This is a genomic window from Aidingimonas lacisalsi, assembly GCF_008079445.1.
Lineage (GTDB): Bacteria > Pseudomonadota > Gammaproteobacteria > Pseudomonadales > Halomonadaceae > Aidingimonas > Aidingimonas lacisalsi.
Window position 1 is genome coordinate 55,682 of the sequence record NZ_VRYH01000007.1, and the last position, 115,343, is coordinate 171,024.

Sequence of the window (115,343 nt, forward strand, 5' to 3'; positions counted from 1 at the left end):
TGATATGTTCGATTCCTCCTCCTCATGAGTCAGTCGAGGCGCTATGCGTCTTTTGCACCGAGCGTCTTCATGGCGCCATTTGTTTGCCGAAGAAGCGCTACCGGCTCCCGAGTCGTTGCCTGCGTTGCTTGCTCCGCTGGCGGAGGCGTTGACTCGGCTCGGGGAATCTCCGTCGCTTGCTCAGGCCAAGGCCTGGCAGCCCACTCTGGTCGATGCACTCTGGCGGCTCGACCTTCCTGCATGGCGTATCGCTCAGCTCATCAGTGACCATGATGTCCGGTTGTATCGCCGCGCCATCGATATGGCACTCGACGATTTGCAAGCGACCGGATGGGGGGAGCCGCCGGTTCGGTTCTGCGTGCTCGTGATGGGGTCCGTGGCTCGGCATGAGAGCCTACTGGGGCCGGATCAGGATAACGGCATGATCGTCGAGGACTATCCTGATGCACGGCATGTCGAGTTCGATGGCTACTTTCAAGCGTTGGGTGAGCGCTTTACGGCCCGGTTGGACGATGCCGGCCTTCCCTTGTGCCACGGCCATGTCATGGCGTGCTGGCCGATGTGGCGCAAACGGTTGGGCGAATGGTGTGAACAACTGGATATCTGGAGTGCCGAGCGGCATACCAAGCGGGTTCAGCAACTCAACATCTTGAGTGATTTCACCCCTGTCTACGGCGAGGAGACACTGGCCGAGACGCTACGTCATTACCTGGTGGGGCAGCTCGGCCGTGCATCGTTATGCCTGAATGAAATGGCGCAATTGCTCGATGAAGTACCCGTGGCACTGGATCGGTTGGGGCGCTTGTGCGGTGACGGTAAAGACGCCCCTCATGACCGCGCGGTCAATCTCAAGCGCCAGGGCATCATGCCTCTGGTGAGTGCTACACGACTGCTGTCGCTGGTTCATGGCATCAAACGGACCGATACGCGCCACCGGCTGAACGACTTGGTGGCGGCGGCGGTGCTTGACGCCGACGACGCGCAGGACGTCATCGCTGCACTCGACCGTTTGCAGAGCATTCTTCTGGTCAGTCAGATGGCGAATCTCAAGGCTAGCCGCCAGGCGGATGGATGGGTGGATATGGCGACCCTCGATAGTGCCACGGCATTGATGCTGCGCCACGATTTGCAGACGATCCGTCACCTGGTGAGGCTAGCCCGCTCGTCGATTGAGAAACACAGAATGTGGTAAGGCGTGTTTCTTTACCCTTCGTGCGACCCGGTCACGTGCGTTCCTCTGTCAAGCGCTTCGTTCCGGCAGCTCCATGACCAGGCATGCGCCCCCCAAGGTAGCGGCTTCCTCTATCCATAACCGCCCGCCTAGATGGGCAACGATACCCCGGCTGATCGGCAACCCGAGGCCACTGCCCCGCGGGCGGCCACGAGATTGGCCGTGACCGGTGCGTTGTGGCTGGAGTTGGTGGAACTTCTCGAATACGCGTTCCCGGTCCGCCGGATCGACACCGTTGCCGTTATCCTCGACGCTGAGTCGAAAACGGTCCTTGTGGCGAGCGAGGGCAAGGCGGACGTGCGGCGTTTGTTCATCGGCAAACTTGGCGGCATTGTCCAGCAGATTGATGATCACCTGTTCGAGCCGGTCCGGGTCGCCGATCACCGGAGCGGTGTCGACTTGCAGGTCGACCGTCAGTGTTACGCCACGATCTTGCTGGACCTGTTGTACGGCATCGACACTTTGGCGAGTGAGCGTGACCAGGTCCAGCGGTTGTGGATTCAATGTGAGGCGCCCCGATTCGAGCCTTGCCAGGTCGAGGATCTCTTCGATCAATCGCGACAGGCGTTGGCTTTCCCATACCACGACGTCGAGGAAATGCTCTCGTTTGTCGTTGGGCAAGTCGGGGCTGTCACGCAGGATCTCGGCAAATGCCCTGATCGAGGTCAATGGGGTGCGCAATTCATGGCTGACCATGGCAACGAATTCGTCCTTGAGTCGATCCAATTCCCGCAGGCGTTCGTTGGCACTGCGCAGCTCTTCTCCGATGCGTGCCAGCTCCTGTGATTTCTGTTCAAGGCGGCGATTGTACTCCAGCGTTTGCGACGTGGTATCCAGGATGCTCAGTACCGCTTCCAGATCGAGTGCCTCACCTCGCACCACGGAATGAATCAGTACACGTGCCGAAGCGCTCCCTAATGCGCCTGACAATGCCTGTTCGGCTCTGGCAATCGTTTCCGGTGCGACGGGCTGGTCGTCATCATGGTCGTTGGCCGATACCGCGAGTACCCGTCGTGTCGCGGATGTGCCCAGATAACGGCCAAGCAGGGTGCGTAATTCTCCATGGGTGGTTTGGCCCTGCCACAATGAACGATAGACCAGCGAGGAGTGTAACGCCTCGGTGAAGAGGGCAGCCTGCGTCTGCTCCAGTCGCGTCTGACGGGTGAACAGTGAGATGACGATCAACGACCCTGCATTGGCCAGTAGACTCCATAATAAGGAATGACTATAGATATCCCAGCCTTCCAGACCAAACAGCGCATAAGGGCGTAGCCATTCCCAACCGAAAAGCCCCGTGGCGAGGAAACCATCATCCAGCCAGCCGGATTGGGCGAATCCGGGAATCAAGAGGGTGTGGCACCAGACCAGAAATCCGGCGATCAGGCCGATGATGGCTCCCAGACGTGTGGCGCCACGCCAGTAAAGGCCGAACAGCAGAGCGGGAGCGAATTGGGCAGCGGCGGCGAATGATACCAGGCCGATGGTGACCAGGCTGTAGGCGTCGCCCACCAGGGCGTGATAGAGATACCCCAGCAGCAGGATCAGGATGATGGCGATGCGGCGTATTCCCAGTAGCCAGCCGGACAGATCCTTCCGACTACCAGGATGGAATCGGCGCGAGCGAAGCAGCAGCGGCATGATGAGCTGGTTGCTGACCATCGTCGACATGGCAATTGTCTCGACGATGACCATGCTGGTCGCTGCCGATAAACCACCAATGAAGACCAGCAAGGGCAATCCCTCCAGCCCGGCGGAAAGTGGCAGCGTCAATACGAAACTGTCAGGGTCGCTACCGGCGTCGCCGATCAACAGCCCGGCCAGTGCCACTGGGATAACGAAAAGATTGATGGCCAGTAGGTAAAGCGGGAACAGCCAGCTTGCTCGCTTGAGGTGATGTTCATCGACATTTTCCACGACCAGAATCTGGAACTGGCGCGGCAAGGTCAGGAATGCCAAGAATGCCATCGCCAACGTACCTACCCACCCAACGGCGCCACCGGGCACGGCTTCCAGGCTTAGCAAACGGGTCAGGTCGTTCGACTGTTGCGCCGTCGCTAACAGCTCGCCGGGCCCTCTGAACAGGACGAATACCGTGAATACCCCGACGGACAGAAAGGCGATCAGCTTGATCAACGACTCGAAGGCGATGGCGGCGACCATCCCTTCGTGGCGTTCGCTGGCATCCAGGTGGCGAGTTCCGAACAGGATGATGAAGACGGCCAGCACCAGTGCCACCCAGAATGATTTGTCCGCCCAGAAGTTCTCCTCGGCCATGCGCAATTCCGGCACGTCGGGATAGTTCATCAACACGGCATGGCTGAGCGTGATGGCTTTGAGCTGCAATGCGATGTAGGGCGTGATGCCGATCAGAGCAATCAGTGCGACCAGTGCACCCAGACCGACGCTCTTGCCGTAACGAGCACTCAGAAAATCGGCGATCGAGGTGATGCGTTGAGCACGGGCGATGCGCACCATCTTGCGAATGATGAATGGGCTGGCAAGCATTGCCAGAGTCGGCCCGAGATAAATCAGGAGAAAACTCGGCCCACCTTCCGCGGCTCGCCCCACACTGCCGTAGAACGTCCAGGCCGTGCAGTAGACAGCGATCGACAGAGCGTAAATGGTAGGCGAACCAATGACCGAACGTCCTTGTTCGGCACGGCGGTCTCCCCAGGCGGCAATGACGAACAGCAGTGCCAGATATCCAAACGCGATACCCAGCACCACGGCATCCGTCCTCATCTTGCGTCATCCTCGCATGACTCGTCATGAGTGGGCCGTTCCATCAACCATGCCATCAGCAGAATCACCGCCCCCCAAGCCAGAAACAGGTAGATGGGCAGAGCCGAGATGCCGTCTGGCCTGTATCGATCGAACACAAGTATCAGTGGTGGAGAGAATAACAACACGGCCAACCCGATCAGCGCGATCAAACGCTCCTTGTGTCGTGCCGGTTTCATGCGCTGGCATCCTCTCTGTCGAATGCGCCGGCCTGGAGGGTCAGTACGTCGCCGAGCGTAGCGACTCCACGTGCTTCCAGGCGCGGTACCAGCATCAACCACAGGGTGGCTGTCAGGCGTGCGTCGCCGAGTGCGGTATGGCGAGCACCATCGGGAACCTGTAGATCGTAGCGGGCGGCCAGCGTGTCCAGGTCATGGCCATCAAGGCCTTCGTCGAGAGCGCGAGAGAGTAACAGGGTGTCAATGATCGGCATCGAGAAATCGGTGTGGTTTCCAGGCGGTTGAATGGCCAGCATATCGAAGGCGGCGTTATGTGCCAGGAGAGCGGCGTCGCCGATATACTCCCGAAAGCGCGGCAACACGACACTCAGTGGCGGCGCACCGGCAACATCCGTATCGGTAATGCCATGGATGGCGGTACTGTCCGGGGGGATGGGCCGACCGGGGTCGATACGCTGATCGAAGGTATCGTCGGCCAGTAACCGGTGGTTGACGATTCGGCAGGCTCCCAGACTGATCGTGCTGTCGCCGCGGCGTAACTCCAGTCCCGTTGTCTCGGTGTCGAAGGCAACGATATCCAGTGCTCGCAAAGGGCGGCGTGTGATCGCCATATCCGGTGAGGGAAGTTCGGCGATACCGAAGTCGTGGAATTCGGGACGAGGCGGGCGCCGTGTGTGCGGGGCGCCAACTTTGTCGACGGCGGGTAGCGGCAGCCTCAGCCGGGCATGTTGATGGTCTTCGTCGGCCAGGCTCCAGACATCGCTGTCATGGTGTCGCAGTAAATCACCCACGGTCGGCGAAAGGGGCAACGAGGCGAGCTGCATGCCACACCAAGTGGCGAGCACCTGATGAGGCACTGGTGTGCCCTGCCAGATCAGGTCGAGATAGACTCGCTTATTGCCCAGGCACACCTCCACGTCGATGGTCGCTTGGCCGGCATGGTCGGACAGGCATTCCAGCAGACGTTCCAACAGGATCAACAACGCCGGCGCATCGGCCCTGAACCAAGCGGGAATGCCGATGGGCACGAGTCGTAACGGTGCACCGTTCAGGCGATGATTGAGCGACACAAACAGATCGTTCGACCACACGGGAACCAATCGCTCGCCTCGTCGCCGCATTTCGTCAAGCAAGCTACCCAGTTGTTCAATGCTCTTGCCGAGCGAACGACTCTCTTCCTCGATGACCGTTTCCAACCGCTGCTGCAGCGCGTCGGTATTCTGATGGTAACTCATTACGCTGGCGGCACTACTCAAACTGGCACTATGTCGACGCAGGTCAGGCAGCAGCTCGCCGAATTGCCGACGATATTCCATGTCACAGGCCCAAGCGTCGGTTGCATCGCGGAGAGTCAGCAGCGTTTCGCCCTGGCTATCCGGTATGCGGCGCAAGGTTCCATGCAACCAGCGGTCACCGTAGGGCACGAAGGCTTCGCGCGGCGTGCCGTCATCAGGCAGGGCATGCAAGGCATCCTGAAGACTTCGCGTCGTCAACAAGTTATCGAGACGTTTGCCCAGTCCCAGCCCGATGCATTCGGAGAAAAGCGTTTCGGCGGCGTGATTGAACAGGATCAGTCGCTGGTGCTGGTCGCACAGTAACAGTGGAACGTCGAGGATCTGCAGAACGGCTTCGAGCTCCCGACGTATGCGTGCGGCACTCCGCGCCCCTTCGGTATGGGCGGAAGACAGGCGTTGCCGGTCGCTGCGCCACCCCTCGCGCAGCCGTTCGAAATCGGGGCCGAGTCCACGCAACCAGCCTTCCAGTGGATAATCGTCACGGGCATCGGGATTGGCCGCCAGTCGGGCCATGAGAACATGCAGGTGACGAAGCGGGGTCAATAGGCGTCGCGACAGCAGAAGGCCCGCGCAGACGACGACAAGACTCGTGGATAGACAGGCCAGCCAGAGCAAGGCTTGCGTCACTCCGGAGGGCGATAGCCGGGCATCGAGCCAGAGGGCCAGAAACACTCCCCCGAACAGCGTTATGCCACTGAGCATGAGCCAGATGCCGAGCAGATGTTGATGCTTTGGCAAATGGCGATGTCTCATCTCGTCTCTCCTTCGAGCAAGGCGAGAACCTTGTCGATGAGACCTTGGGTGGAAAAGGGCTTGGTGACATAGTCATCGGCGCCGAGTGCCAAGCCTTTCTCGCGTTCGACCTCACGGCCATGGGCGGTCAGCATGATGATCGGTAGACGTGAGTGGTGCGGCGAGGCACGCAGCCGTTCCAGCACATCGAATCCGCTCATGCCGGGTAAGCTGATATCCAGCAGCATCAGGTCGGGTGCGGTATCGGCAATACTTGCCATGGCACTTTCGCCATCCATCGCCGTCATCACGTCAAACCCGGCTTGCTGCATGAGAAACTCCAGCGACAGTACGATGTTCGGCTCATCATCCACCACCAGGATCCGGGCCATGGGCGTCTCCTTTGGCTGTTCTAGTCGAAGTTTAGTGTGCCGATCGCTTGATGCGAAAGACGACCTTGGCAGGAGTTGGTATGGTGGCGCGTTTCGAGTCCATGGGCTGGGAGAACACGATGATCAAGGTGCACCATCTGGCAAACTCGCGTTCCCAACGAGTGGTATGGCTGCTTGAAGAGCTCGGTGTCGATTACGAGATCGTCACCTATCAACGCGACCCCAATACCATGCTGGCACCGGAATCGCTGAAGCGCGTTCACCCGCTAGGTAAGTCGCCGGTGATCAGTGACGACGAGCATGGCGGCCGAGTCGTTGCGGAATCCGGTGCGATTCTCGAGTATTTACTTGAACGCTGCGGCGATGGCCGGTTGGGACCGCCGGCAGGGAGTGACGAGCGCTTGCGTTACCGTTTCTGGTTGCATCATGCAGAGGGCTCGGCCATGCCGCCACTGGTGATGCAACTGGTCTTTTCGCGCTTGGGCAAACCGCCGGTGCCGGCCCTGTTTCGACCGATCGGCAAGCTCTTGGGTCAAGGCGTGCAGCAGAAGTTTCTCGATCCGCAGGTCGAGGACCTCATGAGCTTGTGGGAAAGCGAACTGGCCCGCTCGACCTGGTTTGCCGGCAATGATTTTACCGCTGCCGATATCCAGATGAGTTTCCCGGTGCTGGCTGCAGACATACGTTTCGGTTTACAGGCTTACCCGCATTTGACCGCATTCGTCGCACGCCTGCGTGAACGGACCGCGTACCAGCGTACGGTGGATAAAATTGGTGAGTTCGGCAGGGGATGAATTACGACTTTCGACGTAATTTTGCCGTTACAGACAGATGGCGTATGGAATTATTTGCATCGAGTCATCACCATTAGGCGGATAACCATTATGACTGTCGACCACCGTACCACTCCCAGGAGCCACGCTCATGAGTGCAATCGTTCTACTGGTGATCGGTCTTGGTGCCATGGCACTGGGGTACTTCGTGTATTCGAAGTTCATCGCCGAAAAGATCTTCCGTCTGGATCCCGATTTTCGCACGCCGTCGTATGAATACGAGGACGGTGTTGACTATGTACCGACCAACCGCTTTGTCCTATGGGGACACCATTTCACGTCAGTGGCGGGGGCCGCTCCGATCGTCGGTCCGGCCATTGCGGTCATTTGGGGCTGGTTGCCGGCCTTTCTGTGGGTCATATTGGGCACAATCTTCTTTGCCGGCGTGCATGATGCCGGTGCAATCTGGGCGAGCGTACGCAACAAGGCCAGGTCGATTGGGGCTTTGACCGGTGACGTGGTCGGTAAACGGGCGCGCAGCCTGTTCATGGTCGTCATTTTCCTGGTGTTGTTGATGGTCAACGCCGTGTTTGCGGTGGTCATTGCCGGTTTGATGATGGACTTCTCGAGTGCCGTGGTGCCGGTCTGGGGGGCCATCCTGGTCGCGTTGATCATCGGGCAACTCATCTATCGGCGCATACTCAGCCTGCCTATGGTGTCTCTGCTCGGCGTCATCGCCCTGTATGCACTGATTGGTCTCGGGCCCTCGGTCCCTCTGCAGATGCCTGATGCGGTCGGAGGCATGTCGGGCAATGCCGTCTGGATTCTGATCCTGTTCGGTTATGCCACCATCGCTTCGCTGCTTCCGGTCTGGGTCTTGCTGCAGCCGCGCGATTACATCAATGGTCTGCAACTGTTCATCGGCCTGATCGTACTGTATGGCGCCATTGTGTTGATGAATCCCACGATGGTGGCACCGGCCTTCAACGAGAACGTGCCGGAGGGCACGCCATCGCTGTTACCGCTGCTGTTCGTGACGATCGCTTGCGGAGCCATCTCCGGCTTCCACGGCTTGGTCTCTTCAGGTACGACCTCCAAGCAGCTCGACAAGGAGACGGATGTACGTTTCGTCGGTTACTTTGGTGCCATAGGCGAAGGGTCGCTGGCTCTGGCCGCGATTCTGGCGGCGACGGCAGGTTTCGCCAGTGTCGCCGATTGGGAAAGTATGTACTCGGCCTTCGGCCAGGGGGGCGTGACGGCCTTTGTCGAAGGGGGAGCCTATATCATCAATCATGGTCTGGGGCTGCCGGAAGCGACGGCCGCGACGCTGTTGACCGTCATGGCCGCCCTGTTTGCCGGTACCACCATGGATACCGGGTTGCGGCTGCAGCGCTACATCTTTCAGGAATGGGGAGCAATCTATGGCCTCGACTGGATGAAAAAGGGGGTTCCCGCGACATTGCTGGCGGTAGGCAGTTGCTTGTTGCTGGCCTTCGGTGCCGGTGGTGCTGATGGGTCTGGCGGTTTGATCATATGGCCATTGTTCGGTACGACCAATCAACTGCTGGCCGGCCTGACCCTGTTGGTCATCACTGTCATGCTGGTAAGGCTCAAACGCCCCATGTGGTACACACTGGCACCGCTGTGCTTCCTGTTGGTCATGACCGTCGCCGCACTGATCACACAACTGCGTGGTTTCTACAATGATGGCAACTACTTCCTGTTGTTTCTGGATATCGTGGTGCTGATAGCTGCGGTCTTCGTGTCGCTGGAATGTGCCTCGACGCTCAAACGGCACCGTCGCGACGTCGCGCAACAGCAGGAATGAGAAACTCTGTGAGTCTTGCGAGGAGTGGGACATGAAAGACGATCGTGACGATGACCATGACGCTCGTCGCGACGGGTGGCGGGCCTGGCTGAGTCAGGCCCGCTTCTTCGCTGAGGAGGTGTACTCAGCCCGCTACCGCGGTGCGATAGCGCGAGCCCGGCGAGATGAAGACGATCTGTTCATGCTGCTGGTCTTTTCGGAAATGATGGGGGTGCCCAATCCAGCATCCTATTACACCCTGGAATTGCAGCCGTTGTTACTGGAACGCTTTCACGACTGGCACAAGCGAATGGGCATGGAGCGTTCGCCACTCGACCACTTTCGGTGCTGTTGACATCTTGACGATGGGTGTCGTCGGGCGTCTCATGTATCGCCACCTGTGTCAGTGACTGGAGTCGACCATGGATAAACTGCTTGAACACCGTCTGCTATGGGTGGGCGGCAAGGGAGGCGTCGGCAAGACCTCGGTCGCGGCAGCACTGGCGGTATTGGCGGCGCGTCGGGGGCGCCGTGTGCTCATTGTCTCGACCGACCCGGCGCACAGCCTCGGTGATGTCTTCGATCGCAGCCTGGGTGATGATCCACGTCGTTTGTTACCGGGGCTGGATGGCATGGAAATTGATCCCGATGCCGAGGTCGATGCTCACCTCAAGCGTGTAATCGATCAAATGAGACGGTTCGCCGCCCCCGAAATGATGGGCGAACTGGAGCGTCAGATGCGTACTACGCGGGAATCGCCGGGTACCCAGGAGGCGGCGTTGCTGGAGCGCCTGGCCCGGTTGGTGACCGCCGATGACGATGCCTATGACATGCTCATATTCGATACCGCGCCTACCGGTCATACGCTGCGTCTATTGACCCTTCCGGAAGCCATGGCAGCCTGGACCGATGGATTGCTGGCCCATAACCGCAAGTCGGAAGAACTGGGCAAGGTTCTCAAACACCTGACCCCGAAGGGTGGGCGAGACGTGTCGACGCCGTTCGACGATCCTCAGGAGGATGCCCTCAGCGATCTCGATGACCGTACGCGTGATGTCGCCCGGACGCTATTGGATCGTCGCCGCCTGTTCCATCGCGCACGCCGCTGTATCGCCAATCCTGAACAGAGTGCCTTCCTGTTCGTGATGACACCGGAACGCTTGCCGATTCTGGAAACGGGACGCGCGGTCCAAGCCCTGGAAGAGGCCGATATCCCGGTGGCCGGGACCATCGTCAATCGCGTCATACCCGAGGATGCCGATGGGGAATTTCTGCAGCGACGGCGGCGTCAGGAGGCGACATACCTGCAACGTATCGACGAGGAACTGGGGCATCTGTCGCGGCCTAGACTTCCCTGGCTGCCTACCGACATCCAGGGGATGACGGTGTTGGAAGACGTCGCCGATCGTCTCGAATCGATTGGCTTGTGACAGGGATCGAGTGATCGATGAAAGGTCTGTTGCTATCGGCGTATGCTGCCGTGAGCCATCGGCACTGGGTGCGCGGGATTCAGCACCATGTTCGAGATATCGAGTGGCATGTACTGGAATTGGCTCCGCGTCATTTTCGTTGGCGGATTCGCGGCAATCCGCTGAGCTGGATGCTCGACGCTGGGGAGGTGCTGGAAGCGGAGTACGACATCGTACTGGCGACATCGATGGTGGACCTGGCCACTCTGGTTGGCTTGTATCCGCACCTCGGCCGTGCGCACAAGATCGTCTACTTCCATGAGAACCAGTTTGCCTATCCGCTGGCGGCTGGACAGAAGCCCCAGGGCGAACCTTTGATGGTCAACCTGTATTCGGCGCTGACGGCCGATCGCGTTGCCTTCAATACCGCCTACAATCGCGATAGTTTTCTGGAGGGGGCGCGTCGATTCCTGAAGCAGATGCCGGAAAGAGTACCCATCGAATCGACGTTGGAGCGCCTGGGCAGAGAGGCTCACATCGTGCCGGTACCGATAGCGGATCGCGTGGCGAGCGATGCGCCGGTAGTACCGTGTCGGGGACGACGTATCGTCTGGAATCATCGCTGGGAGTATGACAAGAATCCCGATGATTTCTTCGGTGCCCTGAAGGTACTCCAGAGGCGAGGCGTCGAGTTCGAGGTGGCGGTGATGGGGCAGCAGTTCCGTCGGCATCCTGCCATCTTCGACGCCGCACGGGAGTGGCTGGATGGTCGTATCCTGTGTTGGGGAGCACAACCCGACGACCAGTATTGGGAGATCCTCGCACACGCCGACATCGTCGTTTCCACGACCTGGCATGAATTCCAGGGGATATCGATCATGGAAGCCGCTCAATATGGTTGTCTGCCACTGGTGCCTGAACGCTTGTGCTTTCCGGAGTTGTATCCGCCGGCCTATCGTTACGATGGCACCGAAGCCGATCTTGCGGCACGGCTGGCGCAGTGGCTTCAGACACCTGACAGCCGGCCCGACCCGTTGGATACCTCTTCCTGGCAATGGTCCCATCTGGCAGCGGTCTATCGGCGTCTATTGATCGATTAAATGTCCGTCTTGTCCTGGTACTCGCAGAGATCCTCGATGACGCAGCTACCACAGCGGGGCCTGCGTGCAATGCAGGTATAGCGGCCATGCAGGATCAGCCAGTGATGGGCATCCTGGCGAAACTCCCTGGGCACGTGACGCATCAGCTTCTCTTCGACTTCCACCACATTCTTGCCGGGGGCAATACGGGTGCGGTTGGCGACCCGGAAAATGTGCGTATCCACTGCAATCGTGGGCTCACCGAACGCGGTGTTCAGGATCACGTTGGCCGTCTTTCGACCAACGCCGGGTAGCGCTTCCAGTTCCGCACGAGTCCGGGGAACGTCACCGTCATGGCGTTCGACCAGCAGACGACAGGTCTTGATCAGGTTCTCGGCCTTGGAGTTGTATAGGCCAATGGTCTTGATGTACTCCTTCAGGCCATCGACGCCCAGATCGAGAATCTCCTGGGGGGTGTTGGCGATGGGAAATAGGCGAGCGGTGGCTTTGTTGACGCCGACATCGGTCGCTTGGGCGGAAAGCAGCACGGCCGTGAGTAACTCGAACGGCGTATGCCAATTGAGTTCCGTCGTCGGTTCGGGCATGGAGTCGCGCAAGCGAGTGAATATTTCGTAGCGTTTCTGGGCGTTCATTGTCGCGTCCAACGTAAGCAGTTACTGAGCATTGATGTGTGAAAAGCGCATTGTGTCTAGCGGATGACGCCGGTCACACGGACTCGCCGGCTTTCCGTGGCCGAGTGGGTAAGGCGCTGACGGCGACGCGCCAGATGATCATCTATCCAGTTCTTCAAAGCGATCAATAACCCGGTTGCAAAGAAAGCGCCGGGTGGAAGGATAAAAAACAGGAAATCGTAGTTCGCGAATACGGTGACCTGCCAATCGGCGGCGACGGGGCCGAGCAACTGCTGCATGTCGGCGAACAATGTACCCCGCCCGACCATTTCGCGTAGACCACCGAGCAATATCAGCACGGCTGCGAACCCAAGTCCCATCATCAAACCGTCGGTGGCGGCGGGTAGCAGCGAGTTTTTCGACGCGAAGGCATCGGCGCGTCCGAGAATGGCGCAGTTAGTGACGATCAATGGTATGAATATGCCCAATGTCTGGTGCAACTCGAAGGTATAGGCCTGCATCAATAGATCGGCACAGGTAACGAACGCGGCGATGATCATCACGAAAGCGGGAAGGCGCACGCTGGCCGGGACATGGTGACGAATCATCGATACCGACACGTTCGCGCCGATCAGTACCATCAAGGTGGCTAACCCTAATCCCATGGCATTGACCACACTGTTACTGACGGCCAGCAACGGGCATAAGCCGAGCAACTGAACCAGGGCTGGGTTGTTGCTCCACAAACCATTGCGGGCGAGTTCGTTGAACTGGCTCATTGGGGGGTATCCTGTTTCGTCTCCTGCCAACGGTCACGGTGATTTTCAGCGTAAACCAGACTGCGATGCACGGCCTGGACGACGGCGCGAGGCGTAATGGTGGCACCGGTAAACGCATCGAACTCGCCACCGTTCGATGCCACTTCCCAACCATCGTCATCGGGATCGCCTAGGCTACGACCGTTGAACGACTTGATCCAGTCGCTTTTGCGTCGTTCGATCTTGTCGCCAAGGCCGGGGGTTTCCTGATGCCGAGTGACACGTACACCGCTGACTGTGCCGGCATCGGTGATTCCCACCAGTAACTCGATATCGCCGTTGTAACCGTTGCCGGCAATGACCGGCAGAATCACGGTACCACGCTCATCGTGGGTGACGCGCCATGCCTGGAACGTGTCCGGATGACCAAGTGCGTCATTGGCGGGCAGTTGTAGCGTGTTGTCGAGTATCGAGCGAATCGGCATGTCACGCAGGTGGGATGGGAGAACTTCACCAAGCAGACGATGACGCCCTGCCAATCGGTTGTCGGCAATACGCTCTTCCGTCAACGCGCGCGTCGCGGCAACCACACCCACCGTGACCATGGCGAACATCCCCAGGCCTAGCGCCGCTCGAACGGTGGCGCGTATCAGATCCCGGCGTTCGCTCATGAAGACTCCTCGTCGTGATCGATCTTGGGCTTGATGCCGCGGCGCGGTCGTGAATGGCCATAGGCTCTGGGCTGAGTGTAATAGTCGATGAAGGGCACGCTGAAGTTCATCAGCAAAACGGCGAATGCAACGGCATCCGGGTAGGCGCCAGTGGTTCGGATTACCATGATCAGCAAACCGATGCCGGCGCCATAGAGTAGCTTTCCACGTCGACTGGTGGCGGCACTGACGGGATCGGTGGCGATGAAGAAAGCACCGAATAGCGTGGCGCCTCCCAACAGATGGAACAACGGCGAACCGTAATGACTGGGATCGATCGCGTATAGCAGGGTGGCTGCGACGATCAGACTACCGATCAGCGCGACCGGGATATGCCAGTCGATGATTCGCTTGTAGAGCAACAGCAAGCCACCTGCCAGCCAAGCCAGCGATACGCTGTACCAGGCTGCCAAGGTACCTTCGGGCAGTGGTGATGATGCCCAGAACTCGCTGGCCATGAGCATCTCGGGCTTGTTTCTGAAAGCGTCAAGCGCGGTAGCGCCGGTCCAGGTATCTGCCGCATCTTGCGGTGTCATTCCGACAACATGGGCGAGCGTGTCGATCACGCCGGGCGCTTGGGCACCGAATGGACCATGAGGTGCCGCCCATTGCGTCATGTCCACGGGGAATGATACGAGCAGCAGCGCATAACCCGCCATGGCGGGATTGAAAGGGTTGTGTCCCAACCCGCCGAATAGTTGTTTGGTCACGACGATGGCCATCGTCATGCCGACCAGTAGCAGCCACCAGGGCGAGGCCGGAGGCAACGATGCTCCGAGCAGTATTCCCGTGACCAGTGCGCTGTTGTCACTCAGAGTGGTGGCGACAGGGCGGCGGCGTAGTCGTAATACCAGGGTCTCCAGGCCCACTCCCATCACGGCGGCCAGCAACACATTGGTTATTACCCCCCAGCCGAAATGCCAGGTCAGCATGACGATGCCGGGTAGGGTCGCGGTAATGACCCAGCCCATGAGTCGGCCACTGTCACTGGCCTGGCGAGCCGCCGTCTGACTGGCATGCATCAGACTCATTGAGCGTTCTCCTGCGTGCCACGTGCCGCTTCGAGACGGGACTCGGTCGCTTTGAGGTTTTCCTGAGCGGTGGCGAGTTGCACCTCAAGATCCTCGATATCGCCGTCACCGGTTTCACTGGCACGTGCCAGCGCCTTCTCGGCTTTTCTGACTGCCGCTTTGGCGGCGGCCTGAGCGATGCGCAATGTCTTGACATCGTCACCACCGGTGGCTTGAGACGTATCCAGGGTAGTCTCATGACGCTCGCCCGCGGATCGATCGCGTGACTTGCGCTTCACCGCAGCGGCACGTGCTTGCCGTCTTGCTTCCTTCTCGGCGGCTTCACGTTCGGTTCTGGCCTGACGCAGTTCGAAGCGATGGCGTGCGTGTTCGGCTTTGCGTGCTTCATGATGGCGAAAACGAATCGAGTCCTTGGCGGCCCGGAAGTACTGTGCCAATGGGATATGGCTCGGACAGACGAAATCACAGGCGCCGCACTCGATGCAGTCGAAAAGATTGAACAGTTCCGCCTTGTCGTGATCATGCGAACGCGTGTGCCAGTAGAGTTGCTGAGGCAGTAAGCCCGCCGGACAGGCAGTCTCGCAGGCTCCACAACGAATGCAAGGCTGTTCGGGAGGCTGCGCCGGTAATTCCTCGGTCGTTGCCGCGATCAGACAGTTGCTGGCTTTGACCACGGGTAAATCGGCTTGGCTCAGTTCGAAGCCCATCAGCGGCCCGCCCATGACCAGTCGACTGACCGCCGCTTCGTGCCAGCCCGCCTGGGCCAGCAATGCATGCATGGGGGTCCCCAAGCGTGCTTCGATGTTGCCGGGTTGATGCAACGCCGCCCCAGTCAAGGTGATGATGCGAGAAACGAGGGGCTCGCCATCACGGACGGCGCGAATGGCAGCTCGCAAGGTGCCGGGGTTGTGGCATAGCACGCCGACATCGATGGGCAGGCCGCGGCTGGGGACTTCACGATTCAACAGTCGCTTGACCAGTTGCTTTTCCCCACCGCTGGGGTAACGGGTGCTAATCACCGTCAACTCAATGGGCACGTCAACCTGGTTGCCGATATCCGTACCATGCAGATGGGCTTCGAGTGCGGCGAGCGCTTCGGGTTTATCATCCTCGATACCGATCACGATCCGCTTGGCGCCACACAGCAATGCCATCAATCCGGCGCCTTCGACGACGTCGGGGGCATAGGTGCGAAGCGTCAAGTCGTCAGCCGTGATGTAGGGTTCGCACTCGGCGGCATTCACGATCAGGGTATCGATCGAGTGATCGTCGCGGCTGCATGTCTTGATCTGGGTCGGGAAGGTGGCACCTCCCAGTCCAACCACACCGGCTTGCTGGAGCCGTTCGACCAAGGCGTCGCGGTCGGTTTGATGCCAGTCCAGCGAGGGGAGGCGTTGCCATTCATCCTGCCCATCACCATCGATGATCAGGCATGGCGCCTTGCCGCCGGAAGGGTGCGGTACGGCATGCTCCTCGAGCGACCGAATCTCGCCGCTGATGCTGGCATGAATATTGGCCGATATCATCCCTTGAGCGATGGCGATGCACTCACCGGTACGCACACGCTGTCCCGGTATGACACATGGCTCGGCCGGTGCCCCGGTATGCTGTTTCAAAGGCAGTACGACCCGTGACGGCAAGGGAGCTTGACGTAAGGGCTCTTGCGCGGATGCCTGCTTACGTTGCGGGGGATGGATGCCGCCGGGGAAATCGAAGTCCCTAGCCATGTACGGCACCTTGCGTTGCCGAGGCGCGGTCAGTGGCGATCAAACCGGGCGCGGGTGTACGTTGGCCGGGGCCGGCGGGAAAGGGCCACTGCCAGTCGTCGAGCGTGGAGGGTCGAGGCACCATGTCGATGCAATCGACAGGGCAGGGGTCGACGCAGAGATCGCAACCCGTACACTCGTCGATGATCACGGTGTGCATATGGCGTGCGGCGCCCAGGATGGCATCGACGGGACACGCCTGAATGCACTTGGTACAGCCGATACACTCGTCCTCACGAATATAGGCGACCTTGGGCATGTCCTCGGCTTCGCCGTCGAGAGGCCGTACCTCGCGACCGAGCAAGTCGGCCAGATCACGAATCGTGCTATCGCCGCCCGGAGGACACTTGTTGATGGCCTCTCCTTCGCTTATGGCTTTGGCGTAGGGTTTACAACCGGGGTAGCCACATTGTCCGCACTGTGTCTGAGGCAACAACGCATCGATATGTTCGACGATCGGGTCGTCGTCGACACGGAATCGCTCGCCGGCAAAGCCCAGCAGAGCTCCGAAAACCAACGACAAGCTGGCCAGGGCCACGATCGCGAGCACAATACCGTTATCGATGATGACGAAATCGAGCATGGAGGCTTAACCCTGAACGAGACCTGAAAATCCCATGAAGGCCAATGACATCAGGCTGGCGGTAACCATTGCGATGGCCGCTCCCTGAAACGGCCCGGGAATGTCGGCAACCGCCAGCCGTTCACGCATGGCCGCGAATAGCACGAGCACCAGGGAAAATCCCATGGCGGCTCCCAATCCGTACAGTGTCGCTTCCATGAAGCTCGACTGACGGTTGAGCGATAGCAATGCCACCCCCAAAACCGCGCAATTGGTGGTGATCAGGGGCAGGAAGATCCCCAATACCTGGTAGAGCAGCGGACTGGTTTTCCTGACCATCATTTCGGTGAATTGCACCACGACGGCAATCACCATGATAAAGGCGATCGTCCTCAGGTATTCAAGACCCAAAGGGGACAGCAGGTAGTGAAACGTCAGATAGCTGGCAACCGAAGACAACGTAAGCACGAATGTCGTTGCCAGTGCCATGCCCATGGCCGATTCCAGCTTGTTGGACACTCCCATGAAAGGGCACAAGCCCAGGAATTGTACCAGAACGAAATTGTTGACCAGTGCCGTACTGACCAGGATCAGAAAATACTCAGTCATGGCGACGCATTATACGCATCAACCGGTGGGCTAGGATAGCGGTATCAGGACGTCGTCACCTCGCGACTGACGCGGTTCCGGCCCGTCTGTTTCGCGTGGTAAAGCGCCCTATCGGCCTGCTGCATGAGTTCATACGGCGTGTCGTTGCCTGTTAGCGAGTCGGCTACACCGACGCTGACCGTCACGATATCCCGTACCGGGGCGGCGGCATGAGGTAGTGCCAGTGACTCGACGGCCATGCGTAACGCTTCGGCATGATGACTGGCATCCACGGCCGTCAGCCCGGGTAACAGGACGCCGAATTCCTCTCCACCCGTGCGGGCCACGATGACGTCTGGGGCGTGGAAACATTGGTTCATGCACTCGGCGAGACGGATCAGGCAGTCATCGCCCTGTTGGTGTCCATAATGGTCGTTGTAGGGTTTGAAGTAATCCACATCGATCATCATGGCCGCAAGGGTTTACCGTGAATGACTGCCTGGTCATAGGCGCGTTGTAATCGCTCGTCGAACAGGCGCCGATTGGCCAGGCCAGTCAGCGGATCGTGTTGTGATATCTCCACCAGAAGCGCCTGTTGTTGGCGCTGATGTTCCCGCAATGCCTGGAATTCGCGGGCGAGGGTGCCGATTTCGTCCCGTCTCGTCAGCAGTTCCACCGGGAAAAGATGGGATTCATTGTCATGCTGTAACTGTTGCGTAACATGCGCAAAGCGACGCAGCGGTCGCAGTACCATGCGTTCCAGCAGGATCAGGACCAGGGCGATGACGACGAGTAACAAGCCTGCCGTCCAAAGCAGCCCATAGCGAAAGGTCGCCATGCTGGTGCGAAAGCTGTCTCGGGGTATCTGGCTTTGGAGGCGTAGAGGCGTTTGCTCTCCGTGTAAGGCAAGCGGTCGAGAAATGGTCATCCGGTCACTGTCGGAACGGTCGAGTTGCAATCCTTGTCGAGTGTCACCAACGGCGATCGGCATGATGTCGACCGGGCGTCCGGTACGTGCCTCGAGTGCTTCCAGCCACGCATCGTCCAGTAAGCGAACGTTAGCCAGCCACCCTCTCGATGGGCCGCTCTCGTCGGTACGCAGGATAGGGTAAAGCGCGACCAGGGTGGGGGCGGGTTCGACCATGATTCGTGTCACCCCTGACTCGGGGTGGGCGTCCAGCAGTGCGTCGAGGCCGTCAGCGAATGGGGATGCCCATTCGCATGCAACGGTAAAGCCCGCACATGAAGCGTAATGTCCACTCGCTGGATCAATACCGGCACTCCAGTAAATAGCCTTCTCCGAGGTGAAGAACAGCATCAACTGGTAATCCATGTCCTCGAACATGGCCTGGCTGAAATTGGAGGCTGCATAGCCGGCATGCTCACCCTGTATAAAGGCATAGGTATCGTCCCATGTGGCCCAATCCTTGGCCTGGGCCAGCAGCGCACGCTGGTCATGCAGGATGGTTCGTTCGATCTTGTCGAGCTCGCTGGTTGCCTGCTCTCGCTCTTCGTCCAGCAGGGCTGGATAGATAACGAAACGGCCAATCAATACCAGTGCCAGGGAGGCGGTCAGCAGCAAGACGCTCAATGCAAGCAGGAAGCGGTTGCGAAGAGAGGAAGGAAGTGAGGTCATTAGTTGCAGCCATTGGGTGAGCCCCATCATGGGCCAACCGAGTCGTAAGATAATGCTTACAAGGGATATCGGCCGATAACGATGGGGCTTTAGTCGGGCTGCCTGTGTCGCGTCAGGTCACTCGTTGACCCGGTTCTGCACCGGAATGGGGTTCCAGCAAGTAAATGCCTTGATCATTGCTGGCCGCCAGCACCATGCCTTCTGAAACACCGAAACGCATCTTGCGTGGTGCCAGATTGGCGACCATGACGGTCAGGTGGCCCTCGAGGGCTTCGGGAGCATATGCCGACCGAATGCCTGCGAATACGGTGCGGCTTTCGCTACCGAGGTCCAGGGTCAACTTCAAGAGCTTGTCGGCCCCCTCGACGTAATCGGCTTTGGCGATCCGAGCGATACGCAGGTCAACCTTGGCAAAATCCTCGAAATCGATCTGCTCACGAATGGGATCCTCCGCCAGAGGGCCCTTGGGGGTATCTTTCATTTTCTTTTCTTCCGCCAGGTCTTCCTTGGAAGCTTCGGTCACGGCATCGATCTTGTCGCGCTCGACACGCGTCATCAAAGGCTTGAACTTGGCGATGTCGTGGTCAAGCAGGACGTCCTGGCGAGTATGCCAATCGAGGCTGTCCAGCTTGAGAAAAGCGCGCGCATCATCGGCCATGGTCGGCACGACCGGAGCCAGGTAGACCATCAATTGTCGGAACAGGTTGATTCCCACGGAACAGATATCGATGACTTCCTGCTCACGGCCGTTCTCCTTGGCCAGAACCCAGGGTTGTTTGTCAGCGATATACGTGTTGGCCTCGTCGGCCAACTCCATGATCTTGCGCATGGCGTGGCCGAATTCGCGGGCCTCGTAGTCCTCGGCGATCGCGTCCCCTGCATCGATGAAGCGAGCGATGAGGTCGGGCTCGGCACAATGCGTCGACAGACTGCCGCCGCCCAGTTTGCGAATGAAGCCAGCACAGCGGCTGGCGATATTCACGACCTTGCCGACCAGGTCGGCATTCACGCGTGCTGCGAAGTCATCCAGGTTCAGGTCGAGATCATCGACACCGGACGTCAATTTAGCCGCGAAGTAGTAACGCAGATACTCCGGGTTCAAGTGGTTGGCGTAGGTTTCCGCCTTGATGAACGTACCACGCGATTTGGACATCTTGGCGCCATTGACCGTGACGAAACCATGACAATTGATGCCCGTTGGCGTGCGCAGGCCGGCACCTTCGAGCATGGCCGGCCAGAACAGTGCATGGAAGTAGACGATATCCTTGCCGATGAAGTGATAGACCTCGGCATCCGAGTCCTTGTCCCAGTACGCGTCGAAATCGATGCCTTCACGGTCACAGAGGTTCTGGAAGCTGGCCAGATAGCCGATCGGGGCGTCCAGCCATACATAGAAGTACTTGCCCGGCGCATCCGGAATCTCGAAACCGAAATAGGGGGCGTCACGCGAGATATCCCACTCGTTGAAGCCGGATTCGAACCATTCCATCAACTTGTTGCGGATCTGTGGCTGGACATGACCCGCGCCGACCCAGCGCTTGAGGAAGTCGGCGAAGTCGGGCAGCTTGAAGAAATAGTGAGTGGAACTGCGTACCTCGGGCGTTGCACCGGAGATCGCCGAAACGGGATCGATCAATTCAGCAGGCGTGTAGGTTGCACCACAGGCTTCGCAGTTGTCGCCATACTGGTCATCGGTCTTGCACGTGGGGCAGATCCCCTTGATGAAACGATCCGCCAGGAACAGCCCCTTGACCGGATCGTACATCTGCTCGATATCGCGCGTGGCAATATGCCCGGCATCGCGCAGTGCGCGGTAGATGTGTTCGCTGTGCGTGCGGTTTTCCGGCGAATGGGTCGAATGGTAATTGTCGAAGGCGATACCAAAGCGGGCAAAGTCCGCTTGATGCTCGCGGCTGACTCGTTCGATCAACGCTTCGGACGAGATGCCTTCCATCTCGGCACGCAGCATGATTGCGGTACCGTGGGCATCATCGGCACATACATAGTGGCATTCGTGGCCACGGCTCTTCTGGAAGCGTACCCAGATATCGGTCTGGATATACTCCAGCAAATGGCCCAGGTGGATTGACCCGTTGGCATAGGGGAGGGCGCTGGTGACCAGAATCTTGCGCGGTTGACTGGCGGTATTCGACATATCGGCTCTGGAATTCCCATGAAAATCAGGCCTCGATTGTATCCCCGTTGAGGCTCTAGTGCATCCGCCGGACAGGATATCAGATACCTTCTTCTCAGGTATCGAGGCTTCCCGACCACTGGGCGATTTCGACGCGATTCCGTCCTTCGCGTTTGGCGAGATATAACGCCTGGTCCGCTTCGCTGTACAGTCGGCTGAATTGCGCGGCAGAGTGGGACTGGCAACAGGCAGTGCCGATGCTGATGGTCAACTGAATGTTTGCCGACTGGTCGGGGATGACCATCGTTGCGATACCATATCGAAGCCGCTCACACAGTCGTTTCGCGCCCTGCGCATCGGTATCGGGCATCAGTAGACAAAACTCTTCGCCGCCGACGCGAGCAAGGCGGTCCGTCTGCCTGATCAGCTCTGTCAATGTCGCGGCGACGTGTTGCAGTATGCGATCCCCGACGGGATGTCCGTGACGGTCATTGACTAACTTGAAATGATCGATATCGATCAGCGCCAAGCTGTACGGGTGATGTTGCCGGGCGGCGAGCGACATGCCCTGTTCGGCCTGCTGCATGAGGGCACGACGGTTGGCCAGGCCGGTCAGGTCATCGGTATGACTCAATTGATGCATGGTTGCCCGTTGCCCGATGATCTTGACGATGGCGATGATGAGTCCCACGACCACGACTAGAACGCCGAGACTCAAGGCCACGATCAGTCGGTTGAGCCAGGTCATGCGACGCTGACGCTCCGCTGAGGCTTCGAGGACGAGTTGGTAGAGTTCGCTATAGGCGAATGCCTGACTGTTATCGATAGTAGCGGCGAGTTCCTCGAGCGCTGTGCGTGCCTGGTCATTGCTCAGTGAACGCTGAACCAGCGCTTCAAACCGCGCGAGTTGTGGTTCGAGACTGGCAAACTCCTCTTCGACATGATGATAGTCATCCGGATCGAGGTGGCTTCTTTCCAGATAGCGCTTGATGCTTTCACGCCGGGTATTCAGTATCCAGAGGGTTTGTAGTAGCTGTTGTTGGTGCGCTGCAGAAGGGTGATCGACGAGGTGCTCGGTCGTTCGGCGAAGTTCGCGGCCTCCCTGTTGGGCGCGGACGAGTTCGCCGGCGAACGACAGATGATCGGCACCGATATGTTCACGAGCGTTACTGACGAAGGTGGTAATGGCGACAGCCGCCACGACAAGAAACGCCATTACACCAATGCTGGCACTCGCATACAGCAGACGTGGACGGACGCCTGTCTCCATGGAACTAGGGAACGCTGATGGAATGCAAGGCCCAGATCCACTTGGCCATGGGTTCCTCACCATTGAGCACCGCCTCTTCATCGGCGGGTACCATCAGCATCAGCGGCCCCTTGTCCTGATAGGCGATGGGGTCATCCGAGAATCGCGTGGCGAGGAGGTACTCCTTGCCACTCACGTCATCCGGGTCGAGGAAGATACTGTAGTCATCGAGTGCCGTGAAACGCAGGCGTTCGGCCTCTTCGAGGTCATATGCAGCGAGAAAGTCGGTGAGCTTGACACCGGTGTATTTCCCTTCGGGACCCTCAGGGTGACGTAGGTGGGTATCGTAGAGGTCGAGTTGTTCGATGTCAGCGAGTGACAACTGAATTTTCCGATCATCGAAGGACAATGTCAGCACGTCGGTTTCGTACGTCGCGAGTGGCTCGTCGCGTGGAGTCAATTCGGCGGCCGACGTTGCTGTCGTCATCAGTAGCATCGTCATTCCCGATGTCAGCCAACCCAACCGTTTAGGCAGAATCATGAAAGTCCCTCTACTAATGTGGGCAATGGCCATGATACGAGCCATCGGGCGTCGCCAGTGGTTTCAGTACTCAAGGCCATTATCGGCTCGTCGCGACGTGTCTTGAGTGATTTATGGTTCCTGACCGGAAGAAAGTCGCCTGGCCATCGGTTCAATATAGTGCCTGTTCTTCGGCGATCACTTCTTTGAGGAGTTCGAGGTAGAGCTTGTCGGCTTCGGAGTGCTCGGCCGGATCCTCCGGAATATGAACGCTGGTGGTATCCGAGATTTCGTTGGCGACTCTGGCCATCGCTTCATCGTCGCCATACTGGCCAAGATGCTTCCGCGCTACAGTCAATGACTGCTCGAGTATCCGAGGATCCTGAAGCAACTTCTTGATGAACTCACGTAGTTCATTGATGACGCGGGTCTTCTGTATTTCCGAGGACATGGTGGCAGCCTCCGGTGACGGTGGTGTATCAGCACGTACGATGCGAGCAAAGATAACACAGCCTGAGGCTGGTTGAAGCCGTGGTGGGCCGTCGACGTCATTGACCTTGCCCCTCGAGTGCTTCCTGGTTCGTGGGCCCGCAGTTTGTTATCCCATCGCGCTGCGATCGGCACGGATTTGTGAGATGGGAGTGCTTTGTAAGAAATGTCTTACACAACACGTCACATATTTCTTATGTGCAGATGTTTAAAATTGTATTGGACAGTCACGATATTAGAGTTACGCTATGTTACAAAGAGGTTGGGCGTCATACTTGTGCATCAAGCGCCCCTTTAACACTAGGCAACGATATCACTAACCATAATGAAGGTCGGGTCAATGTCTCGGCGTAAGCCGTTACAGAACTTGATTATCGGGTACGTAGGGAGACCGAGAATGATGAAACTAGCCCTCGCGGTAAGTCAGGCATCCCGTCTGGCTGTCAGGGAGGAGGTCCGTGCCAATCGTCGCACCGGGACCTGGCTTTTGGCGGGTGCACTGGCGTTGTCCGCCGGTTCCGCCATGGCGCAACAGAATCCGCTGGATCGTATGGCATCCAGTGGGGAAGGTTCGGTACGTGAAGCCGTTCAGCGCGCCGTAAGCAACAACCCGGAGGTTCAGGAAGCCTGGAACGCGTTTCAAGCCTCGGAGTACGATGTCGATGAGGCACAAGGTGGGTATCTCCCCAGCATCGATGTCACGGGGGGTGTCGGGCGCGAATCCCGTGAAGGTGACGGCCGGGGCAGTTACGATACGGATTTTGCCGAAATCTCTCTGACTCAGATGATCTACGATGGCTTCGCGACGCGCAGCGAAGTGGAACGGCTGGATCACGCCAAACTGGTGTCCTACTACGAAGTTCGTGACGTCAGTCAAACGGTCGCGTTGGATGTGCTCACGGCCTATCAGGATGTCATGCGCTATCGGGAGCTCGTGCGGCTTGCACAGGACAATTACCGCCAGCATCTGGAAGTCTACGATCAGATCGAGCAGCGAGTACAATCGGGCGCCGGTCGCCGTGTCGACCTGGAACAGATCAGCGGTCGTCTCTCGTTGGCGGAATCCAACCTGATGACGGAAGCGTCCAATCTGCATGATGTCAGTGCCCGCTATCAGCGCCTGGTGGGCGAGCTGCCCCCCGAGTCGCTGTCGCCGGTACCCGATATGGCGGACAGACTGCCACCCTCCGTGATGGAAGCCGTCGAGCTGGCTTATGAAGGCAACCCGGGGTTTCATGCGGCGATAGAGAATATCGAGTCGGCGCGTGCCGAACGTGAGGGGACGAAGTCGGCCTTTCAACCGCGCGTCGAGTTCCGGGCGAGAGCGGGGACCAACAATGAGAGTGGCGTCACTGGTCGTTATGATCAGAACGCGGCCGAAATCGTTGCCAGTATGAACCTCTACAATGGCGGCAGTGATCTGGCTTCGTACCGTCGTGGTGGCGAACAGATCGAGCAGGCCATGAATCTACGCGACAAGGAGTGCGTCGATCTGCGTCAGACAACTCAGATCGCTTATAATGACACGCAGCGCCTGCGCGAGCAGTTGGCCTACCTCAACGAGCATCGCCAGTCGATCGATCGCGTCCGTGGTGCCTACGAGCAACAGTTTAACATCGGTGAACGCACGCTGCTGGACTTGTTGGACAGCGAGAACGAATATTTCGATGCCAGCCGAGCCTATGTCAATGCTCAGTACGATGCTGCCATCGCCGATGCGGAGGTCCTCGCGTCGATGGGGCAACTGCTGACGACACTGGACGTAGCGCGTGAAGACATGCCGACGCTGGGTGAGTTGGGCAGTGACGGTGTCGACCTGGACCCGGACAGCGTTTGCCCGGCACAAGGCCCGGCTGGGTTCACGCTGGACGACTTGACCGCGGGTATGGACATGCCCGGCGACTCTGCGTCCACCATGGAGGCTACCACGGCCCCCACTCAAGAACCCGACGTCACGCTATCCGCCGATGCGCTGTTCGAGACCGGCAGTGCCTGGTTGAACCCCGACGTGCGTTCCGAACTGGATTCGCTGGCGGCCGACATTCGTCAACGGGATGACTTGCAGCGTGTGTTCATTGCCGGTCACGCAGACAGTACGGGCAGCGCTGACATCAATGATCCGTTATCTCAGGCGCGTGCCGATCGCGTTGCGGAGTACCTGGCTGGTCAGGGCGTGAGTGAGGACCTGCTGCAGACTCGGGGTTATGGGGCGAATAATCCCGTGGCGGATAATGGCACCGCCGAGGGTCGCAGTCGTAATCGTCGTGTCGAGGTGACACTCGAAGGTATCAATAGTTAACGTTATCGGCCGATATTCTTCATATCGGCTGCATGACGTGTGTAATAGATTGGTACTTTCATCGGTGACGAAAGCGAGTCTTGTGTGACCTCCGACGAACATTACTTGCATGATCAAGTTCGTGCTGACAACGACGAGTTACTGGAGTGTCTCCGGGTCGTGGCCCGTGTTCATGACCATGATGTCAGCCGTGAAACCCTGACGGCGGGGCTGCCACTCGAAGAAGGGCGGCTGACACCGGGTATCTTTGCACGCGCGGCGCAGCGAGCCGGACTATCCGCCCGTCACACGCAATGCCGGCTGGTTCAGCTCAATGCGGCGTTGATGCCGGTGGTGTTGCTGCTTGAGCCTGGACGGTCGTGCGTATTGGCATCACTGGATGTCAAGGCGCGTCGCGCCGAAGTCATTTTTCCCGAACTGGGGGAAGCATCGACCTGGGTCGATCTGGATGAGTTGCAGGAGCGTTATAGCGGCAAGGCGATCTATGCCCGACCGACATTTCGCTACGATGCGCGTGGTCCGGAAGTCAAGAAGCAGCGTTCACGGCACTGGTTCTGGGGCGTTATCCGCGAGAATCGCCGACTCTATCGCGACGTGCTGTTGGGATCGGTGCTGATCAACTTGTTTGCCGTCGCGATGCCCCTGTTCGTGATGAATGTCTACGACCGGGTCGTTCCCAATCAAGCGACCGACACGCTCTGGGTATTGTCCGCGGGTATTTTCCTGGTGCTGTGCTTCGACCTGGCGTTGCGCCTGATGCGCAACGCCTTCGTCGATTTGGCTGCCAGCCGGGCCGATGTGAAACTGTCATCGTCCATCATGTCTCGGGTCATGGGCATGCGGATGGAGGAGCGTCCGGCGTCGACGGGGTCGTTCGCCTCGACACTGCACTCGTTCGAAGCCGTACGTGCCTTCATCGGCTCAGCCACGGTGGTGGCCCTGGTCGACCTTCCTTTCGTCGTGTTGTTTGCGAGCATCATCGCCTTGATCGGATTGCCACTGGTGATTCCCATCGTCGTCGGCATCGTTTTCGTGCTGCTGTATGCCCTCGCGGCACAGAGCAAATTGCATGAACTGTCGGAAACGACCTGGCGAGTCGGGGCTCAGCGCAACGCGACACTGGTGGAGTCGCTGGGCAGTCTGGAAACGGTGAAAGCCCTTCGTGCCGAAGGACGCATCCAGGCTCTGTGGGAGAAGACGACGGCCTTTCTGTCGCGTACGTCCGCGCAGTTGCGGTTGATCAGTTCGTCGGTCAGCAGCGTGGCGTTATGGGCGCAGCATACGGTGGCCGTGGCCGTGATCGTGATCGGTGTCTACATGATCACCGATCAGAACCTGACTCAAGGTGGCTTGATCGCCGCCTATCTGCTCTCGTCGCGGGCCATGGCGCCCGTCAGTCAGGCGGCTTCGCTCTTGGCGCAGTACCACCAATCCTCGACGGCACTGAGTTCCCTCAATGAGGTGATGGATAAGGATGTCGAACGTCCCGAAGGCAAGGAGTGGGTCAGTCGTCCAGTGATCAATGGGGATATCGAGCTCAACAAGCTGGCGATGCGCTACCCCGACGAATCGCGCGATGCGCTGCGCGACGTATCCCTGAAAATCCAGGCAGGTGAGAAAGTCGCGATCTTGGGGCGTGTCGGCTCCGGTAAATCGACACTCAATAAAGTCCTGCTGGGGCTATACCAGCCCGCCAGTGGTGCAGCCTCCATCGATGGTGTCGATATCCGTCAGTTCGATCCCATCGAGTTGCGTCGCCATATCGGCTATGTGCCACAGGATGTCAGCCTGTTCTATGGCTCCTTGCGAGACAACATCGTTGCAGGTGGCGGTAGTGATGGCGTCACGGATGAGGCGTTGCTGCGTGCCATGCAGATCAGCGGCATGGAGGAGTTCGTCAATTCTCACCCACACGGCGTCGACCTGCAGGTCGGTGAACGTGGCAGCATGCTTTCCGGCGGCCAACGCCAGGAAGTGGCTATCGCGCGTGCCGTGGTTCATGAGCCTCAGATCCTGTTGCTCGATGAGCCCACCAGTGCGATGGACCACACCAGTGAAGAGGCTTTCAAGTCCCGGCTCAAGGAGTTCGCTCAGTCGCGGACCCTGATCGTGGTGACGCACCGTACGTCACTGCTTTCCCTAGTCGATCGTATCGTGGTGGTCGATGGCGGCAAGGTCGTCGCTGATGGCGCCAAAGACAAGGTCATCGAGGCCTTGCGAAGCGGTCAGATCGGGAGGGCAAGCTGATGAATCAGCAAGCGAAGATTCAGGCCAAGACCGCTGAACAACAGGGCTTCGATGCCATCGGCAAGGTCTCCGAGCGGGGCGGAAAGCCGTTCCGGCCCTTGATCGACCGGCTATTCGCCAAGCGTGTGTCATCGGCGCACATCAATCGCGACTGGTCCAGTGATGCGGACTGGGCTCGCATGCAACAGGACCCACTGCGCGCGAAGACACTACTCTACGTCGTGGTATTGGCGATCATCGGCTTGGGGGTCTGGGCCTATTTTGCCGAGATCAACGAAGTCACCAAGGGGACGGGACGTGTCATCCCGGCATCGCAGACCAAGGTCATTCAGTCCTACGACGGTGGTGTCGTTCAGGATATCCAGGTGGAAGAAGGGCAAATCGTCGGCCCCGGTCAGTTGCTGATGAGCATCGATCCCACGCGTTATGCGTCCTCGTTCCGCGAGGGTGTGGCTCGATCTCTGGCACTTCAGGCCAAGGCCGAACGGTTGCGTGCACTTGCCAGTGATCAGCCTTACGTACCGTCTCCGGAAGTCCTGGAAAAGTCACCGGAACTTGCTGCTAATGAACGTAAATTGTACGAGTCAAGCCAGGAGAAACTCGAAGAGCAGTTGTCGATTGCTCGCGAGCAGTTGACTCAGCGTCGCGAAGAGTTGCGCGAGGCCCAAGCGCGTTACGACTCGGCGTCACGCACCTTGAGCATGGCCTCCGAGGAGTTGCAATTGACACGTCCTTTGCTTGACTCCGGTGCCGTCTCGGAAGTGGAAGTGCTGCGGCTGGAGCGTGAAGTGTCGAATGCGCGTGGCGAACGCAGTCAATCGGATGCGCAAGTTGCCCGGCTCAAGGCGGCAGTCCAGGAAGCGAAAAACAAAGTGAGTGAAACCAGGCTCGAAATGCAGAACGAGTGGCGCGATCAACTTTCGGAAACCCTTGGTGAGCTCTCGGCACTTGAAGAGAGCAATGTCGGGCTGAGAGACAAGGTGCAGATGACGAATATCCGCTCGCCGGTTCAGGGAACGATTCAGCGGCTGCACGTCAATACGCTGGGCGGTGTCGTGCAGCAGGGACAGGAAGTTGTCGAGATCGTACCTAGCGATGACCAGTTGCTGATCGAGGCCCGTATTGCACCACAGGACATTGCATTCTTGCGCCCCGGCCAGAAGGCAACCGTCAAGTTCACCGCGTATGACTACACGACCTATGGCGGCATGGAAGGCGAACTCGAGCACATCAGTGCCGATACCATTACCGATGACGATGACAACACCTTTTATCTGGTTCGCGTTCGAACCGACAAGCCGGCCCTGGGCGATGAGTTGACCATCATTCCCGGCATGACGGCGGAAGTCGACATCCAGACCGGCAAGCGCACGGTGATGGAGTATCTGCTCAAACCGATCCTGCGTGCCAAGAACAATGCGTTGACCGAACGGTGATCGTGCGATGACCCAGCATCTTTTCGTGACACAGGGTAACGATGATATTCCGCGCTGGCGCGAAGCGTTTCCGCAGGCGCGAGTCTGCCGCCCGGCTCAGGCGCGTGCCCAGGCCGGCCATGGTGACCATGTCTGGGTGATGAGCAATGTCGATGACTGGGGCGTGTTGGCAGCCAACCTGAGTCGTCGCAATGCCATTGTGGCGGTGTTGTCCTATACCCCGGATTCAGAGGAAGCCCTGCAGGCTCTGGCTTGCGGGGCACGGGGGTACGCACATGCCCTGGCGTCGCCGGAAATGTTGCGCCAGGTACAACTGGTGATTGCCAATCAGGGGATCTGGGTATTGCCCGAACTGATGGCCAAGGTCGTCGGTTCGACCTTTCGTGCCTTGGGAGGAGAAAGCCGAGTGCAGGAGGAGACGCTCTCGGCGCTCACTCAGCGGGAACGCGCCGTGGCGCTATCGGTCGCCGCCGGCAACAGCAACAAGGTCGTGGCACGTGAACTCGATATCACCGAACGCACCGTCAAGGCCCACCTCGGTGCCGTGTTTCGCAAGCTGCAAGTACGTGATCGTATGCAGTTGATCCTCATGCTTTCCAAACAGCCGATTGCCGCAATGGACGGCGGCGAATAGCTCTCGCCGCCACGCCGATCCCACCCTGTCCTTCGGTCCAATATTCGGTTGTTGTTTTCTTACCTACAGTAGATGGCATACGTTCCAAGAACTATCTGGCCGTGTGCTCGACGATATCTCTATTGACTCATGATGCACACGGCCTCTCGATGCAGGGAGAGACCTCATGACTATCGCTACCGTTATATCCATTACCGGGCAAGCCTGGGCGCGCGATGAAGACGGCAATCTGCGTGAACTGCGTGCCGGCAGTACCCTTCAGGAAGGTGAGACGCTGATTACGTCCGATAACGGTAGCGTGCAGCTCGATTTCGATGACGGCCTAGGGCCGGTTCGCATCGGTGGGGGCGAAGAAATTGCCATCACCGAAGACCTCAGCAACGACGCAACGGCCGATGCTGAAGACTCCAGCGCCCAGGACGATGATATCGATGCATTGCTTGCCGAGCTGGAGAATGCCGAAGAGGGCGAGGGAGACCTGCTCGAAGAGCTCGAAGCGCCCGCTGCTGGTGCCGGTGGTGGCGGCGCCGATGGCGGTGGACACGACTTCGTGCGGCTCTCCCGCATCACGGAAACCGTGGACCCGGCGACATTCTCGTTCGGCAGTGTACAAGGCACCGAATTCATCGATGCCGAAGGCGGCGATGTGCCGCTGGCCGATGAGGATGCCGAGAGCATAGAAACGACGTTGACGCTGACTCCGGATGTGCCGGATGCTGAGCCCGGGACCATCATCAGCACCGATCCGTTCAGCGTGGTGGAAGGCAACGACATCACCTTGACGGTATCGACCAGCACGGCCCCTACCGGCTCGCCGTTGGAGATCACTCTCTCCAATGGTGCCGTCGTCACCATCCCCGTGGGGGAAACCAGCGGCAGCGCTATCTTCGATAGCCGTGCAGACGATTTCTATCGGCAGGGTGAAGACAGCGACACCATCACCATCGTCTCCGCAACCGGCGGCGGTTTCGATGAGATCACCCTCGGCGAGGGCGCCGAGATCAGCGTCGTCGATGACAACGACGTGACCAATATCACCCTGTCAGGGCCGATGCCAACCGAACTGCCAACCGAACTGCCACCCGAAGGGGAAGTGCCTGCGGAGTCCCAACCGGAAACGGCCATTCTCGAGGATGACTCATCCAATCCTTCGGGGCCGCCTGAAGAAATACCGGTATCGTTCACTGCGTCGGTAGACAATCCGCCACAGGGGTCGGATCTGACATTGACGTTGTCAGCCACATTCGTGGATGAGAACGGTGAACCGCGCACCGGTATCGATCAACCTCAAGACCCCATCACCGTCACGATTCCGGAAGGCGCAACCTCCACGAACTTCCAGATGACGCTGCCGAATGCCCCCGATGGTGGCGGCAATCTGCAACTCGCGGTCGTGGATGCCGAAGGAGGCAACTACGAAGCCACCGACGCGTCCGGGGCGATCAGCGAGTTCTTCGTCGAGGATTCTACGCCGGTGATACTGGGAACCGAAGACGACGGTGTCGACGAAGCCGGCCTGCCGGAAGTGGGCAGCAACGCCGGTGACGGCTCGCACATCACCACGGGCAGCTTCACCGTGGGCACCGGCAACGACGCGCTGGACACCCTGACCGTCAACGGCACCGACGTCACCGAGGGTGGCACGGTGGCAGGCGAGCACGGCACGCTCGAGATCACCCAGGGCGAGAACGGCGAATACAGCTGGACCTACACGCTGGACGGCGCCACCGAGGGCGACGACGTCCAGGACGCGTTCGATCTGCAGGCCAGCGACAGTGACGGCAGCGTTAGCGATGATGTGCTGAACATCGATATCGTTGATGATGAACCCGTTGTTGAAGCGGACGCAGCACCTTCCGAAGGTGGCACACTCCAGACTGATGATGCTGCGTTGCAAAGTGAGAGCGACGATGTTTCGGCCAGTGACTCTATCCAGTTGGGCGCTATCTTTTATACAGCGTTTAATGAAACGACTTACGGTGCAGATGGTCGGGCCGACAGTAATAGTGAAGTCTGGAACTATTCACTAAGCCTCAAAGGCGAAGCAGGGGATGTCGCCAGAACAGGTTCAGGAGATTCGACGCGTACGCTGCAAAGTGGCGGTAATGATGTACGTCTATTCCAGATTGATGGCGAGATTGTTGGTAGCACAGCAGCGACCGATGCTGATAACGATGGGATCATTGAAAGTCAGGTGTTCTCGCTGAGCATTGTTGGGAGCGAGTTGAACCTGACACAGTTCCAGGCGTTAGACCACACCTCGTCTGATAGCGAAGACTTTGCCAGTGACTTGTTAAGCCTGGCCAAGGATCTGGTCGAGGTGAGCGGCACGGTCACCGTCACCGACGGTGACGGTGACACCGCGACCGACAGCACGACGGTCGACCTGGGTGGGTTGGTGAGCTTCAGCGACGACGGCCCGAGCGTCACGGCTGACACCGACCTGGACGGCCTCGACGGTGACCTGCTCACGGCCGATAGCGAGACCCGCGATGGCACCGGCACCGCCAACGCCCACTTCGGTGCGGTGTTCAATGCGGCGGTCAGCGCCGGTGCCGACGGCGCAGGCGACGTCGACTGGAACTACGCCCTGCAGCTGGCCGACAACGTCAGCGACGGTGCCGACAGTGGCCTGACCAGCGGCGACGCGGCGGTCAAGCTGTACACGGTCGATGGCGAGATCATCGGCAGCACGGCGGACACTGCCGACGGTGTTGCCGAAGGCAACACCGTCTTCAGCCTCAGCGTGGACGGTGACGGCCAGGTCAGCCTGGAGCAGTTCGCCGCGCTGGATCACAACGCCAGCGACAGCGGCGACTATGACAGTGATGTGCTGAGCCTGGCCGAGGAACTGGTCGCGCTGAGCGGCACGGTCACCGTCACCGACGGTGACGGTGACACCGCGACCGACAGCACGACGGTCGACCTGGGTGGGTTGGTGAGCTTCAGCGACGACGGCCCCGAGATCACCACTTTCACCACGAGGGATGATGCTGAGTTGGTAGTGGATGAATCGGCGGCACCTGACACCGGCACCGACCCCAATGCCGGTGATGAGACTGCGCCAGATGCGCCAGAGGAGGCCATTGGATTCGCGACTCTGGCCGGTGACGAACTGTTCGATATCGACGTCGATGGAGGCGCCGATGGCGAGAATGACGCAGCGCGCAGCTTCGCGCTGAACCTGGCGCTGGCTGAAGAAGCCAGCAGCGTCGATTCCGGGCTGGATGCCACCGGTGGCGGCGACATCCGGCTCTCCATGGATGGCAGCGATGTGGTGGGCCGGGACAGCGAGAGCGAGTCCGAAGTGTTCCGCATCGAGATCGATGCCGAGACTGGTGCGGTCACCGTCACTCAGTACCAGGCCATCGACCACGGCGAGGACGACAACGATCACGATGCCGGCCTGACCATCGACACGGAGCTGCTGAGTGCCGAGCTGACCATTGAGGATAACGACGGCGACAGCGATAGCCAGAGTGTGGAGCTGGGCAGCCTGATCACCTTCGAGGACGACGGCCCGACGGCCGACTCCGATTCACAAGACATGACAGTCGTCGTGAATGCGTTGGAAGTGGGTGGCCTAACTGCTGGATGGGCGAATGTGTCCGGTGGCAGCGGTGTCAACATCGACAACCAGCCTGCTGGGCAGGACGATGTGGTGAGCTGGGACGGTACTGGTAGCACCAGCAACTACACGTTCGATGATAATGATGATCTGACCGGTACCCAGTCGGTCTCGGTGAATTCGATGTTCGAGCTGGGTGAGTTCACTCACAATAATTTCTCGATCTCGTCAGATTCCGGTATTCATTCGGTCGATCTGAATCTGTCATTGGACATCGTTATCAATGGCTACGAGGCAACCATCGACCATACGATCAATTTCGATCACTACGAAACGCCGAACAGTGGCTCTGATCCGCGTGATATCGTGACGATTAACAATGCGAGCGCTATCGTTCCGATCGAGATCACGACCGATAGCGGTGAAACCGAAACCTACAACTTCCAGATTGTCGGTTTTCTGGATCAGAACGGTGATGAAGTTGACCAGGTAAGGACCGAGGAAGGAGCCTCCAATAGCTTCAAGTTGATGGGGCAGCTAGTTTCTTCAGATGCACCTGATGTATCCGGCCAGGTGGATTACGGTTTTGGTGCAGACGGCCCCGCAGAAGAAGATGCGGTCGCTTGGAACGGTGGTGCCGATAATGGTAACGAGAAAACCGAGGTCCAGGGCCAGTTTGGCGTTCTGACCGTTGATGCCGACGGGAACTACACCTATCAGCTCGATCAGGCGGCCTACGATGAGTTGGCAGCGGGCGAAACGGAGGTGGACACCTTCACCTACACCGTAACCGATGCAGACGGTGACAGCGTGGAGTCCTCGCTGGACATCAACATAACCGGTGAGGCAGCCCCGCAGAAGCCGAATCTCGTGCCTAAAGGAGAGGACGAGTCGGTTGGGCTCGAGGTCGGTGACGTTGCTACCGACCTGGGGTTGACGTTGGACGTATCCGGTTCGATGGATACCAACGTAGATGGAACCGAGAAGACTCGTTTCGAGATTGCCAAGGAGTCACTGATATCGACTATCGAGTCTTACCAGCAAATGGGAGACACGAATGTCAATCTTACTCTGTTTGGCAGCAATGCTGTAAATGTCGGATGGAAGTCAGCCTCTGATGCCGTCGATTATATTGAATCGCTGGAGCTGCATGACGGCTACAATAGTGGAGTGTATGCGTCTGGCTCTGATGTCGGTGTATACATTGGGGGGACTGACTACAAAGATGCGATAGATGAGACGGAAACGATCGACTTTGCAGGTCGCGATGCCGATCAGACCATTGGCTATTTCCTCTCGGATGGCGAGCCCAATGAGAACGAGTGGGAGGTCAATAGCGATAACGATCAGACGATACAAGACTGGAAAGACTTCATCGATGCCAATGTCGATGAGCTGAACGTCATCGGTATCGGCTCCAATGTCTCCGACGAATACCTGGAGCACGTTCAGGTTCAGGAGGGTAAGGATCCGCTGATCGTCACCGACGAATCGCAGCTGGAGCAAACGCTGACCAATACGGCTCAGGTCAGCGTCAGCGGTGATGTTTCGGATAACGTCAGCGGTGGCGATGGTGCCATCAGCTTCGACAGCATCACCGCATACGGTACGACCTATACCGTCGATGGCAGCAACGGCACCACAGCCTTCCCGAGCGACGGCATCCCGCTGGATGGCCAGGGCACCCTGATGTTCGATTTCAGCACCGGTGAATACACCTATAGCGCCGGGGCCACCGAGTTCGAGGAAGGGTTGACCCAGAAGCAGTTCAGCGTGTCCGCTTCCGATGAGGATGGGGATAGCACATCGTTCGATGTCAATATCGATGTGACCGCGCCCGATATGGCGGCTTCCGAGCCTCAGTTGGAGGGAGGGCTGGTAATGCCGCCGACGATTACCACTACCTCTGAAACCGAGATGTTCAGTGATGCTGATTCCGTCACTCTTCGTGGTAACGGATCGAATTCATCTCATACCTATAATCTTAACGGTACAGCGACTGGGTTTAGCCTGGAAATCGATGATTATAGCGTTGATGGCTTTTTCGGCTTGGGTGATGATGACGGCACCATCAAACTCTACAAGGATGGAAACCGAGTCGGGAATACCATCGATCTGGATGATCATGGTGAAGGAACTCTTCATCATTCCGGATCCGTTGAGTTCGACACCGTGGTCGTGGAGCGCACCGATGGTCGCTTCGACATCTCCGACTTCAGCGCTGAGGTGACCAAGGAAGTCACCACCTATGAGTACGGCCTGAATTTGTCAGCCGCCTTGACCGACACGGATGGCTCCGAAACGCTTAGCGACATCACCATTGATGGTTTGCCAAGCGGAGCGAGCGTGACTGGCACCAATAGCAGTGTCACTGAGAACAACGATGGTACCTACTCAGTGGCTCTGGACACTAATGGCGAGCCAACGGGAGACGTGACGCTAATCTCCGGTAGCGAGCTGAGTCAGTCCCAGCAGGAGGCGATCACCCTTTCCGTGACGTCCACGGAAAGCAACGGAGGCGATACCAATACGGTGACCGACACTCTGGACAATGTCGTCGTCGGCACGTCGTCCGATGATACCCTTACGGGTACCGACGGCAACGACACCCTCTACGGTGGTGCCGGTAACGATGATCTCTATGGCGGGCTCGGCGCCGATACCTTCGCCTGGGAGCTGGGCGATGAGGGAACCGAGAATGAGCCGGCCGAGGATACCGTCAAGGACTTCAATGCTTCCGGTGAGGACGAGGGAGACAAGTTGGACTTCTCCGATCTGCTCAAGGACAGTGGTGTCGATGGGGATAGTGATAACCTGTCCGACTTCCTGCAAGCCTCATCGAATGAAGACGGCGATACCGTGCTCCATGTCAGTAGCAGTGGCAATCTGAGCCCGGATGGCGAAGGGGCCGATCAAACGGTCACACTGGATGGAGTGTCCTATAATCAGGATGTCATACAGAACATGATCGATGAGGGACAGCTGAAGATCGATCAGTAAGTTCTACCAGGCCTTTTGAGGCTCATGTGCGCCGTACCCGGTCTCGCGCTGGGTGCGGCGCTCTTGTAGGATGCGGGGAAAGACGATTTCAGGAGGCGAGGAATGTTCGTCAAGCGTGATGAACAAGGGGCGATCGTGATGGTCAGCCGCGAGGCCAGTCCCGAATGTCGGGAACATGTGGCGCCGGATTCTCCCGAATTGTCGGTATTTCTGGGGCGGCAAGCGGCGCCTGTTGAACTGCAGGAACTTCAGCAATCGGATCTCGAGTTCGTCCGGGTGCTGGAAGACGTGATCGAGATATTGATGGACAAAGGCGTGATCAGCTTCACCGACTTTCCCGATGCCGCTCGAGACAAGCTGATGGCCCGCCAATCGATGCGACGGCGAGTCAACAGCGTGGGGCTTCTGGGCGATGACGACAGTGATGTGATTTAGGTCGAGCCTGTCTTACCGCCGTCATCCGCCCAATGGTCAGCGGGGTCGCGACTTACGTGTCACCGGCTAGCCTGATGGCCGGTCCGGTCACGCCGTCGAAGCCGATATCGAGCAGGCAGGTATGCTCGGCCTCGGTGGCGACCCCTTCCGCAATGGCCTTGATCCCGATCGAATGGCACAGCGTTGCCATGCCACGCAGTATCGATTGCTGGTCGGCGCTGGTATCCGCACCATTGACCAGCGAGGCATCGATCTTGAGATAGATGAGCCCGATATCATGGAGTTGGGCGATCTTCGAGAATTCGGGCCCCACGTGTTCCAACCCCATGCGGCAGCCGAAGCGCTGCAGTTCGCGGCACAGCGTGCGGAAGTTTTCCATATGATTCACTGCCATGATCTCGGGCACTTCGAACCATAGCTGTGTGGCGGCTTCGGGGGCCGCTTGCAGTCGCGCCTTGAGAGCCGCGATGAAGGTGGCATCATTGGCGGCACGAGGGGACACATTGAGTGCGATGGGCGTGTTGTCCTTGGCAATGGTGTGCAGGGCGGCATCGACCACGGCAAGATCCATTTCACTGTTCAGCCCCAGGCGCGATACCCATGGCATGAACACGCCCGCGGGTTGCCAGCTATCGCGCAGCCGGAGGCGCGAAGGGGCCTCGAAGTGAAGCAGGTGTCCCTGATCGTCCAGAACCGGATAATGAGCCAGCGATATCCCTTCATGGATGGCGTGCACGAGAGCGTCGCGCCATGCTTCATGGGTATGGAACAGCACGTTTTCACGATCATCGCTGGCGAGGATGACGGCTCGGTCTCCTTGAGTTTCGGCGCGGGCCAGTTCGCCATCCAGGGAGCTCAGAACGGTGGCTCGGGTTTCATGGTGTCGATACCGGCGCAGAGCCATGGGGAGTGCGACGCGCACTGACTGATCGTCGAGCAAGGGATGGAGTCGCTCTGTCAGCCGTTGCGATACTGCCTCCAGGTCTTCCTCTTCGGGGATCAGTACGGCAAAGTCACTGCCATTCAGGCGACCCACATGGCCATTCTGGGCCACGGATCGGAGCGCGGCGGCAATCTGGGCCAGCAATTGATCCGTGGCAGGGCGGCCGAGTTGTTCGTTGAGCTCGTTGAGTCGGGATACCCTGACCATGGCGATGATGCCGGCCGTTTGATCGTCTTCCCGTTTCAGTGCGGTCTCGAGCAAACGCATGAAATGCTCGCGGTTGGTGGCGCCGGTCGTACTGTCATGTTGCAGGCGCCGACGCAACTGATCGAGTTTTTCGCTTTCCTGGCTGAGCATTCCGCTGACACTGGACGACAACTGGTTCATGGCCATGACGACATCGCGAAGCTCACGCGTGGCAGGCGCCTTGGAGGTGGTGAAGCGCCGCCGGCCGATTTCGCGTGCCTGATCGATGACCGCCTGCAAGGGCCGGCGAATGGTGTGCACGATCCACCATGCCAACAGCGCACTGATGATGGCGGCGATGCCAAACCAGCCGATCAGTTGCAAGGTGCTGCGCCACAGCGATCGATAGGCATAGCTGTGCTGGGTTTCGATTTCGATGGTGGCGTACTGCTGCCAGCCGTCCTGGATGACGGCTTCACCCGCGGGAATCGAAAAACGCGTCAGATCGACGAACCAGCCCGGTACCCCCTCGATGGATTCCTCGGCTTCACGGCTCTCCATGATATTGCCTTCGGGGTCACGCAACTCGATACGCCGATAATGGCCGGTATCGAATTGCGCCGCGATGAGCAGCTCCATTTCCGTTGGATCCTTGCTGAGTTGGCTCATCGAGAGGGCCAGGGCATTGGCGTTGTCGGCATTCTTGATGCGAACTTCCTGCTCGAGTGCCTGTTTCGTGGTGGTAATGCCGATGAACAGGCTACCTCCGAAGGCAATCAAGAGAATCGCCAGAATGGTTAGCCATAACTGTTTGATGAGCGACATGTCAGCAATCTCCCTGCAGACCGGCAAACGGCCGTCGACGAAGTCGGTTGTTATGCGTGGCGGTGAGGGTCATAGAAATCCTTGTTCGGTCATGCGAGCCAACACTCGCCGCCAGCGTGAAAGCCGCGCCACGGGGTCGGCTTTCGATGACGTGGAGCTGCCGGTCCACAGGCCTTCGCTATTGAAGCTGAACACCGGCTCGAGATCGGTGCGTTGGCGGGCCGGCACGATCGAGGGCTGAAGGTTATCGAGGATGCGTGGCTCGGCACTGGGAGTTTCATAGTAGCCCAGCACCATGTGTGCGATGGTGGTGTCGCTACGACCGAGCCGCGCCTTGACATAGATCATGCGTAACGTGGCGACCGGTACCCCCAGTTGCGTCAGTGTGATGTACTTGGCAATGGAGTAATCTTCGCAATCGCCGCGGCCTTTACCCAAGGCTTCCAATGGTGTGGCCCAGTAGTCTTTTTGGCCCCAGACATCGATATCGTCGACCCACTCGATGCGACGATTGAAGAAATCGTTGACTTCGCGAAGTTGGGTATCCAGGTTGCGATCGGCGAGGCGGTCCAGCAGGCTGAGCCACTCATCGATAACCTCGACGCCCGAGGCCCCATACTGGTCCCGCATGGACCGTCGCAGCTGCGCAGGATCCATGTTGCCCGCCACCGGTCCGGCGTTGATGCCGAAGGCGCCAGCAACGATCGTGCTCCCCAGCGCGGCGAGGAAGCGCCGTCGGCCGAGTCGACGGTCCTGAACGGAGTGGGAGTTGGTCATGAACGGTCTGCGCCAGAAGCGCCTGGGTACCCTGGTACGAAGTTATTTATCGTTTTCTGAGCGTTGTCTGAAACGGTCTGTGCGTCCTTGTCTACCTTGCCGATGCCCGTCGACATTTCAGACAGTGCGTCAACGTAATTTATCAGCTACTACTGTTGCCTTGCCACAGCCGTAGTTGGCCGAGCCAACCTAAATCCCTGGCAGCTTCACGCAGTTCGTCTGCCATGTGCTGTAATGAATGGCCATTGACGACGAGGGTATCGGGGATATACAGGGAGAGTTCGATCTTGTCGTCGAGATAGTGCAGGCCCAGGTCGATGCGTTGCTGCCAGGCGGGTAGGTGGCCCCAACGTGCTTCCAGGGCCACCTCGACGTCATCACGAAGAGGCAGGCCGGGGCGCTGCTCGATATCCGGCACGTCGGAATCGTCTTCGGGATCGATATGAAACGTCACGTCGGTCAGGCGCGGGAAGGCGTCATGCAGATCCCTGTGTGCCTGGTTGCCTACCTCATGCGCCTCGGAGACGGAAATGCGCGGGGACACCACGAGGTGCATGTCGAGCAGGACGCGACCACCGATCGTGCGTGTGCGCATTTCATGAACGCTATCGACGCCCGGGACGCTGGTGACGGTGTCCTGCATGCGGCGTTGCTGCTCGATGGGCAAGGCGGTATCGACCAGCTCGTGTCCCGCATCCCAGAGCAGGTCCCAGCCGATCTTACCGACCAGCAGGCCGACGATGATGGCGGCGACGCCATCCAGCCATCCGACACCGAACTGGGCGCCCACCAGGCCGATCAGCACCACGATGCTGGAGAGGGCATCGGAGCGGGAGTGCCAGGCATTGGCTTCCAGTAGCCGAGAGCGAACACGCTTGGCGACTCGCAAGGTATAGTGAAAGATCCACTCCTTGGCGATCAAGGCGATGGCAGCGAGGATGATGGCCCACTGGCCGGGGGCGGGAATCGGTGTGCCGGCGAACAGGCGCGACAGGCTGGCCCAGGCGATACCGCCTGCCACGAAGATCAGTACGCTGCCGAGCCACAGAGTGGCCAGCGTTTCGATGCGGCCGTGTCCATAAGGATGATTGCGATCGGGTTCCTGACGGCCGAAATGGGTGGCGATCAGCACCATGGCATCGGTGACGAGATCGGAAAACGAGTGAATGCCGTCGGCGATCAAGGCAGCCGAGCCGACCATGATGCCAGTGATGACCTTGGCGACACCCAGTGCGGCATCGATGACTGCCCCTATCAGCGTGACCCGATGGGCTTGACGCGTGTGGGCGGGGCTGAGGTTGTGTGCACTGAGACTTCCCATCAGAGGGGGTCCTCGATCTCGAGCTGACTGTCAGGAAGGGAGTATTCTATCCATGAAATACGGCCCTCGAAATACTTGAGTGTATTGTAAAGGTTTTCATCGTCTTCGCGAAGGCGTGCGTCATGCTGGTTGCCTGCCACGGTGTCACTCTCGGGGAGTCAGGCGCCCGGCGCGATTGAGTGCCGGATTCGCGTATTGAGCCAGCCACCATTCCCGCAGATGCGTGGGCACCTCGGCCAGGCGTTCGGAAAAATGCAATCGGTCGGCTTCGGTGACTTCGCTGAGATCGACCAGGTCCGGAGCCAGGCCACTGGCTTCCAGCGCCAGTTGGTGGCTCGGGAACAACCGGTATCCGCGTAACACTTGGCGGTCGATAGCGGCTGCCGCGTCTTCGGGAGACTCGGCATTGCCATCCAGTGGGGTGCCAAAGGTCAACTGGATTCGTCCTTTGTCACCCGTGATTCCGGCAACGATGGAAAGGATGTCTTCGAATTCGACTTTCTGGTAGCGGCCTTCGGAATGCATGGCGTATAGCTCGCGCGCTTTCTGTAGTGCGCAGGGGTCGTACTCGTAACTGATCGACACCGGCACGATGCGCAGTTCTGCGATAGCCTCTCCCAGACTGGCTTGTCGGTCTGCTTGACGCCGCGCCATGGTCAGCATCTTGACGATGGCCGGATCGGTCTGGTCGATGCCGCTTTTAGCGCGTCCTTCGCGTTGAGCCAACCACACTGAGTGGTTGTCCTCGAGGACCGAGTGGCGAATGTAGCGCGATAGCGTCTGGTAGGCGGCCAGCATTTCGCGTTTGCCCTTGGCCGAACGCGGGACGATGAAGCTCTTGTTCAGGCGCATCAGATCCGTGACATAGGGCTTCTGCAATAGGTTGTCACCGATGGCGATGCGCACGGTATTGCGGCCCGATTGATATAGGGCGTAGTTGACGAAGGCCGGATCGAGGGCGATATCGCGATGGTTGCTGATGAAGAGGTAGGCGCTATCGGGAGATAACTGCTCGACACCTGCGACATCGAACGCCGTCGTGCTTGTGCGAATCATGCGCTGCATGTATCCCGCAATCCGCAACTGAAAATCGCGGATGCTCTCGACGCCACGCATCTCGCGTCGTACCGCCATACTGGCGATGGCTCTTGCCAGTCTGGGCGCGAATCGCGCCAATCTGGGCAACTTGTACTGCGTCAAGGCATCGAGTAACTCGGCATCATGGGCTAGGCGCGACAGGACGTCGGCCACTTCGTCGTCGCGGTAGGGACGAATGTCGTCGAAACTGTTTGCTGGCGTCATGGATGGCGATGATGAAGTCACGTTAAAGGCGTTACGCTGGTGTTGTCATGGTGGGTATGCGGCATGGCGCTGTCGTTACGTTCCGTAATGGCAGCGTTGCCGCCTGAGGTGCCATCGGTACTGGCTTCTCCACCCAGCCAGGCGATCAGTTGGTCTGTGGCTTCCGCCAGGGTCTGCGCCATCAGGATGAAGTCGGTTTCCAGACGTTGAATGGCATCGTCCCCATCATCGGCTTGTGAGGCTTCATCGATCAAGGCATCGGCAAAGCGCAGCGACTTGAGTGCCAGATCATCATGAAGCATCAGCGATACTCGGTCTTCGATGTCGATTGCCAGTCGCGTTGCCTGGCGGCCTCCCGAGAGCAGAGATAATATCTCTTCACTGTCGAGATCGACACGCCGTGCGCGTAGAACGCCCTCATCGTCGGATGATTGGAGTTCGAGCTGGTCTCCCAGACGTAGATCGGCAGGGCGACTGGCGGGGTCGTGCAGCCATTCGGTCATGGCACGGATCGGCAGTGTCTGCGTCGCAAGGGGCGTGACCTTGAGGCTACCCAGTGTCTGGCGCAGCAAGTCAAGGACTTCTTCGGCGCGCTTGGCACTACTGGCGTTGACACCGATCAGGGAGCGTTGCGTATCCCACCATAGATCCACGCGTTGCCGGCGTACGAAGGCTTGCGGCAATAACTCCTCGTAGACCTGTTCCTTGATGGCCTGTTTCTCCTTGCGCGGTAGTGGGGCGCCCTCCGCACGCTCGCGGTCGGCGGTACGCTCTTCGACTTCTTCGCGCACGATGCTGGCGGGCAGTAGCCGTTCCTGGCGTTGGGCCGAGAGTAGCCGATGTCCCTGCAGTTCATGCGCATAACGTGTGTCGGTACGCCCGCCTGGCGAGCACCAACCGATGCGGCGTGCATCATGGTTGCCCAGTGGCCGCGAAGCATGCTCGGCAAGGACGTCTTCGAGCGTTGCCAGCGGTATCACCGGAGCGTCATGCAGGCGATAAAGGTGCAAGTGCTTGAACCACATGGGCTGTCTCGATTGAAAAAGGAACGCATATTATGGCGAAAGCCACCGCTGGGTGCTAGGGCCGGTTGTTTTCGACGGTGGTAGCGGCTGCCTTTGCGGTTCAGTGAATGATATAATCCTGGTTTGCCGTTACGAGATGAGTGAACGCATCCTTGTAGCGCCGACCTGTCGCAGTGCAAAGGATTTGACGACCCATGGGTGACATCGCCAGAGAGATTCTGCCAGTCAATATCGAGGACGAGCTCAAGCAGTCGTATCTCGATTACGCCATGAGCGTGATTATCGGTCGGGCACTGCCCGATGTCCGTGACGGCTTGAAACCGGTGCATCGGCGAGTGCTTTTCGCCATGCATGAGCTCGGTAATGATTGGAATAAACCTTACAAGAAGTCCGCACGTGTCGTGGGTGATGTCATCGGTAAGTATCACCCGCATGGAGACAGCGCGGTCTATGACACCATCGTGCGCATGGCGCAGGACTTCTCGATGCGCCATGTGCTGGTCGATGGTCAAGGCAATTTCGGTTCCATCGATGGCGACAATGCGGCAGCGATGCGTTACACCGAGGTTCGCATGGCCAAGCTCTCGCATGAGCTGCTGGCCGATCTCGAGAAAGATACCGTCGACTGGGTCGACAACTATGATGGCACCGAGCGCATCCCCGAGGTGCTGCCGACCCGGATTCCCAATCTGCTGATCAATGGGTCGTCCGGCATTGCGGTCGGTATGGCGACGAATATCCCGCCGCACAACATGAGAGAGATCATCGAGGCCTGTCTTGCGTTGATCGACGATCATACGCTATCGGTCGATGATCTGATGGAGTACGTGCCGGGGCCGGATTTCCCCACCGGAGGCATCATCAATGGCCGGGCCGGTATCCTGGATGCCTACCGCACCGGTCGCGGGCGGATTTACGTCCGAGCGCGTCATACCATCGAGCATGACGAAAAGACCGGGCGCGACCATATCATCGTCGATGAGCTGCCATACCAGGTGAACAAGGCGCGGCTGATCGAGAAGATCGCCGAGCTCGTCAAGGACAAGCGCATCGATGGTATCGCGGAACTGCGTGACGAGTCGGACAAGGATGGCCTGCGCGTCGTGATCGAGGTCAAGCGCGGCGAATCGGGTGAAGTCGTGGTCAATAACCTGTTCGCCCAGACCCAGCTCCAGAACGTCTTCGGGATCAATATGGTTGCGCTCGACGAAGGGCAGCCGAAGACGCTCAATCTCAAGGACATGCTCGAGGCTTTCATCCGCCATCGGCGTGAAGTGGTCACTCGTCGTACCCTGTATGAATTGCGCAAGGCGCGGGAGCGAGGGCATATCCTCGAAGGTCTGGCCGTCGCGATTTCCAACATCGATGAAGTAATCGAGTTGATCAAGGCCTCGCCGTCGGCTGCCGAGGCCAAGGAGAAGCTGCTCGCCCGGAATTGGCAGCCAGGACAAGTGACCGACATGCTCGAGCGGGCCGGTGCCTATTCGTGCAAGCCAGAGGATCTGGACGTCGGTTACGGCCTCGACGAAGCTGGGAAGGAGTACCGACTGTCACCTGCCCAGGCGCAAGCCATTCTCGAACTCCGTCTGCATCGTTTGACCGGCCTGGAAACCGAAAAGCTGCTCAACGAATATCTCGGTATTCTCGAGAAGATCGCCGAACTCACGGACATCCTGGCATCCGCCGATCGTCTTCTCCAGGTCATCCGCGAAGAATTGGCAGCCGTTCGAGAGCAGTTCGGGGACCAGCGGCGCACCGTCATTCAGGCCAGTCACCTAGATCTGAGTATCGCAGATTTGATCGCTGAAGAGGATATGGTCGTCACCATCTCGCGCAGCGGTTATGCCAAGACACAGCCCTTGTCCGACTATCAGGCCCAGCGTCGCGGCGGTCGCGGCAAGTCGGCGACCAGCATGAAGGATGAAGACGTCATCGAGCATCTGCTGGTGGCATCGACACACGATACCGTGCTGCTGTTCTCCAATCGCGGCAAGGTCTACTGGCTCAAGGTCTATGAAATGCCCGCTGCCAGCCGTGGTTCGCGTGGCAAGCCGATGGTCAACTTGTTGCCGCTGGATGAGGACGAATCGATCTCGGCGATGCTACCGGTGCGCGAGTACCGTCAGGATAGCTACATCCTCTTTGCGACGGCGCGGGGTACCGTCAAACGTACCTCGCTCAATCAGTTCTCGCGTCCCCGTAGCGTCGGGTTGATTGCGATCGACCTGGAAGACGATGATCGTCTGGTGGGTGCCGCGATTACCTCCGGCACCGACCATGCCATGCTGCTCTCATCCAATGGCAAGGCAATCCGTTTCGATGAATCGCAGGTTCGAGCGATGGGCAGGACGGCGCGTGGCGTGCGGGGTATGCGCCTGCAGGGCGATGCCGAAGTCATCAGTCTGATCATCCCTAAATCGCGCAATATCGATGCCGAGGCGGACGCCGACGATGACATGAATGGCAATGCGGTCTCCGAGGCTGGGAATGGCGAGCAGGTCTATATCCTCACTGCCTCAGAAAATGGCTATGGCAAACGCACGCGGCTGGAAGAGTTTCCGCTCCGGGGCCGCGGTGGTCAGGGCGTGATCGCGATGCAGACCAGTGAACGCAATGGGGCTCTGGTAGCCGCCATGCAGGTGTATGCAAGTGATGAAATGATGCTCATCACCGATAGAGGAACCCTGGTCCGTACTCGGGTCGATGAAGTCTCGGTCACGTCACGTAATACCCAGGGCGTCATGTTGATCCGCCTTGGCAATGAAGAACGGTTGGTCAAGACCGTACGCATCGACGAACCCGAAGAGAGTGACGAAGACGCGGTGACAGTGGACGCGGATATCATCGAGAGTCGCGATGACGAAAGCGACGACGCATCGAAGGTGTAGGAGCGACTTCAGTCGAGATGGCGTCGTCAGGCGCCCGGTGGAGGTGACCAGAGCAGGGCTTGTCGCCCTGCATCGCGGTTGAAACCGCTTCCACCACACCGGTACTGGTTGTTGGTAGGAGCGACTTCAGTCGCGATGGCGTCGTCAGGCGCCCGGTGGAGGTGACCAGAGCAGGGCTTGTCGCCCTGCATCGCGGTTGAAACCGCTCCCACCACACCGGTATTGGTTGTTGGTAGGAGCGACTTCAGTCGCGATTGGCGCCATCAGGCGCCCGGTGGAGACCGCCAGGGCAGGATCAGGGGCGGATCATAACGCAACGACAAGAGGATCGGGATTCACACACATGACACGTCACTATAATTTCTGTGCCGGGCCGGCGGCATTACCGGAAGCCGTGCTCGAACGTGCTAAAGACGAGTTGCTTGACTACCAGGGACGCGGCCTGTCGGTCATGGAGATGAGCCACCGTAGTCCCGAGTTCGTGGCCATTGCCGAGCGTGCCGAGCAGGATCTTCGCGACCTGCTGGAAATACCGGCCAATTATCGTGTGCTGTTTCTGCAAGGTGGGGCGACGATGCAGTTCGCAATGGTGCCCTACAACCTGCTTGGCCTGGGGGGAACGCCCAACTATCTCTATACCGGCATCTGGGCCAAAAAAGCGATTGCCGAAGCGCAACACTTGGGAGGAGCCCATGTTGCCGCCTCCAGTGAATCGAACCGTTTGACCGCCGTTCCTCGGCCCGAGGATATCGAGCTCTCCAGCGATGCTGCCTACTTGCACTATACGGCTAACGAAACGATCGGTGGCCTGGCATTCGATTATGTGCCGGAACCGCGTTCTCTCGGTGACAGCAGTGTGCCGGTGGTCTGTGACATGTCATCGTCGATCCTCTCCGCGCCCATTGATGTTGCCGACTATGGCGTGATTTATGCGGGTGCACAGAAGAACATTGGACCGGCCGGATTGACAGTCGTCATCGTGCGGGATGATCTGCTCGATCGAGGCCGGGCGGACATGCCAAGCTTGTTCAATTACAAGACGCTGGCTGAAGCGGGTTCAATGGTGAATACGCCACCGACGTATGCGTGGTACCTGGCGGGTCTGGTCTTTCAATGGCTGAAGCATGATGTCGGTGGTCTCGCCAACATGGGGGCCATCAATCAGCGCAAGGCCAGCAAGCTATATTCAGCGATCGACAATAGCGGTCTTTATTCTAACCCGATCGTGCCTGGCAACCGTTCACGCATGAACGTTCCCTTCGTGCTTGCCGACGATCGCCTGAATCAGCCATTCCTTGATGAGGCGGAAGCAGCGGGATTATTGAATCTCAACGGCCATCGCAGCGTCGGCGGCATGCGTGCCAGCCTCTATAATGCCGTCCCCGAGGCGGCGGTCGATACGCTGATCGCATTCATGACGGACTTCGAGAAACGAAGGGGGTAATCCCTACGCGGAGTTAGATGCTATAAGCTGTGAGAAAGCCTTGTATTGGCAGTATCCCGGCTTACGGCTTTCAAGCATATTCAAAGCAGGGGAATAACGAATGACTGACACCCCCACCAAACTCGACGAACTTCGTCAGCGTATCGATCAACTGGATGACGATATTCTCGGTCTGATCAGCGAGCGCGCTAGTTGCGCCAAGCAGGTGGCCGATATCAAGACCCAGGACGATCCGGGAACCGTCTTTTATCGTCCCGAGCGTGAAGCCCAGGTATTGCGCCGTATCATGGCGCTCAACCAGGGGCCGCTGGACTCCGAGGAAATGGCTCGGTTGTTTCGGGAAATCATGTCCGCATGTCTGGCCTTGGAGCAACCGGTCAAGGTGGCGTACCTGGGGCCTGAAGGAACCTTTACGCAGCAAGCGGCACTCAAGCACTTCGGGCATAGTGCGGTCAGTATGCCGATGGCCGCAATCGATGACGTTTTCCGTGAAGTGGAGGCGGGGGCGGCGAACTATGGTGTCGTACCGGTCGAAAACTCTACGGAGGGAGTCGTCAACCATACGCTGGATTCCTTCATGGACTCCGCCATGCAGATCGGTGGTGAAGTCGTGCTGCGAATTCATCACCACTTGCTGGTCTCCGGCAATACGCTCAAGGACAAGGTGTCACGCATATACTCTCACCCTCAGTCCTTTGCACAATGCCGAAAATGGCTGGATGCGCATTACCCTCATGCCGAACGTGTGGCTGTCGCGTCCAATGCCGAGGCTGCCAAGTTGGTCAAGACCGAGTGGCATAGTGCCGCAATAGCCGGTGATATGGCTGCCAGGCTGTATGAACTGGAGAAGATTGCCGAGAAGATAGAGGATAGCCCGGATAACTCGACACGTTTCTTGATCATCGGCAATCACAGTGTCCCGGTTTCCGGCGAAGACAAGACCTCGATCGTGGTGGCAATGCGTAACCAGCCTGGCGCACTGCATGAGTTATTGGAGCCGTTTCATCGCCATCACATCGACCTGACACGTTTGGAAACGCGTCCGTCACGCACCGGTGTCTGGAATTATGTCTTCTTCATCGATTTCAAGGGGCATCGCGACGAACCGGAAGTCGCTGCCGTTCTGGAAGAAGTCAGGTTACGTGCGGCTGAACTCAAGGTGTTGGGTTCCTACCCGATGGGCGTACTGTGATCATGGGCGAACCCCGCATCCTGATCGTCGGACTTGGGTTGATAGGTGGGTCACTGGCGGCTGCACTCAAGCAAAACGGCTTCCAGGGCGAGATCCTCGCGTGTGACCGTGACAGAGAAGAAATCGAGCGTGGCATCGCCATGGGGATCATCGATCGTGGCGATACGGACCTTGAGCCCCTGCTGCCGGGGTGTTCGCTGGTCGTGTTGGCAGTGCCCGTCATGGCCATGGAGGCGGTGCTGAACCGCTTGGCCGTCTCATCGGATGAGCGAACCATCATTACCGATGTCGGCAGCACCAAGGGGGCGATCCGCGATGCCGCTATCCGGGCGTTTGGTGACTTGCCGAGTCGTTTCGTTCCCGGCCATCCGATCGCCGGTTCCGAAAAAACGGGCGTCGAGGCATCCGATGCCGAACTGTATCGTCATCATAAGGTCATCCTGACCCCGGATGATGATACGGACCCGGATGCGCTGCGCCGTGTTAGCGCTCTGTGGGTTTCCTGCGGCGCCGATGTCTTGACGATGGATATCGAGCACCACGACCAGGTATTGGCGCAAACCAGCCATCTGCCGCACCTACTGGCTTTTTCACTGGTCGATACACTGGCCCGGCAGGATGAGCGACTCGAAATTTTCCGCTATGCGGCGGGAGGATTTCGGGATTTTACGCGCATCGCCGGTAGCGATCCGGTAATGTGGCGGGATATTTTCATGGCCAATCGCGATGCCGTGCTTGCCGCCCTGGATGATTTCGAATCCGGAGTGGCGAGACTGCGTAACGCCGTGGTGGCCGGTGACGGTGATGCCATGCTGGCGACGTTCGATCGTGCCAGCCATGCGCGTCGCTATTTCGACACGCTCTTGAACCAGACGAGTTATCAAGCAGGTTATCAGACCATGGAACATAGTAAGCGTCGTTACCGGGTGGCGCCCGGGGGCAGTGCCTCTGGATGTATTCGGGTGCCCGGTGATAAATCGGTCTCGCACCGTTCGATCATGCTTGGCGCGTTGGCCGAGGGTATCACCGAGGTGACGGGGTTCCTCGAGGGCGAGGACAGCCTGGCCACGTTACAGGCATTTCGTGAGATGGGGGTGGCGATCGAAGGGCCGCACCAGGGGCGCGTGACGATCCACGGCGTAGGCATGCACGGTCTGCAGAAGCCGGCCGGACCTCTCTATGTAGGTAACGCCGGCACGGCGATGCGGTTGTTCGCCGGCTTGCTGGCAGGTCAGGCATTCGATACCGAGTTGACCGGCGATGTGTCGTTGACCAGACGCCCGATGGGGCGGGTGGCCGATCCGCTGCGTGAAATGGGCGCCGTGATCGAGACAGCCGAGGGGGGGCGTCCGCCGCTGATGATTCGTGGAGGGCAAGCACTGCAAGGTATCGACTACGACATGCCGATGGCCAGTGCTCAGGTGAAATCGTGCCTGTTGCTGGCCGGCATGTATGCACAGGGTGAAACTCGGGTACGGGAACCGGCACCGACCCGCGATCACACCGAGAGGATGCTCAATGGGTTCGGCTACCGCGTCGAGCGCGAAGGCGATACGGCCTGGCTCCAGGGTGGCGGCAAGCTACTGGCAGGGCCCATCGACGTTCCTTCGGATATCTCGTCGGCGGCGTTTTTCCTGGTTGCGGCCGCGATTACGCCTGGCGCTGACCTGACACTAGAGCATGTCGGCATCAACCCGACGCGCATTGGTGTCATCAATATCCTGCAAGCGATGGGGGCCGATCTCACGCTCGCCAATCAGCATGAAGTCGGCGGAGAGCCCGTCGCCGACATTCGCGTACGTTATGCGCCGCTTCAGGGAATCGAGATCCCTGCGGATCAAGTGCCGTTAGCCATCGATGAGTTTCCGGCCTTGTTCATTGCCGCCGCCAACGCCTCGGGCACGACACGGCTGCGTGGTGCCGAGGAACTACGCGTCAAGGAATCCGACCGAATCCAGGCCATGGCGGATGGGCTGACGGCTCTGGGGGTCGAGAATCGAGTGCATGATGACGGTATCGATATCGTTGGGCGAGCCGACGACACCGCCGACGATGGACCGCTTTATGGCGGTGGGCATGTCGATAGCCTCGGCGATCATCGTATCGCCATGGCGTTCACCGTGGCGGGATTGAGAGCCGCCGATGAGATTCTGGTCGAAGACTGTACCAATGTGGCGACCTCGTTTCCGGGCTTTCTCGATCTGGTGAAACGGCTTGGCATGCATGTCGTTGAGGAGGCGTCATGAGTGAAACGGCATCCCAACAGTCGATTCCGGTCGTGGCCATCGATGGGCCGGGAGGCGCAGGCAAGGGAACGATCAGTCGTTTGGTTGCGGAGCGTTTGGGGTGGCATCTGTTGGATTCGGGGGCACTATATCGTCTCACGGCGCTGGCGGCGTACAAGCGCGATACGTCAGTCGAGGATGCCGATTCGTTGTCCCGCATCGCGGCTGAGCTGGATGTCGCGTTTCTGGTCGAGGACGGTGCCCCGCGGATATTGCTCGAGGGGGACGACGTGACGACGGCGCTTCGATCGGAAACGGTGGGGAATCTGGCCTCATGCGTTGCCGCGCTACCACCGGTGCGTCAAGCACTGTTGCAACGGCAACGGGATTTTCGCACCTGGCCGGGTCTGGTCGCCGATGGTCGCGATATGGGGACCGTCGTGTTTCCCGATGCGCCACTGAAAGTGTTTCTGACGGCAAGCGCGGAAGAACGTGCCAACCGTCGTTACCTTCAGTTGCAGGAAGCCGGTGAAAATGCTAGTCTTCCGAGTCTTTTAAAAGAGATCCAGGAGCGTGATGCGCGAGATTGTCAGCGCAGTGTAGCCCCGCTTGAACCGGCAGGCGATGCCATCGAGCTGGATACCACGAACCTGACGATACCGGAAGTCGTGGATCAACTGACGGCCTATCTTGTCCAACGGGGCATGATGCCGAAAGGCTGATGAACGCTTGCGGAGGCTTCGGCAAGACGTCATGACGTGGTTGGGCACCCCTTTCATTGGAAGCAGAGAGCCCGGCCAGGTTGAACCAGCGCCAACGTCCCCGAAGAGTGTGAACTAGGCCCGTACTTGCTGGTGGTGCGGAGAGAAGGCGGTAAGCCGCTATCAACGTTGATCACGTAGGAACATCATGAGCGAAAGCTTTGCTGAGTTGTTTGAACAGTCGCTTCAGGACATCAACATGGAGCCGGGCGCCATTGTCATGGCGACCGTCGTCGACATCGAGGGTGACTGGATCACCGTCAATGCCGGATTGAAGTCCGAAGGTCAGATTCCCGCGGCCCAATTTCGCGACGAGAATGGTGAGTTGACCATTGGCGTCGGTGATGAAGTCAAGGTCGCCCTGGAAGCCGTCGAGGACGGTTTCGGAGAAACGCGCCTGTCGCGTGAAAAAGCCAAGCGTGCCGAGGCCTGGAAAGGGCTGGAAGCGGCCTTCGAGAAAGAAGAGATTGTCAAGGGCGTGATCAACGGCAAGGTCAAGGGCGGCTTTACTGTCGATGTCGACTCCATCCGTGCCTTCCTGCCTGGCTCTCTGGTCGATGTGCGTCCGGTTCGCGATACCGCGCACCTCGAGCACAAAGAACTGGATTTCAAGGTCATCAAGCTCGATCCGAAACGCAACAATGTGGTCGTATCTCGCCGTGCCGTTCTCGAGGCCGAGAATAGCGCCGAGCGTGAAGCTCTGCTCTCGACGTTGCAGGAAGGCCAGCAGATCAAGGGTATCGTCAAGAACCTCACCGATTACGGCGCCTTCGTCGATCTGGGGGGTGTCGATGGTCTCTTGCACATCACCGACATGGCATGGAAGCGTATCAAGCATCCGTCCGAGATCGTGTCCGTGGGTGACGAGATCAACGTCAAGGTACTCAAGTTCGATCGCGAACGTAATCGCGTTTCCCTGGGTCTCAAACAGCTCGGTGAAGATCCCTGGGTCAACATCAAGGGCCGTTATCCGGAAGGTACCCGTGTCAACGCCCAAGTGACGAACCTGACCGATTACGGCTGCTTTGCCGAGATCGAAGAAGGTGTCGAAGGGCTGGTCCACGTTTCCGAAATGGATTGGACCAACAAGAACATCCATCCGTCCAAGGTCGTTCAGATCGGCGATGACGTGGAAGTCATGGTGCTGGACATCGACGAGGAACGTCGTCGTATCTCGCTGGGTATCAAGCAGTGCACCACCAACCCGTGGGAAGACTTCAGCGCGCGTTACAACAAGGGTGACCGTGTTTCCGGTACGATCAAGTCGATCACTGACTTCGGTATCTTCATCGGCCTGGAAGGCGGTATCGATGGGTTGGTTCACTTGTCCGATATCTCCTGGACCGAGTCTGGCGAAGAAGCCGTTCGCGAGTTCAAGAAAGGTGATGAAGCCGAAGCCGTCATCCTCTCCATCGATCCGGAACGTGAGCGTATTTCGCTCGGCATCAAGCAGCTCGAAACCGATCCGGTATCCGAGTTCCTGGCTGTCAACGACAAGGGCGCCATCGTCACCGGTCGTGTTGTCGAGGTCGATGCCAAGGAAGCTCAGGTCGAGCTCGCTACGGATGTCATCGCTACTCTGAAAGCTTCCGAGATCAGCGCGGATCGGGTCGAGGACGCGCGTAACGCCTTGAACGAAGGCGATAGCGTCGAAGCTCGTATTATCAGTGTGGATCGCAAGAATCGTCAGATCAGCTTGTCCATCAAGGCCAAGGATCAGGATGAGACGCGCCGCAATATGAGCAAGTTGCGTGATCAGCAGGAAAGCGATAGCGATAGTCCCACCACCATCGGTGATCTGATCAAGCAGCAAATGGGGCAGGATTGATCGGCATTCGTCGATAGACAATCTGGCTCTGATAAAGCGCCGCCCCGATGTGGGCGGCGCTTTGCTTTTCTATACCGGTACCAGTTACTCGAATCAGTCGCCGTCGAACCATCCTTTCATGACGTCCGTGATACGGCGTAACTCTTCCGGTGTCGTTATATAGGCGGGCATGGTGTATAGCCAGTGCCCGAAAGGGCGAATCCATACACCTTGTTTACGGGCATATTCCTGAACGCCCTGTAGTACCGCCGGTTCACTGACTTCGATCGCCGCAGTGGCTCCCAACACTCGGACATCCCTGATGGCGGGGTGAGTGTGCCAATCGTCGGCTTCCAGAAGTTCTTGGCACAGTACAGCATTCAAGTCCGTGATCTTGCCCAGGTAGTCATCTTCCTCGAAGACCGCCAAGCTTTCCAATGCGACACGACAGGCCAGAGGGTTGCCCATGAAGGTCGGGCCATGCATGAAGGCATGATCATCGTCGTCGCTGAGAAACGCATCATAGACATCGCTGGTGGCGAGTGTCGCAGCATGACCGATGTATCCCCCCGTTAGTCCCTTGGAAAGCACCATGATATCCGGTGTCACTGCGGCATGATCGGCTGCAAACCTCTTCCCCGTTCGCCCGAAGCCGGTAGCGACTTCGTCGAATATCAGCAGTACATTGAATTCATCGCACAGTTCCCTGGCAGCTTGTACATAGAAGGGGGAGGTCATGTTGAGACCGCCGGCCGCTTGTAACAGTGGCTCCATCAACAATGCCGCAATTTCATGGTGATGTGCTTCGAGCATCGAACGTAACGCCTGGATATCGTGGGCGGCCTCTTCCCGAGTCGCCTCGAACGGTGCAGTAGGGGCGGGAGCGAAAAGGTGGCGTGGTAGAAAGCCGGCAAATAATGAATGCATGCCTTCTTCCGGGTCGCATACCGCCATGCAACCGCTAGTATCACCATGGTAGGCACGCATCAGGGATAGCATTCTGCGTTTCTCTGGTCGCCCTCGTTGGGCCTGATACTGGACGGCCATCTTCATGGCGACTTCCATGCCGACAGACCCACTATCGGAGAAGAAAACGTGATTGAGCCCATCGGGAGAGACATGAACAAGCGCTTCGGCAAGTCGTGTTGCTGGTTCATGTGTCAGCCCGCCCAACATGACATGGCAAAGCGTGTCGGCTTGCGACTGGATCGCTTTGATGAGACGCGGATGTCGGTAACCATGAATCATGCACCACCAGGAGCAAGTTGCATCGAGCAGGCGTTCACCCCCTTCCAGGATGAAATAGGGGCCATCACCTCCCGTTACCGTCGAAGGAGGAGGAGAGGTCTGCATTTGTGTGTAGGGGTGCCATAACGATGACATGTCGTTAACCTCTTTGTTAACTAATAATGATTAACAGGTTGACAGATTAACAGATATGCAGCTCACTCACTAGGCGATGTGCAGAGGTGTGGCATTCGGTAGAGCCCGCTCCCGGCCGTGCCGGCATAGCATGTATCAAAGAGATGGCCAGTCAACTGCATTGTCTGGACAATGGAAAATTGTTAACGGAATAGGTACGATTTTGATAAACTGGAAAAATGGTTTTATTGGCCTCTTGGCAAAGAGTCCATATAAGGTTAATAATAGTCACGCATCCCGTATATGAATATGAAAGGAAATAGCACTTATGTCATTACTTAGCACGTACCTCCAGCAAGAGCAGAAGTTAAAGGAACTGAACGAGCAGCTGGAGAAGTTGCAGAACGATCCGCGTCTCAAAGCCGAGCTCGAGTTCAAGGAAAAACTGGAAGCCTTGATGTCGGAGTTCAACAAGAGTGCGGCTGACGTTATTGAATTGCTCGATCCGCAGTCTACGGCTAAATCGGGTGGTAACAAGCCGGCGGCTAGCGGAGGCAGCGGTACGCGCCGCAAGCGCAAGCTGAAGATTTACAAGAATCCCAATACGGGCGAGGTCGTCGAAACCCGTGGTGGAAATCAGAAAACCTTGAAAGCCTGGAAAGATGAATACGGTCACGACACTGTCGAGTCATGGCTGGTTCGTGTCGAACAGTAATACGTTCGGGGTTGTGGTGTCTGTGTAGCATTCACCTTCTCGTGCTGATGCTGATCGCTTCCATCCGTGGGGGCGATCCTTGTATCCAGGCTATCGATCGACCAACGGGAGTCGCATCTCCAGCGTTTCCGTTCGTCGTTCGTCTTCGTCGAGGCCGCTCATGCCTGTCCAGCACAGATTGATGGGCAGCCCACTGATGCACTCTTCTCCTTCCAGTAAATTGGTTGCCAGGAGGTAAGTCAGAGCGTCCTGCCATTGCCCGGCATGCTGAATGCAGACCGAGGCATAGCGTGAGTAAGGCAATGAGAGCTTGCGAAAAGGCAAGGGAGGAGCGAACTCCTCGGCCGTGTTCGAATCAACCGCGATACCGAGGTCGGCGCGTTGTAGTTTCGCATTCAGTGGATGTCCGTGAATGACGGCAATGAAGGCATTGCCAAGCAACCGTTCGGGCAAGTTCGACAGGCACGTCCGCGATGGCCAACGTTGAGGTGAATCGCCGAGTCCCTGGTCGTCATACAATCGAGTGACGATCGTCTGCAATCCTTCCGAGCGATGTATGGTGACGTCGAACTCTTGTTTCTGCATTCGGAACCGAGTTTCCAAGGCATTCTGCTGTTCGTTACGGTATTGCCTTGGAGTGGTCTGAAAACGTTGAGTAAACGTGCGAGTGAAAGCGGAGTGGTTTTGATAGCCACAGAGTCGCGCAATACTCTGGATACTGCGTTGACTGAACGCCAATAGCATGGTTGCGTGTTCCAGTCTGAGCTTTTCTCGATACACTCGTGGTGAGACACCAAAGCAGTGTTTGAAATTACGTCTAACTTGTGAGGCGGAATATCCAAGTCGTTCCGCCAGTTCGTCAATTCCCTCCCGAGAACCCAGTCGCTCCTGGAGCCAGATCTCGGCACGCATCATGTCATTAAGCATTAGCAGGCCCTTACGTCATATCTCAGCAGGTGTTAACCGATTACACCTTTGAATTTCAGGGCGTGTTTTCATTGTAGTGATGCACCTGTAGCTCCCCTAATTACGGGTTGATACAGGCTAAGGCAAGTTTGGCTAGAACGAATGAGCGTTTAAGCACATTCTAGTGAGTCTTGCAGGGGAGAGAAAACAGAGGGAGAGGTCTGTATGGACCTCTCCCTTATGATTGCGGGCTCGTGTTTTAACCTAGCGCCTGCTCAATTCAAGCGCATCGTACAAGGAATGAAGGTCCGACCAGGTTGCTTCGGTATCGAGCTCGCGGAAGAAATCCGTACGCAGACCCAGTGCCTCGACGGCAGCAATATCGACCAGCAATGGAGCGCTGCTAAGAACGGGTTCCGGCTCGCCGTTAGCGCTATCCATGGCATAGCGAACACGGGCGTAATCGACCGGTGGCGTTTCTTTCTCGGACTCTTGCATGACCGCGTCGACAGCATCGACGGCATTGATGATCGGCTCGAAGGCGATACCGTCATCCTTCAGCAATGGATATGCCTGCACGTAGAGCATGTCGCCATCCCAACCCACCTTGAAAGGTTCATTGATGATGCGCACTGTCGTGTTGTTGGGCAGGTTGTTATACAGGTATTCGATATTTTCAGGGTACAACCGGATACAGCCACGGCTGACACGCATGCCAACACCATCGGGACGGTTGGTACCATGTAGCAGATAGCCCGGAATATCCAGCAGAATGGCGTGACGACCCAGTGGGTTATCCGGCCCCGGCGGTACGATCTCGGGGGGTGGATCACCACGCTCGGCGGCTTCGCGGCGCATGGATGCCGGTGGTGACCAGGACGGATCCTTGACCTTCATGGTCGTGCGGGTTTCACCCAGCGGTGTGGAAAAGCCTTCGCGTCCGACGCTGATCGGGTAGGTCTGGACAACCGGGGTTTCTCCCTCAGCGACGTCGGGATAGTAATACAATCGCAGTTCAGACAGATTGACGACGACCCCGTCTCGTGGCCCCGGGGGCAGAATGAATTTCTGCGGCAGAACTACCTCGGCGCCTTCGCCGGGATACCACATGCTGAGGTCGGGGTTGGCTCGCCGCATTTCCTCATAACCGAGCCCATGTTGGCGTCCGATATCGATCAGGGTATCTTCCTCGTCGGCAATTACCGTCTTGATCTCTCCCACGACGTCGCCATCCTCGGGGATCGGATAGACAAGTCGAGTACTGCTCTCTTCCTGCTCGGGAACATCGTCTGGCCGGCTGGCCTTTTCTTCCTCCTGGGCCCAGGCTGCCATGGGCGACGATGCCACCAGGGCCGTGATCAACAAAGCACCAGTAAGACCGGGCAGAGAGAACCGGCCTGGCATTCGTTGCCTGAGTCGTGGCATGAACTATCCCTTTCTCGGTGTGTGTTGATACGGAGTATATCGAATTTGTAGCCGTTGTGCTGCCATTGGCCCTAGAGAGGGGACCTTCAGTCAGGCCCTCAGAACTTTGCACTGTCGGTATGGTAGGAACGTGCTTTCGTTGTTGGTGAGAGTTATGTCGTTACGGGAAGCGTTTATGAATTGATCGTCCAATCATTTAATGTCTTGCCATCCAGGGGATGGTCAATTTTATTCCTGATTGGGTTTCCAGTTGCAACGTCGGGTAGATTATTATTATAGGGTTTCCGATAATGCCGTCACCTTGTTCAAGCAGCCAATTTGAGTGACAAGGATCTGGAAAGCCATAGTCGTGATGCCCGGGTGGGCGTGCGCATTACATGGCAGCTCAACGGATGATGGAATGCAGACATCTTGTAGCGGCGGTCAAGCCGCCGCTGTCTTGACGTTCAGGCGTTCCAGCAAGTCCTCGGCGGTTTGAAAACGCGCTTCGTGGCTCTCCATGTCACCCTCGAAACGCAGCGTATCGGCGCCATCCAGGCGGTAATGTACCGGATCCTTCTGAATCATCCCGACCAGCGTCATGGGGTCGACGCTCGTGCTACCGGAAAAGCTCACCCTGCCATGCTCTGGCCCGGCTTCCAGGCGTGATATGCCCAGGCGTTCCGCGCGCTGACGCAGGCGTGTCAGACGCATCAGGTTCTTGACCGGTTCCGGCAACAGGCCATAGCGGTCGACCAGCTCGACCTGCAGTTCCTTGAGCTCGGCTTCATCGTCGGCGCTGGCAATGCGCTTGTACATGACCAGACGTTGCTGAACGTCGTGCAGGTAATCGTCGGGAATCAGTGCGGGCACATTGAGGCTGATCTCGACCCCCTCGTCCAGTGGCGCTTCGATGTTGGGGGTCTTGCCGTCACGGATCGCTTTGACGGCACGCTCGAGCATCTGCATATACAGGCTGTAACCAATGGTTTCCATTTGCCCGCTCTGCTCATCGCCCAGCAATTCCCCGGCACCGCGAATCTCCATATCATGGCTGGCCAGCGTGAAGCCGGCGCCGAGATCCTCGGATTGGCTGATCGCCTCGAGACGCTTGGTGGCGTCCTTGGTCATGGCTTTGGGCGGCGGTGTCAGCAGATAGGCATAGGCCTGGTGGTGGCTACGACCGACACGGCCACGCAACTGGTGCAGTTGGGCGAGCCCGAACTTGTCGGCCCGTTCGATGACGATGGTATTGGCGGTCGGTACGTCGATCCCGGTCTCGATGATCGTCGAACATACCAGCACGTTGAACCGCTTGTGATAGAAATCCGACATCACGCGTTCCAACGAACGTTCCGGCAGTTGCCCATGGGCCACGCCGACACGCGCTTCGGGCACCAGTTCACGGACCTGCTCGGCGGTGGTCTCGATGGTTTTCACTTCGTTGTGAAGCACATACACCTGGCCGCCACGCAGTATCTCGCGCAGGATGGCTTCCTTGATGACGGATTCGTCGCGCTGCTGAACGAACGTCTTGACCGACAGGCGCCGGGCCGGTGGCGTGGCAATGATCGATAGATCACGTATGCCGTTCATTGCCATATTCAAGGTGCGGGGAATCGGTGTGGCAGTGAGGGTCAGTATATCGACCTCTGCGCGCAGGCTTTTGAGTTTTTCTTTCTGGGAAACCCCGAAACGGTGTTCTTCGTCGATCACCAGCAAGCCCATGTTGGGAAACTGCATGCTCTTGGACAGCAGTTTGTGGGTACCGATCACGATATCGGCGCGCCCGTCGCGAATACGCTCCAGGGTCGCTTGCTGATTCTTCCCGCCGGTAAAGCGAGAGATCAACTCAATCTGGACGGCGGTATCGGCGAAGCGGTCGCGGAAATTGTCATAGTGCTGCTGTGCGAGCAGGGTGGTGGGTACCAATACCACGACTTGGCGTCCGGAGTGCACGGCCAGAAAGGCAGCTCGCATGGCAACTTCGGTCTTGCCGAAGCCGACATCGCCGCAAACCACCCGATCCATGGGCTGAGGAGCCGTCATGTCATTGATGACGGCGTGAATGGCCGCACGCTGGTCGGGAGTCTCCTCGAAAGGAAAACTGCCGGCGAAGCGGGCATACTCGTCGCCCGGCGGGTCGCAGCTGTACCCCTGCCTGGCCTCACGCCGCGCATAGACATCGAGCAATTCCGCTGCCGTGTCCCGCACCTTTTCGGCCGCCTTCTTCTTGGCCTTGTCCCAGGTATCCGAGCCGAGTCTGTGCAGCGGAGCGAGTTCATCGGAGGCGCCGGCATAACGTGAGATCAGATGCAGGCTGTCGACGGGGACGTAAAGACGCGCGCCGTCGGCATATTCCAGCGTCACGAACTCGGCGGCCTGGCCGCCGGCCTCCAAGGCTTCCAAGCCGATATAGCGGCCAACACCGTGGGTCTGATGGACGACCGGGGCGCCCGGCTTGAGCTCCGATAGATGCCGGATGGCCAACTCATTGTCATCAGTGGCTTTCTCACGGCGCCGGCTTTGCCGGACCACGTCACCGAAAAGCTCCGTCTCGGTGATCACCGTCAGTTCGGGCTCATCAAGGGTCAGCCCGGTATCCAGCTCACCTTCGGTAATCGCCTTGGACAGGTCCCGGTTCAGGAAATCGTGCCAGTCATCGGCATGGGGCAACTCCAGGTGGAGTGGTGCGAGCGTCTCTTCGAGAGCTTCTCGCCGCCCTCTGGATTCGGCAACGAACAGGACGCGACGCTGTGTCGCTGCGTTCAGGAAGCGTTCCAAAGCCGCCAATGGGCGCTGGGCACGGCTATTGAGCGCGACTGACGGCGGTGGTGCCGTGAGCGAGGCATGCGCATGAGGATGTTCTTCGTCGTCGACCAATTCGACGCGTGGGCGGCTCTTGATGGCGGCAAAGATTTCCGGCACCGGAACGAATGCCTTGCTTGGCGGCAGCAAGGGGCGTGTCGGATCGACCCCCAGGTTCTCATAACGGCTCTGGATGGCAGACCAGTGATGCTCGGCGGCGTCATGGACGCCTGGTAACAAGGCGACACGGGTGGTATCGGCAAGGTGATCGAAGAGGGTGGCAGTCTCCTCGAAGAACAAGGGCAGATACTGTTCCAGGCCGGGCGAGGGAATGCCCTTGAGTGCATCGACATACAATGGGCATTGGCGCGGATCGACGTCGAACAGCGTCTCGAATCCTTCGCGGAAACAGGCGATGGCCGAGCGTGACAGCGAATACTCATGGGCGGGCAGCAGCTCCACCGATTCGACCTTGTCGTGACTACGTTGGGTATCCGGGTCGAAGTGACGGAGTGTATCGATTTCATCATCGAACAAGTCGATGCGTAAGGGTTGCTCCGTACCCATGGGGTAGAGATCGATCAAGGCGCCGCGCAGTGCATACTCCCCCGGTTCATAAACGGTTTCCACGGCACGGTAGCCCGCGCGGGACAACGTTTCCCGGAAGTGCTCCCGGTCCAGCTTGGTACCGATCTCCAGCGTCATGACGCGCCCAGCGATATAATCCACCGGCGACAGGCGCTGCATCAATGTATTGATGGGAACCAGGACGATGCCGTGACGGGCATCCTGGAGTCGCCGCAACGTTTTGAGTCGGGCGGACACGATGTCCTGGTGCGGCGAAAAGCTATCGTAGGGAAGCGTCTCCCAGTCCGGAAATGGCATGACCGGTACCTGGGCGAAAAAGTCCAGTTCACTTTCCAGGCGTTGGGCCGCTGCCGTATCCGACGTGACGACCAGTAATGGCGCATCGTCGGCCAGACGGGACAGCGCCAGTGCTGTTGCACTACCTTCCGGGGCGTGCCAGTAGAGAGTGTCGCGAATCCCCGTTGGCTGCGGTGGGGCGAGTGGCGAAAATTCTGGCATTGTGTCGAATCGTGTCGCTGACTTGGTTACGGGATCGGTGATGATACCAGCCTCATTGGAAACGTGTAGTCAACCCTCGATTTCTGTAATACCCCTACAGCGAGTGCGACCATCCTTCGATTGCGGCGGTGCAATGTCACCCAGATAATAACGAGTCATTATACATGGGTACGTCAGCGTGCCCGATCAACCACGCGAATCACTCCGTCGACGAAAGAGAGGCCCACGTGAGTCAGCAAAAGCTCGAGAGCGTTTTCGAAGAATGGCAGAGCAACGAAGTTCTGGCCGAAGAGATGATCCCTCTGCTGGGACGACTCTATCGCCAGTACAACATCGTGACATCGCTGTTTGGCCGCTCACTGATCAATCAGTCGGTGATTCGCATCCTGAAGGATCATCGTTTCGTCAAGAAGGTCGAGGGCACGGAACTCAGTGTTCGCGATACCTTTCCCCTGGTCAAGGCGATGGCCGAACTCGATCTGGGGCCTGCGCATGTGGATGTGGGCAAACTGGCAGTGGCCTTCAAGCAAGAGGGAAGCGGCGATGCCAAGGCATTCATCGAACGCGAGCTGGCTGCAATCGTCGGCAAGCACGATGCCCAGATGGGTAACGGCAAACCCAAGGATGTGGTCCTCTATGGGTTTGGTCGTATCGGTCGTATTCTGGCGCGCATCCTGATCGAGAAAGCCGGCGGGGGAAATCTACTGCGCCTGCGCGCCATCGTGGTACGGGGACGGGGGGATCTGGCCAAGGACCTCGAGAAGCGGGCCAGTCTCTTGCGTCGTGATTCCGTGCACGGTCCGTTCGCCGGCTCCATTGCCGTGGATAGCGATAATAGTGCCCTGATTGCCAATGGCAATTACATCAAGGTCATCTATGCCGACTCTCCGCGTGACGTGGATTACACGCAGTATGACATCCACGATGCCATTGTGGTCGACAACACCGGCCTATGGCGCGACGAGGAGGGCTTGGGGCAGCACCTGGCGTGCAACGGCGCCTCCAAGGCCTTTCTGACGGCCCCGGGTAAAGGCAGCATTCCCAACATCGTCTATGGCATCAATCACGGTGATATCAGTAGCGACGACCGTATCGTGTCGGCGGCATCGTGCACGACCAATGCCATCGTGCCCGTGCTCAAGGCCGTCAATGACCACTTTGGCATCGAACACGGCCATGTCGAAACCGTACATGCCTATACCAACGATCAGAACCTGATCGATAATTATCATAAGGCGGAGCGTCGCGGCCGCAGTGCCCCGTTGAACATGGTTCTGACCGAAACGGGAGCGGCCAAGGCCGTGGCCAAGGCGCTTCCGGAACTGGACGGTAAGCTGACCGGCAATGCCATCCGTGTGCCGACACCTAATGTGTCGATGGCGATACTCAACCTTCGACTGCACTCAGAGGTCGACAAGGATAGCCTGAATGACTATCTGCGCCGCATGGCCATCCATTCGCCGATGCAGAAGCAGATCGACTATGTCGATTCTCCTGAAGTCGTTTCCTCCGATTTCGTCGGTAATCGCCATGCCGGAATCGTCGATGCAAAAGCCACTATCGCCGATGGCAAGAGCGTGGTGCTCTATGTCTGGTATGACAACGAATACGGCTACAGTTGCCAGGTCGTGCGTGGGTTGCAGCACATGTCCAACGTCAGTTTCCTGGCCTTTCCCGAAGACCGCGACTGATCTTCTCTGAATGCGTTGCGGGTGTGACGACACCCGCAGCCATCCGGATTTATCCCTGCTTACCGTGTGGCCTTTCCGGCCTTATCTCTTTATAATGCTCAGGATTTTTGGTGGCGGTTCGTGTATCCTCGGGCCGTAACGACAACCTTCTGATACGAAAAATTCGAACACCGTGACGTCCGACTGGGCCGGCTGTCTTGGTGCCTGCTCGTCTGTGCGTTCACCGAACCCCTTTCCTGGTATATATCAGATCCACAACTGGGCGAGACTATGATCGAAGTCAAAAAAGGCCTGGATCTCCCTATCGCGGGGGCGCCCGACCAGCGTATAGAGGATGCGCGGCCGGTTCGCTACGTGGCTGTCCTGGGCACCGACTATGTCGGCATGAAGCCGACCATGGAGGTACGGGAGGGAGACACCGTCAAGCTGGGCCAACTGCTCTTTACCGACAAGAAGATTCAAGGAGTGCGCTTCACCGCGCCCGCGGCCGGCAAGGTCGTGGCGATCAACCGAGGCGAAAAGCGTCGCTTGTTGTCGGTGGTCATCGAGGTGGCGGAGCAGGAAGAGGCCGAGACCTTCACGGCTCATGGCGCCGATAACATCGACGAGCTGGAGCGCCAGACAGTGGTCGACCAGCTCGTCGAGTCCGGACTATGGACCGCCTTGCGCGCACGGCCCTATTCGCGCACGCCAGCGCTTGATTCAGAGCCCGAGAACATTTTCGTCACGGCAATCGACACCCATCCGCTATGTTCCGACCCTGCCTTGATCATCAATGAGCAGCCGCAGGCGTTCGAGCAGGGGCTCAAGGTATTGTCGCGGTTGACGCAAGGGAAGGTGTTCCTGTGTCAATCTCCGAATGCCACTCTGCCGGGCAGTGATGTTCAGGACGTTCAGGTAGAAACATTCAGCGGTCCGCATCCGGCCGGACTGGTGGGCACACACATTCATCATCTCTCACCGGTGGCGTTGCACAAGCAGGTCTGGCATATCGGTTATCAGGATGTGATCGCGGTCGGCAAACTGTTCGTTGAAGGGCGTCTCGATACGGAGCGGGTGATTGCCGTCGGCGGTCCGCGTGCCGAGAATCCACGCTTGCTGCGCACCCGAACGGGCGCCAGTATCGATGAATTGCTGCAAGGCGAGGTCGTGAATCCGGATGACACGCGGATCATCTCCGGTTCGGTGTTTTCCGGTGTCACTGCCGAAGGCAGCCTGCGTTATCTGGGACGTTTCCACAACCAGGTCAGTTTGCTCGAGGAGGGCAACAAACGCGCCTTCATGGGGTGGTTGTCTCCCGGGTTCAAACGCCACTCCGTAATGGGCATCTATGTGTCCAAGTTTCTGGGATTGTCCAATTACGCACCGGATACGTCGACCAATGGGTCCGAGCGAGCCATGGTGCCGGTGGGCAATTACGAAGCCGTCATGCCACTGGATATCCTGCCGACGCAGCTATTGCGTTCGCTGATCGTCGGCGATATCGAAACGGCGATGCAGCTTGGTTGTCTGGAGCTGGATGAAGAGGACCTGGCGCTGTGCACCTATGTGTGTCCGGGCAAGTATGAATACGGTCCCATCTTGCGCGATAACCTCACCACGATCGAGAAAGAGGCCTGATGATGGGGATCCGACAGACACTCGACAATCTAGAGCCCCATTTTCACAAAGGGGGCAAGTACGAGAAGTTCTATCCGCTCTATGAAGCCGTCGATACGATCTTCTATTCGCCACCCGATGTCACCAAGACCACCGCTCATGTGCGTGATGGCGTTGATCTGAAGCGCATCATGATCACGGTATGGGCGTGTACGTTTCCCGCCATGTTCTTCGGCATGTGGAACGCCGGCTGGTTGGCCAATACCGCCATCGCCAATGGCTACGAGTCGATGGATGGATGGCGTGAAGCGATCCTGATGCTGCTTGCGGGCGGTCATGACGCGGGCAGCATCTGGTCGAACTTCGTGCTTGGGGCCACCTATTTCCTGCCCATCTACCTGGTGACGTTTGTCGTCGGTGGTTTCTGGGAAGTGTTGTTCGCTGTCAAGCGTGGTCACGAGGTCAACGAAGGGTTCTTCGTGACGTCGGTACTCTACGCGTTGATTCTTCCTGCCACGACACCGCTATGGCAGGTGGCGCTGGGTATTACCTTCGGTGTAGTGATCGGTAAGGAAATCTTTGGAGGCACGGGCAAGAACTTCCTCAACCCGGCCTTGACGGGAAGGGCGTTTCTTTACTTTGCTTATCCTGCACAGCTTTCCGGGGATTCCATCTGGGTTGCGGCGGATGGCTATACGGGAGCCACACCACTATCGATCGCTTTCCAGAATGGTATGGCTGATTTGAGCAGCCAGTACAGTTGGTGGGATGCGTTCCTCGGGTTCATTCCGGGTTCCTTGGGTGAAACATCGACACTGGCCATTCTGATCGGCATGCTGGTGCTGGTGTGGACCAAGATTGCATCGTGGCGAATCATCCTGGGTGTATTCATTGGCATGGTAGCCACCAGCTTACTGTTCAATCTGGCTGGATCCGACTCGAATCCGATGTTTGCCATGCCGTGGTACTGGCATCTGGTCGTTGGAGGCTTCGCGTTTGGCATGGTCTTCATGGCCACGGATCCCGTGTCGGCATCGATGACCAATCCCGGCCGCTTGATCTTCGGCATATTGATTGGTGCCATGACGGTCATGATTCGTGTGGCCAACCCGGCTTTCCCGGAAGGGATCATGCTCGCGATTCTCTTCGCCAATCTGTTTGCCCCGCTGATTGATCACTATTTCGTGCAGGCCAATATCAAGCGCCGTGAACAGCGTACCGGCGCCGTGGCCGAGGAGACTGCCTGATGGCCAGTAACAACTCGATCAAGCAAACGTTGATCGTCGCCTTCGCGCTCTGCATCGTCTGCTCGGTGATCGTCTCCACCGCTGCCGTGGCACTACGCCCCCAGCAGCAGGCCAATCAGGAGAACGATCGTCGCAGCAACATTCTGGAAGTTGCCAACCTGCTCGAACCGGGTGTGCCGGTCGACGAACAGTTCGAGCAGGTCACTCCTCGTGTGGTGGAGCTGAGTACGGGCGAGTACTCCGAAGAGCGCGAACCGCAAAAGTTCAGCCCCTACGAATCGGCGCGTGATCCCGCGCAGTCCCGTACGCTGTCCGGGGAAAAAGACATCGCCGGACTGTCACGTCAGGAGGAGTACTCGATCGTCTACCTGGTGGGCGATGAAGAGGACCCCGAACAGATCGTGGTCCCGGTGCGTGGCCAAGGACTTTGGGGATTGATGCGAGGCTTCTTGGCACTTGAAGGTGATGGCAATACCATTGTGGGTATCACGTTCTATTCGCATAGCGAGACCCCGGGACTGGGTGGTGAAGTCGACAACCCTCGCTGGAAAGCCAAGTGGGAGGGCAAAAAGGCGTACGATGACATCGAAGACGACGGTATGCCCGATATCGAACTGGTGAAAGGTGGTGCCAGTAGCGAGACCGAAGTCGACGCACTGTCGGGTGCGACTTTGACCAGTAACGGCGTCACCAATCTGGTGCAATTCTGGCTTGGCGAGGATGGCTTCGGCCCTTACCTCGACAGGTTCCGTGATTCGTCGGAAGGAGCGTAATCATGTCAGCCGCAACTCCCAAAGGCGTTCTGTTAACGCCGATCTTCCAGAACAATCCCATCGCCCTGCAGATCCTGGGGATCTGTTCGGCGCTGGCGGTGACCAGCAGCATGAGCGTGTCGCTGGTCATGGCACTGGCGGTCATCGCGGTAACGGCCTTTTCCAACCTGTTCGTCTCGTTGATCCGCAAACACATCCCCTCGTCTATCCGCATTATCGTGCAGATGACGATCATTGCGTCGCTGGTCATCGTAGTTGATCAGGTACTCAAGGCCTACGCCTACGAAATGTCCAAGCAGTTGTCGGTATTCGTCGGGTTGATCATTACCAACTGCATCGTCATGGGACGTGCCGAAGGGTTTGCCATGCAGAATGGCCCGGTGCTGTCGTTCCTCGACGGTATCGGCAATGGCCTCGGCTACGGCATGGTCCTGATGGTCGTCGGTTTCTTCCGTGAACTGCTGGGCTCCGGCAGCGTGTTCGGTTTCACGGTGCTGGCACCTGTGCAGGATGGTGGTTGGTATGTACCCAATGGCTTGATGCTGCTGCCGCCGTCGGCCTTCTTCGTGATCGGTCTGATGATCTGGGTGATCCGTGCGTTCCATCCGGAGCAGGTCGAAGAGAACCAGTTCGAGATGAAGGAAAACACTCAGCCGAAGGAGGCCGTGTAAATGTTTGAACATTACCTGAGCCTGTTCATTGCGGCGGTGTTCGTCGAAAACATGGCGCTCGCGTTCTTCCTGGGCATGTGTACCTTCCTGGCCGTATCCAAGAAGATTTCCTCGGCCATTGGTCTGGGCATTGCCGTGATCGTGGTGTTGACCATCACTGTGCCGGTCAACAATCTGATCCTGACGTACTTGCTGGAAGAAGGCGCGCTTACCTGGACGGGGCTGCAAGGTGCCGAGAATATCGACCTCTCATTCCTGGGACTGTTGAGCTATATCGGTGTTATCGCCGCACTCGTACAGATTCTCGAGATGTTTCTCGATAAATACGTTCCGGCGCTCTATAACGCCCTGGGTGTCTTCCTGCCGCTGATTACCGTGAACTGTGCGATCCTCGGCGGAACCCTGTTCATGGTCGAGCGCAACTACGAGTTCGGTGAGTCCGTGATCTATGGCTTTGGTGCCGGATTCGGTTGGGCATTGGCCATTGCTGCGTTGGCAGGTATTCGTGAAAAGCTCAAGTACAGTGATGTGCCGGCAGGTCTGCAGGGCTTGGGCGTCACCTTTATCACCGTAGGGTTGATGTCACTGGGCTTCATGTCCTTTTCCGGCGTGCAGCTATAAGGCTTCACGATGCGTAGGCTTCAAGAATTAGGAACCCGACATGGTTGATACGACTGTCATCTTGCTCGGTGTAGGCATGTTCACGCTGGTGGTGTTAGCACTGGTGTTGATCATCCTCACTGCGCGCAGCCGCTTGGTCAGTAGCGGTGATGTATCCATCGAGATCAATAACGATCCCGACAGTACGATTCAGACGCAGGCCGGCGGCAAGTTACTGCAAACGTTGGCTGCCAACGGCATCTTCCTGTCATCTGCCTGTGGCGGTGGCGGCTCATGCGCACAATGCAAATGCCGTGTGGCAGAAGGGGGAGGCGCGATTCTGCCGACCGAAGAATCGGCCTTTACTCTGCGTGAGAAGAAAGAAGGTTGGCGGCTGTCCTGCCAGGTGCCCGTCAAGCAGGACATGAAGATCGAAGTGCCCGAAGAGGTGTTCGGCGTCAAGAAGTGGGAGTGCGAAGTCATCAGCAATCCCAACGTCGCTACCTTTATCAAGGAGCTCAACCTGCGTTTGCCCGAGGGCGAGAACGTTGATTTCCGTGCCGGCGGTTATGTCCAGTTGGTGGCTCCGCCTTATGATGTCAAATTCTCCGATTTCGAGGTCGAAGAGGAATATCGCGAGGATTGGGAGAAATTCAATCTATTCGATGTCTCCCACAAGAGCGATGAGGAAGTCATCAGGGCGTATTCGATGGCCAACTACCCGGAAGAAAAGGGGATCCTCAAGTTCAATATCCGTATCGCGACGCCGCCTCCGGGAACTGGTCATCCACCCGGCTTGATGTCCACCTACTGCTTCAGCCTGAAACCGGGCGACAAGGTGACGGTGATGGGGCCGTTTGGCGAGTTCTTCGCCAAGGAAACCGATGCGGAGATGGTGTTCATCGGCGGTGGTGCCGGTATGGCGCCCATGCGTAGCCATATCTTCGACCAGCTCAAGCGGCTCGAGACCAAGCGCAAGATTTCATTCTGGTACGGTGCGCGTAGCTGGCGCGAAACCTTCTATAACGAAGAGTTCGACCAGCTTGCCGAAGAGAACGACAACTTCGAATGGCATCTGGCCTTGTCCGATCCATTGCCGGATGACAACTGGGACGGTCCGACAGGCTTCATTCACAATGTGCTTTACGACATGTACCTGAAGGATCATCCGGCACCCGAGGATTGTGAATACTATATGTGCGGGCCGCCGATGATGAATGCGTCGGTGATCAAGATGCTCATCGATATGGGGGTCGAGCCCGAGAACATTGCCTTGGACGACTTTGGTGGTTGATGCCACCCAGCATAAGGGCCGACCTTGGGGTCGGCCCTTATCGTTGGCAGCCCGCCAAGTCAAACGTTGCCGTGTTTTGCTTGTCTCAGGAAGGAAGAACCTGTCATATGGCGACAGGCAAGCGAGCCATGAGGAGGTCGTATGACGACTTGGTTACTGGTGTTGGGATTCATGCTATTGCTGATGGCAGTCATGGCCATCGGCGTGATCATGGGGCGCAAGCCTATTGCCGGCTCTTGTGGGGGGCTCAACCAGATCGGTATGAAAGAGGGCTGCGAAGTCTGCGGCGGTAACGACAAGGTCTGTGAAGAAGAGAGCCGTAAGCGTGGAAGCAGCGCTCGCCGCATGAGCGATGAAAATCGTGGCACCGATCTAGGGTATGACGCGACACGTCGTTGATGCCGTCTCATGAGGCTGTCGTGGCCGTGTCTTTCTCTTGCGCGGTAATGTCGAGATTCCTTGAACGAGTCAAGGAAAGGGTGGGGTATGTTCGAAAATCCAGTCGGCGTATAACCGATACGAGGGATCAGAAGGGAGTAACGAGAGCAGATGGCAGTCCATAATTACGATGTGGTGGTGATCGGTACAGGCCCCGCCGGTGAGAGTGCGGCTATCAATGCCGCCAAGCATGGCAAACGAGTTGCCATCATCGAGAAACAGCAGGCTGTGGGAGGCAATTGTACTCATTGGGGAACGATTCCCTCCAAGGCGCTTCGTCATCAGGTCAAGCAGATCATGCAGTTCAACACCAACCGCATGTTCCGCGATATCGGCGAGCCACGCTGGTTTTCCTTCCCCCGCGTACTGGACCGTTCTCGCGTCACCATCGACCAGCAGGTCGAAATGCGTACCCGTTTCTATGCGAGAAACCGGATCGAGGTATTCTTCGGTACGGCGCGATTCCGGGATGAGCATACCGTGATCGTCAGGGACAATCACGAAGGTGTCGAAGAGATCAATGCCCAGAAGTTCGTCATCGCCACGGGTTCGCGCCCCTATCGTCCGCCGGACATCGACTTTCGCCACCCTCGTATCTACTGTTCGGATACCATCCTCGGCCTGTCGCATACTCCACGTACCCTGGCCATCTTCGGTGCCGGTGTCATTGGCAGCGAATATGCATCGATCTTTTCCGGATTGGGCGTCAAGGTCGACCTGATCGATTCGCGTGACAGGCTGTTGTCGTTCCTCGATGACGAAATCAGTGATGCCCTGTCCTACCATCTTCGTCAGAATGGTGTGCTGATCCGACACCAGGAAGACTACGAGAGCGTCGAACCGGATGATTCCGGTGTCGTCGTCTATTTGAAGTCGGGCAAGCGCGTGCGTGCGGATGCGTTCCTGTGGGCCAATGGACGTACCGGCAATACCGATAATCTGGGGCTGGAAACGATTGGTCTGGAACCCAATGGACGCGGTCAACTGCAAGTCGATGAGCACTACCGTACGGCCATTCCCCATATCTACGCCGTGGGGGATGTCATCGGGTGGCCGAGTCTGGCGAGTGCCGCTTACGACCAGGGCAAGAATGCCAGCGATGATCTGCTCGATGAGGACTTCCGTGTCGTCGATGATGTCCCGACGGGAATTTACACCATTCCGGAAATCAGTTCGGTCGGCAAGAACGAACGAGAACTGACTGAAGCCAAGGTGCCTTATGAAGTGGCTCAGGCATTCTTCAAGGACACCGCCCGTGCGCAGATTACCGGCGATACCGTCGGGATGCTCAAGATCCTTTTCCACCGCGATACGCTACAGATTCTGGGAATTCACTGCTTCGGCGACCAAGCGTCCGAAATCGTGCATATCGGACAAGCGATCATGCAGCAGGAAGGGGAAGCCAACACTCTCAAGTACTTCATCAACACGACCTTCAACTACCCGACCATGGCCGAAGCCTACCGTGTCGCGGCTCAGAATGGCCTGAATCGGTTGTTTTGAGTCGATACCGTGCAGTGTGCTGAAGCGTGAAGGGGGAAGGTTGGCGACTACGCGCTACGCTTCTCCCTTCGTCACCTCTTGTATCGATACACCCTCAGGCTGGGCAGGAATACCTCGTCTTCGAGCCGCTCGTCACTGCGTTTGGCACGGGTACGCTGTTCTCTGGGGGTCGGCGGCGGAGTGTTATGATCGGGCAATCGTCCATCGTCGCTGGGAATGAACAAGGGCAGAGCGACGTTCATGGCACGTCGCAGTCGTCCGTCCGCCAACGGCGCCTGAAAGAACAGGTTGGCCCGCATGAGAGGTGCCTGGGTCTGGACCTGGGCCAGTGGCTCGCTATCCGGTATCCCTGCCAGTCGCTCGAGCTGGATACGGACATGAGCGGCATCCGTATCAAGGCCCATGAGCTTGCGTTCGACGTCTTTTACGGACAGCTTCTTGATCGAGCGTCCACTGGCGTACCAGGCAAGACGTATCCGGGCCAGGGGAGCATCGGCAACGGGGAGGGCCCGCCAGCATTGCTTGAGGTGCAGGCGTGCCAGTCCCTGGCCGCGCAAATGGTTGTGTAGCGCGGGATGGCGAAAAGGAAGCACTGCCTTGATTTCATGGATCAGTGTCGGGACTGTCTCGCGAATGGTGGCCAGTAATTCACTGAAGTCGGCCTTGGCCGTATTGACCCGGGCGACGTGTGTCAATAACGCGTCGTCAGCGGCGATCAGGCCGACATAACTGCGCGTGGCGCGTCCATCCTGGCCATCCCGATACCAGAAATCGGTCAATACACCGTGCAGCCACTCTGCATCGGGAGTCGGCGTATGCAGAGCCCAGGCCGCCACGTTCGAACGTCGATACTGAATCACGAGTTCTTCGATACGTTCGATGAGCGTATCGAATTTGGCTTCGAGTTCCGCGAGCAGCCGGTATTCGGGAGCTTGTTGCCCAGTGGTCATGTCGATATCGGCACCAGGGATACCCTCACTCTGGACCTGCAGAAGCGACTCACTCTTCCCCTCGCTCCTGACGCAGAATCATCTCGTCGATCTCCGTTTCGTCCATGGCCGGTTCCCCGGCAATGCGGTGCGATTCGTCCGCCCAGGCACCGAGGTCGAGCATCTTGCAGCGCTTGGAACAGAACGGACGATGCGGATTGTCGTCGGTCCATTGCACTTTCTTGTGGCATTGAGGGCAGGCCACTTCCAGGGGACGCGTAGAGGTTCGTTGGTTCATGGGATTCCGGTCGCTGACTGAATATGTCGACAAGGATGCCGAATCAAGACGAAAGAGGGAAGTCCAAAGCACGGTATCGTCGGTCCAGTTCGTCTATCTGGCATTCGAGTGCCTGAGTGTCGCCACTGTTATCCAGAATGTCATCGCCGCGTGCGAGGCGTTCGGCGCGCGGTATCTGGGCGGCGATGATGGCGTGTGCCTGAGCTTCGTCAACCGCATCGCGTTCGACGGTACGAGCAATCTGCAGGCTTTCCGGTATATCGACGATGAGAATGCGATCCACCAGTTCCTGCTGGCTGGATTCCAGCAGCAGGGGCGATACCAGCAGCAGATAGGGCGGGTGGCGATCGGCCATGTCGTCGAGCTCGTCACGCAGACGTCGACGGATGCGTGGGTGAGTGATCGATTCCAGCCGGCGACGCTCCTCACTGTCGTTAAAGACGATCTGACGTAGAGCGCGTCGGTCGAGCCGACCGTCAGGTTGCAATACGCCAGTACCGAAATGGTCGACGATATCGGCCAGCGCCGGCTCACCGGGCTCGACGATGTCGCGAGCGACGTCATCGGCATCCACCCAGGGAATGCCGCGGTCGGCGAACGCTCTGGCCACGGTCGATTTGCCCGAGGCAATGCCGCCGGTCACGCCGATGATGGGAGGGCGAGTTCCTTGGTTCATAGCAGCAGACCCTGATACAGCGACATGAGATGGCTATCGAAGAGTATCGCGATCCATCCGGCCATGGCGAGAAACGGACCAAACGGTATGGGCATGCCACGCAGGCGGGGCATGGCGAATTGCATGGTGAGTCCGATGATGGCACCCAGACCGGCCGAGAGGATGAGCAGCAGCGGCAGGAATGGCCATCCCAGCCAGGCGCCGAGAGCGGCAAGCAGCTTGAAGTCGCCATAGCCCATGCCTTCCTTTCCAGTCAGCAGCTTGAACAGCCAGTAAAACCCCCACAGCACCAGATATCCCGCCATGGCACCAATGACGGCATTCGCTAGCCAGAGTGGCTGAAACCAGAGATGGTAGCCCAGTCCCGCCCAGAGCAGGGGGAGGGTGATGGCATCGGGCAGCAACTGGGTACGAAAGTCGATGACAGCCAGCGCCAGCAGCGCCAGGCAGACCCCGATGAGCATCAATGAAGCGAGTGACGCACCATGAATGGCGACCACGGCCACCGTCAGCCCCGCGCCGGCGAGTTCGATCAATGGGTACTGAGGACTGATGCGCGTTTGACACTGAGCGCATCGGCCTCGGCACAGGACATAGCCGACCAACGGCAGCTTGTCGCGCCAGGTGATGGGGTACTCGCAGCGGGGGCACATCGACGACGGTGTCAACAGATTGAACGTCGAGGTCTCTTCCGCGGGCAATTCGAGGGCCGCGCGCGCTTCGGCACGCCATCTTCGCATCAACATCACCGGCACCCGGGTGATCACGACATTCATGAAGCTGCCCAGACACAGTCCCAGGAGAAGGGTCAGAAGCCAAAGCAAGGGGGAGGGGAGTTCGACGCTCAAATCAGTCTCCTGCGTGTCGTTTCAAGAATGCCTGCGTGCTCATGCGGAAGTGAAAATCGACTCTCGATGCTCGTCGCTTTCTGCACCATCGATCATAACGTGCCCCCGAGTTCGAAGATGGGCAGGTACATGGAGACCACCAAGCCTCCCACCAGGATACCCAGTACGACGATGATAACTGGCTCGAGTAGCGAGATCAGTGAGTCGACACGATTTTCGACCTCTTCCTCGTAATAGTCGGCGGTGCGATCGAGCATGGTATCCAGCGATCCGGCTTCCTCGCCGATCGCCACCATCTGTATGGCAAGGGCGGAAAATTGCTGCGTCGAACGCATGGCGCCGTGCAAGGACTGCCCCGTGGCGACGTCCCGTTTGACCTTCGCGATGGCCACCTCGTAGACGCGGTTATCGGTCGAGTTGGCAGCCGTGTCGAGTGCGTCCGGGAGCGGTACGCCGGCATCATAGAGCGTTGCCAGTGTACGCGCATAGCGCGCCATCGCTGCCTTGTCGAGGATGTCGCCGATGACCGGCGTGTACAGCGATAACGCATGCGCATAGTAGGCCATGCGGGGCGACCGGCGGATGCCGCGGCGCATGGTCAGGACACCCGATGTCATCATTGCCAGCCCCCAGCCACCATATTGCTGAATCCATGCCGACAAGGTCACGGTCAGTCTCGTCATGGCAGGCAGTTCGGCCCCGGCGCCGTGAAACAAGGTTTCGAATTGGGGCACCACCTCGACCAGCAACAAGACCGTCACCCCGACCCCGACCAGCAGGACGGCTGCCGGATAGTACATGGCTTTCTTGACTCGGGCCTTGAGTGTTTCGACGCGTTCCTTGTAGGCGGCAATCCGTTCCAGCATACGGTCCAGCGTTCCGGATTGTTCGCCGGCAGCGACCATGTTGATGAACAAGCGATCGATGACACCGGCATGGGTGTCCAGGGCTTCGGCAATACTCGTACCCGCCGTCACATCGCGTTTCAGCTGTTGTATCAGAGTGACCATGGAAGGCTTGGTCAAGCTGTCCGCAAGAATGTCGAACGCGTGCAATATGGGAACGCCCGCCCGCATCAAGGTGGCTAACTGACGGGCCAGCAGCATGGTGTCACGTGGCGTGATCCGGTCCACGCCGGGTAATCCGCGTTGACGTCGTATCCGCTTGACCAGTATACGCCGGCCAATGAGGTCCCTTTCCACTTCATGTCTATGAACGGCGATTCGTATACCGCCCATGCGTCGCCCATCAGGGCCTTTTCCATACCAACGCCATCGTACCGGCTTCAGCGAGGCTGGCGTTCGTCTGCGTTGTCCGATCATGCGATTCCCTTCGCCATGACATCTATAGCACCCGGTTGATCTCCTCGAGACTGGTCATGCCTTCCATGACCTTGATGAGTCCGTGTCGACGCAGGTCGGGATAGCCCGCCTGACGTGCTTGAGCGGCCAGCGACAAGGCATCGTCATGACGAAGAATCGACCGGGTGATCGTTGCGTCGATGGGTAACATCTCATGAATACCTATGCGACCGCTATAGCCCGAGGTACAGCGATGGCAGCCTACCGCCTGGTAAATCGTCGATGTCGCGATTTCCTCATCGCTGAATCCCTCCTCCTCGAGCGTCGCGTAGGGGATATCGGCGTGCCGACGGCAGTGCGGACATAGCCGTCGTACCAGACGCTGAGCAATGACAAGAGAGACGGAGCTGGCAATATTGAAGGCCGCCACTCCCATGTTGGCGAGCCGGGTCAACGTATCGGCGGCGGAGTTGGTGTGCAAGGTGGAAAGCACCAAGTGACCGGTCTGCGATGCCTTGACGGCGATGTCTGCGGTTTCGCGGTCGCGAATTTCGCCGATCATTACCACATCCGGGTCCTGGCGCAGGAAAGCGCGCAGTGCGGTGGCGAAGTCCAGTCCGATTTTCGGTGCCACGGTCACTTGGTTGATGCCGGATATGCGCAATTCCACTGGGTCTTCGGCCGTTGAGATATTGCGATCCTGTGTATTGAGTGCATTCAGCCCGGCATAAAGAGTGACGGTTTTGCCGCTGCCGGTCGGGCCGGTAACCAGAATCATGCCCTGGGGCGCATGCAGGCTGCGTTCGTAAAGCGCTCGCTGCGCCGGTGTGAAGCCGAGTTCATCGATACCGCGCTGTGCCATGGTGGGATTGAGTATCCGCAGGACGACTTTTTCACCATGGACGGTCGGTAGTGAATTGATGCGAAAGTCGATCACCCGCTGTGACGATAGCTTGAGCCGGATGGCGCCGTCCTGGGGCAAGCGGCGCTCGGAGATATCCAGTTGCGCCATCACTTTGAGTCTGGCAGCGATGCGAGTGCGCATACCCACCGGCGGATGTGCGGTTTCCTGCAGGACGCCGTCGATACGAAACCGGATCCGGAAATGATGCTCGTAGGGTTCGAAATGAATATCCGAGGCCCCGTAGTGAATGGCTTCCTTCAGGATCTTGTCGATGAAACGTACGACGGGAGCATCGTCGCCAGTGTCGGTGATTCCGGTATTCTCCACGTTGTCGCCGTGGTCGTGATTCAGCGCGATATGCGCTGCCTCGAGCTCATGTTCTGCACCGCTGCGGTCGCCGTGGCTCACATAGTGATCGAGCATGAGCATGAGTTGATCGCGTGGTGCCAGAACCCCTTCGATGGTCAAACCGGTGGCAAACTGCAAATCATCGAGTTGCGCCAACGTCGATGGGTAGGCTACGGCGACGGTCAGGTGCTGGCCTTGGCGGCTGAGCGGGAGAATCGCATGCCGGCGCAGGAGCCGTGCCGGCATCTCATGCAGCGGGGGTAGCCCGTCGAGTCGCCACTCCTTCGGGTCGGCCAGAGTCAGGCCGTACGCCGTTGCCGCCGATTGGGCCGCAATCTGGCAAGGTATCAACTCACGATCCAGGACATACTGCATGACCGAAAGTCCGGAGGCCTGAGCTTCACGTTCGATATATGCGGCCTTGGCCGTCGTCAACCGGCCATCGTCAACCAACTGTTTTGTCAACCGGCCTAGTGCATGTGCCGACACGTCCCTCTCATGGGCCGGCTCATCACCGTCGACCCATCGTGTACCGGATGGTGAAGGAGAAGAAGGCGGGAAGGGGGGATTCATGTGAGGACTCCCGAATGAGCATGCATCGTGAAGTGGGGAATGACGCCGTACGGCAGCCGAGCACTAGATTGTTGACGTTCTCGCTGGAGATTGCCAGCCCCCGACGAGCATGGGAATGTCGGCGTATACCGTTGGCTCGCTTTTTCGGTCGTCTGCGGTAGGATGAATATCGACCTGGTTCGGTACCTGGATGGACGGCGCTTGCATGGTAGGGCACCACGTACAGGACGGAGGGACCAACAGCGGGCATGATGCCCATCACTGCTGCTCTCGAAGGGAGCCATTCAAAAGGAGTTTGAATGAATATGACACGCAGCTATCGACAGCAGAGCGGTTTTACCTTGATCGAGCTACTGATCGTCATTGCCATCATCGGAACGCTTGCGACCATCGCCGTGCCGCAATATATCGGCTATCGCGACAGCGCGGCGAAGACGGCATGTGAGCAGGAACTGGCTGCTGCCAGAACGGCCTTGATGGCGAACGGCCTCGATCTGGCGGAAGCGGGTGATGCGCTTTCGACCCGCTATCGCTGGAATGCTTGTGATGCCTCGACAGTGACGTATAGCGCCTCCGATGACGAGGAACCGGCGACATTGACGGCCTATGCCGAACGTTTCAGCGATGCGCAGACGTCACCGCAGGAGAAGCAGTCCCTGGTGGTGTTCGGTAGCGCAGTCAGTGCCGACGATGCGTGAGTGGCGTCCATGATGATGAGCACGAGAGCGGCCGCGGCAGGATCGCTGGCACGAGTGTTGCTGCAACCGCCCGTGCTGCCTCGTGCCGAGGGGCGTATTGAAGCGATCGACCTGGCGCGCGGGATCGCGATCGCGCTGATGATCATGAGTCACAGCGTGAGTGGGTTACTGGGCATCGATCAGGTACCCGACTGGGGAATGGTGCCGGTTCACCTGATCACCAAGTTTTCGTCATCGCTGTTCATCACGGTATTCGGCATCGCCCTGGCCGTGGCGTTCCTACCCAAGGCCAATACTCCCGATTGGCCGCGTCGGCGGCGCAAGCTGCTATTGCGGGGTCTGGAAGTTCTCTTCTGGTACAAGGTCCTGACTGTCGTCGAAATGATGCCCCTGTATACGTCGGACGATATTCTCGACACGCTGCTGTATCAGCGCTTCCCCATCTGGGTGGAGATCCTCGGCTTCTATGCGCTCGCCTTGCTGTGGATTCCCTGGATGCTTCCGTTATGGGGGCGTACGCCACTCTGGCTGCGCTTGGTCGCGCCCATCGCGGTCGCCGTGCTTGCCGGGTGGCTGGAGCGGCATGTTGCCTTCTGGGGCGTGGAACCGATCAAAGCGCTATTGGTCGAGGACGACGCCCACTACACTTGGGGACAGTTGTCTCGTCTACCCTTGGTGATGTTGGGGCTATTGATCGGTGAGTCGATATTGCGTGGCTATTGGCAAACGGCGCGGCGTGGATGCTTGATTACCCTCCTGGCCATCAGCGGTGGCTTGTCACTGCTTGGCTGTGTCGCTGTCGTTTCGCTGTCTCAGGAACTCACCTGGGTGGATCTGGCGCGCAATGTCGGCAAGCATCCCCCTGCACTGCCCTTCATGTCGTTCAGTCTTGGGGGTGCCTTGGTGATTCTGGCGCTCGCCTTGTGGGGCGGAGAACGCCTGGCCTGCGTACTGCGACCGCTCACGATCATCGGGTCCGATGCGTTGAAGGCATTCACCTTTCACATCGTCGTGATTTTCCTCGGTTTGCGGTTCCTGCTGGAAAGCTGGCAGGTGTTCAGTTATCCGCAAGTCCTCATGATCGGTGTGGCACTGATCCTGACCACGGCAGTTTGGATCCGGGGCGTACGTTGGCTCCGGGAATCGGCATGAGACAAGGAGCGTGACGATGATGTGGTGGGGGCTAGTATTCGCCTTCGTGGTCGGTTGTCTGACCATGGCGGTCTATCAGACCCAGAAATCCCTCCCGCCGGGAGTCGGAGTCGCCTCTCCCATGCGTGAGGTCGTTTCGGTCGAGTTCCTTTATGACGAGACCTATCGTGACGACCGGGGGCGGGTGACCTTCGATCAGTCGATCTTCGATGAGGTGTTGGCGTTGATCGATCGGGCGGAACGCCTGATCGTGATCGACATGTTCCTGTTCAATGATTTCGCCGGTGCGGCGCAGGGCGATTACCGCCCCCTGTCGGCGGAACTCACTGATGCATTGATTCACCGCAAGCGGGCGATTCCCGATATCGACATTATCGTGATCACCGACCCCATCAATACCCTCTATGGGGGCTTGGTGCCTGACCATTTTGCAGCCTTGCGCGATGCCGGGGTCACATTGGTGACTACGGATCTCAGTCGGCTGAGGGCGTCCAACCCGGTCTGGTCGGGATTATGGCACCTGTGCTGTGTCTGGCTTGGCAATTCGGCAACCGATGGCTGGCTGCCCAATCTGCTCGGACCGGGCAAGGTGACGCTTCGCAGTTATCTCGAGATGCTCAATCTGCGCGCCAATCACCGCAAGACGTTGGTGGCGGATCACGGCGAGTCGTGGGTCGGGCTCGTGACGTCGATGAATCCCCATGACGCGAGTAGCCGCCACACCAACACGGCGTTGCGCTTCAGCGGAGCGGCCGCCCTGGATCTGCTGGATACCGAGTGGCCGGTTGCCAACTGGTCCGGGGGGGACGTCGGCGACAACCCGGCACGGCATGTGCAGCCGGAACAGGCGGCGCTGGGTGAGCGCACGGCTCGGATGCAGATTCTCACGGAAGGGCGGATTCGCGACGCCTTGCTGGCCGCCATCGAGGGCACCGGCAAGGGGGACCGTCTGGACATGACGCTGTTCTATTTGTCGCACCGGCCGACGGTGAAAGCCTTGATACGCGCCCAACGTCGGGGGGTCTCCATTCGGTTGCTGCTGGACCCCAACCGCGATGCGTTCGGGCTAGAAAAGAATGGCATCCCCAACCGGCAGGTCGCGCATGAATTACGACAGGCTGGAATCGCTGTCCGTTGGTGTGCAACCGACGGCGAACAGTGCCATCCCAAGATGCTGATGAAAACACCGGCTGCAGGACCATCGGAGCTGATCATGGGGTCCGCCAACGTGACGCGGCGCAATCTGGATGATCTGAATCTGGAAACCAGTGTACGGTTACTGGCGGATGCTCGATTGCCTGCCATGGACACTGCTTCTGCCTTCTTCGAGCGCCATTGGCACAACCGCCGCGGTCGTCGTTACAGCGTGGCTTACAATACCTTTGCCGATCCATCGCGGTGGCGTTATTGGCAATATCGCTTCATGGAAGCGACCGGCTTTTCTACATTCTGAGCAGCGAACGTTCACGCTGAGCGGACTAGACTTCATGATGAAGTCGCCACACACTGACATTCGAGCAGGCAGGTCGCCATGAATGAAGAAGCCTTTAACCTCAGTATGCGAAAATTCCTCAAGATGGTTGGCGTCAACTCGCAACGTGAAATCGAGCAGGCCGTGGATCAGGCGCTTGCCGAGGGGACAATCCAGGGGGATGAGACGTTACCCGCCAGGATGACCCTTGAAGTCGCTGGCCTGGCGTTGAACGTGACGTTCGATGGCCAGATCGAACTCGCGGACACGGAACGTACCTGAATGGCTGTCTGGCGGTGAGGAGGCACGGTCGTCGATCAGTCCGGGTCCAGCAAACGAGGGCCCGGCCCCTGTTCGGAGAGCGTGTCACGAGGATTGCGCAATGGACAATCGTCCATTGAAAGGCAGCCACAGCCAATACAGTGATCCAACTGATCCCGCAGTCGCGACAGGCGCTCGATGCGTTCGTTGAGCTTATGCTTCCAGCAGGCCGATAGACGTTGCCAGTCGGCCAGCGTCGGTGACTTGTTCTCCGGCAGTGTGTGTAATGCATCACGAATTTCCGCTAGCGGAATGCCGGTTCGCTGCGCGACCTTGATGATGGCTACGCGTCGCAGCACATCACGATGGAAGCGGCGCTGATTTCCCGCGTTGCGTCGGCTGGTGATCAAGCCTTTGGCTTCGTAGAAGTGGATGGCAGAGATGGCCAGTCCGCTTCGCTTGGCGACCTCTCCAACGCTGAGTTCTCGGGCAATGGGGCGGGATGACGAGGTCGTCATTCGATTCTCCTTGACCTGAAGTTTGGTTGAGGTTTTAACCTGCATTGCCAACGGAGGGCAAGTCCCACGGGCAGCCCCGGGCCAGTTTCATTATCGGTGACCGTAGCATGTTTCGTTATTTCGAAAATCTGGTGGATCCCTATCCTGCCAAGGAATTCGGTACGCCCCCGCAAGGGCTGCTTGCTTTCATCCTGCACTTTTCGCGTCCGGTATTACCCTTGCTGATTGTCATGTCGTTGCTCACGGCATTGGTCTCGGCGGCCGAGGTCGTGTTCTTCCACTACATGGGGCAATTGGTCGACTGGATGTCCGACGCCGATCGGGGCAGCTTCTTTGACGAGTATGGCTGGCGCCTTGCGGGCATGGCGGCGTTGGCGCTGATCGGGTTGCCGCTGTTGGTGATGCTGCAATCGCTGCTGACCCATCAGAGCATATTCGGCAACTATCCGATGATCGGGCGTTGGTTGTCGCATCGGCACATGCTGGGGCAGAGCATGTCGTTCTTTCAGGATGAGTTTTCTGGACGGGTATCGCAGAAAGTGATGCAAACGGCACTGGCGATTCGGGAAACCGTCATGAAGCTGATGGACCTGATGATTTATGTGCTTGTCTATTTTGCGGGGGCGATGCTGCTGATGGGCACGTCGGAGCCGTGGTTGATGCTGCCGCTCGTACTTTGGCTGCTCGGCTATGTGGCGATCATGTGGATCTTTGTCCCGCGTCTGCGTGATGTCTCCATGGCTCAGGCCGATGCTCGGGCACACATGACAGGACGTATCGTCGATAGCTACAGCAACATTCAGACCATCAAGCTGTTTGCCGACACCCGGCGCGAGCAACACTACGCCCGCGGCGCCATGGAAGGCTTCATGGATACCGTACACCGACAGATGCGGTTGGCTACCGGGCTGACCATCAGTCTGACGTTGCTCAATTCGCTGCTGTTGGGAGGTATCGCCGTCATGGCGATTGGTGCCTGGTATCAGGAAGCGGTCTCGCTGGGTGCCATTGCCGTCGCCATCGCCATGGTCATGCGAATCCGATTCATGTCGGACTGGATTCTCTGGGAAGTCGCTGGACTGTTCGAAAACATCGGTACGGTACAGGATGGCATCAATACCATCGCCCGCGAACCGGCAGTCAAGGACCGTCCCGATGCCACCGATCTCGAGGTCAGCCAGGGTGACATTCGATTCGACGCGATTCGTTTCGCTTACGCGAAACCCGATGGAGAGCGATCCTGGGTGTTCGATGGCTTGAACTTGCGTATTGCGCCGGGCGAGAAGGTCGGCGTGATCGGTCGTTCCGGAGCCGGCAAGTCGACCCTGGCCAATCTGCTGCTCCGCTTCTTCGAACTGGATGACGGACGCATCCTGATTGACGATCAGGATATCGCGACGGTGACTCAGGAGTCGTTGCGGCATCGGATTGGCATGGTGACGCAGGATACCTCGTTATTGCACCGTTCGATCCGCGAGAACATCCGCTACGGTAGCCCTGACGCGAGTGAAGAGGCGGTGCGCGAGGCCGTGCACCGCGCGCATGCCGATGCGTTCATCGATGATCTGGTCGACTCGCGCGGACGCCGTGGCTTGGATGCTCATGTGGGCGAACGTGGTGTCAAGCTCTCCGGTGGTCAGCGCCAACGCATTGCCATCGCTCGGGTATTGCTCAAGAATGCTCCCATCCTGCTACTCGATGAGGCGACTTCGGCGCTGGATTCCGAAGTCGAGGCGGCTATCCAGGAGCAACTCGAGACGTTGATGGCGGGCAAAAGCGTGATTGCCATTGCTCATCGACTGTCGACCATCGCCAAGCTCGATCGACTGGTCGTCATGGATGAAGGGCGGATCATCGAAAGCGGTACGCATGAACAGTTGCTGGCGCGCCGGGGCCTGTATGAAGCGTTGTGGCATCGTCAGTCGGGTGGATTCATCGGCATGGACGATGAGGAGGTGGACGTGCCGCCAGAGCATCAGGCGATGACGCCACCTTAGGCTGCCATAGGTTGCCATCGCCGCCTGCGGGTACCGATATGCGATCCACTCACGAGTCATCACGGTCAACGACAAGGAGGAAGTGTGGAGCCGGCCATACGTGTCAATCAGTTATCGAAGCGGTACGCCTCGGGGTTTCAGGCACTCAGTCATGTCGACCTGACCATCGAATCGGGAGAAATATTCGCTCTGCTGGGCCCTAACGGGGCCGGCAAGACGACGCTGATCAGCGTCGTCTGTGGTCTGGTCAATCCGACGGGAGGGCAGGTCAGCGTCTCGGGCCACGATATCGTGACCGACTATCGAGCGGCTCGTTCTCGCATCGGCCTGGTCCCTCAGGAGTTGACCAATGAGGCCTTCGAGACCGTTTGGGCTACCGTCAGTTTCAGTCGCGGGTTGTTCGGTTGCCCGCCGGATCCTGATCATATCGAACGGGTATTGCGTTCACTGACCCTTTGGGACAAACGCAACAATAAACTGATCACTCTGTCAGGCGGCATGAAGCGTCGCGTCCTGATCGCCAAGGCGCTGGCGCACGAACCCGAGATCCTGTTTCTCGACGAGCCTACCGCCGGGGTCGATGTCGAGCTGCGCCGCGAAATGTGGCAGGTCGTACGGCAACTACGTGAGACAGGGGTGACGATTATCCTGACCACCCACTATATCGAGGAAGCCGAGGAGATGGCGGACCGCATCGGCGTGATTCATGATGGCGAGATCGTGCTGGTAGAAGAGAAGCGGCGTCTGATGCGCCAGTTGGGAAGCAAGCAACTCACATTGCACTTACCCTCTCCACTGGAGCGAATACCGCCGTCACTGAATGGTCATCAACTGGAACTGGCCGATGAGGGGCATGAGTTGATTTATACCTATGACGCGGCCGACGTCTCTTCGGAGGATGCTGCGGGCATTCCCACTTTGCTCAGCGACCTGCGCGATGCCGGGATACAGTTTTCCGACCTCAACACGCGGCAAAGCTCGTTGGAGGATATTTTCGTTAGCCTGGTGAGGGGGCGCCAATGAATCTCTACGGTGTGCGTGCCATCTATTTGTCGGAAATGGCACGAACCCGGCGTACGCTGCTTCAAAGCATCGTCTCGCCGGTTCTGTCGACATCCTTGTACTTCGTTGTCTTCGGTACGGCGATCGGCTCGCGTATCGAAGAGATCGACGGCGTCAACTACGGTGCGTTCATCGTACCGGGGCTGATCATGCTGATGCTGTTGACCCAGAGCGTCTCGAATGCCTCGTTCGGTATCTTCTTTCCCAAATTTTCGGGAACGATCTATGAGTTGCTGTCGGCACCGGTATCGTCCTTCGAGATCGTGCTCGGCTATGTCGGTGCAGCGGCGACCAAGTCGGTCGTGCTGGGATTGCTGATTCTGGCGACTGCCGGTTTCTTCGTGCCGTTGAGGATCGATCACCCGCTGTTGATGCTGCTGTTCCTGACACTGACGGCACTGACATTCAGTCTGTTGGGATTCATCATCGGCATCTGGGCCGAGAATTTCGAGAAGTTGCAACTGGTGCCTCTGCTGGTCATCACACCGTTGACGTTTCTGGGCGGTACCTTTTATGCCATCGATATGTTGCCACCGTTATGGCAAACGCTGACGCTGTTCAATCCGGTCGTCTATCTGGTCAGTGGTTTTCGCTGGAGCTTCTATGGGGTCGGCGATGTCAGTCTGGCTGCCAGCCTGGCAATGATTCTGCTGTTTCTCGGTCTGTGCCTGGCGTTGGTACGCTGGATATTCCAAAGCGGCTACAAGCTTCGTCCCTGATCTTGTCCTCCCGGGGCGGATAACGGAGGAAGGAGACAAGCAGAAAGCTTGCGAATTTGCCAAGTTGAGACACACTTGTATGAAGGGCCGATGTTCGGTCAACGTTGCTTTAACACTTCCTTTATGACGAAGGAAGGAGGGTAGCCATGCAACGCCTCTATTTTCTGACCCCGGGCTTCGAGACGACGGTCAACATTGCCCATGAACTGGAAGATCTGAAACTGACCAGAGATGAAGTCCATGTAACGGGCAAGGATTGGGCGCATCTTGCCGAGCGCGGCGTCAACAATGCGACATTGCGGCAGACGTCCGACGTCGTTAATGCCACCGTCAGAGGGCTCAAGTTCGGCATCCCCATGGGCGCCTTGCTGGGCATCCTCGTCCACTGGTTCCTGTCGGGTGAGTATGGTGGCAGTGAGTTTTGGATCGCCGTGATCGGAATGGGGGTCTTCGGTGGCGTGTTCGGCATCTGGACAAGCACCATGATCGGTGTCTCGGTGCATGACGCCAAGGTCGACAAGTATGAGCAAGAACTCGAAGATGGCGCGTTTCTGATGATGGTCGATGTCCCTGAGGATCGTGAGGACGAAATTTACGAAGTGATTCACCGACATCATCCTGAAGTGATCATCGACAAGGTGACCCAGGAAGAGCGGCTCCATCATCAAGGCGTAGGGCATTGAAGGTCTGGATTGACGTGACTAGACGACTGGTCTAATGTCCATCGCATGAGACGTAATGACACCCGTGACGAATTGATCCGCATCGGAAGCGACATTATTGCCAGGCAGGGTTACAACAACACTGGCATCAACACGGTGTTGAGTTCGGCAGGCGTACCTAAAGGCTCGTTCTATTACTATTTTTCCAGTAAGGAAGATTTCGGCCTGGCGGTCATCGATGACGTTGCTACCGCTTACGAAGCCCGCCTCGAAGATATCCTGGGAGATACGTCACGATCGCCTCTGGCCAGGCTCAGGCGCTATTTCGCCGAAGGGATGGCCGATATGGAAGTCTGCGAGTGTTCCCGCGGGTGTCTGATCGGCAACCTGGGACAGGAACTCTCGGCGCAGAATGATACCTTTCGCCAACGGTTGGCAAGCATCTTCCAGCGTTGGGAACTACGCTTTGCCGCTTGTCTGCGTGAGGCGTGCGATGCCGGTGAGTTGCGTGCCGACAGCGATCCGCAGGCATTGGCGGCCTTCCTGTTGACTGGCTGGGAAGGCGCGATCCTGCGGGCCAAGGTCACCAAATCGGTAACGCCGATGTCGGCATTCATCGATGTGCTATTCTCACGCCTTCTGGTGGATGATCGGGTGGCTTGACGTTGCGGTTGCCTGTCTGCTGCATACGCACTTTTACTGTCTGTTTTCGTGGGTCCCCCGGTCGTCGTTCGGCGCCGGAGGCATTGACCAACGTTTGTCGTCATGGAGCGAAACCTTGATGCAGACACACTGTCGGATACCCGAGACCCAGCCAGGATGTGTTTTTCATGCTCGATACGATTCAGCAATTCTTCAATCAAGCGCTTTCCGCACCGGAACAGGCCGATGATCGGGAGGTGACGCTCGAACTGGCGGCGGCGGCGCTGCTATGTGAGATCATTCGTGCCGACTACCAGACCGAGCCTACCGAGTTACAGTCGTGGCGCGAGGCACTCCAGTACCATCTGCATATCGATGATACTGCAGTCGACGAACTGATGACGCTAGCTCAGCAGGAAGTCGAAGATGCCGTCGATCATTACCAGTTCGTCAGCCTGATCAAGGAGCATTACGCTTACCATGACCGGGTCGAGCTGGTGGGGCTCATGTGGCGACTCGCCTACGCCGATGAGGAACTGGATCCACTGGAGGAACATCGCATCCGGCGTCTGGCCGAGTTGCTGCATGTCAGTCACAGCGACTTCATTCGTACCAAATTGGCTGTGCAGGAAAATCACGGCGAGAGCCAGTAAGGAACCAGCATGGACCAGAACCGGAGTCTGGACGAACAGGGGCGTGTCGCCAGTATCGAGCAACTGCTCGATTGTCTTGATGGCGCCGATCACGACGGCGAACGGACGTCGGTCGACGATATCGTGACGGCGGTGGGCCGTCGCTCCTTTGGCCCACTGCTGTTACTCGCGGGGCTGATCACTCTGGCCCCGCTGATTGGCGACATACCCGGCGTTCCCACGTTGATGGCCATTCTCGTGTTGTTGGTGGCCGCGCAGTTGCTGTTTGGTCGAGAACGTTTCTGGTTGCCCGGCTGGCTGCTCAATCGCGCTGTGTCGCGTGACACATTCGACCGCGGCATCCGCTGGATGCGCAAGCCGGCACGAGGCATCGATCGGTTACTCCATCCTCGGCTCAGGTGTCTGACGCAAGGCATCGGCGTGCGTGGAATCGCGATCATGTGCATGATGATCGCTCTGGCCATGCCGCCCATGGAGGTCGTTCCCTTCACGGCCAATGGTGCCGGGCTGGCACTGACGGTATTCGGTCTGGCGTTGATTGCCAACGATGGCTTGTTGGCGCTGCTGGGGTATGTCGTCACTCTGGGGACATTGGCTATCGTGATCGCCAATCTGGTGTGAGACGGGTATGTCATTATCATTTGGTTGTCAACGCTAACTCGGACCATACTCCTTCTGGTTACGATGCTTGAATTCTTGGCTGGATTGCCGCTTGGCAGTCGATCTAAGCCACACACTGAAGGGGAAACGCATGGTTGACGATAGTTCCGATACTCAGGCCTCGAATAACCCATTCAAGGATAACCGCGTGCGAGCACTGGCCATCGTGGCCGTGCTGGCGATCCTGTACGCGATTTACGCCAGTTCCAGCGCGAGCTCTCAGCAAAGTGAGTGGGGAGAGCAGCGTGCCAGTCTCGAAGACCAGATCGAAAGCCTGGAATCCCAGGTCGAGGGCCTGGAAAGCGAGAACGCATCGCTGACCGACCAGGTGGAAGAGATGGAAGCCACGCGCAGCGAACGCGAAGAGGCGCAGGCGACGTTGGGGAATATCGAGAGTGACATAGAAAGCGCACGTGAAGAGCAGCAGGCCCAGGAAGCGTCATTGGCCGAGACGGAAGAGCAATTGGCGGCGCGCGAAGAAGCACTCGAGGAAGCGGACACGCGTCATGCCGAACTCGATGAATCGATCACCGAGCGTGAGCAGCAGCGCGAGGCGCTGGATAATGCCCTGGAACTGCGTGACACGCGAATCGCGGAGCTCGATGAGTCGATCACCGAGCGTGAACAGCAGCGTGAAGCCCTGGACAATGCATTGGCATTGCGCGAGAGCCAGATCGGTGACCTGGACGAGACAATAGCCTCTCGCGAGTCGCGTCTGGATGAACTCGACAGTGATATCGCCCAGCGTGAAGAACAGCTAGCCGAGCTGGATGAGCGGTTTACGACGAGCGAAAATGAGCTTGATGAACTCAATGCACGCATCGAGGTGGCGCAGTCCAGTTACGATAACGTCAATGAGTCGCTGAGCGAGCGTCAGGCCGAGTATGAGAGCCTGCAGGAGGAGATTGCATCGGCAGAGACTCGCCAGCAGGAACTCGAGCAGTCGATCGCGGATCGCGAAGACCATCTGGAGCAACTCAACAACCAGATCGATGAGTGGCAGGAAACCCTGCAGGGATTGGGCAACCAGGCCGATAGCAACGACTGAAAGGACTGGCGCAATTCATGAACCATGATGCGTATCGCTACGCCTTGAGCAAGACGTTGGCGGGCAGTGAGTGTCCGTTCCCGGAGTCGGAGTTCCAGCGACGACGGGCTGCGGTCGCCGCCGCCCTGGATGAACGAGGGCTGGATGGGTTGTTGCTGACCGATCCGGCCGATATTTTCTATCTGACGGGCTACACGACGTTCGAAGTCGCTGTGCACACGGCGCTGGTGTTCACTCCTCGACGCCTGGTACTTCAAGTGCCATCCATCGAAACCGGACCTGCGGTGGCATCCACGCGGGTGGATGAAATCCTGGGTTATCGCTGGGAAGGTGTCGAAGATGTCCTGGGACCGTTGGCGGACGTTCTCGCTGCGGCTGGATTGCATATCGGCGTGGATAGCTGGCACGGCTCATTGCGCCACGGCGTGATGCAGGGACTTGCCGATCGGCTACCGGATCATGAGTTCCATGATGCCGGAGCGGTGATGGACGGCGTTCGCATCGTCAAGACGGCGTCCGAACTGGATTGCCTGGCGGAAAGTGCCCGCATCACCGGTATCGGGATCGAGGCGGCGGTATCGGCCGTCCAGCCCGGCATCACCGATAGCGACATCGCGGCTATCGGCGCCCGCACGTTGCACGCAGCGGGCAGCGAGTTCATGAGCATGCAGCCGATCGTGACCGGTGGACGGCGCAGCAGCATCATTCATACCAACCATCAGCGTCATCCTATCGTGGAAGGCGAACCGGTCTTCCTGGAATTCGGTGGCACCTTCAAACGATATACGGCGCCCATGATGCGTACGGTGGTGGCCGGCCAGCCGAGTGACGACATGGTGTCACTGTTTGCGACCGTGCGCGAAATTTATACCACCCTGCTGGATTGCATGCGTCCTGGGCAGCGTTTCGATGAGGCAGCGCGGGCGGCCGAGCGTGTGTTGGCACCGGTCGCGGACGAGGTGTTCTTTTCAGGCGTATTCGGCTATACCGTCGGCGCCCAGTTTCCGCCTTCCTGGGTGGAAGGGTCCGGCTTCATCGCCCGCGGGCAGACGCGTGTATTCGAGTCCGGCATGGTCTTTCACCTACCGATTTGCTTGCGCCTACCCGGCCGCTGGGGAATCGGATGCAGCGATACCGTGAGAGTGACCGAAGGTGGGGGTGTCGCCTTGACCGAGAATCCCTGGACGCTCTCCGGTACGCATTGACCGCTCGGTCTGACGGCTGGCTGCCGAGGACGTCGTTCATTCGCCGCGGGGCAAGCGCTGCCGAAAGCGTTCGTTGACGCGAGCCTGAGTGCGTGCGTACCAGTCATGATCCTTGGTGATGGCGCGCTGGGCGTTCAGTGGGTGGGTCGGAATATGTAAGCGCATGTCCTGACCGCTATCGATATGTGTCGTCACTTGCGTGGCGGCTGAATGACGCGCGGGGCCGTAGGGAATGTGGCGGGCAAAGGTCGCCAGGCGTTCGGTCGTCGTGGCGAAACGGATGAATTCCCGGGCGAGCTCGGGATGGTCGCTGGCGCGTGGAATCACCCAGGTCTCGTGTTCCTGAACTTGGCCATCCCACAGGATATCGATCGGCGCATCCTGCTGAATCATGGCATCGAAGAAACGGCCATTATAGCCGGAGGCCATGACCACCTTGCCGTCGACGAGCCATTGTACCGGTGTATCGCCGCCTTCCCACCAACGGATATCATCGAGGCTTTCCAGCCGCTCGAAGGCCAATTCCAGCCCTCGCTCGGTGCTCAGTAACCGGTACAGTTCCTCGCGGGGAACGCCGTAGGAGAGTAGCGCCCATTCCAGATTGGCCGCGGGGCTGTGCTGCAGCGCCCGAGGACCGGGAAAACGCTCCTGGTCGAACAGGTCCGCGATTTGCGTGGGGCGCGTACCGGGAAAGGCGTCACGCCGGTACGCCACCACCGTTGCATACACCGTATGACTCATGCTGCAGCGGGTGAAAGCGCCATCGATGAAGTCCTGTGACGCAGGCGTGCCATCTGGAGCCGGGGCGGCGAGTGAGGGGGAGAGAGGGTGCAGCAGTCCCGCTTCACATGCCGCCAGTGCATCGCTTTGGGTCATGTCGATGATGTCCCAGTCGACATCGCCGTCTTCAGCGGCCTGACGGAGGTCGCCGATTCCGCCGTCATACCGTTCGACCACGACATCGATGCCGGTGGCTTCACTGAATGGGGCGAAGATAGCCTGTCGCTGGGCGCGCTCATAGGAGCCACCCCAGCTCAATACGGTCAATGACGGGGTATCGTCCGCCGTGGCCGTCGGACTTGGCATGACGATCGACAGCAGGACGAGCGCGATGGCCCGGCGTGCGTTAACCATTGCCATATTCCTCTCGCCGCAGTTCGTCACTCTGTTGCAGATAGGCGCGCGCGATACTGGATTCATAGACGACACCCAGGAAGGTGCGGGTCGTCGGGTCGTCGACGACGGCAATGGCCTCGCCCGTGAAGTGGCGCAGTTGCTCCATCGCCTCGCCGACCGACGTATCGGGAGTCAACGTCGACCGATCGCTGGCGGTGCACTCGATCAGTGACCGCGACGCATGAGCCGTGTCGCGCATGGCTTCCAACTCGGCGAGTGTCACGGTCCCCAGGTAACGGGCCTGCGCTGAGACCAGGTAAGCCTCCGCATGGCCGGCACGTCCCAAGGTGGCGATGGCGTCACCGATCGTCTGCTGTGGCGACAGTGTCACGCATTCGCGGGTGAGATACGGATTGATGGACATCGCATGTAGCACGGCATGGCTGCGACCGGCCGACAGATCCAGGCCGCGGGCCGCGAGCTGGATATCGAACAGCGAACGGCCGAACAATTGAGCGGCAATGGGACTGGCCAGCGTCACACTGGCGAGTGCCGCCGTCGTCAGGACATAGCTCCCCGTCAGTTCGAAAACGATCAACAGGCTGGTCAGGGGAGCGCCGATCACAGGAGCGGTGACGGCCACCATGCCACAGACCGCATAGAAGATGAATGTATCCAGTGGTGCGCCGCTGACCATGGCGACCAGGCTGCCGCAGAGAGCGCCGAACAGGGTGCCGATGACCAGCGCTGGACTGAATACGCCACCGGCGAACCCCATGCCTAGACACAAGGCCGTGGCCAGTATCTTGAGAACGAGTACCACCACTAGCTCGGCCGTACCGAACGCGCCTGCGATCGTGGCGAAACGTAGCGTTTCCTGCCCCATACCCAGGATATCGGGTACCCATAGTGCCGCTGTGCCCAGAATGGCGCCAGCCAGGGCCGGTCGACAGACGGCCGGTAGAGGCAGGCGTGCCGCCAACCGACCCGCATGCCGTATTGCCACCATGTAGGCCCCGGCGACCAGCGCTCCAAGCCCGCCGATGACCAGGAAAACGGCGAACTCCCACGGCTGAGGGACGGCACTGCCGGTGACGTGGAAGAGAGCGCCACGTTCGAGCACGTTGGTGGCGATGACATGGCCGACGATAGCGGCCGCCGCAATGGGGGCGAAGGCACGCAAGGCGTAGTGGCGCAACATGACTTCATGAGCGAAAACGATGCCGGCCAGTGGTGCATTGAACGCCGTTGCGATGGCGGCGGCCACGCCACAGGCGATGGTGATGTTGTCATCCGACCGTCCCAGGCGTAACAGACGTGCGCTCAGCGATCCCAGGGTCGCCCCGAGGTGCACCAGCGGACCGTATTGACCGACCGAGGCGCCGCTGCCCAGTGAGACCAGGGCACTGAGCGCCGATAGCAAACCGGCTCTGGCCGGCAGTCGACCGGCGCGTGTCTGGACCGCGGCAATGACATCGGCGGGCGTATGCGGGCGACGTTCCCGTATCCACCGGTGCAGCATGCCGGCCAACAATCCCCCGATGGTGGGTACCGCAATCGTTGCCGCGATAAGCCACTGTTCATGGCCGAACATCATGCGACTACGCGGCGATATCAGCAGGGTATCGTTCAGGAAGAAGACGATCGCGACGAAGCCTACGGCACACAGGGCGGCAATGCCACCGATGGCTGCCCCGAGCAGCACCAGTGCCAGGAAACGGGCAATGGCCATCGGTCCCGTCGTCGGCTCACGGGTCTCGGATCGGTTCATTCGGTGTTTGGCGCAAGCAGGTGTATCACTTCGTCGTCGCTGGTTTGATCGAAGTGACGATACCATTGTCCGACGGCACCGAAGTGGTCCGGCTGACTAAGGCAGACGAGGTCATCGGCGAGTGGTGACAAGTTGGCAATGGTATCGGGCGGTGCGACGGGCACGGCCACGATCAGCCGTGCCGGGGACTGTGCTCGCAGCGCTTCGAGTGCTGCCTGCATCGTCGCGCCGGTGGCCAGGCCGTCATCGACGACGATGACGGTGCGCCCCGCGACGCGCAGTGGCGGACGTTGCCCACGATAGGTTGCCTCTCGACGCTGGAGTTCTCTGTTTTCCTGGGCCACGATGTCATCCACCTCGTGCTTATCGATGGTCAACCTCTCCACCAGGTCGTGGTGAAGGACGCAGATACCGTTGCCGGCTATCGCTCCCATGGCCACCTCGGGTTGCCAGGGAACGCCCAACTTGCGTACCACGAGCGTATCGAGCTCGGCGTTCAGTGCCTGTGCGATTTCCCAGGCAACCGGTACACCGCCCCGCGGCAGCCCCAGGACCAGTATGTCCGGTATGGAACGATAGTCATCGAGGGCGTCGGCGAGTTGGCGGCCGGCATCACGGCGGTCTTCGAAAATCATGTCGGCGAACATCGTGTCATGTGAGTCCCTTGAGCATAGGCGAGGGAGAGCGACTCCTTCAAAGTGGTACACCGTGCTTGGGGTACAAGCGCTTCACCGGGTTATACTGACGAGCAAGCCAGGCATCGGGCGATGCCATCAATGAATTGCAAGGAGTGAGCCGTGATCGAGGGTGTCAAACATATCGTGGCCGTAGCGTCCGGCAAAGGTGGTGTAGGCAAATCCACCGTCACTGCCAACCTGGCCTTGGCGATGGCTGCAGAAGGTTATCGTGTCGGCTTGTTGGATGCCGACATTTATGGTCCCAGCCAGGCGCAGATGCTGGGTATCGGCGAAGGCGTTCGTCCCCAACAGGTGGGAGAGAATGGTTTCGTTCCGCTCGAAGCCCATGGCATTCAGGCGATGTCCATGGCATTCATGGTCGATATTACCGAGCCGATGGTGTGGCGTGGCCCAATGGTCGCTGGTGCCTTCCAACAGCTACTCAATCAGACGGTATGGAACGATCTCGACTATCTGTTCATCGACATGCCGCCGGGCACGGGGGATATTCAGTTGACACTGGCCCAGAAAGTGCCGGTGTCGGGCGCCGTGATCGTCACCACACCGCAGGACATTGCGTTGCTCGATGCGCGCAAGGGAATCGAGATGTTTCGCAAGGTCAATGTCCCGGTGCTCGGTATCGTGGAGAACATGAGCCTGCATATCTGTTCCCAGTGCGGGCATAGCGAACCGATCTTCGGCGAAGGCGGGGGAGAGCGCATCTCGGCGCAGTACGAGACTCGCCTGTTGGGGCAGTTGCCGTTGACGATGGCGATTCGTGAACAGTCCGATGGTGGCAAACCGACGGTTGTTGCCGACCCCGATGGCGACGTGGCGATGACCTTCCGGACAGTGGCGCGCGCCGTTGCCGAAGGCGTCGAGAGTCAAGGCGATGAAGGGCCCAGCATCTCCTTCGGCGAGTAACGATCAGTACAAGGGCGTTGGTAATCCGTCGCGGGGCCGTTATCATGTCGGCCCCGTTTTCGTTACGACTCTAGGGCGCCCCGATGAGCATCAAGTCCGACAAGTGGATTCGCCGCATGGCGGAAAGCCATGGCATGATCGAACCGTTCGAACACGACCAGGTTCGTTACCATCAGGAGCAGCGCGTTATTTCCTACGGGACGTCCAGCTATGGTTATGACGTCCGTTGTGCCGATGAATTCAAGGTCTTCACCAACATCCATTCGGCGGTCGTCGATCCCAAAGGATTCGACGAAAAGAGTTTCGTCGATATCAAGGGCGATATCTGCGTCATCCCTCCCAATTCGTTTGCGCTTGCACGTACCGTGGAATATTTTCGGATTCCACGCAGCGTCCTGACGATTTGCCTGGGTAAGTCGACTTATGCACGGTGCGGTATCATCGTCAATGTCACGCCGCTGGAACCGGAGTGGGAAGGGCATGTCACGCTGGAATTCTCCAACACCACCAACCTGCCGGCGAAGATCTATGCCCATGAAGGCGTGGCACAGATGCTGTTTCTGGAATCCGACGAAATCTGCGACATGTCCTACAAGGACCGTGGCGGCAAGTACATGGGACAGCAAGGGGTGACCTTGCCCCGTACCTGATGGCCGGTTCCGGGATTACCCGGAACGGGCATCGAGCCAACTGCCGGCATCCGGTACGTCGACCTCGAAGGCGTCATCCAGGTACGGTGAACTGATCAGGAAATCGGCACTGGCGGCATTACAAGCGACCGGGATATTCCACAGTGCGGCCAGTCTCAGTAGTGCCTTGACGTCGGGATCGTGGGGCATGGGGGCGAATGGATCCCAGAAAAAGATCAGCAGGTCCAGCCGCTGCTCGGTGATACGGGCCCCGATCTGCTGGTCGCCACCCAGTGGGCCGCTCATCAGGCCTTCCACCGTCAGTCCCAGCTCACGAGCGACGCGGCTGGCCGTGGTGCCGGTGCCGACGAGTTGGTGCGCTGACAGCGTGTCCTGCCAGCGCCGGGCCCACGCCAGCAATTCGTCCTTCTTGCCGTCATGCGCGATCAATGCAATGCGCTTGCGCGCCGGCAGCGTGCGGCGTGCTTGCTGGCGCGGGCCGTGGTCAGTGGTCATGACGATTATTCCACCTCGAGGATTTTCATCGTATTGGTTCCGCCGTGGGCGTTCATGTGATCGCCACGAGTGAGAATCATCATCTTGCCCGGTGTGGCAATGTTGCGTTCCTTGATGATCGCGATCGCCTGCTGGTCGAGATCATCGGCATCCAGGTCGGACGTATCGAACAGGATCGAGACGACACCACGGTACAGCGACATGCGCCGCTGAGCGATGGGGCTATGGGCCAGACCGACGATCGGCAGTCCCGAGCGAATGCGTGAAGCGATCAGCGGCGTGTACCCGGTGGCGGTCATGCAGGCAATGGCTCCGACGCCCGACAGGTGGTTGGCGGCGTACATGGCTGACAGGGCCACCGTCTCGTCGATCTTGGTGAAGCCCTCGTGAATCCGGTGGCCCGATTCCTGAGCGATGCGTTCGCGCTCGGCACCCAGGCACAGGCGGTGCATGGCTTCGATGGTTTCCACGGGATAGTCGCCGGCAGCGGTCTCGGCGGAGAGCATCACCGCATCGGTCCCGTCGAGCACGGCGTTGGCGACGTCAAAGACTTCGGCACGGGTAGGCAGCGGCGAGCCGATCATCGACTCCATCATCTGGGTGGCGGTGATGACGGCGCGATTGAGTTTACGGGCGCGGCTGATCATACGCTTCTGGACGCCAATCAACTGGGCATCGCCGATTTCCACGCCCAGGTCGCCACGTGCCACCATCACGGCCTCGCTGGCCTCGATGATGCCATCCAGCGTGGCGTCGTCGGCAACGGCCTCGGCACGCTCGACCTTGGCCACCAGCCCGATCTCTTGCCCGGCGTCCCCGAGCAGTCGACGCGCTTCCTGCATGTCGGCGGCACTACGTGGAAAGGAAACCGCCAGATAATCCACACCGATGTCGATCGCAGTCTTCAGGTCGGCCTTGTCCTTGTCGGTGAGTGCGGCCGCGGAGAGACCGCCTCCCTGCTTGTTGATGCCCTTGTTGTTGGACAGCGTGCCGCCCACCATCACGGTCGTGTGCACGGCAGTGCCATCGATTCGGTCGACCTGGAGGACCAGGCGGCCATCGTCGAGCAGCAGGACATCGCCTGCCTGTAGATCATCGGCGAGCTGTTTGTAGTCGCAACCCACGCGTGTCGCATCACCCGCATCGGCATCCAGTGCGACATCCAGCACGAAGGGTTGGCCTTCATCGAGTTCGACGGTCCCATCGGCAAAGCGGGCGATACGGATCTTGGGGCCTTGCAGGTCGCCAAGGGCGGCAACGCTCTTACCCAGCCGATCGGCGATTTCGCGTACCCGTGCCAGGCGCTGGCGATGATCGTCGGCCGATCCGTGCGAGAAATTCAGGCGGACCACGTCGACACCGGCGGCGATCATGGCCTCTAGCACGCCCTCTCGGTCGCTGGCCGGGCCGAGTGTGGCGACAATCTTGGTGCGGCGGATGGGCCCATGAAAGGCATTCGACATGAAGATCTCCAGTAACAGTCGGTCATGTAGGAAACGCTGAATCCACCTTGACACTGCCCAATGGGCGTCAGTGGCGTTTTGTAGTCATTTTACTACATGATGGTAAAGCATGGGGAACTCTCAATGAAATCCCCCCATCGATGGGGGTAGTGTGGCACACCTCTGTGACAACGTGATGCTTGCGGGCCAGTGAGATCGCAGTATAGGGTCATGCTTGACATGTTATTGATGGCTGGCATGAAAACGCTCGCTGGGGTACGGTGAGCGCATTTTTCCGTCAGCACGGTCATGACGGAGAGTCGCGAGACGGCGTGAAGGCACTGTCGCAACATATTGTGGAGCACTATGGGTAAGTCACTGGTCATCGTCGAGTCGCCGGCCAAGGCGAAGACGATCAATAAGTATCTCGGCAACGATTTCATCGTGAAGTCGAGCGTAGGTCATATACGCGACCTGCCGACCAGCGGCTCGGGAAAAGCGAATGCCGATCCCAAGGAGCGGGGGCGTCAGGCTGCGGCGACACGCAAGATGTCACCGGATGAAAAGGCCGTCTACAAGAAGAAAAAAGCGCGCGAACAACTGATCAGGCGCATGGGGATCGATCCCGAGAATGACTGGGTCGCGAATTACGAGATTCTGCCCGGCAAGGAAAAGGTCGTTGCGGAATTGCAGAAACTGGCCGACAAGGCCGAAGCCGTCTATCTCGCGACCGACCTCGATCGGGAAGGGGAGGCAATCGCATGGCACCTGCAGGAGACGATCGGTGGCGATGCGTCCCGTTACAAGCGGGTGGTGTTCAACGAGATCACCAAGAACGCCATTCAAGAAGCCTTCAAGGACCCCGGTTCCCTCAATATCGAGCGTGTCGAGGCTCAGCAGGCCCGACGCTTTCTCGATCGTGTCGTCGGGTTCATGCTGTCACCGCTGCTATGGAGCAAGATCGCCCGCGGCTTGTCCGCCGGTCGCGTGCAGTCGGTGGCGATGCGTCTGATCGTCGAGCGCGAGCGTGAAATTCGCGCTTTCGTTCCCGAAGAATTCTGGGATGTTCATGCCGACCTGGTGAGCCCCGGAGGCGAGCCGGTCCGTTTCGAACTGGTCCGCCAGAACGGCAAGGCGTTCGAGCCGACGTCGGAAGCCGAGACGCTCGAGCGTATCGACGCGTTGAAGAAAGCGTCGCTGCAGATCACCGCCCGTGACGACAAGCCGACCCGTTCGCGCCCCAATGCGCCCTTCATCACCTCGACCCTGCAACAGGCGGCCAGCGGACGACTGGGATTCTCGGTGCGCAAGACAATGACGCTGGCGCAACGCCTCTACGAGGCCGGACACATCACCTACATGCGTACCGACTCGACCAATCTTTCGCAGGATGCCGTGGCATCGGTGCGTGAGCATATCGAGCGCGAGTATGGCAACCGTTATCTTCCCGAGTCGCCCAACCGCTATACCAGCAAAGCGGGAGCTCAGGAAGCGCACGAGGCGATCCGCCCGTCCAATGTATCGCATACCGCAGTATCGCTGGACGGTATGGAGCGGGACGCGCAGCGCCTTTATGAATTGATCTGGCGTCAATTCGTGGCCTGTCAGATGACGCCAGCGGAGTATCTTTCTACCACACTGACCGTCGAGGCCGATGGCTATGAACTCAAGGCCAAGGGGCGTGTGCTCAAGTTCGATGGTTATACCCGTGTGATGAAACCGGCGGGACGCAAGGATGAGGACCAAGCGCTGCCGGACCTGTCCGAAGGTACGGCGATGACGCTCGAGTCACTCGATCCTCAGCAACATTTTACCAAACCGCCGGCTCGCTATACCGAGGCGAGTCTGGTCAAGGAGCTGGAAAAGCAGGGGATCGGCAGGCCCTCGACCTACGCATCGATCATTTCGACCATCCAGGACCGGGGGTACGTCAAACTCGAAAGTCGTCGCTTCTATGCCGAAAAACTGGGCGATATCGTTACCGAACGGCTCAAGGAGTCGTTCCCCGACCTGATGGACTACAACTTTACCGCACGCATGGAAGACAGCCTCGATGAAGTGGCCGAAGGCGAGCGCGATTGGAAAGCGTTGCTCGACAGCTTCTATGACGATTTCCGTAAGGAGCTGGAACTCGCCGAGAGTGAGGAGGGCATGCGGCCCAATCAACCGGTGCCGACAGAGATCGATTGTCCCCAGTGCGGACGTGAAATGCAGATACGCACCGCATCGACAGGCGTGTTCTTGGGTTGCAGCGGCTACAATCTGCCGCCCAAGGAGCGTTGCAAGACCACGATCGATCTGATTCCCGGCGAGGAAGCGGTAGCCGACGATGCCGGCGAAGAAGCGGAAACCGACGCCTTGCGTGCCAAGCATCGTTGCCCCAAGTGCGGTACGGCCATGGACAGCTATCTGATCGACGAGCATCGCAAGCTGCATATTTGCGGGAACAGCCCCGATTGTGATGGGCACGAGGTCGAGAAAGGGCGTTTCAAGATCAAGGGGTACGAAGGCCCGACGCTGGAATGCGACAAGTGTGGTGCCGAGATGCAGCTCAAGTCGGGACGTTTCGGCAAATACTTCGGCTGTACCAACGACGCCTGCAAGAATACCCGCAAGCTGCTCAAGAATGGCGAAGTGGCGCCGCCCAAGATGGAACCGGTCCCCATGCCCGAGTTGGCTTGCCAGAAGGTCGATGATCACTACGTGTTGCGTGATGGTGCCAGTGGGCTGTTCCTGGCGGCGAGCCAGTTCCCCAAGAATCGGGAAACGCGCCCTCCGCTGGTGCGTGAACTCAAAGCGCATGCCGATGAATTGCCTGAGAAATACCGCTTCCTGCTCGAAGCACCCAGTGAGGATCCGGAAGGGCGTCCGGCACAGATTCGCTTTTCACGCAAAACCAAGAGTCAATATGTGATGACCGATCAGGATGGCAAGGCCAGTGGTTGGAAGGCCACGTACGATGAGGGGCGCTGGCAAGTCGAGGACAAGCGCAAATGACGCCGGCAGGACGCACCAATCAACTGATCTATCAAGCAGAGCTGCTACTGGCGGTCGATCGCGGCGATGATGAGCATGCCGACGCCCGCCGTATGGCTGCCGAGGAGGGGGCGCTGGCATTGGCCGAACTGGCGTTGAATGCCGCGTTACGCGAAGTGACGGAACTGGCCATGCTGGAACGGCATGAATGGCGAGAGTTGCTGTCCGGTGATCGCCAGCTCGCCGAGCTTCACCATCTGCGGGAACTGGCCCACCGCGAGGATAGCTGGCTGTCCTGGCTGATCGCACGCTTGTCTCAACTCCATGACGTCGAGGGGGCGTCCAGCCGGCGCCAGGCAGATGCCGGCCTGATAGCGACTGCCGGTAGCGGCGACCTGGCCGAAACGTTGCGCTGGTGTCTGCGTGAATTCAAGTCGACGCTGGCCGAACTGCGCGAAACCAGTTTCGAATGGTGACGTGGCGTGGTGCGAGTGATACCCTGAGTATGGTGTTGACGACCATGGACGATTCCCGTGGTCGTTTTTTATTGCCGCGTTTCGTCGAGTCCCCATGGCTGTCTCCGGGATAGCCATCGTGTCGGCCGGCACTCGTTACCGTAACGAGAACGTATCGACGAATACGCACTGAAGAAGTAAAGGGAGAGCCCCGTGACCGATACCGCGATTCTGGAAATCGTCGAACTCAATGACGGCGAGATAGTGCTGCGCAGTGCCGAAGGCGAGGGCGAACCGCTGTTGCGTATCCGCTTTTCCGAAGAAGCTGCCGAGTTGCTGCGTCAGAGCCGTTTCGAAGTGGCGCAGGAAATGATCGACCATGCCATTACACGCAGTAAACTGTGGCAGGAAGAGAGCGAGGAGCAGGTTCTTCCCTCAACCGTTCATTGATGGAGTCACGGCACCGCGTGATGACGACTGAACGGAGTGGTCTGCTCTTATCCGCTTGCGTGGCTTTGCTGATCGGTGTCGTTGCAACGGCGTCGGCGATCGCCACGGCATCGCAGGCCATTCTCCTCGATGGTTTGTTCAATCTAGTCTATTTCATGGTATCGCTGGCCACACTGCGTGTCAGTCGTTTGGCCAGCGGACCGGATGACGAGCGTTTCCCCTTTGGTTACGGCTACTTCGAATCGCTGGTCAATGCCGGCAAAGGGCTGTTGATTCTTGGCGTGTCGGGCTTCGCTCTCTTCGATGCAACCCTGACCCTGCTGGAGGGCGGTCATCGCATTGCTGCAGGCCTGGCGATAGGCTATGCCCTGTTTGCTACCCTCATCTGCTCGCTGACTGCATGGGTACTTGGACGTACCCTTCATCATGTTGACAGTCCGTTGGTGCGAGCCGACCGCGACAACTGGGTCGTCAACAGTGTGATTTCCGGTGCCGTACTGCTGGCATTTTGTCTGATCCCGCTGTTGCAGTGGGCGGATTGGCAGGCCCCGATTCCTTACATCGACTCCTTGTTGGTCATTGCCGTGGTAGTGCTGTGCCTGGGAGTCCCTGTGCGCATGGCATCCGGTGCCATACTGGAGCTGCTCAACCGGAGGCCGCCGAGTGCTGTCGCCGTGCCGGTTCGCGCCGCGGTCGAGCGGGCGCTCGCTGATCTGCCTGCCAGGCGCATTCATGTTCGCATGGTACGGCCAGGTCGAACGCTATATGTGGTTGTCCACGTCGTACTGCCGGACACCTATCCCGTATCGTCCGTCCAGCAATTCGACGCCATACGCGAACGTGTTGACCGGGAAGTCCGCGACGCTTATGCCACGCCGGTCATCGACGTCGTTTTTACAGCCAGTGATCGCTGGGCGGAGTGGCCTGAACTATCCTCCGAGCGATGAATCACAACGTGGAGGCCAATATGAGCGATACCGACTCCCCCTTCGCACGCGCCGTCGCGAGACTGGATGCCCTGCATGGCGACGATCCGCGAGAGACGATCGTCGAGGGCCGATCCCAGCCCTATGAGCAGGTCTATGCCCAACGCATGAGCGAGTGGCTGGCGACAGTCAAACCTGATGCCAGTGAGGTGCTGCAACTGGCGGTGCGAGCTCAGCATTTGCAACGCTGGCGTCTCCCCCGCGACGACTATCCGCGCGACCGTCCCGGGTACTTGGCCTGGCGGCGTGAGTTGGGACGTTTGCAAGCTGAACGGGCCGCGGAGGTGATGCGTGAGGTCGGCTATGAGGAAGCGGACTGCGAACGAGCCGCTGCGTTGATCCGCAAGGAAGGCATCAAGCGGGATTCCGAGGCCCAGGCACTCGAGGACACGGCCTGCCTGGTGTTTCTGCAATACGACTTCGTCGATTTCGCGGAACAGCACCTTGACGACGAAGACAAGTTGCTACGGATCATCCGCAAGACCTGGAAGAAGATGTCGCCGCATGGCCAATCGTTCGCGCAGACCATCAGCCTGCCCGAGACCCATCAGGCATTGATGCACAAAGCATTGACGTGAATGTCGGCGTCAGCGCGTCATGACACCTTGGTGTTGGTGACCAGCGTCGGGGTGCCGATGAGTTCGATCGTCGTCAGCGGCTCACCGATCCAGGCCCCCTGGAAGTATTGGTACCCTTGAGATATCAGCAGCTCACGTTCGCTCTGTGTCGATACGTCGGCGGCGACCAGGGGAAGCGACAGCTGCGTGGCCAGATTCTGCACGGTTGACGTGAATCGCAGTGATCGTTGATGGGTGTTGGCACTCAACTGATCGACCGGAAGGTCAGTCAACAGGGTGAGAGGCAAGCCATGCTGGCCGAACTCATGGAGCGACAGTGCGATACCCGCCTGTTTCAACTGGTGCATGATCTCGAGTGTCTGGGGAGTTCCTTGACGAACCAGCGACTCGCTCACCTGCAGCATGAGACGGGTCGGGCTGGACAGTCGTGCGCATACGTCATCGACGAAGCCGGGTTGATACAGGTGGGCTGCATGGATGTCGACGACCAGGGTCATGTTGGCCATCTCGGCGCTTTGTGACCAGAGGGTCAGTTGCTGACAGGCGGCTTCCAGCGTCCATTCACTGAACGCCAGTTGGTACTCGTGCTTCTCGATATCCGCTTGATAGTCGGAGGGTGCCAGCATGCCGTGGCGTGGATGATCCCAATAGCAACGCGCACCGATGGCCTGCAGGTTGCCAAGGGCATCGACGAGAGGCTGGAAGCGCAGATGGAACTGTTGTTCCTGCAGAGCCCGTTCGAGTTCTTCCTCGAACGCATGTTGATGGGTGATCGCGGCTTGCAAATCGGGGTCGTAGAAGTGCAGGCAATTGCGACCGGCTTCCTTGGAGCGATAGAGCGCCAGATCCGCTTGCTTGAGCACCCAGTCACTACTGACCGGTTCGTCGCCGAACATCGTGATGCCCAGACTCGTGGTAATCTGGCAGGAAACACCCTCGAGATCATAGGTGGGTAGTAGTGTCTCGATGATCTTGTTGCCGACACGTTCGGCCTGAGTCACCGCTGTGTTGAGTGACTCATCGAGATTCTCCAGCAGAATCACGAATTCATCGCCACCCAGACGACACACCGTATCGCCCGCTCGAACGCAATCGCTCAACCGGTTGGCCATCCGTTGAAGCAGCAGGTCGCCTTTATCATGCCCGTGGGTGTCGTTGAGCTGTTTGAAGTGATCCAGGTCGAGCATCAACAACGCACCGTGGCTATGCGTACGCTCGGACGTGTTCAAGGCATGCTGCAGGTGGTCCAGTAGCAAGCGGCGATTGGCGACATGGGTCAGCGGATCGAGAAAGGCAAGCTCTGCCATCTTGTCGGCGGCGGCCTTGCGCTCCGTGATATCGGTGATCGTGCCGACGAAATGAATGGTATCGTCGGTATCGTCATAGTGAATGGCGCTCAGCATCAGTCGTGCCGGATAATCCTCTCCGTTGTGTCGCCGATCCCATATCTCGCCTTGCCATTCACCGCGACGTATCACGGTATCCCACAAGTGTTCATAGAAATCGATATCGTGGTGCGGCGACTGCAGTGCACTGGGCACCTCTCCAACGACGTCATCGACACGATAGCCGGTAATGTGAGTAAAGGCTTCGTTGCACATCAACAACCGTCCTTGACTGTCGACCAGGAAGACGCCATCGCCGATCGCTTCGACGGCTCTCGTGAGCTGCTGGTGAGTGACATGCAGCAGGTCCGCACTGGTCTGGAGACGACGCATGACGGCTACCGAAATGGCCGTTACCGTTCCCAAAACCAGTGCAACCATGGTCACGCCCGTGGCCAGCCAGGACGAGCCGAGAATCGCATCGTTCGGGATGGCAAAGGGCTGTGAATAGAAGTTGACCGATACCATGGCCGTGTAATGGAGTGAGGTGGCCGCCATGCCAATGATGCACGCACCGGTGAAGGTGGTACGGTGGGTCATGAAGTGTCGAGCCATGGCACTGCCCATGCCGGCTCGCAATACCACCATGGCCAGGCTACCGATACCTAGTGCGAAGACGATCGATAGCAGGAGTAACGAGGCGTCATGACGCATGAGTGCGACAATGCGCATGCCCGCCATACCGATGAAGTGCATGGCGGCGATACCCAGGCCGAGAATCAGGCCGGCCAGCAGGTAGAGGCTCATGCGGCGGTGTTTGGCGAGTATCAGATACAGCGGCAACATACAGGCCAGAATGGCCGGTATGCCCGATAGCGCCGTGATCACGGGGTCGTAGAATACCTGGCGAGGTAATTCAAAGGCGAGCATGCCGATGAAGTGCATCCCCCAGATACCGTACCCCATGACCGTGGCACCGAGAATCAGCCAGACGCTCTTGCTGGCCAAAGACCAGCGCTTCCATGCCAGACTCATGCGCGAGGCCAGCAACAGGCCACTATAAGACGCGAGAACGGCGACCAACAGGGAAAGCAGGACAAGAATATGATCGTGGGAGCTGGCCAATTTCAGGGAGGGGGCCAGGCCACCATCGTCTATCTGAAGCATGAAGAGGGGAAACCTATGGAAACGTAAGCTCGCCATAAAAAAGTATGACGCTGATATGACCCCTCCGTGGTTTTGTCTACGCTACATGGGTAGGTTCATGAAAGCAATATGCAAGTTTTCCTGAAACTTGCCGATACACACAATAATGTCTTGGTCGGTCGCTCATCGGACGGGACGCCCGCTTCGCTGGATACCGCAACCTGGTTGTTGATCTATGCCGCAAGGAACTGCTGAACCACAACGATTACTCGTTCTCGACGATGATCCGGGTGTCGGCCAGACAATGGCGTTCATGGCCGAGAGTCTGGGCATGGAAGCGCGCTCGGTGGTCAAGGCCAGCGATTTTTTCGACGCGCTGAGCCAATGGCAGCCGACCCACGTCGTGATCGACCTGATCATGCCGGATATGGATGGCGTCGAAGTCATGCGGCAATTGGCCAGACTCGAGTGTGATGTGGCCATCATCATCTCCAGTGGTGTGGGGACTCGGGTACTGGATGCCGCCGAGCGCGCAGCGGCCGAACACCGCCTCAATGTGCTGGGGGTATTGTCCAAGCCTTTCACCCGGCAGAAATTGCAGGATGCCTTGGGACAATCCTCGCGTTCCCCGGTCTCTCGGCAGGGCGAGGGCCTGGATGCCGTGGACTCGGTCGGGGGCTTCGAAGTGACCGAGACGGCACTGCGTGAGGCGATCGGGCAGAATCAATTCATCATGGTCTATCAGCCCAAGATCGCCTGTCGCGACAATTCCGTCGTAGGGTTCGAGGCCCTGGTACGCTGGCAGCATCCCGACGCCGGTATCATTACCCCGGATAGATTCATCCCCATGGCGGAATCGCTGGATCTGATCGATCCCTTGACCGACCTGATCATCGAGCAATCGCTTCAGTGGGTGTCGGCGTTGCAACATGAACCTGCCATGTCGCTGGCGATCAATCTTTCCGCCAAGACGCTCGTCAACCTGGATTTTGCCGACCGCCTGGCGGTGCGATGTCGCAGGCAAACCGTCAGACCTGGACAGGTCACCCTGGAAATGACCGAGACGGCGGCAATGGAAGACTCGGTGATGGCATTGGAATTGCTGACGCGGCTGCGCATGAAGGGGTTCCATGTCGCCATCGACGATTTTGGCACCGGTTACTCGTCGATGATGCAGTTGGCTCGTCTCCCGTTTTCCGAATTGAAGGTCGATAAATCCTTCGTGATGACGGCAACGAGCTCCGAAGAAGCCCGCACGATCATCCGTTCGACGGTGGAGTTGGGGCATAGCCTGGGACTCGATGTGGTAGCAGAAGGCGTGGAAGACGGAGGCGCGCTGGCGTTTCTACGGGATATCGGCTGTGACTATGCTCAAGGGTATTTCATCGCTCGTCCGATGCCGACACACCGTATCTCCGGATGGCTGAACGAACGTCAGGATGACTGATACGGGCACCAGGACGCCGTGTCAAGTCACGACGTCATACGTCAGACAATGCGTACGAGGCAATCATGATTCCTGATCACCCCTCCGATACCCTGCGTGAACTGGCACGGGAACGTCATGTCGACTCGTTGCTGCGCAATATTCCCGGCATGCTCTATCACTGCCGGCTTGACGCTCATTGGACGATGCTGTTCATCAGTGCCGGCTGCCTATCTCTGACCGGCTATCGTCCCGATGATCTGCTGTACAACCGGCGAGTCGCGTTCGTCGACTTGCTGCATCCCGAAGATACCCAGCGCTTGGAAGACGAAGTCTACCGGGCGATCGAAGCGCGTGAGGCCTATAGCATCACTTACCGGCTCATCACGGCACACGGTGACGAAAAGTGGGTGTGGGAACAGGGGAATGCGGTGCGAGGGGAGCAGGATGAAGTCCTGGCGCTCGAAGGATATATCACCGACATTACGCAGCGTATCGAGCTCGAGGCGCAGCTCGTCCGCTCACAGCGGATGGAGTCGGTAGGACAATTGACCGGCGGAGTTGCGCACGATTTCAACAATCTGTTGACCGTCATCCTTGGCAATGCCGAGCTGTTGGTCGAGGAATTGGACAATCAGCCGCGTCTTGCGAACCTGGCCGACATGGTGGTCAGTGCCGCTCAACGCGGCTCCGATTTGACGCAGAGTCTACTGGCCTATGCACGGCGTCAGCCACTTGAGCCCCGTGCCATCGAAGTCGACGAGACCTTGCAGGGCATGTATGACCTGTTGCACCGCACCTTGGGCGAGCACATCGAAGTCGACATCATTGCCGGTAGCCATGGCCAACGCGCCATGGTCGATCCCTCTCAGCTCGAGAATGCCCTGCTCAACCTCTCGCTCAACGCGCGAGATGCCATGCCGCAAGGTGGCAACCTGGTCATCGAAACGGCCGTTACGCATCTGGATCAGTACTATGCGGATCACCATGACGAGGTCGAGCCCGGCGACTACATCATGGTGGCGGTCTCCGACACTGGTGAGGGAATCGACAGTGGGCATCTCGAGCGGGTGTTCGAACCGTTCTTTACGACCAAGTCAGCCGGTAAAGGTACCGGCCTAGGCCTGAGCATGATCTATGGGTTCATCAAGCAATCACGCGGTCATGTCAGCATCTACTCCGAACCCGGTCAGGGAACGACGGTGAAAATGTACTTGCCGCTTGCCGATGGGGAAGCCGGAGACGCTCACGCAGAGCTTGCTGCAGCGGAGACCGAAGGGGGTGGAGAAACCATCCTGTTGGTCGAAGACGACGACCTGGTTCGTCGCTATGCCCATCAACAGCTAGCTGCGTTGGGGTATCTGGTCAGCGTGGCGGCCAGCGGGAGAGAGGCTCTGGCCATGATTCGTCAGCGCGACGATATCGACCTGTTGTTCACCGATATCGTCATGCCGGGCGGTATCAATGGCAAGGAGCTTGCCGACCGGGCCAGGGCGATCAGGCCGACATTGAAAGTCCTCTACACGTCCGGCTATACCGAAAATGCCATCGTCCATCAAGGCCGACTGGACCCCGGCGTGCTGCTGCTGAGCAAGCCCTACCGACACAAGGAATTGGCGCGCACCGTGCGGCAGGCGCTGGATAGTGCCCAAGCGAAAGAGTGAAGGAGCCGGAATAGCGGGTTGTCATTGAGTTTTCAGGGTGAATAGCGTAGAAATCGAGCGTCATCCTCTTCGTTACACGAGATCCAGCATTGATGAATCGAGCCACGAAAAGCCTAGCCTTGCTGATCATGACCTTGTTACCGGTCATGGGGTTGCAGGCAGCAATCGATACCGACTTTTCGCCACGTCCCAATGAGCGTTGGTTGTTGATCGATGATCAAAGTGCCACCCTGACTGTCTACGAGGGTAACCAGGAAATCGAGCATTTCGAACCCATATCCCTGGGGCGGGGCGGTGCCGCGCCACTGCGTGTCAGAGGTGACCGGAAAACCCCGACAGGGGAGTTTCGTATCAACCGGGTCAACATGCAGAGTCGCTTCCACATTTTCCTGGGACTTAATTACCCGACGCCGGCCCATGTCAGGAAGTCATTCAACGCCGGGCTCATCGATCGTGACGAGTACGAGGCGTACCATCAGTACATGCGTCGGTACGGTGAACCGCCACAAGATACGCCGCTAGGTGGCGACATTGGTATTCACGGTCTGGGGGAGAGCGACGAGGATATTCACGGCCGATTCCACTGGACGCAAGGGTGTATCGCCGTGACCAATGAACAGATAGAATGGCTGAATGACAACATCGATATTGGCACACGCGTCGTCATCCGCTAGTCTTTGTTTGTGACGACGCGAATTGAGCGGTAGACAAAGCGGTATCGTCTATAATAAAACGGCGTTTGACTCTTGGCCTCAAAAGACTAGAGTCAGTATTGGGAAGAACCTGCTCAATGCAGTAGCCTGGGAAACTAGGCATAATTCAAGGCTGAACCAAGGAAGACACAAGGAGATCATCATGTCCACGACTCTCAAGACCACTTTAAAGTTGTCTGCTGCTGCCGCTTCTCTGGCCGTTCTGGCTGGTTGCGCTTCTCAGAGCTCTCTGGAAGAAGTGCGTACCATCGCCGAAGACGCGCAAGCTGAAGCCCAACAAGCCAATGCCACTGCACAGCAAGCGCAGAACACTGCCAACCAAGCGCAGCGTGATGCTCAAGCTGCCATGCAGATGGCTCAGGAAAACCGTGAAGAAATGGATCGCATGTTCGAGCGCTCCATGCAGAAGTAAGATGCCAATGGCGGTTGCCGGCGGGCTTGACGCTAAGTCATGATCCTGTCGACAACCGTGATTCGTATCGCGAACGACCCCGCTCAGGCGGGGTCGTTCGTCATGGGTAGACACCCCCGCTCATTGCGGGCCGATCAAGTGCTTCACTTCCAGATACGCATCGAGCCCCCATGGCCCCAGTTCCCGGCCAATACCGCTTCGCTTGAAGCCTCCCCAGCTCGTTTGGGGCAAGACGACTTGTTCGCCATTGAACCAGATACTGCCCGCTTGCAGTTGTCGCCCTATCCGTTTTGCACGCTCGTTGTCGCCGCTGACTACCGTCGCTGCCAGACCGAAGTCGCTGTCATTGGCCAGAGCGATGGCCTCGGCTTCATCGTTGACACTACGAGCGCAGAGTACCGGACCGAAGACTTCCTCGCGCCATAAGCGGCTGGAGGTGGGCACATCCCGGAACAGAGTCGGAGCCAAGAAATAGCCTTGCTTGGGCAACTGACGATGCCTGTCGTCACGAACCGCTGTCAGTCCTTCTTGCCGGGCGATTTCAAGATAACCCTTTACCGTGTCACGTTGGCGTGAGCTTGTCAGAGGCCCCATATCGGTCGTTTCGGCCAATGGGTCGCCAAGATTGATGGCATCGATTCGAGTCGCAAGGGCATCGTAAACGTCGTCGGCTATGGCCCTATGCACCAGGAGACGGGAAGTCGCCGAGCAGACCTGTCCCATGTTGAAGTAGATACCCGCCATGATCCAATCCGCCGCCCGTTGCGGGTCCGAATCCTCCATCACCAGAATGGGAGACTTACCGCCCAGCTCGAGCGATACGTTGCGGCTGCCCTGACTGGCGGCTCGCATGACGTTTTCACCGACGGCATTACTGCCGGTAAAGGAGAACTTGTCGATTCCGGAGTGAGCCGTCATCGCCGCCCCGATACCTTCACCATCGCCGTGGAGCAGGTTCAGCACACCGTCGGGAAGAGCGATGTCCGAGGCAATGTCTGCCAGCGCCTGTTCGGGCAACGGGGTGACTTCCGAGGGCTTGAGTACCACGGTACAGCCGGCGGCCAGGGCGGGAGCCAGTTTCCAGGCGCTGGTGACCAGCGGAAAATTCCATGGCGTTATCAGGCCAGCGACGCCGGCCGAATCGAAATAACGGCGCGCTTCGACCCCCGTCATGTCGTGTTCGACACGCTGTCCCTGACGCTCATCCAGCGCACGAGCCTGCTCGGCATAGTAGCGATAGCAGGCGATGGCATCATCCAGGTCGATGCCGGCTTCCGCCAGCGCCTTGCCGTTGTTGGTTGAAGACAGACGCATCAATTCCTTGCGGCGCTCGCTCAACGCTGCGGCGAAGCCATTCAGGTAGATCGCGCGATCGGCGCCGCTCAGTGCCCGCCAGCCGGGCAGGGCATGACGTGCCGCGGCAACCGCCGCCTCCACATCGGCGGCATCACCCGCCGTCACTTCCGCGATCGTCTCTTCAGTATACGGGTTGGTCACCGCCAGCCGGCGCCGGCCCTGAGACGGGACCCAACGGCCATCGATGAACTGGTGGTCGAGTTGTTGCATGGTGTCATTCTCCATGTGTGCTGTAGGCGCTACGTCAGTCGCGATTGGCGTCGTCAGGGCCCACGGTGGCATATCCAGCAGGGCTGACGCCCTGCATCGCGGTTGAAACCGCTCCTACAACACCCGCTGCCGATGTCAGGTAGGAGCGACTTCAGTCGCGATTGGCGGTGTCACAGAGCAGGGCTAACGCCCTGCATCGCGGTTGAAACCGCTCCTACAACACCCGCTGCCGATGTCAGGTAGGAGCGACTTCAGTCGCGATTGGCGGTGTCACAGAGCAGGGCTAACGCCCTGCATCGCGGTTGAAACCGCTCCTACAACACCCGCTGCCGATGTCAGGTAGGAGCGACTTCAGTCGCGATTGGCGGTGTCACAGAGCAGGGCTAACGCCCTGCATCGCGGTTGAAACCGCTCCTACAACACCCGCTGCCAGTGTCAGGTAGCAGCGACTTCAGTCGCGATGTCGTTCTCAACCGATGGCGTTCATCCAGGCTGCCGCATCCACTTCGATCAACAACGGCCCGTCCTGTGGTCGTGAAACCAGGGCATCGGCCAGTTCGTCGGGTCTGTCGACATGGGTCGCCAGGCAGCCAAAGCCTCGGGCGAGGGTCAGGAAGTCGGGGGCCTGAAGATCAACACCGAGCCGGGTCACATGGTTGGCATCCATGTAGCGGCGAATTTCTTCGTAGCCGGCGTTGTGCCATAGCACCACCACGACCGGGAGGCGTTCTTCGACGGCGGTAGCGAGTTCCGAGAGCGTGAACATGATGCCGCCGTCGCCGACCAGCGCGACTACGGGGAGATGAGGCTGAGCGAGTTGCGCGCCGAGAGCGGCGGGCAGGCCATACCCCAGTGTGCCGTAGCCCGTGGAGGCATTGAAGAAACGTCTTGGTTCCGGCTGCGAGACCAGATGGTTGCCGGCGTAGACCGGTGTCGTGGAATCGCCGACCAGGATGGCATCCGGGAGTCTGGACTGGAGGGTGTCGAATAGTGGCACGAACGGTGCCAGGTCAGCATCATCACGCAGTGCCAGGGCATTGCGAGCGTCGTCGGCACGCGCATGCCCACCGCGAGAGAGCGTCGCGGGAAACGCCTCTAGCAGGACGGAAAGGCTGCGTCCGGCATCCGCGACCAGCCCCAGCGCAAGCGTCTGGTTGCGTACCAACTGCTCGGGATCGAGATCGATTCGGATCAACTTGCCATTCAGCGCGAATCCATCGTCGAAGACGACGTCGTAATCCGTTTCGCCCAGTTCGGTTCCTACGGCCAGGATGACATCGGCCTGGTGTGCCAGCTCGCGTACCGGCGGCAGGGCGGTATTGGCGCCCAGATCCAGCGGATGATCGCGGCCGAGAACCCCTTTGGCATTGATCGTTGTCGCCGTGGGGGCGTCGAGGCGCTCGACCAGTATCCGGGCGGCTGGTGCCGCATCGACGCAGCCACCGCCCAGGAGGACGAGAGGCCGCTGCGCATCGTTCAGCCACGCTGCGGCTGTCGCAATACCCTGGGGATCCGGTGCGGCCGGGTATAGCGCGGGTGAATGCCAGTGGGTCGGCGGCGTCACCGGCGCATCGAACAGGTCGATGGGAATCTCGATGTGCACCGGCCCTGGCCGTGCGCCGCGAAACAGGGCATAGGCACGTGCCAGCACGCCAGGCAGATTCGCCGGATCCAGCAGCGTATGGCTGAAACGGCTGACGCCGGCCAACGTCTGCTGCTGGCTGGGCAGTTCATGCAAGCGCCCCTGGCCCAGACCCAAGGTGTCGCGCCGATTGACGCTGGAAATCACCAGCATCGGCACGGAGTCGGCCAGCGCCTGCCCCATGGCGGTCGCCATGTTGGTCATGCCTGGCCCGGTGATGATGAAACACACGCCAGGTCTGCCGGTCGACCGGGCGTAACCATCGGCCATGAACCCGGCACCTTGCTCATGGCGAGGCGTGACATGACGAATCGGACAGCCCTCGAGCCCTCGATACAATTCCACCGTATGCACGCCGGGAATACCGAACACGGTATCGACCCCATAGGTGTGGTGGAGTAACTGCAACAGCAATTGCGCGCATGTCATGGATGGGAACTCCTGGTTACGAACCGCGAGCAACACGCTTCATGGGCTCGCGGTCCGCATCTCGTTGCTGGGATCAAAAGAAGAATAGATGTGCCATGCCGGCGATGATCGGCAGCGTGATGGCAGTGCGTAGCAGGAAGATCACCAGCAGCTCCCAGAGCTTGAGTGGTATCTTGGATTTCAGCAGCAGCGCGCCGATCTCCGACATGTAGATCAACTGAGTCAGGGACAGGCAGGCGATGACGAAGCGGGTCAGTTCGCTTTCGATATTGGATGCCAGTACGGCGGGCAGGAACATGTCAGCGAAACCGACCAGCGTCGCCGGAGCTGCAGCCTCGGCTTCCGGAATTCTCAATAGCTCGAGCACCGGCACCATGGGATAGGACAGCCAGGTGAATAACGGCGTGAACTCGGCGAGTATCAAGGCAATCGTGCCGATCGCAATGACCAGTGGCAGCAGTGCCAGAAAGATATCGGCCACATTGATGAGTGCATGGCGTGCCAGTTGCCGTGGCCCGGGAGCCTTGTCGGCACGCTTCACGGCCTGGGACAAGCTGAAGCGAAACACGCCCATGCCGCTGGTCTCTTTCTCGACCAGTTGGCAACCGACCGGTTCGTAATAGGTGTTCGGTTTGCGCGACAACGGTGGCAGGCGCGGCACGATAACGGCCGCTGTCAGGCCGGCCACCACGACGGTTAGATAAAACGGAACGAATAGGTGGTTGATGCCGATGAAACTCGTCACCAACAACGCGAATGCGATCGACACGATCGAGAAGTTAGTGGCAATGACCGAGGCCTCACGGCGATTGTAGTAACCCCGTTCGTACTGCTGGGTGGTGATCAGGACACCGACGGTGCCGGAGCCCATCCAGGAGGCGGTGGCATCGATGGCACTGCGTCCCGGCAGGTTGAATATGACGCGAAACGGCTTGCGCACCAGGCTGCCGATGAATTCCATGAAGCCGAAGTCGACCAGGAAGGGCAGCAGGAGTGCGGCAAAGAAGAAGAACGTCAGTAGCACCGGAGCCAGATCATTCAGCATGACACCACCGGTAAAGTCGGCGGTCACGACGTCAGGGCCGACCTGGAAATAGGTCATCAGCGCGAACAATGCCCCCAAGCCGCGCATGATGAACCATATCGGAAGGACATCGAACATCTCCTGGAAAACGCCTTCGCGTGCCCATTTCGGTTTCGTGACTTTGACGAGTGTGGTCAACACGACCGACAAGCACAGCACCGCCACGGCAATGGCCGGCAAGGCGTCGCCAAGCATGGCCTGTAGGCCGTCGGCCATCATGCCCATGCCGATATTGATGGTATCGCCGGTGGAGAAGGGGATCAGAAACAGCCCAACCCCGATCGCCGATGGAATCAGGAACTTGAGCAGATTGCGTCGATTGAGCGGCTCATTGGACGTTGTCTCGCCACTCGTGGTGTCCATGGAAGTCATTGAGAGATTCCTCGTGAATTGTTGTATTGACCTCAACAGCTGATCAGTCGCGGTGCGTGACGCCGGGCAGCACGCAAAGCATTTCGTACAGCAGGCTGGCGCCCATGAGTGCCGTATTGCCGCTGGTATCATAGGGAGGCGCCACTTCCACCAGGTCGCCGCCGACGATGTTCAGCCCCTCGGCGCCGCGAACGATTTCCAGGCCCTGTGAGGCGGTCAGACCAGCCATCTCGACAGTGCCGGTGCCTGGAGCT

Annotated in this window: 96 protein-coding genes (2 of these 96 running past the window's edge); 53 read left to right on the forward strand and 43 right to left on the reverse strand. The window is 58.6% G+C overall.

Annotated elements, in window-relative coordinates; genetic code table 11:
* Together FVV99_RS14870 and FVV99_RS14875 are read left to right on the forward strand one after the other, a co-directional pair.
* Positions 1-28, forward strand: the end of a protein-coding gene (locus tag FVV99_RS14870; RefSeq protein ID WP_148254880.1) for an HlyU family transcriptional regulator. Its footprint begins 269 nt before the window's first position; only the last 28 of its 297 coding nucleotides appear in the window; its start codon lies beyond the left edge, outside the window; the stop codon is at positions 26-28.
* 15 nt (positions 29-43) lie between these two features.
* Entirely contained in the window at positions 44-1,192 is a 1,149-nt protein-coding gene (locus tag FVV99_RS14875; protein WP_148254881.1) for a DUF294 nucleotidyltransferase-like domain-containing protein, read from the forward strand.
* Positions 1,193-1,240: 48 nt separating this feature from the next.
* Here FVV99_RS14875 and FVV99_RS14880 read toward each other — a convergent pair whose 3' ends face one another.
* Genes FVV99_RS14880 through FVV99_RS14895 form a run of 4 tightly spaced genes read right to left on the reverse strand, consistent with a single transcriptional unit; the run spans position 1,241 to position 6,610 of the window.
* On the reverse strand, positions 1,241-3,973 hold the full coding sequence (locus tag FVV99_RS14880) for a sensor histidine kinase (protein WP_148254882.1): 2,733 nt from the start codon (positions 3,971-3,973) through the stop codon (positions 1,241-1,243).
* Positions 3,970-4,191 (reverse strand): hypothetical protein, encoded by a 222-nt coding sequence (locus FVV99_RS14885; protein ID WP_148254883.1) that lies wholly within the window; start codon positions 4,189-4,191, stop codon positions 3,970-3,972. Before FVV99_RS14885 ends, FVV99_RS14880 begins: the two co-directional genes overlap by 4 nt.
* Positions 4,188-6,239: a 3'-5' exonuclease gene (locus FVV99_RS14890; protein WP_148254884.1), complete on the reverse strand. Its 2,052-nt coding sequence runs from the start codon at positions 6,237-6,239 to the stop codon at positions 4,188-4,190. Before FVV99_RS14890 ends, FVV99_RS14885 begins: the two co-directional genes overlap by 4 nt.
* Complete coding sequence (locus FVV99_RS14895; RefSeq protein WP_148254885.1) at positions 6,236-6,610, reverse strand: response regulator transcription factor; 375 nt, start codon at positions 6,608-6,610, stop codon at positions 6,236-6,238. The genes FVV99_RS14890 and FVV99_RS14895 overlap by 4 nt, the downstream gene beginning before the upstream one ends.
* Before the next feature lie 80 nt (positions 6,611-6,690).
* Here FVV99_RS14895 and FVV99_RS14900 point away from each other — a divergent pair, with 80 nt between their 5' ends.
* The 5 genes from FVV99_RS14900 (at position 6,691) to FVV99_RS14920 (ending at position 11,699) form a co-directional block, all read left to right on the forward strand.
* Complete coding sequence (locus tag FVV99_RS14900) at positions 6,691-7,404, forward strand: glutathione S-transferase family protein (protein ID WP_330860735.1); 714 nt, start codon at positions 6,691-6,693, stop codon at positions 7,402-7,404.
* A gap of 130 nt (positions 7,405-7,534) precedes the next feature.
* A complete protein-coding gene (locus tag FVV99_RS14905; RefSeq protein WP_148254886.1) occupies positions 7,535-9,211 on the forward strand; it encodes a carbon starvation CstA family protein in 1,677 nt (558 codons plus the stop codon).
* Between the two features lie 31 nt (positions 9,212-9,242).
* Complete coding sequence (locus tag FVV99_RS14910) at positions 9,243-9,545, forward strand: cory-CC-star protein (protein ID WP_148254887.1); 303 nt, start codon at positions 9,243-9,245, stop codon at positions 9,543-9,545.
* Positions 9,546-9,612: 67 nt separating this feature from the next.
* Positions 9,613-10,620 carry an ArsA family ATPase gene (locus tag FVV99_RS14915; protein ID WP_148254888.1) on the forward strand — a complete coding sequence of 336 codons (1,008 nt, stop codon included), beginning with the start codon at positions 9,613-9,615 and terminating at the stop codon, positions 10,618-10,620.
* Between the two features lie 17 nt (positions 10,621-10,637).
* On the forward strand, positions 10,638-11,699 hold the full coding sequence (locus tag FVV99_RS14920; protein ID WP_148254889.1) for a tRNA-queuosine alpha-mannosyltransferase domain-containing protein: 1,062 nt from the start codon (positions 10,638-10,640) through the stop codon (positions 11,697-11,699).
* Here the strand turns inward: FVV99_RS14920 and nth are convergent.
* The 13 genes from nth to FVV99_RS14985 form a co-directional block, all read right to left on the reverse strand.
* Positions 11,696-12,331: an endonuclease III gene (gene nth, locus FVV99_RS14925; RefSeq protein ID WP_148254890.1), complete on the reverse strand. Its 636-nt coding sequence runs from the start codon at positions 12,329-12,331 to the stop codon at positions 11,696-11,698. The two genes, FVV99_RS14920 and nth, sit on opposite strands and share 4 nt — an antisense overlap.
* Before the next feature lie 56 nt (positions 12,332-12,387).
* Entirely contained in the window at positions 12,388-13,089 is a 702-nt protein-coding gene (locus FVV99_RS14930; RefSeq protein ID WP_148254891.1) for an electron transport complex subunit E, read from the reverse strand.
* Positions 13,086-13,739, reverse strand: coding sequence for an electron transport complex subunit RsxG (gene rsxG / locus FVV99_RS14935; protein ID WP_148254892.1), 654 nt, complete (start codon positions 13,737-13,739; stop codon positions 13,086-13,088). The genes FVV99_RS14930 and rsxG overlap by 4 nt, the downstream gene beginning before the upstream one ends.
* The gene (locus FVV99_RS14940; protein WP_148254893.1) at positions 13,736-14,809 is read right to left on the reverse strand and encodes an RnfABCDGE type electron transport complex subunit D; all 1,074 of its coding nucleotides are present in this window, start codon (positions 14,807-14,809) and stop codon (positions 13,736-13,738) included. The genes rsxG and FVV99_RS14940 overlap by 4 nt, the downstream gene beginning before the upstream one ends.
* Entirely contained in the window at positions 14,806-16,536 is a 1,731-nt protein-coding gene (gene rsxC, locus FVV99_RS14945; protein ID WP_148254894.1) for an electron transport complex subunit RsxC, read from the reverse strand. The genes FVV99_RS14940 and rsxC overlap by 4 nt, the downstream gene beginning before the upstream one ends.
* A complete protein-coding gene (gene rsxB, locus FVV99_RS14950) occupies positions 16,529-17,158 on the reverse strand; it encodes an electron transport complex subunit RsxB (protein ID WP_148254895.1) in 630 nt (209 codons plus the stop codon). The genes rsxC and rsxB overlap by 8 nt, the downstream gene beginning before the upstream one ends.
* Before the next feature lie 6 nt (positions 17,159-17,164).
* Positions 17,165-17,746 (reverse strand): electron transport complex subunit RsxA, encoded by a 582-nt coding sequence (gene rsxA, locus FVV99_RS14955; protein WP_148254896.1) that lies wholly within the window; start codon positions 17,744-17,746, stop codon positions 17,165-17,167.
* A 44-nt stretch (positions 17,747-17,790) separates the two neighbouring features.
* The gene (locus tag FVV99_RS14960) at positions 17,791-18,195 is read right to left on the reverse strand and encodes a GGDEF domain-containing protein (protein WP_148254897.1); all 405 of its coding nucleotides are present in this window, start codon (positions 18,193-18,195) and stop codon (positions 17,791-17,793) included.
* A complete protein-coding gene (locus tag FVV99_RS14965) occupies positions 18,192-19,361 on the reverse strand; it encodes a CHASE4 domain-containing protein (RefSeq protein WP_161599011.1) in 1,170 nt (389 codons plus the stop codon). The genes FVV99_RS14960 and FVV99_RS14965 overlap by 4 nt, the downstream gene beginning before the upstream one ends.
* 112 nt (positions 19,362-19,473) lie before the next feature.
* A complete protein-coding gene (gene metG, locus FVV99_RS14970) occupies positions 19,474-21,516 on the reverse strand; it encodes a methionine--tRNA ligase (RefSeq protein WP_148254899.1) in 2,043 nt (680 codons plus the stop codon).
* A 94-nt stretch (positions 21,517-21,610) separates the two neighbouring features.
* On the reverse strand, positions 21,611-22,765 hold the full coding sequence (locus tag FVV99_RS14975) for a GGDEF domain-containing protein (protein WP_161599012.1): 1,155 nt from the start codon (positions 22,763-22,765) through the stop codon (positions 21,611-21,613).
* Positions 22,766-22,769: 4 nt separating this feature from the next.
* Positions 22,770-23,285 (reverse strand): hypothetical protein, encoded by a 516-nt coding sequence (locus FVV99_RS14980; protein WP_148254901.1) that lies wholly within the window; start codon positions 23,283-23,285, stop codon positions 22,770-22,772.
* Between the two features lie 151 nt (positions 23,286-23,436).
* On the reverse strand, positions 23,437-23,715 hold the full coding sequence (locus tag FVV99_RS14985) for a hypothetical protein (RefSeq protein ID WP_148254902.1): 279 nt from the start codon (positions 23,713-23,715) through the stop codon (positions 23,437-23,439).
* Positions 23,716-24,150: 435 nt separating this feature from the next.
* Between FVV99_RS14985 and FVV99_RS14990 the strand changes: the two genes are divergently transcribed.
* The 6 genes from FVV99_RS14990 (at position 24,151) to FVV99_RS15015 (ending at position 37,372) form a co-directional block, all read left to right on the forward strand.
* The gene (locus FVV99_RS14990; RefSeq protein ID WP_236645423.1) at positions 24,151-26,052 is read left to right on the forward strand and encodes a TolC family outer membrane protein; all 1,902 of its coding nucleotides are present in this window, start codon (positions 24,151-24,153) and stop codon (positions 26,050-26,052) included.
* Between the two features lie 84 nt (positions 26,053-26,136).
* On the forward strand, positions 26,137-28,299 hold the full coding sequence (locus tag FVV99_RS14995) for a type I secretion system permease/ATPase (RefSeq protein ID WP_148254903.1): 2,163 nt from the start codon (positions 26,137-26,139) through the stop codon (positions 28,297-28,299).
* Complete coding sequence (locus FVV99_RS15000; RefSeq protein WP_148254904.1) at positions 28,299-29,735, forward strand: HlyD family type I secretion periplasmic adaptor subunit; 1,437 nt, start codon at positions 28,299-28,301, stop codon at positions 29,733-29,735. The genes FVV99_RS14995 and FVV99_RS15000 overlap by 1 nt, the downstream gene beginning before the upstream one ends.
* Positions 29,736-29,742: 7 nt before the next feature.
* A complete protein-coding gene (locus FVV99_RS15005; protein WP_148254905.1) occupies positions 29,743-30,369 on the forward strand; it encodes a LuxR C-terminal-related transcriptional regulator in 627 nt (208 codons plus the stop codon).
* Positions 30,370-30,535: 166 nt separating this feature from the next.
* The gene (locus FVV99_RS15010) at positions 30,536-36,937 is read left to right on the forward strand and encodes a retention module-containing protein (protein ID WP_148254906.1); all 6,402 of its coding nucleotides are present in this window, start codon (positions 30,536-30,538) and stop codon (positions 36,935-36,937) included.
* Between the two features lie 102 nt (positions 36,938-37,039).
* The gene (locus tag FVV99_RS15015; protein ID WP_148254907.1) at positions 37,040-37,372 is read left to right on the forward strand and encodes a tryptophan synthase subunit beta like protein; all 333 of its coding nucleotides are present in this window, start codon (positions 37,040-37,042) and stop codon (positions 37,370-37,372) included.
* Between the two features lie 52 nt (positions 37,373-37,424).
* Here the strand turns inward: FVV99_RS15015 and FVV99_RS15020 are convergent, their stop codons facing one another.
* From FVV99_RS15020 to FVV99_RS15040, 5 genes are all read right to left on the reverse strand, one after another.
* The gene (locus tag FVV99_RS15020; RefSeq protein ID WP_148254908.1) at positions 37,425-39,326 is read right to left on the reverse strand and encodes a bifunctional diguanylate cyclase/phosphodiesterase; all 1,902 of its coding nucleotides are present in this window, start codon (positions 39,324-39,326) and stop codon (positions 37,425-37,427) included.
* Positions 39,327-39,395: 69 nt separating this feature from the next.
* Positions 39,396-40,103, reverse strand: coding sequence for a transglutaminase-like cysteine peptidase (locus FVV99_RS15025; protein ID WP_148254909.1), 708 nt, complete (start codon positions 40,101-40,103; stop codon positions 39,396-39,398).
* 142 nt (positions 40,104-40,245) lie between these two features.
* Entirely contained in the window at positions 40,246-41,424 is a 1,179-nt protein-coding gene (locus FVV99_RS15030) for a cation diffusion facilitator family transporter (RefSeq protein WP_148254910.1), read from the reverse strand.
* A gap of 144 nt (positions 41,425-41,568) precedes the next feature.
* Positions 41,569-42,726: a 1-acyl-sn-glycerol-3-phosphate acyltransferase gene (locus tag FVV99_RS15035; RefSeq protein ID WP_148254911.1), complete on the reverse strand. Its 1,158-nt coding sequence runs from the start codon at positions 42,724-42,726 to the stop codon at positions 41,569-41,571.
* A gap of 17 nt (positions 42,727-42,743) precedes the next feature.
* Positions 42,744-43,751 (reverse strand): recombination-associated protein RdgC, encoded by a 1,008-nt coding sequence (locus FVV99_RS15040; protein WP_148254912.1) that lies wholly within the window; start codon positions 43,749-43,751, stop codon positions 42,744-42,746.
* 194 nt (positions 43,752-43,945) lie between these two features.
* Between FVV99_RS15040 and gyrA the strand changes: the two genes are divergently transcribed.
* The 6 genes from gyrA (at position 43,946) to rpsA (ending at position 54,089) form a co-directional block, all read left to right on the forward strand.
* Positions 43,946-46,639 (forward strand): DNA gyrase subunit A, encoded by a 2,694-nt coding sequence (gene gyrA, locus FVV99_RS15045; protein WP_148254913.1) that lies wholly within the window; start codon positions 43,946-43,948, stop codon positions 46,637-46,639.
* 343 nt (positions 46,640-46,982) lie between these two features.
* On the forward strand, positions 46,983-48,083 hold the full coding sequence (gene serC / locus FVV99_RS15050; RefSeq protein WP_148254914.1) for a 3-phosphoserine/phosphohydroxythreonine transaminase: 1,101 nt from the start codon (positions 46,983-46,985) through the stop codon (positions 48,081-48,083).
* A gap of 100 nt (positions 48,084-48,183) precedes the next feature.
* Complete coding sequence (gene pheA / locus FVV99_RS15055) at positions 48,184-49,275, forward strand: prephenate dehydratase (RefSeq protein WP_148254915.1); 1,092 nt, start codon at positions 48,184-48,186, stop codon at positions 49,273-49,275.
* Positions 49,276-49,277: 2 nt separating this feature from the next.
* The gene (locus tag FVV99_RS15060) at positions 49,278-51,521 is read left to right on the forward strand and encodes a bifunctional prephenate dehydrogenase/3-phosphoshikimate 1-carboxyvinyltransferase (protein WP_148254916.1); all 2,244 of its coding nucleotides are present in this window, start codon (positions 49,278-49,280) and stop codon (positions 51,519-51,521) included.
* On the forward strand, positions 51,518-52,222 hold the full coding sequence (cmk, locus tag FVV99_RS15065; protein WP_148254917.1) for a (d)CMP kinase: 705 nt from the start codon (positions 51,518-51,520) through the stop codon (positions 52,220-52,222). The genes FVV99_RS15060 and cmk overlap by 4 nt, the downstream gene beginning before the upstream one ends.
* Positions 52,223-52,409: 187 nt before the next feature.
* A complete protein-coding gene (rpsA, locus tag FVV99_RS15070; RefSeq protein WP_148254918.1) occupies positions 52,410-54,089 on the forward strand; it encodes a 30S ribosomal protein S1 in 1,680 nt (559 codons plus the stop codon).
* Positions 54,090-54,182: 93 nt separating this feature from the next.
* Here rpsA and bioA read toward each other — a convergent pair whose 3' ends face one another.
* A complete protein-coding gene (gene bioA / locus FVV99_RS15075) occupies positions 54,183-55,451 on the reverse strand; it encodes an adenosylmethionine--8-amino-7-oxononanoate transaminase (protein ID WP_148254919.1) in 1,269 nt (422 codons plus the stop codon).
* Positions 55,452-55,758: 307 nt separating this feature from the next.
* On the opposite strand from bioA, the gene FVV99_RS15080 reads away from it, so the two are divergent.
* Positions 55,759-56,145 carry a histone-like nucleoid-structuring protein, MvaT/MvaU family gene (locus FVV99_RS15080; protein WP_148254920.1) on the forward strand — a complete coding sequence of 129 codons (387 nt, stop codon included), beginning with the start codon at positions 55,759-55,761 and terminating at the stop codon, positions 56,143-56,145.
* A gap of 90 nt (positions 56,146-56,235) precedes the next feature.
* Here the strand turns inward: FVV99_RS15080 and FVV99_RS15085 are convergent, their stop codons facing one another.
* The 3 genes from FVV99_RS15085 to mfd form a co-directional block, all read right to left on the reverse strand.
* Positions 56,236-57,072, reverse strand: a complete 837-nt coding sequence (locus FVV99_RS15085; protein WP_148254921.1) for a helix-turn-helix transcriptional regulator — start codon at positions 57,070-57,072, stop codon at positions 56,236-56,238.
* Positions 57,073-57,315: 243 nt separating this feature from the next.
* Entirely contained in the window at positions 57,316-58,476 is a 1,161-nt protein-coding gene (locus FVV99_RS15090; protein WP_148254922.1) for a L,D-transpeptidase family protein, read from the reverse strand.
* Positions 58,477-58,899: 423 nt separating this feature from the next.
* Positions 58,900-62,349 carry a transcription-repair coupling factor gene (mfd, locus tag FVV99_RS15095; protein WP_148254923.1) on the reverse strand — a complete coding sequence of 1,150 codons (3,450 nt, stop codon included), beginning with the start codon at positions 62,347-62,349 and terminating at the stop codon, positions 58,900-58,902.
* 227 nt (positions 62,350-62,576) lie between these two features.
* Here mfd and FVV99_RS15100 point away from each other — a divergent pair, with 227 nt between their 5' ends.
* The 9 genes from FVV99_RS15100 (at position 62,577) to sthA (ending at position 72,165) form a co-directional block, all read left to right on the forward strand.
* On the forward strand, positions 62,577-64,040 hold the full coding sequence (locus tag FVV99_RS15100) for a glyceraldehyde-3-phosphate dehydrogenase (RefSeq protein ID WP_148254924.1): 1,464 nt from the start codon (positions 62,577-62,579) through the stop codon (positions 64,038-64,040).
* A 270-nt stretch (positions 64,041-64,310) separates the two neighbouring features.
* Complete coding sequence (locus FVV99_RS15105; RefSeq protein ID WP_148254925.1) at positions 64,311-65,660, forward strand: Na(+)-translocating NADH-quinone reductase subunit A; 1,350 nt, start codon at positions 64,311-64,313, stop codon at positions 65,658-65,660.
* Positions 65,660-66,886, forward strand: coding sequence for an NADH:ubiquinone reductase (Na(+)-transporting) subunit B (locus tag FVV99_RS15110; protein ID WP_148254926.1), 1,227 nt, complete (start codon positions 65,660-65,662; stop codon positions 66,884-66,886). The genes FVV99_RS15105 and FVV99_RS15110 overlap by 1 nt, the downstream gene beginning before the upstream one ends.
* Positions 66,883-67,659, forward strand: coding sequence for a Na(+)-translocating NADH-quinone reductase subunit C (locus tag FVV99_RS15115; protein WP_148254927.1), 777 nt, complete (start codon positions 66,883-66,885; stop codon positions 67,657-67,659). The genes FVV99_RS15110 and FVV99_RS15115 overlap by 4 nt, the downstream gene beginning before the upstream one ends.
* A gap of 2 nt (positions 67,660-67,661) precedes the next feature.
* A complete protein-coding gene (locus FVV99_RS15120; protein ID WP_148254928.1) occupies positions 67,662-68,330 on the forward strand; it encodes an NADH:ubiquinone reductase (Na(+)-transporting) subunit D in 669 nt (222 codons plus the stop codon).
* Complete coding sequence (nqrE, locus tag FVV99_RS15125) at positions 68,331-68,951, forward strand: NADH:ubiquinone reductase (Na(+)-transporting) subunit E (RefSeq protein WP_148254929.1); 621 nt, start codon at positions 68,331-68,333, stop codon at positions 68,949-68,951.
* A gap of 40 nt (positions 68,952-68,991) precedes the next feature.
* Entirely contained in the window at positions 68,992-70,224 is a 1,233-nt protein-coding gene (gene nqrF / locus FVV99_RS15130) for an NADH:ubiquinone reductase (Na(+)-transporting) subunit F (protein ID WP_148254930.1), read from the forward strand.
* A gap of 141 nt (positions 70,225-70,365) precedes the next feature.
* Entirely contained in the window at positions 70,366-70,623 is a 258-nt protein-coding gene (gene nqrM / locus FVV99_RS15135) for a (Na+)-NQR maturation NqrM (RefSeq protein ID WP_148254931.1), read from the forward strand.
* A 150-nt stretch (positions 70,624-70,773) separates the two neighbouring features.
* Positions 70,774-72,165 (forward strand): Si-specific NAD(P)(+) transhydrogenase, encoded by a 1,392-nt coding sequence (gene sthA, locus FVV99_RS15140; protein ID WP_148254932.1) that lies wholly within the window; start codon positions 70,774-70,776, stop codon positions 72,163-72,165.
* A 71-nt stretch (positions 72,166-72,236) separates the two neighbouring features.
* On the opposite strand, the gene FVV99_RS15145 is transcribed toward sthA, so the two are convergent.
* The 6 genes from FVV99_RS15145 to pilB form a co-directional block, all read right to left on the reverse strand.
* Entirely contained in the window at positions 72,237-73,115 is an 879-nt protein-coding gene (locus tag FVV99_RS15145; RefSeq protein ID WP_148254933.1) for a DNA replication terminus site-binding protein, read from the reverse strand.
* A gap of 49 nt (positions 73,116-73,164) precedes the next feature.
* Complete coding sequence (yacG, locus tag FVV99_RS15150; protein WP_148254934.1) at positions 73,165-73,392, reverse strand: DNA gyrase inhibitor YacG; 228 nt, start codon at positions 73,390-73,392, stop codon at positions 73,165-73,167.
* A gap of 43 nt (positions 73,393-73,435) precedes the next feature.
* Complete coding sequence (gene coaE / locus FVV99_RS15155) at positions 73,436-74,068, reverse strand: dephospho-CoA kinase (protein WP_148254935.1); 633 nt, start codon at positions 74,066-74,068, stop codon at positions 73,436-73,438.
* Complete coding sequence (locus FVV99_RS15160; RefSeq protein WP_148254936.1) at positions 74,065-74,916, reverse strand: prepilin peptidase; 852 nt, start codon at positions 74,914-74,916, stop codon at positions 74,065-74,067. The genes coaE and FVV99_RS15160 overlap by 4 nt, the downstream gene beginning before the upstream one ends.
* Before the next feature lie 92 nt (positions 74,917-75,008).
* Positions 75,009-76,154 (reverse strand): type II secretion system F family protein, encoded by a 1,146-nt coding sequence (locus FVV99_RS15165; protein WP_236645424.1) that lies wholly within the window; start codon positions 76,152-76,154, stop codon positions 75,009-75,011.
* A 106-nt stretch (positions 76,155-76,260) separates the two neighbouring features.
* On the reverse strand, positions 76,261-78,042 hold the full coding sequence (gene pilB / locus FVV99_RS15170) for a type IV-A pilus assembly ATPase PilB (RefSeq protein WP_148254938.1): 1,782 nt from the start codon (positions 78,040-78,042) through the stop codon (positions 76,261-76,263).
* Positions 78,043-78,341: 299 nt separating this feature from the next.
* Between pilB and FVV99_RS19005 the strand changes: the two genes are divergently transcribed.
* The 4 genes from FVV99_RS19005 to FVV99_RS15190 all read left to right on the forward strand — a co-directional run bounded on the left by FVV99_RS19005 (position 78,342) and on the right by FVV99_RS15190 (position 81,645).
* Positions 78,342-78,740 carry a type II secretion system protein gene (locus tag FVV99_RS19005; protein ID WP_201745115.1) on the forward strand — a complete coding sequence of 133 codons (399 nt, stop codon included), beginning with the start codon at positions 78,342-78,344 and terminating at the stop codon, positions 78,738-78,740.
* Between the two features lie 9 nt (positions 78,741-78,749).
* Positions 78,750-79,892 (forward strand): heparan-alpha-glucosaminide N-acetyltransferase domain-containing protein, encoded by a 1,143-nt coding sequence (locus FVV99_RS15180; protein WP_330860765.1) that lies wholly within the window; start codon positions 78,750-78,752, stop codon positions 79,890-79,892.
* Between the two features lie 16 nt (positions 79,893-79,908).
* Positions 79,909-81,345, forward strand: coding sequence for a phospholipase D family protein (locus FVV99_RS15185; RefSeq protein WP_330860788.1), 1,437 nt, complete (start codon positions 79,909-79,911; stop codon positions 81,343-81,345).
* Between the two features lie 78 nt (positions 81,346-81,423).
* Positions 81,424-81,645: a DUF6494 family protein gene (locus FVV99_RS15190; RefSeq protein ID WP_148254939.1), complete on the forward strand. Its 222-nt coding sequence runs from the start codon at positions 81,424-81,426 to the stop codon at positions 81,643-81,645.
* Between the two features lie 35 nt (positions 81,646-81,680).
* Here the strand turns inward: FVV99_RS15190 and soxR are convergent, their stop codons facing one another.
* A complete protein-coding gene (gene soxR / locus FVV99_RS15195) occupies positions 81,681-82,142 on the reverse strand; it encodes a redox-sensitive transcriptional activator SoxR (RefSeq protein ID WP_148254940.1) in 462 nt (153 codons plus the stop codon).
* A 107-nt stretch (positions 82,143-82,249) separates the two neighbouring features.
* On the opposite strand from soxR, the gene FVV99_RS15200 reads away from it, so the two are divergent.
* From FVV99_RS15200 to FVV99_RS15240, 9 genes are all read left to right on the forward strand, one after another.
* Positions 82,250-84,139 carry an ABC transporter ATP-binding protein gene (locus FVV99_RS15200; RefSeq protein ID WP_148254941.1) on the forward strand — a complete coding sequence of 630 codons (1,890 nt, stop codon included), beginning with the start codon at positions 82,250-82,252 and terminating at the stop codon, positions 84,137-84,139.
* An 84-nt stretch (positions 84,140-84,223) separates the two neighbouring features.
* On the forward strand, positions 84,224-85,162 hold the full coding sequence (locus FVV99_RS15205) for an ABC transporter ATP-binding protein (protein WP_148254942.1): 939 nt from the start codon (positions 84,224-84,226) through the stop codon (positions 85,160-85,162).
* Positions 85,159-85,920, forward strand: coding sequence for an ABC transporter permease (locus FVV99_RS15210; protein WP_148254943.1), 762 nt, complete (start codon positions 85,159-85,161; stop codon positions 85,918-85,920). Before FVV99_RS15205 ends, FVV99_RS15210 begins: the two co-directional genes overlap by 4 nt.
* Positions 85,921-86,066: 146 nt before the next feature.
* A complete protein-coding gene (locus FVV99_RS15215; RefSeq protein ID WP_148254944.1) occupies positions 86,067-86,603 on the forward strand; it encodes a DUF1269 domain-containing protein in 537 nt (178 codons plus the stop codon).
* A gap of 45 nt (positions 86,604-86,648) precedes the next feature.
* On the forward strand, positions 86,649-87,245 hold the full coding sequence (locus FVV99_RS15220; RefSeq protein ID WP_148254945.1) for a TetR/AcrR family transcriptional regulator: 597 nt from the start codon (positions 86,649-86,651) through the stop codon (positions 87,243-87,245).
* A gap of 167 nt (positions 87,246-87,412) precedes the next feature.
* Positions 87,413-87,877 carry a tellurite resistance TerB family protein gene (locus FVV99_RS15225; protein ID WP_148254946.1) on the forward strand — a complete coding sequence of 155 codons (465 nt, stop codon included), beginning with the start codon at positions 87,413-87,415 and terminating at the stop codon, positions 87,875-87,877.
* A 9-nt stretch (positions 87,878-87,886) separates the two neighbouring features.
* On the forward strand, positions 87,887-88,498 hold the full coding sequence (locus FVV99_RS15230) for an exopolysaccharide biosynthesis protein (protein WP_148254947.1): 612 nt from the start codon (positions 87,887-87,889) through the stop codon (positions 88,496-88,498).
* Positions 88,499-88,628: 130 nt separating this feature from the next.
* Entirely contained in the window at positions 88,629-89,585 is a 957-nt protein-coding gene (locus tag FVV99_RS15235; protein ID WP_148254948.1) for a coiled-coil domain-containing protein, read from the forward strand.
* A 17-nt stretch (positions 89,586-89,602) separates the two neighbouring features.
* A complete protein-coding gene (locus FVV99_RS15240) occupies positions 89,603-90,790 on the forward strand; it encodes a M24 family metallopeptidase (protein WP_148254949.1) in 1,188 nt (395 codons plus the stop codon).
* A 36-nt stretch (positions 90,791-90,826) separates the two neighbouring features.
* Here the strand turns inward: FVV99_RS15240 and FVV99_RS15245 are convergent, their stop codons facing one another.
* Genes FVV99_RS15245 through FVV99_RS15255 form a run of 3 tightly spaced genes read right to left on the reverse strand, consistent with a single transcriptional unit; the run spans position 90,827 to position 94,312 of the window.
* Entirely contained in the window at positions 90,827-91,924 is a 1,098-nt protein-coding gene (locus FVV99_RS15245) for an ABC transporter substrate-binding protein (RefSeq protein WP_201745116.1), read from the reverse strand.
* Positions 91,917-93,677, reverse strand: coding sequence for a chloride channel protein (locus tag FVV99_RS15250; RefSeq protein WP_148254951.1), 1,761 nt, complete (start codon positions 93,675-93,677; stop codon positions 91,917-91,919). The genes FVV99_RS15245 and FVV99_RS15250 overlap by 8 nt, the downstream gene beginning before the upstream one ends.
* Positions 93,674-94,312: a phosphoribosyltransferase gene (locus tag FVV99_RS15255; protein WP_236645425.1), complete on the reverse strand. Its 639-nt coding sequence runs from the start codon at positions 94,310-94,312 to the stop codon at positions 93,674-93,676. The genes FVV99_RS15250 and FVV99_RS15255 overlap by 4 nt, the downstream gene beginning before the upstream one ends.
* 165 nt (positions 94,313-94,477) lie before the next feature.
* Between FVV99_RS15255 and apbC the strand changes: the two genes are divergently transcribed.
* Both apbC and dcd read left to right on the forward strand, forming a co-directional pair.
* Positions 94,478-95,278 carry an iron-sulfur cluster carrier protein ApbC gene (apbC, locus tag FVV99_RS15260; RefSeq protein ID WP_201745119.1) on the forward strand — a complete coding sequence of 267 codons (801 nt, stop codon included), beginning with the start codon at positions 94,478-94,480 and terminating at the stop codon, positions 95,276-95,278.
* Between the two features lie 83 nt (positions 95,279-95,361).
* Complete coding sequence (gene dcd / locus FVV99_RS15265) at positions 95,362-95,928, forward strand: dCTP deaminase (RefSeq protein WP_148254954.1); 567 nt, start codon at positions 95,362-95,364, stop codon at positions 95,926-95,928.
* Positions 95,929-95,943: 15 nt separating this feature from the next.
* Here dcd and FVV99_RS15270 read toward each other — a convergent pair whose 3' ends face one another.
* On the reverse strand, positions 95,944-96,423 hold the full coding sequence (locus FVV99_RS15270; protein ID WP_148254955.1) for a methylglyoxal synthase: 480 nt from the start codon (positions 96,421-96,423) through the stop codon (positions 95,944-95,946).
* A gap of 5 nt (positions 96,424-96,428) precedes the next feature.
* Positions 96,429-97,886, reverse strand: coding sequence for a pyruvate kinase (gene pyk / locus FVV99_RS15275; RefSeq protein WP_148254956.1), 1,458 nt, complete (start codon positions 97,884-97,886; stop codon positions 96,429-96,431).
* 345 nt (positions 97,887-98,231) lie between these two features.
* On the opposite strand from pyk, the gene topA reads away from it, so the two are divergent.
* The 5 genes from topA (at position 98,232) to FVV99_RS15300 (ending at position 103,310) form a co-directional block, all read left to right on the forward strand.
* Complete coding sequence (gene topA / locus FVV99_RS15280; RefSeq protein WP_148254957.1) at positions 98,232-100,862, forward strand: type I DNA topoisomerase; 2,631 nt, start codon at positions 98,232-98,234, stop codon at positions 100,860-100,862.
* Entirely contained in the window at positions 100,859-101,317 is a 459-nt protein-coding gene (locus FVV99_RS15285; protein ID WP_148254958.1) for a DUF6586 family protein, read from the forward strand. The genes topA and FVV99_RS15285 overlap by 4 nt, the downstream gene beginning before the upstream one ends.
* 192 nt (positions 101,318-101,509) lie before the next feature.
* The gene (locus FVV99_RS15290) at positions 101,510-101,746 is read left to right on the forward strand and encodes a hypothetical protein (RefSeq protein WP_148254959.1); all 237 of its coding nucleotides are present in this window, start codon (positions 101,510-101,512) and stop codon (positions 101,744-101,746) included.
* A gap of 20 nt (positions 101,747-101,766) precedes the next feature.
* Entirely contained in the window at positions 101,767-102,693 is a 927-nt protein-coding gene (locus FVV99_RS15295) for a cation diffusion facilitator family transporter (RefSeq protein WP_148254999.1), read from the forward strand.
* A 20-nt stretch (positions 102,694-102,713) separates the two neighbouring features.
* Positions 102,714-103,310, forward strand: coding sequence for a DUF4202 domain-containing protein (locus tag FVV99_RS15300; RefSeq protein WP_148254960.1), 597 nt, complete (start codon positions 102,714-102,716; stop codon positions 103,308-103,310).
* A 17-nt stretch (positions 103,311-103,327) separates the two neighbouring features.
* Here the strand turns inward: FVV99_RS15300 and FVV99_RS15305 are convergent, their stop codons facing one another.
* The gene (locus tag FVV99_RS15305) at positions 103,328-105,802 is read right to left on the reverse strand and encodes a diguanylate cyclase domain-containing protein (RefSeq protein WP_161599013.1); all 2,475 of its coding nucleotides are present in this window, start codon (positions 105,800-105,802) and stop codon (positions 103,328-103,330) included.
* A gap of 214 nt (positions 105,803-106,016) precedes the next feature.
* On the opposite strand from FVV99_RS15305, the gene FVV99_RS15310 reads away from it, so the two are divergent.
* The 4 genes from FVV99_RS15310 (at position 106,017) to FVV99_RS15325 (ending at position 109,996) form a co-directional block, all read left to right on the forward strand.
* Positions 106,017-107,228 carry an EAL domain-containing response regulator gene (locus tag FVV99_RS15310; RefSeq protein ID WP_148254962.1) on the forward strand — a complete coding sequence of 404 codons (1,212 nt, stop codon included), beginning with the start codon at positions 106,017-106,019 and terminating at the stop codon, positions 107,226-107,228.
* 65 nt (positions 107,229-107,293) lie between these two features.
* Positions 107,294-108,871, forward strand: a complete 1,578-nt coding sequence (locus FVV99_RS15315; RefSeq protein WP_148254963.1) for an ATP-binding protein — start codon at positions 107,294-107,296, stop codon at positions 108,869-108,871.
* Between the two features lie 92 nt (positions 108,872-108,963).
* Entirely contained in the window at positions 108,964-109,545 is a 582-nt protein-coding gene (locus FVV99_RS15320; RefSeq protein ID WP_148254964.1) for a L,D-transpeptidase family protein, read from the forward strand.
* 181 nt (positions 109,546-109,726) lie between these two features.
* Positions 109,727-109,996: an Lpp/OprI family alanine-zipper lipoprotein gene (locus FVV99_RS15325; protein ID WP_148254965.1), complete on the forward strand. Its 270-nt coding sequence runs from the start codon at positions 109,727-109,729 to the stop codon at positions 109,994-109,996.
* 120 nt (positions 109,997-110,116) lie between these two features.
* Here FVV99_RS15325 and FVV99_RS15330 read toward each other — a convergent pair whose 3' ends face one another.
* The 4 genes from FVV99_RS15330 to speB form a co-directional block, all read right to left on the reverse strand.
* Complete coding sequence (locus FVV99_RS15330) at positions 110,117-111,562, reverse strand: aldehyde dehydrogenase family protein (protein WP_148254966.1); 1,446 nt, start codon at positions 111,560-111,562, stop codon at positions 110,117-110,119.
* Between the two features lie 469 nt (positions 111,563-112,031).
* Positions 112,032-113,633 (reverse strand): 5-guanidino-2-oxopentanoate decarboxylase, encoded by a 1,602-nt coding sequence (locus tag FVV99_RS15335; RefSeq protein WP_148254967.1) that lies wholly within the window; start codon positions 113,631-113,633, stop codon positions 112,032-112,034.
* 73 nt (positions 113,634-113,706) lie between these two features.
* Positions 113,707-115,089 (reverse strand): YjiH family protein, encoded by a 1,383-nt coding sequence (locus tag FVV99_RS15340; RefSeq protein ID WP_148254968.1) that lies wholly within the window; start codon positions 115,087-115,089, stop codon positions 113,707-113,709.
* Positions 115,090-115,132: 43 nt separating this feature from the next.
* Positions 115,133-115,343, reverse strand: the 3' portion of a protein-coding gene (gene speB, locus FVV99_RS15345; RefSeq protein WP_148254969.1) for an agmatinase. 740 nt of this gene lie beyond the right edge of the window; only the last 211 of its 951 coding nucleotides appear in the window; the start codon falls outside the window, past its right edge — the gene reads right to left on this strand; the stop codon is at positions 115,133-115,135.

Bases quoted from the DNA above. Each gene is read 5' to 3' on its own strand.
- FVV99_RS14875 (WP_148254881.1), top strand. From the start codon at position 44: ATGCGTCTTTTGCACCGAGCGTCTTCATGGCGCCATTTGTTTGCCGAA.
- FVV99_RS14880 (WP_148254882.1), bottom strand. From the start codon at position 3,973: ATGAGGACGGATGCCGTGGTGCTGGGTATCGCGTTTGGATATCTGGCA.
- FVV99_RS14885 (WP_148254883.1), bottom strand. From the start codon at position 4,191: ATGAAACCGGCACGACACAAGGAGCGTTTGATCGCGCTGATCGGGTTG.
- FVV99_RS14890 (WP_148254884.1), bottom strand. From the start codon at position 6,239: ATGAGACATCGCCATTTGCCAAAGCATCAACATCTGCTCGGCATCTGG.
- FVV99_RS14895 (WP_148254885.1), bottom strand. From the start codon at position 6,610: ATGGCCCGGATCCTGGTGGTGGATGATGAGCCGAACATCGTACTGTCG.
- FVV99_RS14900 (WP_330860735.1), top strand. From the start codon at position 6,691: ATGGTGGCGCGTTTCGAGTCCATGGGCTGGGAGAACACGATGATCAAG.
- FVV99_RS14905 (WP_148254886.1), top strand. From the start codon at position 7,535: ATGAGTGCAATCGTTCTACTGGTGATCGGTCTTGGTGCCATGGCACTG.
- FVV99_RS14910 (WP_148254887.1), top strand. From the start codon at position 9,243: ATGAAAGACGATCGTGACGATGACCATGACGCTCGTCGCGACGGGTGG.
- FVV99_RS14915 (WP_148254888.1), top strand. From the start codon at position 9,613: ATGGATAAACTGCTTGAACACCGTCTGCTATGGGTGGGCGGCAAGGGA.
- FVV99_RS14920 (WP_148254889.1), top strand. From the start codon at position 10,638: ATGAAAGGTCTGTTGCTATCGGCGTATGCTGCCGTGAGCCATCGGCAC.
- nth (WP_148254890.1), bottom strand. From the start codon at position 12,331: ATGAACGCCCAGAAACGCTACGAAATATTCACTCGCTTGCGCGACTCC.
- FVV99_RS14930 (WP_148254891.1), bottom strand. From the start codon at position 13,089: ATGAGCCAGTTCAACGAACTCGCCCGCAATGGTTTGTGGAGCAACAAC.
- rsxG (WP_148254892.1), bottom strand. From the start codon at position 13,739: ATGAGCGAACGCCGGGATCTGATACGCGCCACCGTTCGAGCGGCGCTA.
- FVV99_RS14940 (WP_148254893.1), bottom strand. From the start codon at position 14,809: ATGAGTCTGATGCATGCCAGTCAGACGGCGGCTCGCCAGGCCAGTGAC.
- rsxC (WP_148254894.1), bottom strand. From the start codon at position 16,536: ATGGCTAGGGACTTCGATTTCCCCGGCGGCATCCATCCCCCGCAACGT.
- rsxB (WP_148254895.1), bottom strand. From the start codon at position 17,158: ATGCTCGATTTCGTCATCATCGATAACGGTATTGTGCTCGCGATCGTG.
- rsxA (WP_148254896.1), bottom strand. From the start codon at position 17,746: ATGACTGAGTATTTTCTGATCCTGGTCAGTACGGCACTGGTCAACAAT.
- FVV99_RS14960 (WP_148254897.1), bottom strand. From the start codon at position 18,195: ATGATGATCGATGTGGATTACTTCAAACCCTACAACGACCATTATGGA.
- FVV99_RS14965 (WP_161599011.1), bottom strand. From the start codon at position 19,361: ATGACCTCACTTCCTTCCTCTCTTCGCAACCGCTTCCTGCTTGCATTG.
- metG (WP_148254899.1), bottom strand. From the start codon at position 21,516: ATGTCGAATACCGCCAGTCAACCGCGCAAGATTCTGGTCACCAGCGCC.
- FVV99_RS14975 (WP_161599012.1), bottom strand. From the start codon at position 22,765: ATGGAGACAGGCGTCCGTCCACGTCTGCTGTATGCGAGTGCCAGCATT.
- FVV99_RS14980 (WP_148254901.1), bottom strand. From the start codon at position 23,285: ATGATTCTGCCTAAACGGTTGGGTTGGCTGACATCGGGAATGACGATG.
- FVV99_RS14985 (WP_148254902.1), bottom strand. From the start codon at position 23,715: ATGTCCTCGGAAATACAGAAGACCCGCGTCATCAATGAACTACGTGAG.
- FVV99_RS14990 (WP_236645423.1), top strand. From the start codon at position 24,151: ATGATGAAACTAGCCCTCGCGGTAAGTCAGGCATCCCGTCTGGCTGTC.
- FVV99_RS15000 (WP_148254904.1), top strand. From the start codon at position 28,299: ATGAATCAGCAAGCGAAGATTCAGGCCAAGACCGCTGAACAACAGGGC.
- FVV99_RS15005 (WP_148254905.1), top strand. From the start codon at position 29,743: ATGACCCAGCATCTTTTCGTGACACAGGGTAACGATGATATTCCGCGC.
- FVV99_RS15010 (WP_148254906.1), top strand. From the start codon at position 30,536: ATGACTATCGCTACCGTTATATCCATTACCGGGCAAGCCTGGGCGCGC.
- FVV99_RS15015 (WP_148254907.1), top strand. From the start codon at position 37,040: ATGTTCGTCAAGCGTGATGAACAAGGGGCGATCGTGATGGTCAGCCGC.
- FVV99_RS15020 (WP_148254908.1), bottom strand. From the start codon at position 39,326: ATGTCGCTCATCAAACAGTTATGGCTAACCATTCTGGCGATTCTCTTG.
- FVV99_RS15025 (WP_148254909.1), bottom strand. From the start codon at position 40,103: ATGACCAACTCCCACTCCGTTCAGGACCGTCGACTCGGCCGACGGCGC.
- FVV99_RS15030 (WP_148254910.1), bottom strand. From the start codon at position 41,424: ATGGGAAGTCTCAGTGCACACAACCTCAGCCCCGCCCACACGCGTCAA.
- FVV99_RS15035 (WP_148254911.1), bottom strand. From the start codon at position 42,726: ATGACGCCAGCAAACAGTTTCGACGACATTCGTCCCTACCGCGACGAC.
- FVV99_RS15040 (WP_148254912.1), bottom strand. From the start codon at position 43,751: ATGTGGTTCAAGCACTTGCACCTTTATCGCCTGCATGACGCTCCGGTG.
- gyrA (WP_148254913.1), top strand. From the start codon at position 43,946: ATGGGTGACATCGCCAGAGAGATTCTGCCAGTCAATATCGAGGACGAG.
- serC (WP_148254914.1), top strand. From the start codon at position 46,983: ATGACACGTCACTATAATTTCTGTGCCGGGCCGGCGGCATTACCGGAA.
- pheA (WP_148254915.1), top strand. From the start codon at position 48,184: ATGACTGACACCCCCACCAAACTCGACGAACTTCGTCAGCGTATCGAT.
- FVV99_RS15060 (WP_148254916.1), top strand. From the start codon at position 49,278: ATGGGCGAACCCCGCATCCTGATCGTCGGACTTGGGTTGATAGGTGGG.
- cmk (WP_148254917.1), top strand. From the start codon at position 51,518: ATGAGTGAAACGGCATCCCAACAGTCGATTCCGGTCGTGGCCATCGAT.
- rpsA (WP_148254918.1), top strand. From the start codon at position 52,410: ATGAGCGAAAGCTTTGCTGAGTTGTTTGAACAGTCGCTTCAGGACATC.
- bioA (WP_148254919.1), bottom strand. From the start codon at position 55,451: ATGTCATCGTTATGGCACCCCTACACACAAATGCAGACCTCTCCTCCT.
- FVV99_RS15080 (WP_148254920.1), top strand. From the start codon at position 55,759: ATGTCATTACTTAGCACGTACCTCCAGCAAGAGCAGAAGTTAAAGGAA.
- FVV99_RS15085 (WP_148254921.1), bottom strand. From the start codon at position 57,072: ATGCTTAATGACATGATGCGTGCCGAGATCTGGCTCCAGGAGCGACTG.
- FVV99_RS15090 (WP_148254922.1), bottom strand. From the start codon at position 58,476: ATGCCACGACTCAGGCAACGAATGCCAGGCCGGTTCTCTCTGCCCGGT.
- mfd (WP_148254923.1), bottom strand. From the start codon at position 62,349: ATGCCAGAATTTTCGCCACTCGCCCCACCGCAGCCAACGGGGATTCGC.
- FVV99_RS15105 (WP_148254925.1), top strand. From the start codon at position 64,311: ATGATCGAAGTCAAAAAAGGCCTGGATCTCCCTATCGCGGGGGCGCCC.
- FVV99_RS15110 (WP_148254926.1), top strand. From the start codon at position 65,660: ATGATGGGGATCCGACAGACACTCGACAATCTAGAGCCCCATTTTCAC.
- FVV99_RS15120 (WP_148254928.1), top strand. From the start codon at position 67,662: ATGTCAGCCGCAACTCCCAAAGGCGTTCTGTTAACGCCGATCTTCCAG.
- nqrE (WP_148254929.1), top strand. From the start codon at position 68,331: ATGTTTGAACATTACCTGAGCCTGTTCATTGCGGCGGTGTTCGTCGAA.
- nqrF (WP_148254930.1), top strand. From the start codon at position 68,992: ATGGTTGATACGACTGTCATCTTGCTCGGTGTAGGCATGTTCACGCTG.
- nqrM (WP_148254931.1), top strand. From the start codon at position 70,366: ATGACGACTTGGTTACTGGTGTTGGGATTCATGCTATTGCTGATGGCA.
- sthA (WP_148254932.1), top strand. From the start codon at position 70,774: ATGGCAGTCCATAATTACGATGTGGTGGTGATCGGTACAGGCCCCGCC.
- FVV99_RS15145 (WP_148254933.1), bottom strand. From the start codon at position 73,115: ATGACCACTGGGCAACAAGCTCCCGAATACCGGCTGCTCGCGGAACTC.
- yacG (WP_148254934.1), bottom strand. From the start codon at position 73,392: ATGAACCAACGAACCTCTACGCGTCCCCTGGAAGTGGCCTGCCCTCAA.
- coaE (WP_148254935.1), bottom strand. From the start codon at position 74,068: ATGAACCAAGGAACTCGCCCTCCCATCATCGGCGTGACCGGCGGCATT.
- FVV99_RS15165 (WP_236645424.1), bottom strand. From the start codon at position 76,154: ATGGGCGGTATACGAATCGCCGTTCATAGACATGAAGTGGAAAGGGAC.
- pilB (WP_148254938.1), bottom strand. From the start codon at position 78,042: ATGAATCCCCCCTTCCCGCCTTCTTCTCCTTCACCATCCGGTACACGA.
- FVV99_RS19005 (WP_201745115.1), top strand. From the start codon at position 78,342: ATGAATATGACACGCAGCTATCGACAGCAGAGCGGTTTTACCTTGATC.
- FVV99_RS15180 (WP_330860765.1), top strand. From the start codon at position 78,750: ATGATGATGAGCACGAGAGCGGCCGCGGCAGGATCGCTGGCACGAGTG.
- FVV99_RS15185 (WP_330860788.1), top strand. From the start codon at position 79,909: ATGATGTGGTGGGGGCTAGTATTCGCCTTCGTGGTCGGTTGTCTGACC.
- FVV99_RS15190 (WP_148254939.1), top strand. From the start codon at position 81,424: ATGAATGAAGAAGCCTTTAACCTCAGTATGCGAAAATTCCTCAAGATG.
- soxR (WP_148254940.1), bottom strand. From the start codon at position 82,142: ATGACGACCTCGTCATCCCGCCCCATTGCCCGAGAACTCAGCGTTGGA.
- FVV99_RS15200 (WP_148254941.1), top strand. From the start codon at position 82,250: ATGTTTCGTTATTTCGAAAATCTGGTGGATCCCTATCCTGCCAAGGAA.
- FVV99_RS15210 (WP_148254943.1), top strand. From the start codon at position 85,159: ATGAATCTCTACGGTGTGCGTGCCATCTATTTGTCGGAAATGGCACGA.
- FVV99_RS15215 (WP_148254944.1), top strand. From the start codon at position 86,067: ATGCAACGCCTCTATTTTCTGACCCCGGGCTTCGAGACGACGGTCAAC.
- FVV99_RS15220 (WP_148254945.1), top strand. From the start codon at position 86,649: ATGAGACGTAATGACACCCGTGACGAATTGATCCGCATCGGAAGCGAC.
- FVV99_RS15225 (WP_148254946.1), top strand. From the start codon at position 87,413: ATGCTCGATACGATTCAGCAATTCTTCAATCAAGCGCTTTCCGCACCG.
- FVV99_RS15230 (WP_148254947.1), top strand. From the start codon at position 87,887: ATGGACCAGAACCGGAGTCTGGACGAACAGGGGCGTGTCGCCAGTATC.
- FVV99_RS15235 (WP_148254948.1), top strand. From the start codon at position 88,629: ATGGTTGACGATAGTTCCGATACTCAGGCCTCGAATAACCCATTCAAG.
- FVV99_RS15240 (WP_148254949.1), top strand. From the start codon at position 89,603: ATGAACCATGATGCGTATCGCTACGCCTTGAGCAAGACGTTGGCGGGC.
- FVV99_RS15245 (WP_201745116.1), bottom strand. From the start codon at position 91,924: ATGGTTAACGCACGCCGGGCCATCGCGCTCGTCCTGCTGTCGATCGTC.
- FVV99_RS15250 (WP_148254951.1), bottom strand. From the start codon at position 93,677: ATGAACCGATCCGAGACCCGTGAGCCGACGACGGGACCGATGGCCATT.
- FVV99_RS15255 (WP_236645425.1), bottom strand. From the start codon at position 94,312: ATGATTTTCGAAGACCGCCGTGATGCCGGCCGCCAACTCGCCGACGCC.
- dcd (WP_148254954.1), top strand. From the start codon at position 95,362: ATGAGCATCAAGTCCGACAAGTGGATTCGCCGCATGGCGGAAAGCCAT.
- FVV99_RS15270 (WP_148254955.1), bottom strand. From the start codon at position 96,423: ATGACCACTGACCACGGCCCGCGCCAGCAAGCACGCCGCACGCTGCCG.
- pyk (WP_148254956.1), bottom strand. From the start codon at position 97,886: ATGTCGAATGCCTTTCATGGGCCCATCCGCCGCACCAAGATTGTCGCC.
- topA (WP_148254957.1), top strand. From the start codon at position 98,232: ATGGGTAAGTCACTGGTCATCGTCGAGTCGCCGGCCAAGGCGAAGACG.
- FVV99_RS15285 (WP_148254958.1), top strand. From the start codon at position 100,859: ATGACGCCGGCAGGACGCACCAATCAACTGATCTATCAAGCAGAGCTG.
- FVV99_RS15295 (WP_148254999.1), top strand. From the start codon at position 101,767: ATGACGACTGAACGGAGTGGTCTGCTCTTATCCGCTTGCGTGGCTTTG.
- FVV99_RS15300 (WP_148254960.1), top strand. From the start codon at position 102,714: ATGAGCGATACCGACTCCCCCTTCGCACGCGCCGTCGCGAGACTGGAT.
- FVV99_RS15305 (WP_161599013.1), bottom strand. From the start codon at position 105,802: ATGCTTCAGATAGACGATGGTGGCCTGGCCCCCTCCCTGAAATTGGCC.
- FVV99_RS15310 (WP_148254962.1), top strand. From the start codon at position 106,017: ATGCCGCAAGGAACTGCTGAACCACAACGATTACTCGTTCTCGACGAT.
- FVV99_RS15315 (WP_148254963.1), top strand. From the start codon at position 107,294: ATGATTCCTGATCACCCCTCCGATACCCTGCGTGAACTGGCACGGGAA.
- FVV99_RS15320 (WP_148254964.1), top strand. From the start codon at position 108,964: ATGAATCGAGCCACGAAAAGCCTAGCCTTGCTGATCATGACCTTGTTA.
- FVV99_RS15325 (WP_148254965.1), top strand. From the start codon at position 109,727: ATGTCCACGACTCTCAAGACCACTTTAAAGTTGTCTGCTGCTGCCGCT.
- FVV99_RS15330 (WP_148254966.1), bottom strand. From the start codon at position 111,562: ATGCAACAACTCGACCACCAGTTCATCGATGGCCGTTGGGTCCCGTCT.
- FVV99_RS15335 (WP_148254967.1), bottom strand. From the start codon at position 113,633: ATGACATGCGCGCAATTGCTGTTGCAGTTACTCCACCACACCTATGGG.
- FVV99_RS15340 (WP_148254968.1), bottom strand. From the start codon at position 115,089: ATGACTTCCATGGACACCACGAGTGGCGAGACAACGTCCAATGAGCCG.